The 113,766-nt window shown below is 65.8% G+C and carries 108 protein-coding genes and 6 pseudogenes (2 of these 114 running past the window's edge); 51 read left to right on the top strand and 63 right to left on the bottom strand.

What is annotated here, in order from left to right:
- Nucleotides 1-392, bottom strand: the beginning of a protein-coding gene (ubiG, locus tag L1080_RS31460) for a bifunctional 2-polyprenyl-6-hydroxyphenol methylase/3-demethylubiquinol 3-O-methyltransferase UbiG (RefSeq protein ID WP_236603213.1). 433 nt of this gene lie to the left of the window's left edge; only the first 392 of its 825 coding nucleotides appear in the window; its start codon is at nucleotides 390-392; the stop codon falls past the left edge of the window.
- On the opposite strand from ubiG, the gene L1080_RS31455 reads away from it, so the two are divergent.
- Genes L1080_RS31455 through L1080_RS31445 form a run of 3 tightly spaced genes read left to right on the top strand, consistent with a single transcriptional unit; the run spans nucleotide 385 to nucleotide 4,503 of the window.
- Nucleotides 385-1,755 (top strand): hypothetical protein, encoded by a 1,371-nt coding sequence (locus L1080_RS31455; protein ID WP_250769517.1) that lies wholly within the window; start codon nucleotides 385-387, stop codon nucleotides 1,753-1,755. The two genes, ubiG and L1080_RS31455, sit on opposite strands and share 8 nt — an antisense overlap.
- Before the next feature lie 17 nt (nucleotides 1,756-1,772).
- Complete coding sequence (locus L1080_RS31450; protein ID WP_250769520.1) at nucleotides 1,773-3,032, top strand: serine hydrolase domain-containing protein; 1,260 nt, start codon at nucleotides 1,773-1,775, stop codon at nucleotides 3,030-3,032.
- Between the two features lies 1 nt (nucleotide 3,033).
- Complete coding sequence (locus tag L1080_RS31445) at nucleotides 3,034-4,503, top strand: MFS transporter (RefSeq protein ID WP_159923966.1); 1,470 nt, start codon at nucleotides 3,034-3,036, stop codon at nucleotides 4,501-4,503.
- Here the strand turns inward: L1080_RS31445 and L1080_RS31440 are convergent.
- The gene (locus L1080_RS31440; protein ID WP_159923964.1) at nucleotides 4,490-5,197 is read right to left on the bottom strand and encodes a GTP pyrophosphokinase; all 708 of its coding nucleotides are present in this window, start codon (nucleotides 5,195-5,197) and stop codon (nucleotides 4,490-4,492) included. The two genes, L1080_RS31445 and L1080_RS31440, sit on opposite strands and share 14 nt — an antisense overlap.
- Nucleotides 5,198-5,268: 71 nt before the next feature.
- Here L1080_RS31440 and L1080_RS31435 point away from each other — a divergent pair, with 71 nt between their 5' ends.
- Entirely contained in the window at nucleotides 5,269-5,685 is a 417-nt protein-coding gene (locus tag L1080_RS31435; RefSeq protein ID WP_159923962.1) for an RNA-binding S4 domain-containing protein, read from the top strand.
- Here L1080_RS31435 and L1080_RS31430 read toward each other — a convergent pair.
- The 4 genes from L1080_RS31430 to L1080_RS31415 form a co-directional block, all read right to left on the bottom strand.
- The gene (locus L1080_RS31430; RefSeq protein ID WP_250769523.1) at nucleotides 5,656-6,570 is read right to left on the bottom strand and encodes a diacylglycerol kinase; all 915 of its coding nucleotides are present in this window, start codon (nucleotides 6,568-6,570) and stop codon (nucleotides 5,656-5,658) included. The two genes, L1080_RS31435 and L1080_RS31430, sit on opposite strands and share 30 nt — an antisense overlap.
- Nucleotides 6,567-8,147, bottom strand: a complete 1,581-nt coding sequence (locus L1080_RS31425; protein WP_250770091.1) for an FAD-binding oxidoreductase — start codon at nucleotides 8,145-8,147, stop codon at nucleotides 6,567-6,569. The genes L1080_RS31430 and L1080_RS31425 overlap by 4 nt, the downstream gene beginning before the upstream one ends.
- A gap of 90 nt (nucleotides 8,148-8,237) precedes the next feature.
- Nucleotides 8,238-9,506, bottom strand: a complete 1,269-nt coding sequence (locus tag L1080_RS31420) for an MFS transporter (protein WP_250769526.1) — start codon at nucleotides 9,504-9,506, stop codon at nucleotides 8,238-8,240.
- A gap of 44 nt (nucleotides 9,507-9,550) precedes the next feature.
- The gene (locus L1080_RS31415; protein WP_374433511.1) at nucleotides 9,551-10,561 is read right to left on the bottom strand and encodes an aldo/keto reductase; all 1,011 of its coding nucleotides are present in this window, start codon (nucleotides 10,559-10,561) and stop codon (nucleotides 9,551-9,553) included.
- Between the two features lie 125 nt (nucleotides 10,562-10,686).
- On the opposite strand from L1080_RS31415, the gene ilvD reads away from it, so the two are divergent.
- Nucleotides 10,687-12,381, top strand: coding sequence for a dihydroxy-acid dehydratase (ilvD, locus tag L1080_RS31410; RefSeq protein ID WP_250769533.1), 1,695 nt, complete (start codon nucleotides 10,687-10,689; stop codon nucleotides 12,379-12,381).
- Nucleotides 12,382-12,449: 68 nt separating this feature from the next.
- Here the strand turns inward: ilvD and L1080_RS31405 are convergent, their stop codons facing one another.
- Complete coding sequence (locus tag L1080_RS31405) at nucleotides 12,450-13,103, bottom strand: S1 family peptidase (RefSeq protein ID WP_250769536.1); 654 nt, start codon at nucleotides 13,101-13,103, stop codon at nucleotides 12,450-12,452.
- Nucleotides 13,104-13,242: 139 nt separating this feature from the next.
- Nucleotides 13,243-13,950, bottom strand: coding sequence for a DUF6319 family protein (locus L1080_RS31400; protein ID WP_250769539.1), 708 nt, complete (start codon nucleotides 13,948-13,950; stop codon nucleotides 13,243-13,245).
- Nucleotides 13,951-14,101: 151 nt separating this feature from the next.
- Between L1080_RS31400 and L1080_RS31395 the strand changes: the two genes are divergently transcribed.
- A complete protein-coding gene (locus tag L1080_RS31395; RefSeq protein WP_250769542.1) occupies nucleotides 14,102-15,151 on the top strand; it encodes an adenylate/guanylate cyclase domain-containing protein in 1,050 nt (349 codons plus the stop codon).
- A 211-nt stretch (nucleotides 15,152-15,362) separates the two neighbouring features.
- On the opposite strand, the gene L1080_RS31390 is transcribed toward L1080_RS31395, so the two are convergent.
- Nucleotides 15,363-16,049, bottom strand: a complete 687-nt coding sequence (locus tag L1080_RS31390; protein ID WP_250769545.1) for a TetR/AcrR family transcriptional regulator — start codon at nucleotides 16,047-16,049, stop codon at nucleotides 15,363-15,365.
- A 168-nt stretch (nucleotides 16,050-16,217) separates the two neighbouring features.
- On the opposite strand from L1080_RS31390, the gene L1080_RS31385 reads away from it, so the two are divergent.
- Nucleotides 16,218-17,738 (top strand): MFS transporter, encoded by a 1,521-nt coding sequence (locus tag L1080_RS31385; RefSeq protein WP_250770094.1) that lies wholly within the window; start codon nucleotides 16,218-16,220, stop codon nucleotides 17,736-17,738.
- A 100-nt stretch (nucleotides 17,739-17,838) separates the two neighbouring features.
- Nucleotides 17,839-18,735 (top strand): AurF N-oxygenase family protein, encoded by an 897-nt coding sequence (locus tag L1080_RS31380; protein WP_109333487.1) that lies wholly within the window; start codon nucleotides 17,839-17,841, stop codon nucleotides 18,733-18,735.
- Nucleotide 18,736: 1 nt separating this feature from the next.
- Here L1080_RS31380 and L1080_RS31375 read toward each other — a convergent pair whose 3' ends face one another.
- Nucleotides 18,737-21,022 carry a SulP family inorganic anion transporter gene (locus tag L1080_RS31375; RefSeq protein WP_250769548.1) on the bottom strand — a complete coding sequence of 762 codons (2,286 nt, stop codon included), beginning with the start codon at nucleotides 21,020-21,022 and terminating at the stop codon, nucleotides 18,737-18,739.
- 266 nt (nucleotides 21,023-21,288) lie between these two features.
- On the opposite strand from L1080_RS31375, the gene L1080_RS31370 reads away from it, so the two are divergent.
- Entirely contained in the window at nucleotides 21,289-21,696 is a 408-nt protein-coding gene (locus tag L1080_RS31370; protein ID WP_109333491.1) for a DUF302 domain-containing protein, read from the top strand.
- A gap of 17 nt (nucleotides 21,697-21,713) precedes the next feature.
- Here the strand turns inward: L1080_RS31370 and L1080_RS31365 are convergent, their stop codons facing one another.
- On the bottom strand, nucleotides 21,714-22,172 hold the full coding sequence (locus L1080_RS31365; protein WP_213576296.1) for a carboxymuconolactone decarboxylase family protein: 459 nt from the start codon (nucleotides 22,170-22,172) through the stop codon (nucleotides 21,714-21,716).
- Between the two features lie 49 nt (nucleotides 22,173-22,221).
- Here L1080_RS31365 and pdxR point away from each other — a divergent pair, with 49 nt between their 5' ends.
- The 3 genes from pdxR to L1080_RS31350 all read left to right on the top strand — a co-directional run bounded on the left by pdxR (nucleotide 22,222) and on the right by L1080_RS31350 (nucleotide 25,736).
- Nucleotides 22,222-23,631 carry a MocR-like pyridoxine biosynthesis transcription factor PdxR gene (pdxR, locus tag L1080_RS31360; RefSeq protein ID WP_250769551.1) on the top strand — a complete coding sequence of 470 codons (1,410 nt, stop codon included), beginning with the start codon at nucleotides 22,222-22,224 and terminating at the stop codon, nucleotides 23,629-23,631.
- 226 nt (nucleotides 23,632-23,857) lie between these two features.
- Nucleotides 23,858-24,394: an OsmC family protein gene (locus L1080_RS31355; protein ID WP_159923938.1), complete on the top strand. Its 537-nt coding sequence runs from the start codon at nucleotides 23,858-23,860 to the stop codon at nucleotides 24,392-24,394.
- A gap of 40 nt (nucleotides 24,395-24,434) precedes the next feature.
- Nucleotides 24,435-25,736, top strand: a complete 1,302-nt coding sequence (locus L1080_RS31350) for a bifunctional o-acetylhomoserine/o-acetylserine sulfhydrylase (protein WP_159923936.1) — start codon at nucleotides 24,435-24,437, stop codon at nucleotides 25,734-25,736.
- A 75-nt stretch (nucleotides 25,737-25,811) separates the two neighbouring features.
- Here L1080_RS31350 and L1080_RS31345 read toward each other — a convergent pair whose 3' ends face one another.
- Both L1080_RS31345 and L1080_RS31340 read right to left on the bottom strand, forming a co-directional pair.
- Nucleotides 25,812-28,109, bottom strand: coding sequence for a serine/threonine-protein kinase (locus tag L1080_RS31345; protein ID WP_284707784.1), 2,298 nt, complete (start codon nucleotides 28,107-28,109; stop codon nucleotides 25,812-25,814).
- Nucleotides 28,110-28,199: 90 nt separating this feature from the next.
- Nucleotides 28,200-28,895: a TetR/AcrR family transcriptional regulator gene (locus L1080_RS31340; protein WP_250769554.1), complete on the bottom strand. Its 696-nt coding sequence runs from the start codon at nucleotides 28,893-28,895 to the stop codon at nucleotides 28,200-28,202.
- Between the two features lie 95 nt (nucleotides 28,896-28,990).
- Between L1080_RS31340 and L1080_RS31335 the strand changes: the two genes are divergently transcribed.
- The 6 genes from L1080_RS31335 to L1080_RS31310 are packed head-to-tail and all read left to right on the top strand — an operon-like array spanning nucleotide 28,991 to nucleotide 35,774.
- Nucleotides 28,991-30,175, top strand: a complete 1,185-nt coding sequence (locus tag L1080_RS31335) for a lipid-transfer protein (protein WP_159923932.1) — start codon at nucleotides 28,991-28,993, stop codon at nucleotides 30,173-30,175.
- A 40-nt stretch (nucleotides 30,176-30,215) separates the two neighbouring features.
- Nucleotides 30,216-30,647, top strand: coding sequence for a type II toxin-antitoxin system Rv0910 family toxin (locus tag L1080_RS31330; RefSeq protein WP_109333505.1), 432 nt, complete (start codon nucleotides 30,216-30,218; stop codon nucleotides 30,645-30,647).
- 5 nt (nucleotides 30,648-30,652) lie between these two features.
- Nucleotides 30,653-31,528: a MaoC/PaaZ C-terminal domain-containing protein gene (locus L1080_RS31325; protein WP_159923930.1), complete on the top strand. Its 876-nt coding sequence runs from the start codon at nucleotides 30,653-30,655 to the stop codon at nucleotides 31,526-31,528.
- Between the two features lie 12 nt (nucleotides 31,529-31,540).
- Nucleotides 31,541-32,410, top strand: a complete 870-nt coding sequence (locus L1080_RS31320) for an SDR family oxidoreductase (RefSeq protein ID WP_159923928.1) — start codon at nucleotides 31,541-31,543, stop codon at nucleotides 32,408-32,410.
- Nucleotides 32,411-32,421: 11 nt separating this feature from the next.
- On the top strand, nucleotides 32,422-34,635 hold the full coding sequence (locus L1080_RS31315; protein ID WP_250769557.1) for an acyl-CoA dehydrogenase: 2,214 nt from the start codon (nucleotides 32,422-32,424) through the stop codon (nucleotides 34,633-34,635).
- A complete protein-coding gene (locus tag L1080_RS31310) occupies nucleotides 34,632-35,774 on the top strand; it encodes a CaiB/BaiF CoA transferase family protein (protein WP_250769560.1) in 1,143 nt (380 codons plus the stop codon). Before L1080_RS31315 ends, L1080_RS31310 begins: the two co-directional genes overlap by 4 nt.
- An 11-nt stretch (nucleotides 35,775-35,785) precedes the next feature.
- Here L1080_RS31310 and L1080_RS31305 read toward each other — a convergent pair whose 3' ends face one another.
- A complete protein-coding gene (locus L1080_RS31305) occupies nucleotides 35,786-36,247 on the bottom strand; it encodes a PPOX class F420-dependent oxidoreductase (RefSeq protein ID WP_159923922.1) in 462 nt (153 codons plus the stop codon).
- Between the two features lie 65 nt (nucleotides 36,248-36,312).
- Complete coding sequence (locus L1080_RS31300; RefSeq protein ID WP_109333515.1) at nucleotides 36,313-36,753, bottom strand: Lrp/AsnC family transcriptional regulator; 441 nt, start codon at nucleotides 36,751-36,753, stop codon at nucleotides 36,313-36,315.
- A gap of 80 nt (nucleotides 36,754-36,833) precedes the next feature.
- Between L1080_RS31300 and L1080_RS31295 the strand changes: the two genes are divergently transcribed.
- Both L1080_RS31295 and L1080_RS31290 read left to right on the top strand, forming a co-directional pair.
- Nucleotides 36,834-37,574, top strand: coding sequence for an AzlC family ABC transporter permease (locus L1080_RS31295; RefSeq protein WP_159923920.1), 741 nt, complete (start codon nucleotides 36,834-36,836; stop codon nucleotides 37,572-37,574).
- Complete coding sequence (locus L1080_RS31290; RefSeq protein WP_159923918.1) at nucleotides 37,567-37,896, top strand: branched-chain amino acid transporter permease; 330 nt, start codon at nucleotides 37,567-37,569, stop codon at nucleotides 37,894-37,896. The genes L1080_RS31295 and L1080_RS31290 overlap by 8 nt, the downstream gene beginning before the upstream one ends.
- On the opposite strand, the pseudogene L1080_RS31285 reads toward L1080_RS31290, so the two are convergent.
- Nucleotides 37,897-39,294 (bottom strand): annotated as a pseudogene (locus L1080_RS31285) (diguanylate cyclase domain-containing protein); the annotation flags it as partial. It abuts the gene before it with no gap.
- Between the two features lie 136 nt (nucleotides 39,295-39,430).
- On the opposite strand from L1080_RS31285, the gene L1080_RS31280 reads away from it, so the two are divergent.
- Entirely contained in the window at nucleotides 39,431-40,318 is an 888-nt protein-coding gene (locus L1080_RS31280; protein WP_250769563.1) for a DUF4436 family protein, read from the top strand.
- 5 nt (nucleotides 40,319-40,323) lie between these two features.
- Here the strand turns inward: L1080_RS31280 and L1080_RS31275 are convergent, their stop codons facing one another.
- A complete protein-coding gene (locus L1080_RS31275) occupies nucleotides 40,324-40,683 on the bottom strand; it encodes an Rv2640c family ArsR-like transcriptional regulator (RefSeq protein ID WP_109333523.1) in 360 nt (119 codons plus the stop codon).
- A 92-nt stretch (nucleotides 40,684-40,775) separates the two neighbouring features.
- Here L1080_RS31275 and L1080_RS31270 point away from each other — a divergent pair, with 92 nt between their 5' ends.
- Entirely contained in the window at nucleotides 40,776-41,201 is a 426-nt protein-coding gene (locus tag L1080_RS31270) for an ArsI/CadI family heavy metal resistance metalloenzyme (RefSeq protein ID WP_250769567.1), read from the top strand.
- A gap of 60 nt (nucleotides 41,202-41,261) precedes the next feature.
- On the opposite strand, the gene L1080_RS31265 is transcribed toward L1080_RS31270, so the two are convergent.
- Both L1080_RS31265 and L1080_RS31260 read right to left on the bottom strand, forming a co-directional pair.
- Complete coding sequence (locus tag L1080_RS31265) at nucleotides 41,262-42,137, bottom strand: amidohydrolase family protein (protein WP_250769571.1); 876 nt, start codon at nucleotides 42,135-42,137, stop codon at nucleotides 41,262-41,264.
- Nucleotides 42,138-42,186: 49 nt separating this feature from the next.
- A complete protein-coding gene (locus L1080_RS31260; protein ID WP_159923908.1) occupies nucleotides 42,187-42,705 on the bottom strand; it encodes a ribonuclease H family protein in 519 nt (172 codons plus the stop codon).
- 82 nt (nucleotides 42,706-42,787) lie between these two features.
- Between L1080_RS31260 and L1080_RS31255 the strand changes: the two genes are divergently transcribed.
- The 9 genes from L1080_RS31255 to L1080_RS31215 all read left to right on the top strand — a co-directional run bounded on the left by L1080_RS31255 (nucleotide 42,788) and on the right by L1080_RS31215 (nucleotide 49,328).
- Entirely contained in the window at nucleotides 42,788-43,714 is a 927-nt protein-coding gene (locus L1080_RS31255; protein WP_250769574.1) for a DNA-3-methyladenine glycosylase family protein, read from the top strand.
- 113 nt (nucleotides 43,715-43,827) lie between these two features.
- Nucleotides 43,828-44,535 (top strand): energy-coupling factor ABC transporter permease, encoded by a 708-nt coding sequence (locus L1080_RS31250; protein WP_250769577.1) that lies wholly within the window; start codon nucleotides 43,828-43,830, stop codon nucleotides 44,533-44,535.
- Between the two features lie 2 nt (nucleotides 44,536-44,537).
- On the top strand, nucleotides 44,538-44,891 hold the full coding sequence (locus tag L1080_RS31245; RefSeq protein WP_159927367.1) for a PDGLE domain-containing protein: 354 nt from the start codon (nucleotides 44,538-44,540) through the stop codon (nucleotides 44,889-44,891).
- A gap of 2 nt (nucleotides 44,892-44,893) precedes the next feature.
- A complete protein-coding gene (gene cbiQ, locus L1080_RS31240) occupies nucleotides 44,894-45,658 on the top strand; it encodes a cobalt ECF transporter T component CbiQ (RefSeq protein WP_250769580.1) in 765 nt (254 codons plus the stop codon).
- Nucleotides 45,655-46,467, top strand: a complete 813-nt coding sequence (locus L1080_RS31235; protein WP_250769583.1) for an energy-coupling factor ABC transporter ATP-binding protein — start codon at nucleotides 45,655-45,657, stop codon at nucleotides 46,465-46,467. Before cbiQ ends, L1080_RS31235 begins: the two co-directional genes overlap by 4 nt.
- A 37-nt stretch (nucleotides 46,468-46,504) precedes the next feature.
- Nucleotides 46,505-47,569, top strand: coding sequence for a methyltransferase (locus tag L1080_RS31230; protein ID WP_250769586.1), 1,065 nt, complete (start codon nucleotides 46,505-46,507; stop codon nucleotides 47,567-47,569).
- A gap of 359 nt (nucleotides 47,570-47,928) precedes the next feature.
- The gene (locus L1080_RS31225; protein WP_109335379.1) at nucleotides 47,929-48,354 is read left to right on the top strand and encodes a hypothetical protein; all 426 of its coding nucleotides are present in this window, start codon (nucleotides 47,929-47,931) and stop codon (nucleotides 48,352-48,354) included.
- A gap of 111 nt (nucleotides 48,355-48,465) precedes the next feature.
- The gene (locus tag L1080_RS31220; protein WP_250769589.1) at nucleotides 48,466-48,936 is read left to right on the top strand and encodes a MarR family winged helix-turn-helix transcriptional regulator; all 471 of its coding nucleotides are present in this window, start codon (nucleotides 48,466-48,468) and stop codon (nucleotides 48,934-48,936) included.
- On the top strand, nucleotides 48,933-49,328 hold the full coding sequence (locus L1080_RS31215) for a DUF5313 family protein (RefSeq protein WP_159923894.1): 396 nt from the start codon (nucleotides 48,933-48,935) through the stop codon (nucleotides 49,326-49,328). Before L1080_RS31220 ends, L1080_RS31215 begins: the two co-directional genes overlap by 4 nt.
- Before the next feature lie 524 nt (nucleotides 49,329-49,852).
- Here L1080_RS31215 and L1080_RS31210 read toward each other — a convergent pair.
- The 4 genes from L1080_RS31210 to L1080_RS31195 all read right to left on the bottom strand — a co-directional run bounded on the left by L1080_RS31210 (nucleotide 49,853) and on the right by L1080_RS31195 (nucleotide 52,156).
- A complete protein-coding gene (locus tag L1080_RS31210) occupies nucleotides 49,853-50,152 on the bottom strand; it encodes a type II toxin-antitoxin system PemK/MazF family toxin (RefSeq protein ID WP_159923892.1) in 300 nt (99 codons plus the stop codon).
- Nucleotides 50,152-50,394: a YlcI/YnfO family protein gene (locus L1080_RS31205; protein WP_159923890.1), complete on the bottom strand. Its 243-nt coding sequence runs from the start codon at nucleotides 50,392-50,394 to the stop codon at nucleotides 50,152-50,154. Before L1080_RS31205 ends, L1080_RS31210 begins: the two co-directional genes overlap by 1 nt.
- Before the next feature lie 191 nt (nucleotides 50,395-50,585).
- Nucleotides 50,586-51,782 (bottom strand): CaiB/BaiF CoA transferase family protein, encoded by a 1,197-nt coding sequence (locus tag L1080_RS31200; protein WP_250769591.1) that lies wholly within the window; start codon nucleotides 51,780-51,782, stop codon nucleotides 50,586-50,588.
- Nucleotides 51,783-51,790: 8 nt separating this feature from the next.
- Nucleotides 51,791-52,156 (bottom strand): ArsR/SmtB family transcription factor, encoded by a 366-nt coding sequence (locus tag L1080_RS31195; RefSeq protein WP_159923886.1) that lies wholly within the window; start codon nucleotides 52,154-52,156, stop codon nucleotides 51,791-51,793.
- A gap of 311 nt (nucleotides 52,157-52,467) precedes the next feature.
- Between L1080_RS31195 and L1080_RS31190 the strand changes: the two genes are divergently transcribed.
- Genes L1080_RS31190 through leuD form a run of 3 tightly spaced genes read left to right on the top strand, consistent with a single transcriptional unit; the run spans nucleotide 52,468 to nucleotide 55,911 of the window.
- Entirely contained in the window at nucleotides 52,468-53,817 is a 1,350-nt protein-coding gene (locus tag L1080_RS31190; protein ID WP_250769594.1) for a 2-hydroxycarboxylate transporter family protein, read from the top strand.
- Nucleotides 53,818-53,877: 60 nt separating this feature from the next.
- Nucleotides 53,878-55,278, top strand: a complete 1,401-nt coding sequence (gene leuC, locus L1080_RS31185) for a 3-isopropylmalate dehydratase large subunit (protein ID WP_250769597.1) — start codon at nucleotides 53,878-53,880, stop codon at nucleotides 55,276-55,278.
- Between the two features lie 36 nt (nucleotides 55,279-55,314).
- Nucleotides 55,315-55,911 carry a 3-isopropylmalate dehydratase small subunit gene (gene leuD, locus L1080_RS31180; protein ID WP_250769600.1) on the top strand — a complete coding sequence of 199 codons (597 nt, stop codon included), beginning with the start codon at nucleotides 55,315-55,317 and terminating at the stop codon, nucleotides 55,909-55,911.
- Between the two features lie 25 nt (nucleotides 55,912-55,936).
- On the opposite strand, the gene L1080_RS31175 is transcribed toward leuD, so the two are convergent.
- Nucleotides 55,937-56,422, bottom strand: coding sequence for an Lrp/AsnC family transcriptional regulator (locus L1080_RS31175; protein WP_159923883.1), 486 nt, complete (start codon nucleotides 56,420-56,422; stop codon nucleotides 55,937-55,939).
- A 139-nt stretch (nucleotides 56,423-56,561) separates the two neighbouring features.
- Between L1080_RS31175 and L1080_RS31170 the strand changes: the two genes are divergently transcribed.
- Nucleotides 56,562-57,329, top strand: coding sequence for an RraA family protein (locus tag L1080_RS31170; protein WP_250769603.1), 768 nt, complete (start codon nucleotides 56,562-56,564; stop codon nucleotides 57,327-57,329).
- Nucleotides 57,330-57,347: 18 nt separating this feature from the next.
- On the opposite strand, the gene L1080_RS31165 is transcribed toward L1080_RS31170, so the two are convergent.
- From L1080_RS31165 to L1080_RS31150, 4 genes are all read right to left on the bottom strand, one after another.
- Complete coding sequence (locus L1080_RS31165; protein ID WP_250769606.1) at nucleotides 57,348-58,190, bottom strand: enoyl-CoA hydratase-related protein; 843 nt, start codon at nucleotides 58,188-58,190, stop codon at nucleotides 57,348-57,350.
- Nucleotides 58,191-58,224: 34 nt separating this feature from the next.
- On the bottom strand, nucleotides 58,225-59,742 hold the full coding sequence (locus tag L1080_RS31160) for a class I adenylate-forming enzyme family protein (protein ID WP_250769608.1): 1,518 nt from the start codon (nucleotides 59,740-59,742) through the stop codon (nucleotides 58,225-58,227).
- A gap of 192 nt (nucleotides 59,743-59,934) precedes the next feature.
- Nucleotides 59,935-61,368: an MFS transporter gene (locus L1080_RS31155; protein ID WP_250769610.1), complete on the bottom strand. Its 1,434-nt coding sequence runs from the start codon at nucleotides 61,366-61,368 to the stop codon at nucleotides 59,935-59,937.
- A 24-nt stretch (nucleotides 61,369-61,392) separates the two neighbouring features.
- On the bottom strand, nucleotides 61,393-62,355 hold the full coding sequence (locus L1080_RS31150) for a PDR/VanB family oxidoreductase (protein WP_250769613.1): 963 nt from the start codon (nucleotides 62,353-62,355) through the stop codon (nucleotides 61,393-61,395).
- A gap of 107 nt (nucleotides 62,356-62,462) precedes the next feature.
- On the opposite strand from L1080_RS31150, the gene L1080_RS31145 reads away from it, so the two are divergent.
- From L1080_RS31145 to L1080_RS31135, 3 genes are all read left to right on the top strand, one after another.
- Complete coding sequence (locus L1080_RS31145; protein ID WP_250769614.1) at nucleotides 62,463-63,254, top strand: SDR family NAD(P)-dependent oxidoreductase; 792 nt, start codon at nucleotides 62,463-62,465, stop codon at nucleotides 63,252-63,254.
- 26 nt (nucleotides 63,255-63,280) lie between these two features.
- On the top strand, nucleotides 63,281-64,144 hold the full coding sequence (locus L1080_RS31140) for an alpha/beta fold hydrolase (protein ID WP_250769616.1): 864 nt from the start codon (nucleotides 63,281-63,283) through the stop codon (nucleotides 64,142-64,144).
- Between the two features lie 85 nt (nucleotides 64,145-64,229).
- Nucleotides 64,230-64,901: a TetR family transcriptional regulator gene (locus tag L1080_RS31135; protein ID WP_250769618.1), complete on the top strand. Its 672-nt coding sequence runs from the start codon at nucleotides 64,230-64,232 to the stop codon at nucleotides 64,899-64,901.
- 653 nt (nucleotides 64,902-65,554) lie between these two features.
- Here L1080_RS31135 and L1080_RS31130 read toward each other — a convergent pair.
- The 3 genes from L1080_RS31130 to L1080_RS31120 form a co-directional block, all read right to left on the bottom strand.
- Nucleotides 65,555-66,898, bottom strand: a complete 1,344-nt coding sequence (locus tag L1080_RS31130; RefSeq protein WP_250769620.1) for an NtaA/DmoA family FMN-dependent monooxygenase — start codon at nucleotides 66,896-66,898, stop codon at nucleotides 65,555-65,557.
- Entirely contained in the window at nucleotides 66,895-68,463 is a 1,569-nt protein-coding gene (locus L1080_RS31125) for a DHA2 family efflux MFS transporter permease subunit (protein WP_250769622.1), read from the bottom strand. The genes L1080_RS31130 and L1080_RS31125 overlap by 4 nt, the downstream gene beginning before the upstream one ends.
- A 325-nt stretch (nucleotides 68,464-68,788) precedes the next feature.
- The gene (locus tag L1080_RS31120; RefSeq protein ID WP_459032087.1) at nucleotides 68,789-69,067 is read right to left on the bottom strand and encodes a hypothetical protein; all 279 of its coding nucleotides are present in this window, start codon (nucleotides 69,065-69,067) and stop codon (nucleotides 68,789-68,791) included.
- A 35-nt stretch (nucleotides 69,068-69,102) separates the two neighbouring features.
- On the opposite strand from L1080_RS31120, the gene L1080_RS31115 reads away from it, so the two are divergent.
- Entirely contained in the window at nucleotides 69,103-69,759 is a 657-nt protein-coding gene (locus tag L1080_RS31115; RefSeq protein ID WP_250769626.1) for a TetR/AcrR family transcriptional regulator, read from the top strand.
- A 152-nt stretch (nucleotides 69,760-69,911) separates the two neighbouring features.
- On the opposite strand, the gene L1080_RS31110 is transcribed toward L1080_RS31115, so the two are convergent.
- The 12 genes and pseudogenes from L1080_RS31110 to L1080_RS31055 all read right to left on the bottom strand — a co-directional run bounded on the left by L1080_RS31110 (nucleotide 69,912) and on the right by L1080_RS31055 (nucleotide 80,509).
- A complete protein-coding gene (locus L1080_RS31110; protein ID WP_250769629.1) occupies nucleotides 69,912-70,247 on the bottom strand; it encodes a hypothetical protein in 336 nt (111 codons plus the stop codon).
- A 63-nt stretch (nucleotides 70,248-70,310) separates the two neighbouring features.
- Nucleotides 70,311-70,835, bottom strand: a complete 525-nt coding sequence (locus tag L1080_RS31105) for a hypothetical protein (RefSeq protein WP_250769632.1) — start codon at nucleotides 70,833-70,835, stop codon at nucleotides 70,311-70,313.
- A 126-nt stretch (nucleotides 70,836-70,961) separates the two neighbouring features.
- Nucleotides 70,962-71,309: a hypothetical protein gene (locus L1080_RS31100; RefSeq protein ID WP_250770096.1), complete on the bottom strand. Its 348-nt coding sequence runs from the start codon at nucleotides 71,307-71,309 to the stop codon at nucleotides 70,962-70,964.
- A 252-nt stretch (nucleotides 71,310-71,561) separates the two neighbouring features.
- Nucleotides 71,562-71,890 (bottom strand): annotated as a pseudogene (locus L1080_RS31095) (hypothetical protein).
- Nucleotides 71,891-72,633: 743 nt separating this feature from the next.
- Complete coding sequence (locus tag L1080_RS31090) at nucleotides 72,634-73,350, bottom strand: NADPH-dependent F420 reductase (RefSeq protein WP_284707752.1); 717 nt, start codon at nucleotides 73,348-73,350, stop codon at nucleotides 72,634-72,636.
- A gap of 399 nt (nucleotides 73,351-73,749) precedes the next feature.
- The gene (locus L1080_RS31085; RefSeq protein ID WP_250769642.1) at nucleotides 73,750-74,706 is read right to left on the bottom strand and encodes a TauD/TfdA dioxygenase family protein; all 957 of its coding nucleotides are present in this window, start codon (nucleotides 74,704-74,706) and stop codon (nucleotides 73,750-73,752) included.
- A gap of 113 nt (nucleotides 74,707-74,819) precedes the next feature.
- Entirely contained in the window at nucleotides 74,820-75,053 is a 234-nt protein-coding gene (locus L1080_RS31080; protein ID WP_250769647.1) for a hypothetical protein, read from the bottom strand.
- Nucleotides 75,054-75,112: 59 nt separating this feature from the next.
- Nucleotides 75,113-76,072 (bottom strand): annotated as a pseudogene (locus tag L1080_RS31075) (LLM class flavin-dependent oxidoreductase); the annotation flags it as partial.
- A 462-nt stretch (nucleotides 76,073-76,534) separates the two neighbouring features.
- Nucleotides 76,535-76,717, bottom strand: a pseudogene (locus L1080_RS31070) (PDDEXK nuclease domain-containing protein); the annotation flags it as partial.
- Nucleotides 76,718-76,857: 140 nt separating this feature from the next.
- Nucleotides 76,858-78,669, bottom strand: coding sequence for an acyl-CoA dehydrogenase (locus L1080_RS31065; RefSeq protein WP_250769650.1), 1,812 nt, complete (start codon nucleotides 78,667-78,669; stop codon nucleotides 76,858-76,860).
- Nucleotides 78,666-79,676, bottom strand: coding sequence for an NADP-dependent oxidoreductase (locus tag L1080_RS31060; protein ID WP_250769653.1), 1,011 nt, complete (start codon nucleotides 79,674-79,676; stop codon nucleotides 78,666-78,668). Before L1080_RS31060 ends, L1080_RS31065 begins: the two co-directional genes overlap by 4 nt.
- 2 nt (nucleotides 79,677-79,678) lie before the next feature.
- Nucleotides 79,679-80,509 (bottom strand): crotonase/enoyl-CoA hydratase family protein, encoded by an 831-nt coding sequence (locus L1080_RS31055; protein ID WP_250769657.1) that lies wholly within the window; start codon nucleotides 80,507-80,509, stop codon nucleotides 79,679-79,681.
- Between the two features lie 230 nt (nucleotides 80,510-80,739).
- On the opposite strand from L1080_RS31055, the gene L1080_RS31050 reads away from it, so the two are divergent.
- Entirely contained in the window at nucleotides 80,740-81,501 is a 762-nt protein-coding gene (locus tag L1080_RS31050) for an SDR family NAD(P)-dependent oxidoreductase (RefSeq protein WP_250769660.1), read from the top strand.
- Between the two features lie 103 nt (nucleotides 81,502-81,604).
- Here L1080_RS31050 and L1080_RS31045 read toward each other — a convergent pair whose 3' ends face one another.
- Nucleotides 81,605-81,727, bottom strand: coding sequence for a hypothetical protein (locus L1080_RS31045; RefSeq protein ID WP_284707753.1), 123 nt, complete (start codon nucleotides 81,725-81,727; stop codon nucleotides 81,605-81,607).
- Nucleotides 81,728-81,956: 229 nt separating this feature from the next.
- On the opposite strand from L1080_RS31045, the gene L1080_RS31040 reads away from it, so the two are divergent.
- Entirely contained in the window at nucleotides 81,957-82,415 is a 459-nt protein-coding gene (locus L1080_RS31040; protein ID WP_250769663.1) for a winged helix-turn-helix transcriptional regulator, read from the top strand.
- A 46-nt stretch (nucleotides 82,416-82,461) separates the two neighbouring features.
- Here L1080_RS31040 and L1080_RS31035 read toward each other — a convergent pair whose 3' ends face one another.
- Together L1080_RS31035 and L1080_RS31030 are read right to left on the bottom strand one after the other, a co-directional pair.
- Nucleotides 82,462-83,922: an AMP-binding protein gene (locus L1080_RS31035; RefSeq protein WP_284707754.1), complete on the bottom strand. Its 1,461-nt coding sequence runs from the start codon at nucleotides 83,920-83,922 to the stop codon at nucleotides 82,462-82,464.
- A gap of 389 nt (nucleotides 83,923-84,311) precedes the next feature.
- Nucleotides 84,312-85,262 (bottom strand): recombinase family protein, encoded by a 951-nt coding sequence (locus L1080_RS31030; protein WP_250769669.1) that lies wholly within the window; start codon nucleotides 85,260-85,262, stop codon nucleotides 84,312-84,314.
- Nucleotides 85,263-85,918: 656 nt separating this feature from the next.
- Between L1080_RS31030 and L1080_RS31025 the strand changes: the two genes are divergently transcribed.
- The 6 genes and pseudogenes from L1080_RS31025 to L1080_RS31000 all read left to right on the top strand — a co-directional run bounded on the left by L1080_RS31025 (nucleotide 85,919) and on the right by L1080_RS31000 (nucleotide 90,639).
- Nucleotides 85,919-87,055: an NAD(P)H-dependent amine dehydrogenase family protein gene (locus L1080_RS31025; protein ID WP_250769680.1), complete on the top strand. Its 1,137-nt coding sequence runs from the start codon at nucleotides 85,919-85,921 to the stop codon at nucleotides 87,053-87,055.
- 318 nt (nucleotides 87,056-87,373) lie between these two features.
- Nucleotides 87,374-88,807 (top strand): amidohydrolase family protein, encoded by a 1,434-nt coding sequence (locus L1080_RS31020; protein ID WP_250769682.1) that lies wholly within the window; start codon nucleotides 87,374-87,376, stop codon nucleotides 88,805-88,807.
- Nucleotides 88,808-89,290: 483 nt separating this feature from the next.
- Entirely contained in the window at nucleotides 89,291-89,548 is a 258-nt protein-coding gene (locus L1080_RS31015; RefSeq protein WP_459032080.1) for an aldehyde dehydrogenase family protein, read from the top strand.
- 37 nt (nucleotides 89,549-89,585) lie between these two features.
- Entirely contained in the window at nucleotides 89,586-89,867 is a 282-nt protein-coding gene (locus tag L1080_RS31010; protein WP_374433517.1) for an aldehyde dehydrogenase family protein, read from the top strand.
- A 28-nt stretch (nucleotides 89,868-89,895) separates the two neighbouring features.
- A pseudogene (locus L1080_RS31005) lies at nucleotides 89,896-90,385 on the top strand (aldehyde dehydrogenase family protein); the annotation flags it as partial.
- 68 nt (nucleotides 90,386-90,453) lie between these two features.
- Entirely contained in the window at nucleotides 90,454-90,639 is a 186-nt protein-coding gene (locus L1080_RS31000; protein ID WP_250769686.1) for a hypothetical protein, read from the top strand.
- A 182-nt stretch (nucleotides 90,640-90,821) separates the two neighbouring features.
- Here L1080_RS31000 and L1080_RS30995 read toward each other — a convergent pair whose 3' ends face one another.
- Both L1080_RS30995 and L1080_RS30990 read right to left on the bottom strand, forming a co-directional pair.
- On the bottom strand, nucleotides 90,822-91,073 hold the full coding sequence (locus tag L1080_RS30995; protein WP_250769732.1) for a DUF3263 domain-containing protein: 252 nt from the start codon (nucleotides 91,071-91,073) through the stop codon (nucleotides 90,822-90,824).
- Between the two features lie 16 nt (nucleotides 91,074-91,089).
- Nucleotides 91,090-92,141, bottom strand: a pseudogene (locus tag L1080_RS30990) (thiolase family protein).
- Nucleotides 92,142-92,442: 301 nt separating this feature from the next.
- On the opposite strand from L1080_RS30990, the gene L1080_RS30985 reads away from it, so the two are divergent.
- Nucleotides 92,443-94,005: a PucR family transcriptional regulator gene (locus L1080_RS30985; protein ID WP_250769735.1), complete on the top strand. Its 1,563-nt coding sequence runs from the start codon at nucleotides 92,443-92,445 to the stop codon at nucleotides 94,003-94,005.
- Nucleotides 94,006-94,102: 97 nt separating this feature from the next.
- Here L1080_RS30985 and L1080_RS30980 read toward each other — a convergent pair whose 3' ends face one another.
- The 10 genes from L1080_RS30980 to L1080_RS30935 form a co-directional block, all read right to left on the bottom strand.
- A complete protein-coding gene (locus L1080_RS30980; RefSeq protein WP_250769738.1) occupies nucleotides 94,103-94,351 on the bottom strand; it encodes a response regulator transcription factor KdpE in 249 nt (82 codons plus the stop codon).
- Between the two features lie 335 nt (nucleotides 94,352-94,686).
- A complete protein-coding gene (locus tag L1080_RS30975; RefSeq protein ID WP_250769741.1) occupies nucleotides 94,687-96,192 on the bottom strand; it encodes an aldehyde dehydrogenase in 1,506 nt (501 codons plus the stop codon).
- A complete protein-coding gene (locus tag L1080_RS30970) occupies nucleotides 96,189-96,947 on the bottom strand; it encodes a gamma-glutamyl-gamma-aminobutyrate hydrolase family protein (protein ID WP_250769745.1) in 759 nt (252 codons plus the stop codon). Before L1080_RS30970 ends, L1080_RS30975 begins: the two co-directional genes overlap by 4 nt.
- Nucleotides 96,940-97,647, bottom strand: coding sequence for an ABC transporter substrate-binding protein (locus L1080_RS30965; RefSeq protein ID WP_250769749.1), 708 nt, complete (start codon nucleotides 97,645-97,647; stop codon nucleotides 96,940-96,942). Before L1080_RS30965 ends, L1080_RS30970 begins: the two co-directional genes overlap by 8 nt.
- Complete coding sequence (locus L1080_RS30960; protein ID WP_250769752.1) at nucleotides 97,644-99,011, bottom strand: glutamine synthetase family protein; 1,368 nt, start codon at nucleotides 99,009-99,011, stop codon at nucleotides 97,644-97,646. The genes L1080_RS30965 and L1080_RS30960 overlap by 4 nt, the downstream gene beginning before the upstream one ends.
- A 35-nt stretch (nucleotides 99,012-99,046) precedes the next feature.
- Nucleotides 99,047-100,315: an NAD(P)/FAD-dependent oxidoreductase gene (locus tag L1080_RS30955; RefSeq protein ID WP_250769755.1), complete on the bottom strand. Its 1,269-nt coding sequence runs from the start codon at nucleotides 100,313-100,315 to the stop codon at nucleotides 99,047-99,049.
- A gap of 4 nt (nucleotides 100,316-100,319) precedes the next feature.
- A complete protein-coding gene (locus L1080_RS30950; RefSeq protein WP_250769758.1) occupies nucleotides 100,320-100,511 on the bottom strand; it encodes a ferredoxin in 192 nt (63 codons plus the stop codon).
- Between the two features lie 45 nt (nucleotides 100,512-100,556).
- Nucleotides 100,557-101,756 (bottom strand): cytochrome P450, encoded by a 1,200-nt coding sequence (locus tag L1080_RS30945; RefSeq protein WP_250769761.1) that lies wholly within the window; start codon nucleotides 101,754-101,756, stop codon nucleotides 100,557-100,559.
- Nucleotides 101,746-102,528: an amino acid permease gene (locus L1080_RS30940; RefSeq protein ID WP_250769763.1), complete on the bottom strand. Its 783-nt coding sequence runs from the start codon at nucleotides 102,526-102,528 to the stop codon at nucleotides 101,746-101,748. Before L1080_RS30940 ends, L1080_RS30945 begins: the two co-directional genes overlap by 11 nt.
- Nucleotides 102,477-103,298 carry an APC family permease gene (locus tag L1080_RS30935; protein ID WP_250769766.1) on the bottom strand — a complete coding sequence of 274 codons (822 nt, stop codon included), beginning with the start codon at nucleotides 103,296-103,298 and terminating at the stop codon, nucleotides 102,477-102,479. The genes L1080_RS30940 and L1080_RS30935 overlap by 52 nt, the downstream gene beginning before the upstream one ends.
- Nucleotides 103,299-103,485: 187 nt before the next feature.
- Between L1080_RS30935 and L1080_RS30930 the strand changes: the two genes are divergently transcribed.
- Both L1080_RS30930 and L1080_RS30925 read left to right on the top strand, forming a co-directional pair.
- Nucleotides 103,486-104,214: a FadR/GntR family transcriptional regulator gene (locus L1080_RS30930; RefSeq protein WP_250769769.1), complete on the top strand. Its 729-nt coding sequence runs from the start codon at nucleotides 103,486-103,488 to the stop codon at nucleotides 104,212-104,214.
- A complete protein-coding gene (locus L1080_RS30925) occupies nucleotides 104,211-104,951 on the top strand; it encodes a cache domain-containing protein (RefSeq protein WP_250769772.1) in 741 nt (246 codons plus the stop codon). Before L1080_RS30930 ends, L1080_RS30925 begins: the two co-directional genes overlap by 4 nt.
- Nucleotides 104,952-105,225: 274 nt before the next feature.
- Here L1080_RS30925 and L1080_RS30920 read toward each other — a convergent pair whose 3' ends face one another.
- Genes L1080_RS30920 through gabT form a run of 5 tightly spaced genes read right to left on the bottom strand, consistent with a single transcriptional unit; the run spans nucleotide 105,226 to nucleotide 111,252 of the window.
- The gene (locus L1080_RS30920; protein ID WP_250769775.1) at nucleotides 105,226-106,035 is read right to left on the bottom strand and encodes a gamma-glutamyl-gamma-aminobutyrate hydrolase family protein; all 810 of its coding nucleotides are present in this window, start codon (nucleotides 106,033-106,035) and stop codon (nucleotides 105,226-105,228) included.
- A complete protein-coding gene (locus L1080_RS30915; protein WP_250769780.1) occupies nucleotides 106,032-107,156 on the bottom strand; it encodes a CaiB/BaiF CoA transferase family protein in 1,125 nt (374 codons plus the stop codon). Before L1080_RS30915 ends, L1080_RS30920 begins: the two co-directional genes overlap by 4 nt.
- Entirely contained in the window at nucleotides 107,153-108,619 is a 1,467-nt protein-coding gene (locus L1080_RS30910) for an aldehyde dehydrogenase family protein (protein ID WP_250769783.1), read from the bottom strand. Before L1080_RS30910 ends, L1080_RS30915 begins: the two co-directional genes overlap by 4 nt.
- Before the next feature lie 50 nt (nucleotides 108,620-108,669).
- Entirely contained in the window at nucleotides 108,670-109,863 is a 1,194-nt protein-coding gene (locus tag L1080_RS30905) for an acyl-CoA dehydrogenase family protein (RefSeq protein ID WP_250769787.1), read from the bottom strand.
- A gap of 30 nt (nucleotides 109,864-109,893) precedes the next feature.
- On the bottom strand, nucleotides 109,894-111,252 hold the full coding sequence (gene gabT / locus L1080_RS30900; protein WP_250769791.1) for a 4-aminobutyrate--2-oxoglutarate transaminase: 1,359 nt from the start codon (nucleotides 111,250-111,252) through the stop codon (nucleotides 109,894-109,896).
- 166 nt (nucleotides 111,253-111,418) lie between these two features.
- On the opposite strand from gabT, the gene L1080_RS30895 reads away from it, so the two are divergent.
- Nucleotides 111,419-113,766 carry the 5' portion of an NAD-glutamate dehydrogenase domain-containing protein gene (locus L1080_RS30895; RefSeq protein ID WP_250769794.1) on the top strand. 850 nt of this gene lie beyond the right edge of the window, so the window shows 2,348 of its 3,198 coding nt (coding positions 1-2,348); the start codon lies at nucleotides 111,419-111,421; the stop codon falls past the right edge of the window.

Below are 113,766 nucleotides of genomic sequence, written 5' to 3'. Positions count from 1 at the left end.
AGATCGGAGACGTGTTCGAGGACATCGCAGCAGTAGACGACGTCGAACGAGGCGTCGGGCACCGGCAGTTTCTCCCCGGCACCGATGCGGTACTCGATGTCCAGATCAGCGTCGGTGGCATGCCGGCGCGCAGTAGCGATCGACACCTCCGACGGGTCGACCCCGACCACCCGGAAGCCGATGTGGGTGAACTCTTCGGCGAGAAATCCGCCGCCGGAGCCGACGTCGAGTGCGCAGAGACCGCGATAGTCGGATCCCAAATGCTCGGTGAGCACCGTGCGGAAGTATGCGAAACGTCCCGGCGTGAGGCTGCCGTGCAGCAGGTTCAGTGGGTTGTCCTCCTCCCACCACGACTCACCTCGACGGTTGTAGACGTCGTTGTCGATGACCACGGACCACCTTCCCGACCCAGGACGCACGAAGACACGGTCCACCCTTCCCCTGCGCGTCGATCTCTTCAACCCGGCGGGTGTGCGCGATGCTCGTTCCATGACAATCCGGGCCGCACACGTCGGCATGGTGCTCGGTGGGTTCACCGTCGGCGTGGCATCGACCTCGCCGATGCCTCCCGAGTACGCGTTCGTGATCGTGAGCTCCCGCGACGGGACGCTGTACACCAGCGGCGTCGTCGGCGCAGTCCTCGGCGCGCTCGTCGCCGTGGTGGTGGCCGCACGCCTGCGGTCCCGACTCGGCCTGGCGATGTCGGCGGTGTCCGGCCTGACGCTTCTGGCGATCGGCCCGGTGGTCGGGTCTTCACCGGTCGTGCTGTACACCAACGGGATCGGTGTGGGACTTCTGCTGGGCGGATTGGCGGGTCTGTCCGGCGCGAGCGACCGCGTCCGACTCCAGACCGCCCTCGCGGCGGGCGTAGTCGGCGGGCTGCTCCTGGCGGGACCACTCGACCAGTACCGGCACTCCACCGCTGTGCCCTCGAGGTACGCGGACTACCTGTCCGAGCCGCAGCACAACACGGATCTGCTCGCCCTGGCGTTCCTCGCCGTGACGGCGATCGTGGTGGTGGTCGCGCTGCAGTCCGGCGACTTCGACGCGTCGTCGGAGTCCTCGCCCGACCGCCCCACAAGGCCGCTGGTGGCGGGATTGATCCTGCCTGTGCTCGGACTGCTGCTGTACTGGCAGCTCGTCCGGGCGATCGATGCTCTGGGTACCGGCCCCGCAGTGCAGGATCGGTGGATACTCGGGGTCGCTCTGGTTCCGGTCGTCATCGCCGCGGCAGTGTGGTTGGAGAACCGCACCGGAACAGTGCTTCTCGCGGCGACGGCGTTCATCGCGGCGAGTGAGGGCGCGCAGACGGCCTGGTTCACGGATTCGTGGCTGTGGTTACTCGTTCCCGCCGCACTCGTGGCGCTCGGCGCGGCACTCGGCCGGATACTGCCCCAACCCCTGTTCGGCATCGCGGCGCTCGCCCTCGTGGCGGTGTCGGCGGTCTTCGACACGGCGCCCTGGGACAATCTGCACACCGGTGCCGTGGTGCTTCTGCTGCCGGCCGCCGCCGCGTTCACCCTGACAGCGAGCCTGCCGTCGAGCGCACCCGTGGTGACCACGTCGCTGGCTGGACCGGCGGTGTTCGCGATTCCCTTGACAGCCGATTTCGGTTGGACCGCCTATACGCCCCTGAAGCGAGGCGATTCCGCGTTCGAACCGAGCGCGTGGGACGGAATGTCGACCGCGGCTCCGGTGGTCGCGGTGGTGGCGTGCGGGCTGGCGATCGCCTATCTCCAGCGCCGACCGGCCTGATAGTGCCAAGCTGGTTCATGGCACTTCATCGGCGGGTTTTCCTGTTGGCGTGCGTCCTGGCTCTGGGAGCTGCGTGCACGACCACCGATCCGGCGTCGGGCCCGGCCACCTCGGCGAGCGCGGCCGCGTCGGGAACGGAATCCGCCGATCCGGCGCAGGCGGCCGGGGTGATGACGATCGTGCGCGACGCGATGGCGCAGGCCCACCTACGGGCAGTGATCGTCCGTGTCACGGTGGACGGCAAGGAAATCGTCACCGAGGCCGTCGGCGAGTCGATGACGGGAGTGCCGGCCACCACCGACATGCACTTCCGCAACGGCGCGGTAGCCATCTCGTACGTGTCGACGCTGCTGCTCCAACTCGTCGACGAGAAAAAGGTGAGCCTCGACGACAAGGTGTCGACGTGGCTGCCCGACATTCCCCACACCGACCGCGTGACGCTCCGTCAGCTCGCCCAGATGACCTCGGGCTACGTCGATTACGTGCTCGGCAATACCGACTTCGACAAGGCGATCTACGCCGACCCCTTCCGTAATTGGACCCCCGAAGAACTTCTGGCCTACGCCACCTCCAAGCCACTGCTCTACGAACCCGGAACCAACTGGAACTACGCCCACACCAATTACGTCATCCTCGGGTTGGCGCTCGAGAAGATCACCGGTCAGCCGATGACGACGCTCATGCAGGACAAGGTGCTCGGACCACTCGGCATGGACAACACCACGGATCCGGGGACGGCGGCGATCACCGAACCGGTCCTGCACGCGTTCTCGTCCGAGCGACGGGAGGCACTGCAGATTCCACCCGGCACCTCGTTCTACGAGGAATCGACATTCTGGAACCCGTCGTGGACGATCACCCACGGCGCCATCCAGACCTCGAACATCTACGACCTCCACGACACTGCGATAGCAATCGGCACAGGCAAACTCCTCTCCCGCGAGTCGTACGAGGCCATGATCTCGACGGACCTGCGGGGCAAGACGACCACCCTGCCCGGCTGTCCCACATGCTTCCCGCAATCGGACGACTACACCTACGGGCTCGGGCAGCCCATCGTCGGCAACTGGTTGATGCAGAATCCCCTCTTCAGCGGATACGCGGCGGCCGAGGCGTACTTGCGGTCGAAGAAGATTGCGATCGCCGTGGCCGTCACCTACGACCAAGCCGCGTTCGACGCCACCGGTGCGTACAAGAACGAAGCCGATATTCTGTTCCGGAAAATCGGCGCGTATCTCGCTCCCGACGACGCTCCGGGCATCCCGGCCGGAGCCTGACATGGCGGCGGCTCTCCGGTTGAACACGCGACAGGGCCGTTGGGTTGTCGTCGCCACCGTCCTCGGCTCCGGCCTCGCCCTTTTGGACGGCACGGTGGTGAATATCGCGTTGCCGCACATCGGCGAGGATCTCGGGTCGGGTGTCGAGGGTTTGCAGTGGACCCTCAGTGGCTACACCCTGGCGTTGGCGTCCCTGATTCTGCTGGGTGGGGCTCTCGGCGACCGCTGGGGCCGCAGACGTGTCTTCGTCTGGGGGACAGTATGGTTCACCGTGGCGTCGGTGCTGTGCGGCCTCGCGCCCGACATCACCTTTCTGGTGGTCGCCCGCATTCTTCAGGGAATCGGAGCCGCGCTGTTGACTCCGGGAAGTCTCGCCTTGATTTCGGCGTCCCTGCACGAGGACGACCGCGGTGCGGCGATCGGACTGTGGTCCGGACTCGGCGGGGTGGCCGGGGCGATCGGGCCGTTGCTCGGCGGGTGGCTGGTGGAAGTGGCTGGGTGGCGATCCGTTTTCTTCCTGAACGTTCCCCTGGCCGCCGTGGTCATCTGGGCGTCTATTCGCCACATACCCGAAAGCCGCGACCCTCATCCGCCGGATCATCTGGATGTCCTCGGGTCGGTGTTCGCGGTGCTCGGGCTGGGCGCCCTCACCTACGGGTTGATCGAAATGAATCCGATCGCCGGCGTGGGCGGGGCCGTGGCACTCACCGCGTTCGTCGTGGTGGAACGCCGATCCCCCGATGCCCTCGTGCCGCCCGCGCTTTTCAGGTCCCGCATGTTCGTGGCAGCGAACCTGGTGACTTTCGCCGTATACGCGGCGATCGGTGGGGTCTTCTTCCTGTTGGTGATGCAACTTCAGCTGGTGGCGGGGTATTCACCGGTAGCCGCCGGCCTTGCCACCATGCCCATCACCCTCGCAATGCTGGCCCTCTCCTCCCGCGCCGGTCGCTATTCGCAGAACCACGGTCCCCGACTGCCGATGACGATCGGCCCCGCGCTCGCGGCCGTCGGCCTCCTCCTCATGACACGGATCGGGGCCGAGGCGTCATACTGGTCCGACGTCCTGCCCGGCGTGATCGTGTTCGGACTCGGACTGTCGGCCATCGTCGCCCCGCTGACCACCGCGGTTCTCGGATCGGTTCCCGTCGAGCAGGCCGGTATCGCGTCCGGGGTCAACAACGCCGTCGCGCGCACCAGCCAGCTACTCGCCGTGGCCGCGCTGCCGGGCCTCGCCGGGATCGACGCTGCCAGCCTGGCCGAACCCGACAGCTTCTCGCAGGGCTTCCGGATCGCGATGTACCTGTGCGTCGCCATGCTCGTCGTCGGCGCGATCATCGCAGCCGCCCTCATTCGCACGCCGGCGGCGCCGACACAGGTCCCCCCAGATTCCGTTGCCTGCCAACCACATTGCGACGTCACCGGCCCCGCGGTACAACCGACCAGTGTCCGGTCCGGGACTAGTCCGGAATGACCCGCAGTGTGGTGCCGGGCCCGCGCACTTCCTCGTGCAAGCCCTCCATCTTCACGTCGAGGTGCCGGGCCACGTCGGCGGCGTCTCTCAACTCGTCGAGCAGCGCCTCGGGGACCGACTTGTCGTACTTGTAGAAAATCTTGTGCTCGAGACTGGCCCAGAAATCCATGGCCACCGTCCGGATCTGGACTTCGACGCGTACCGATTCCACTCGATCGGACATGAAAACGGGCACCTCGACGATCAGGTGGAGACTGCGGTAGCCGTTGGCCTTGGGCTCCGCGATGTAGTCCTTGACCGCCACCACGGTGATGTCCTGCTGACCGGTGAGCATGTCACTGATTCGGTATGCGTCTCGGATGAAACTGCAGGTGATGCGGATTCCGGCGATGTCGTGAATGTTCGCGCGGATCGCGTCCAGGGTGAGCGGGAGTCCTTTGCGGGCGGTCTTGCCGAGGACGCTGTCCGCCGATTTCAGGCGCGACTTCACATGTTCGATCGGACTGTAGTCGTGAATGTAGGTGAACTCGTCCTTCAAGATGTTGATCTTGGTCATCATCTCGTCGATCCCGAATTTATACGACATCAGGAAGCGAGTGAACTCGCGGCGCTGGTCGAACTCCAGGAGATCTCGCAGATCCTGCTGAGCCTGTCCACTGGCGTCACGTGCCACGTCCGGTCCCGGTGTCGCCATGCGCTCGATGGTACCGGTTTCGGAATGAGGGCCTCCGCTTAGCGAGGTCGGGCCTCTCCTATTCTGGTCGCGTGGTGACTTCGGGTACCGACCCCGCGAGCGTGCGCGTCGACAGCTGGACCTGGGCGGTCCGGCTGTTCAAGACGCGCTCGGCGGCAGCTGCGGCGTGCCGGTCGGGGCACGTGCGGGTCAACGGCTCCCCCGCAAAGCCTGCGCAGCCGGTGAAGGTGGGCGACGAGGTCCGTATTCGCGCCGCCGGAACCGAGCGCATCGTGGAAGTCACCCGCCCCATCGCCAAACGAGTCGGTGCCGTCATCGCCGCGGAGTGCTACACCGACAACACACCGCCACCTCCTCCTCTCGAGGTTCTCGCCTCTCTTCCCCGGCGCGACCGCGGGGCCGGCCGGCCGACCAAACGCGAACGTCGGGAGATGGATCGGCTCCGTGGAATGACGGACTCAGACCGGGGTGTGGCTGAGGATGTGTAGCGCGCCGGGCACGGCCTCGATCGTCACCGGGAGCGGACCGACGCGGTCACCGTCCGCGTAGGCCGTGATGCCTTCGCACCGCAACCGCACCGTCCGCGAACGGTAGGTCTGCACTTCGGGAAGATCGACATGGGTGCCCTTGTAGACCCGGGGGAACAACCGGACCAGCCGAGCCCGTGATCCATATCCCACCACGGTGACGTCGAGAAGACCGTCGGCCTTGTTCGCTCCGGGGCAGATCTGCATTCCGCCGCCGTAGGATCGGCCGTTGCCCACCGCAACCAGTGTGGCGTCCACCTGCACGGTGGCGTCGTCCAGTTCGATCGAATAGTCCAGGGGACGAAGCCGCGTCAGCTCCGCCAGCATGGCCAGGTTGTACCGCATCGGCCCCTTGGGCCACGTCATCCGATTGGCCCGATCGGTGACGAGCGAATCGAAACCGCTCGCCACCACCGTGCCCGCCCAGACGACCGCACCGTCCGTGAGCGTGATCCGGGCGAGATCCGACTCCTGGACCTCACCGTCCGCGATCACATCGGCCGCCGCGACCGGATCGCCGACGGGAACCCCGAACTCACGCGCATGATCGTTTCCGGTGCCTGCGGGGATCAACCCGATCGGTGTTCCCGACCGTGCCGCGGCCTGCAAGCCGATACTGATCGCACCGTCCCCACCGACGACGACCAGCGCATCGGTGCCGTCATCGATAGCCCGGCGGGCGAGCGTGCGCGCATGATCGGCGTCGGTCCCGATGATCTCGGTGACCGTCACACCGCGTTCACGCAGCCGCCCCACGCCCTTACGTCCGGCGACCGGGGCGTGGCCGTGCCCGGCCAGCGGGTTGATCAGGACCGTGACCCGCTCGACGGTCTTCCTCGTGCTCACGGAATCAACTTTCCGGGATTGAGGATTCCGGCCGGGTCCACCGCATCCTTGATGGCCCGCAGGATGGTGACCCCGAGGTCGCCGATCTCCTTCCGCATCCAGGGGCGGTGGTCGACGCCGACCGCGTGGTGATGCGTGATGGTCCCGCCGGTGGCGATGATCGCGTCACCCGCAGCGGTTTTCGCTTGTCGCCACTGTTCGAGTGGGTCGGCCGCCTGAGCGCAGACCACGGTGAAGTACAGCGAGGCCCCCGTCGGATACGTGTGGGAGATGTGGCACAGGACGAGCGGTGGAGTGCCCTGCTCGGACAGCGCCGAGGTGAGCGCCGTCGTCACCGCAGCACGGAGCGCGGCGAGATTGCCCCAGTGTGTGGAGGTTTCGAGGGTTTCGCAGAGTGCACCGGCGTCGAGCAGGGAGTCGCGTAGATAAGGTGCATCGAAACGTCCGTGCTCCCAGCTGTTCCCGGGATCCGCCCCCAACGACGTGCCTCCCTGCGCCTGCAGCACCGCGCGAGCCTCGGCCACCCGCTCGGCGGTGTGTGCGGCGGTGCCTTCGAACGTGGTGATCGCCAGGCAGCCACCGGCGACGGCCTCGTCACCGATCTTGTCCGTGGTCGCCAGATTCACACCGGTTTCGGCCTCGTCCGACAGTCGCAACACGGTGGGAACAGCACCTTCCTGCCGCAGGGCGCGCAGAGCGGCAGCGCCTGTCTCGAAGTCGGGGAAGTTCCAGCCCTCACGGACGGTCGACTCGGGAACGGCATGCACCCGCACGCGCACCCGGGTGATCACGCCGAGGGTTCCCTCCGAGCCGACGAACAACTCCCCCAGGTCCGGTCCCGCAGCGGACGCCGGCGCCCGTCCCGTGTCGAGAATGCCGGCCGGAGTGACGACGCGCAGCCCCTCCACCATGTCCTCGAACCGGCCGTAGCCGGCGGACGCCTGCCCCGAGGAACGGGTCGCGGCGAACCCGCCGATGGTGGCGAACCGGAAGCTCTGCGGGAAGTGCCCCAGCGACAAGCCGTGCACCCCCAACAGCTCTTCGGCACGCGGTCCCGTCACACCGGCGCCCAGTGTCGCGACACCGGACTCGGCATCGAGGTCGAGCAGGGTGTCGAACCTCCGCAGATCGAGCGACACGACGGCGGCGAATCGGTCGCGCACCGGATCGAGACCGCCCACGACGCTCGTGCCACCCCCGAACGGCACCACGGCGATCGCGTTGTCCGTGCAGTAGCGCAGCACTTCACCCACCTCGTCGTCGGTTCCCGGGGTGATCACCGCGTCGGGCGCATCCTGCGGTTCCGAGCTGCGACGACGCAGCAGGTCGAGCGTGCTTTTCCCGCCGGCACGCAGGAGGCGATCGGTGTGCGCGGTACTGCAAAACCGCTCCCCGACGATGGTCGCCAGGGCGGCCAGGTCCTTCTCGAACAGGGCGCTCGGCGCAAGGACGACGTCGTCCGGGTTCCGCTCCGGAGCCTCGGTGATCGACACCCCCAGCGCCTGCTGCAGCAGGGCTTTGATCCCGTCGGAGAGAACCTTCCGCTTCTCCGGCGCACCCCAGGCATCCCACTGCATCGGGGGTGCCGTCATGACGGCCTGATCATCCGATCGCTCATTGCTCATGCGTTATAGTGTTACACATCATGTAAGAGTGTAACTAGGGCTTCAGCGTCGACCGCGCTCCCGCCACACCTGCCGGATGGGTCGCAACACCAGTCCCATCTGCCTGCGGGTCTTGCCGCGGGTCACCAGCACACCGATGATCGCGACCGCCCAGACCGGGTACTGCACCAGCCAGGCCACGCGGAACGCCACGAACGAGTACCCGCCCATCGCGTCGAGGATGAGCCCCATCGCCTGAATGACCAGCAACGAAGCGAGGAAGCCGCCGATGTTGACCATCCCCTGCGCGGTACCCATGCTCGTGCTCGGGTTGAACATGCGGGCGTAGTCGAACCCGATCATCGAACCGGGCCCGCCCACCGAAACGACCACCACGAGCAGGACCAGCATCCACATCGGCGCCGGCTCCGAAAGAGCGAGGACCGCCGTCCACATCGCGGCATTGCTGATCATGATCGACAACACGAGGTATGACCGGCGCATGGGGAAACGCCCACTGAGGACGCCGATGATCGGACCCGCGACGATCGCCGAGATCACCGACAGGGTCAGCAGCGAGCCTGCCTCCGCCGCTGATAGACCCTGCGCCGACCGCAGGTACGGCACCCCCCACAGCAGCGCGAACGTGGTCATCGAGAACTGCGTGCCCATGTGCGTGAAGAAACCGAGCCGAGTGCCGGGACGCGCCCACACGGTTCTGATCTGCCGCCCCACCTCCCGCAGTCCCGCGGGCGCGGCCACTACCTCGAGGCCCGGCGGCGAGTTCCGGATCACCGAGGCGGCCAGCACGAAGGACAGCAACCCCAGTGAGGCGGCGCTGCCGTAGGCGAAGTTCCACCCGGGACCGTTGAGCAACAGCATCAACGGCAATGCCGACAGGATCTGGCCGATCTGCCCGAAGATGCCGGTCAGCTGGGACACCAGCGGGACGCGTCGCGGCGCAAACCATTGCGGCACCAGACGCAGCACCGAAATGAACGTCATCGCGTCGCCGATCCCGACGAGCACCCGCGCCGCAATGGCGATCGGCAGCGATTCGGTGACCGCGAGAAGCATCTGCGCCGACGCCATGATGAGGGCGCCGGACGCGATCATGCGCCGCGAACCGTACCGGTCGAGGAGTACCCCCGCCGGAATCTGCATTCCCGCGTACACCACGATCTGCAGCACGACGAAGCTGGAGAGCACGCTCGGACTGATCGAAAACCGTTCCGTCGCAGCGAGACCCGAAACACCGAACGACGTGCGGTGGAGAACGGCGACGATATAGGCAATGACCCCGACACCCCACACCAACCACACTCTCCTCATCGCAGATCAAACTACTCCCCGGCGACCGCTACCCGCCGGTTGCGCTACTCCCGCCCGAAGGACACCCACTGGGGATCGGCCGAGCGGGGGCCGACCGTGAGATCGGCGAGCAGGTCGAGACGGGCGATCTGGTCGTCGGTGAGCGTCAGCGCGAGCGCACCGGCATTCTCGGTGACGCGGGCAGCGAACCGGGTCCCGGGAATGGACACCGTCGGCAGCCCGAATGCGCGTCCTTTCGCGTCGAGCCACGCCAACGACACCTGGGCGGGGGTCGCGTCGAGTTCCGCGGCCACCTCGCGAACGACGTCGAGCACCTTCGAGTTCGCGGTCAGTGCGTCGTCACCGAAGCGCGGGAAGCGCCGGCGCAGGTCGTGGTCGCCCAGGGCGGCCGGGTCGTAGGTGCCGGTGAGGAAGCCGCGGCCGACCGGCGAGTACGGGACGAATCCGATGCCGAGCTCGGCCGCCGCCGGGACGACATGCCGTTCCACGTCGCGGCTCCAGATACTCCACTCGCTCTGGATCGCGGCGATGGGATGCACTCCCGACGCTCGCCGCAGTTCGTCCCCGGTGGCCTCCGACAGTCCGATGTGCAGGACCTTGCCTGCGGCGACCTGCTCGGCGATAGCCCCGACGGTCTCCTCGATCGGCACGGTCGGGTCGACGCGGTGCAGGTAGTAGAGGTCGACGTGGTCGACACCGAGCCGGGCCAGCGAAGCCTCGAGCGCCTGCGCCACGTACTCGGGCTTGCCGTTGATACCGCGCTGACCGTTCGCGATGTTGCCCACGAGACCGAACTTGGTGGCCAGCTGCACTTCGTCGCGGCGTTCCTTCAGGACCTTGCCCACCGCCACCTCACTGGCACCTCCGCCGTACACGTCGGCCGTATCGATGAACGTCACGCCGATGTCGATTGCATGGTGCAGAGTCGCGAGGGCGTCACCGGGATCCACGGGTCCGTACACCGGGGCGACGGACATGGCGCCATATCCCTGCGCACTCACGGTCAGCCCTTCGGACAATTGCACGGTGGGGAGGGAGTTACTCATGCCGACCATCTTTACCGACTGGGCAGCACCGTGCACCGTCTGGAATCGCACTGATCGATATGCGGATCGGGTGGCTCCGGCCTGCCACGGGATTCGGGCGACCGGGCTGTCGGCGCGCGCCTAGGCTGTGACTCATGACAATCTCGGATCCGAAACCCCGCAGCCGCGACGTCACCGACGGACTGGAGAAGACCGCAGCCCGCGGAATGCTCCGCGCGGTGGGCATGGGCGACGACGACTGGGGGAAATCGCAGATCGGCGTCGCATCGTCGTGGAACGAAATCACCCCCTGCAACCTCTCGCTCGACCGCCTCGCGAAGTCGGTGAAGGACGGGGTTCATTCCGGCGGTGGATACCCGCTCGAGTTCGGCACCATCTCCGTCTCCGACGGGATCTCCATGGGACACGAAGGCATGCACTTCTCCTTGGTGTCGCGTGAGGTGATCGCCGACAGCGTCGAAACGGTGATGCAGGCCGAGCGCCTCGACGGTTCGGTCCTTCTCGCCGGGTGCGACAAATCGCTGCCCGGGATGCTGATGGCCGCCGCCCGGCTCGACCTGGCCAGCGTCTTCCTCTACGCCGGCTCCATCCTGCCCGGTATCGCGAAACTGTCCGACGGCAGCGAGAGACAAGTCACCATCATCGACGCGTTCGAAGCGGTCGGCGCCTGCTCCCGCGGACTGATGAGTCGTGAGGATGTCGACACCATCGAGCGCGCCATCTGTCCCGGCGAAGGTGCCTGCGGCGGAATGTATACCGCCAACACCATGGCCAGTGCCGCCGAAGCACTGGGTATGTCCCTTCCCGGCAGCGCCGCTCCCCCGGCGACCGACCGCCGTCGGGACGGATTCGCCCGGCGCAGCGGCGAAGCGGTGGTCGAACTGCTTCGCCGGGGCATCACCACCAGCGACATCCTCACCAAAGAGGCATTCGAGAACGCGATCGCCGTCGTCATGGCGTTCGGTGGATCCACCAACGCCGTCCTGCACCTTCTCGCCATCGCTCACGAAGCCGGGGTCGATCTGACCCTCGACGACTTCAGTCGGGTCGGAGCACGTGTCCCGCACCTGGCGGATGTCAAACCCTTCGGCTCGCACGTCATGACGGATGTCGACCACATCGGCGGTGTTCCCGTCGTCATGAAGGCGCTCCTCGACGCCGGACTTCTTCACGGCGACTGCCTGACGGTCACCGGCAAGACCATGGCGGAGAACCTCGCGGACATCGCGCCTCCGGACCCGGACGGCAAGGTGCTCCGCGCGATGAATTCACCCATCCACCCGACCGGTGGCATCACGATCCTGAAGGGTTCGCTCGCACCCGGGGGTGCCGTGGTGAAGTCGGCGGGTTTCGACTCCGACGTGTTCACCGGCACCGCCCGCGTCTTCGACCGCGAGCGGGCCGCCATGGACGCCCTCGAGGACGGCACCATCACCAGCGGTGACGTGGTCGTCATCCGCTATGAGGGACCCAAGGGCGGTCCCGGGATGCGGGAGATGCTGGCCATCACCGCCGCAATCAAGGGCGCGGGCCTCGGAAAGGACGTGCTGCTCCTCACCGACGGCCGCTTCTCCGGCGGCACCACCGGCCTGTGCGTCGGCCACGTCGCACCCGAGGCAGTCGACGCGGGGCCCATCGCCTTCGTGCGCGATGGCGATCAGATTCGACTCGACGTGGGCACCGGAACCCTCGATCTGCTCGTCGACGAGGACGAGCTCACCGCCCGGAAGAACGGGTGGGAGCCGCTCCCGCCGCGCTATACCCGTGGCGTTCTGGCCAAGTACACCAAGCTGGTCGGCTCCGCTTCCGGCGGCGCTGTCTGCGGGTAGGCGCTCCGCGCCCGTGCGCCTTTTTGGTTGCTCCCACTACCAGAAAGGCGCACGAGCGCCGAAGGCGCCTAAATGGGCCGGAAGCCTGCGCCCGGACCGCCGCTCGCATTCATGTCGCCGACGATCACCGACATGTTGGTTCCGATCTCCGGGCCGATGCACGGGGCAGCCAGATACGCATTAACCATGGCAACGAGGGTGGTACCGACGACCATCGGTGCACCGGAATCGCCCTCCACCACACACGTCTGCGACCACGTCTCCTGCGTTTGCATCAGGTCGCCGTACACGATTCCGCAGGTGTTGCCGGTGGTTCGCCCTTCCTTGCATGCGACCTGCGGGAAGCTGGCCGGGGCACCGATCTGGGTGATGGTGACATTGCCGACCCGGTTGACCGGCACCACCTTCGCCCGATCGAACTGGATCACCGCGTAGTCGAGCGCCGGGTTCGACACCACGAACCTGCCCACCACTCCGGTGTCCAACGCAGCTTCGGACACCACGGTGGAACCGACATCACCACAATGGCCCGCCGTCAAACCGACCAGGCGACCGCCACTGTCATTCCCGATGGTGGTGAGCGTGCACACCAACTCGTCATTCATCACGATCCCCGACCCACCCCCGAGGACCGCCGGAGGCGCGGCCGTCGCGATACCACTGCCAAGAAAACCCAGAATTCCCACCGTGGCTGCAACAACCGCCGCGAATCGTTTCAACATTGTTCGAACCTTCCCGGAAAATGAGCCCCGACGGCCGCGTGTCTCCCCATAAGAATCCCACCCCGCCCATTGCGCGCGTGGGGGAATGCGACGGAGAATCGCGACCGCCAGCTCACTTACCGGCGCCGAGCGCCACAGCTCACTCGCCGGCGCCGAGCGCCTCCAGCGCCTTCCGGGCGTCCTCGAGTTGCCTGCTCAGCTCCTCGACCCGCGCCGCGGCGAGGTTGCGCGCCGCAACGATGATCGACTCGACGGCCTCGATCGCCGTATCCTCACCAAGTTCGCGCACGGCGCGCTCCACGGCCTCCGGCGAGACGGGGACGGCCTTACCCGGGCGTTTGGCGCCGTGCGCGACGGTGACACTCCAGTCGTTGTCCGCGCCGGCGTGGATGGTGACGCTCACGCCGGCGGGGGCTTTCTTCGTGGTCCGTTTCGCGGGCGTCGCGGCGGGTTTCGGTGCGGCAGCGACGGGCTCGGGCGCCGACACAGTGCTCGGCGCCGGAGCCTTGGCGGCGGGCGGACCGGGCTCGATCTCCTGGTGGACAGCGGGCTTTGCGGGTGCGGTCGCGGCTGCGGTCTTCGGTGCCGGAAGGCGTTTCATCATGAGCTCTTCCGCTTCGAAGGGAAGCTCGTCGTCGACACCCTTGGGCCGAATCATTACCGTATTACCCTGCACCGAAAGAGCTCTCGCCGACGCGCCTGCTTCGAGACGAAGACTCGGCATCGCCTCGCGCAGATACACGGTGGCGCGTCTGCCCTCCGCGATCGCGGCAGCGAGGGTCTCGAGATTCTCCGCTGTCAGGTGATCCGGTGTGGCGGCTGCACCGGAACGTCTACGGGGCGGCATGGCGCTGTCCTTTCTGGGGTGATCTCGCGAACGGGCTCGTGAGCCCAGCAACTCTCGCACACACCACCGACGTTTCCGCACCGGGCGGGCCCGCACAATGGCAGATTGAGGGCAGATCGAAGGCAAGGCATGCGCACGCGAGAGGACAGCAGTGGTCGCGGACACCAATGACGACGAGACGGCGACGGTTCCGGAGGTCGAGCCGAGCCTGCTCCGCGACATCCAGGCCGACCTGGAGGAGTCGCTGCTCGGTGGCCCTCGGCGATACACCCGGCTGGAGATCGCCGAGTTCGCGGGAGTGTCGGTCGAACGTGCGGACCGACTGTGGGTGTCCATGGGTTACGCAGTGGACACCGACCCACACGGGGTGATGTTCACCCAGGGAGACATCGAAGCCCTGCGCACCATCGCGTCTCTCGTCGATCGAGGGATCATCTCGCCGGACCGTGAAGTGGCGGCTGCCCGTGCGCTCGGCCAATCGATGTCCAGGCTGGCCGAGTGGCAGGTGTCGCTGATCAGCACCCACATCATCGAACAGCTCGCCGGCTCAACCGATAGTGACCCGGAAGCGATCCGGCGGCAGGTGCGCGAACTGACCGCCGACATCCTCCCCGCGGTCGAGTCGCTGCAGGCTTACGTATGGCGACGGCACATCGCATCGACGACGGGCCGCAACGTCGGCAACCCGGGCGAGGAAGTGGCTAGCCGCACTTTGGTCGTCGGCTTCGCGGATATCGTCGGGTACACCTCGCTCACCCGCCAATTGGGCGCGCGGGATCTCGCCGACCTGCTGGAACGGTTCGAGTCGGCTTCGGCGTCCGTGATCAGCGGACACCACGGCTGGGTGGTGAAAACCGTGGGCGACGAGGTGATGTTCGCGGTCGAGTCGCCAGCCGACGCCGCCGCCATCGCCTTCACTCTTCAGGAACAGGTACTCCCCGACGAGGGCGACCCGAATCTCCGGGTGGGCCTCGCGATGGGACCGGCTCTCGTACGATTCGGGGATCTCTACGGGTCCGTCGTCAACACCGCGGCGAGACTGACAAGTTCGGCACGTCCCGGCACGGTGCTGATCGACGACGAGCTCGCCGGCGCACTGGCCGACACCCCCGGCTGCTATCTCAAGCAGCTACGACCACGACGGGTCCGGGGCATACGACGGCTCGAGCAGTACGTGCTGCGACGAGACCGCGAGGGCTAATCCGCTGGTGTCAGCTTCCGAAGGGCAGGGTTCCCGGCGGAATGGAGTATCCACTGCTTCCTGCGGCTACCCCGCCCCACGCACCGAGGATCCAGTTGAGTGCTTCAGTGATCATCGAGAAAGCCCTTCCCACATCATCTTGTCGACACGACCGGCAATTGAGTGCCGGGCGCAGGTGCCACGGTAACGACGCGGTCCCGAACTGTCGACGTCACAGAGCCTGAGCTGGCGGAACCTCGGCAATCACCGGCGACGGCCGCAACGCGATCTGCGCGGCCCGCGCGGTCTCGATCTGCGCGGCCCGCGCGGCCAGAAAGTCGTCGACGATCCGTTCGCAGGCCTCCCGGCCCAGCGGGGTCAGCGTGGCGAGGCGAGTGAAGACGAGTGGGCCGACCAGTTGCGCGAGCGCGAGGTCGTAGTCGAACTCACCGAGCTGCTCGGCGGCCTCCGGTGTCCCGAAGATCCGGTCGAACGCCGCGCGGTACTGTTCCACGATCGTCTGCCTCAGCGTGCGCAGTTCCGGCTTGTCCGACTCCAGCGCCGCCGCACTGGAATAGTCCTCCAGCGCCGGGCCCATTCCCAGCCAGCACATCGCGGTGACGTGCATCGGCGCGCTCTCGATCAGGGTGGCCTGACTGACCATCAACTCGACCAGCTGGTCCCGGAGATCGCCCTCCTCGGACACGGTCGGCGCGGGTGGGATGAGTCGTCCGAATGCAGCGGCCACCAACTCTGTGCCGTTGCCGAAATGCCGGTACAGCGTGGCGCGCGCCACCTTCGCCAGTGCGGTCACGGCATCGATGGTGACGGCTTCCGTACCGCCCTTGGCGAGCAAGGTCGTCGCCGCGTCGAGAAGCCTCGCGCGGGAACGCTGCTTGCGGGGATCCTGCTCGGTCATCTGCGCCGCCGTTCTCGCCGTGGTCACCACTTGTGAACTGACAGTCTACCAACGATACTGACAGTCTCATTTCCTACCGGGAGGACCACCGTGCATCCTCGCAACGAGGCACCACAGGCACAGGCCGACCAACCGGACACGACTGGATGGACGTTCCGGCAGATATGGATGCTGACGGTTTCCTGCTGCGCGGTCGCGCTCGTCGTCGCAGCGATGGCGGCGCTGAACACGGCATTGCCGGACCTGGCACGCGACACCGGGGCCACCCAAAGTCAGCTCACCTGGATCGTCGACGGCTACACCCTGACGCTTGCGGCCCTGCTCCTGCCCGCAGGCGCGCTCGGGGATCGGTACGGCCGCCGTGAACTCCTCATGCTGGGCCTGCTCGTTTTCGGCGTCGCCACCGCGGTGCCGCTCATCAACGACGCGCCCGAGTGGATCATCGGATCGCGAGTGGCCGCGGGAGTGGGGGCGGCCTTCGTGATGCCCGCGACTCTGTCGTTGCTCACAGCGGGTTTTCCGACGTCGCAGCGCGGGCGGGCGGTGGGCATCTGGTCCGGCGTGGCCGGTTCGGGTGCCATCGCCGGAATGCTGGTGTCGGGGGCGCTGCTCGAGAAGTGGTCGTGGATGGCGATTTTCGTCAGCTTGGCGGTGGTGTCCGGGCTCATCCTGCTGGTCAGCTTCACCATCTCCTCGTCCAGGGACGCGAGCCACGCTCCGCTCGACCTGCCCGGCACCGCTTTGATCGTGACCGCCGTCGGCATGTTCGTCTTCGGCACCATCGAGGCCCCGCATCGGGGCTGGCTGGATCCTGTCGTCCTGGTTCTGCTCGTCGGCGGCCTCGTCGCCGCGGGCGCTTTCGCCTGGGTGGAACTCCGCCGAGAACATCCCCTTCTCGACGTGCGGTTGTTCGGCAATCGCGCCTTCGGGTCGGGGTCGATGTCACTGCTCCTGCAGTTTCTCGCCTCCCTCGGGCTCTTCTTCCTGGCGATCCAGTACCTGCAGTTGGTGTTGGAGTACTCGCCCCTGCAGTCCGCGCTGGCGCTCGCTCCCATTGCGGTGCCGGTCGTCATGATGTCCGCCGTCATGCCGCTGGTCGTCCCGCACGTCGGCCTCCGGCCACTCCTGGCGGCCGGCACCGCCATCCTCGGCGCGGGAATCTTCCTGCTGGTTCGCTTGGATGCGGATTCGAGTTATCTGGAGGTGTCCTTCCCCCTCATCGTCGCGGCCTTGGGCATCGGGCTGTGCACCGCACCTGCCACCGCCGCGATCGTCCAGAACACTCCCGACGCCAAGCAGGGCGTCGCCTCTGCCGTCAACGACGCCGCCCGCGAGATCGGGTCGGCCATCGGAGTGGCCCTGGCCGGCAGCATCCTCGCCACCGGCTACAGCCGGAACGTCCAGCCGGCGGTCGACGCACTTCCCGAACAAGCGAAGGAACCGGTCTCCGGCTCACTGGCTGCCGCGCTGCACGTCGCCGACATGGCGGGCCCACAGGGCGAGCAGCTGGCGACGTTCGCGCGCGACGCATTCCTGAAGGGAATGGACGAGGCCTCCGTCGTCTTGGCCGGAGTGTTGTTCGCCTCCGCGGTCCTACTCGGAGTGTGGGCGCCCGGTCGCCGACACCCGTCGGTTCGCGTCGATGCGGCCGAGCGGGACGCCGCCGAGAGGACGGCCGACATCGACTGAATGAACGTTGCCCTTGTGACCCTTGTCATTGTATCGTTCAGTATCAGTAACACGCTGTCACACTTAATTGACCGCACCGGCCACTGATCAAGGGGTAGTCATGACCGCATCGATTGTCGTCTCCGACCGCGAAGAGACCGCTCAGCGCCTGCTGGCGTCCTCGGCCCGCAAGTCCTACGACCCGATGGTGGAGGTCGACTGGGAAGCACCCATTCCCGACGACAAGTTCGGGCTCACGCCCGAGTGGAGCACCCTGTACGGCACCGCGCTGTGGGACGAGATGACCGACGCGCAGAAAATCGAGCTCACCAAGCACGAGGCGGCGAGCGTCTCGAGCGTCGGGTTGTGGTTCGAGATCCTGTTGATGCAGATGCTGCTCCGCGACGTGTACGGGCGCGACAAGCACTCCCGGCACGTCCAGTTCGCTCTCACCGAGGTGGCCGACGAGTGCCGCCACTCGGTGATGTTCGCCCGCGCCGGCGAACGCCTCGACATGCCGAGTTACGGCCCGCACCCCGTGATCCACAAGCTCGGACGTATCTGGGGTGGCTTCTTCAAGGGCGCCAATGCGTACGCCAGCGTGATGGCCGCCGAGGAGATTCTCGACATGATGCAGCGCGACTTCATGAAGGACGAGCGGGTCCAGCCCGTCACTCGGACGGTGAGCAAGATCCACGTCCTCGAGGAAGCCCGGCACATCCGCTTCGCCCGTGAGGAAGTCGGACGACGCATCGAGGGCGCCAGCTGGGCACGACTGCAGCTGGAGCGCCTCAACACGGCCGTCGTCGTCTACTTCGTCATGAAGAGCATGATCCGCAAAGAGGTGTACTCGAATGCCGGCCTCGATCCGGAGCGCGCCATCGCCGAGGCCAAGCGGAACCAGCACTACAAGGACACCGTCCGCACGTCCGGTTCCAAGCTGATGCAGTTCCTCGACAGCGTCGGCCTCGTCGGCGGCCCGTCCAAGCGGCTGTACAAGAAGGTCCATCTGCTCTGAGTCAGCTGGGCGCAGTGTCCAGATAGGACACACCGGTCGAGGTGATTTCGAGTACGCGTGCCGAAGGGATGTCGAAGAACATTCCCGCCACGCGCACTCGTCCCTCGGCCGCTGCTGCGCCGACCACCGGATGCCGCTGCAGGGTCTGTAGCTGTACCGCGACGTTGACCATTCCCAACCGGTCCACTTCGTCGAAGCCGAGCTCCTCAGCCGCACGTGCCACCGGATGACCACTGAGGAACGCCTTGTGACTCGGCTGCGCGAACGTCAGCCACTGCTCGACGGGCCCCTGCTCGGTGAGGGAGTGATCGTCTCGCTGTCCTCCCTGCCCGAGTACGGCTTTCATGGCGCCGCACCCCGAGTGGCCGCACACGATGACGGAGCTGACGTTCAGTTCCTCCAATGCGAACGTCAGCCCGGCTTCGACCGACACGTCCTGTCGGCCCACCGGGACGAGATTGCCGACATTTCGCACCGTGAAGAGATCGCCCGGACCGCTGCTGGTGATCACGTTGGGCACGATGCGGGAATCGGAACAGGTGAGGAACAGCGAATCGGGGCTCTGGCCGTCCTTCAGGTCGTCGAGGTGCGACTGTAGGTGCGCGGCGTTGCGCCGGTGGTATTCGGCCACTCCCGCCAGCAGTGGGCGCAGGGCGGCCGGCGTGGAGTCGTCTGCCCGAGAGTGCCGCGGCTGCCAGCTTTTCCAGGGGGCAAACCTCCGGGCGCTCGCCACTCCGACCCCGCGCTGTGGAGGCGCGTCACCGACGGAGTCCATGTCGACGGTGCCGAGAGCGTCGATCACCACAATTCCACCCGACCGCTCATGGTGCCGCTTCCACTCGTCGATCGCCTCGAACATGGCGTGGTCCAGAAAGTCGACAGCCAGTTCCACGGTGACGTGCGCACCGTCGGGCACCTTCGCGAGCAGCCCGGTCAATGCGGGCATGGACAGGAAGCTGCATGACCCCTCGACGGTCACGCGCCACCGGCCGGAGCCCTCGGATTCGGAACCACCGATGGGCTCGGCACGCATCCTCGGGTGGATGACCCGCCACAGCAGCAGGATCACGGCGAGAGCCAGGCCGAGGAGCACTCCCTCGAGCAGGTTGAGGAAGACGACACCCGCCACGGTGACCCCGTACACCCAGAGGTCGCCGGTGCGCCGGGCCGTGCGCAGGTCGGCGAGCTTGACGAGCTGGATACCGATCACGATGAGCAGTCCGGCGAGCGCTGCCATCGGGATCTGCTGGACCAGCGCGGTCAGCAGCGCGGCGAAGACGAGAATCCACACTCCGTGCAGTACCGCGGACGCCCGGGTTCGGGCACCCGCCCCGACGTTGGTGGAACTCCGCACGATCACACCGGTGACCGGCAGTCCGCCGATCAGCCCCGAGACCATGTTGGCCGATCCCTGGCCGACGAGTTCCCGGTTGAATTCGGTTCTTTCGCCGCCGTGCATCTTGTCCACCGCGACTGCGGAGAGCAGGCTCTCGACGCTGGCGATCAGCGCCACCGTGAGCACACCGGTTGCCACCGCCAGCCATGGGCCTTGCGGCATCGCAGGTAGCGACAGCGCGTCGAACAGCGAGCCGTCCAACGTGATTCGATCGACGTCGAGCGGAAGAACCAGTGAGGCAAGGGTGGCCACCGCTACCGCGACGAGCGGTCCGGGGAGCATGCCGAACTTGGGTGGCACCCTCTTCCACAGCAACAGGATGGCGATCACGGCCGATCCGATGAGAACCTCGCCGTATCGTGCGGATGCGAGCTGAGACGGAAGCTGCGTGATGTTGGCCCACGTCGAGCTGTGTGATCCACCTCCGAGTAGAACGTGAATCTGCTGAAACGCGATGGTGATTCCGATCCCGGCCAGCATTGCATGGACCACGACGGGGGCGATCGCCAAGGCAGCTCGCGCAATTCGACTGAGCCCGAAGATGATCTGCAGGAATCCGGCCGCGACGGTGATGGCACAGGTGGCGCGCCAACCGAAGGTGCCCACCAATTCTGCTACTACGACGGTCAATCCGGCCGCCGGACCGCTGACCTGAAGGGGTGATCCGCCGATCGACCCGGCCACCACGCCGCCGACGATCGCGGCGATGAGGCCAGCCATGACCGGGGCATCGGATGCGATGGCGATTCCGAGCGACAGCGGCAGGGCTACGAGGAAGACGACGAGCGAGGCCGGCACGTCGTACCGGGCGTTGCGTCGCAACCTCTCACCGAGGGTCGGTCCGGGGACGGCAGCGGATGGGGGCGCTTTCTCATTCTCGAGGATCGACATGTCGACACCTTACGGTGACGACCGGGCGAAACGCCCGAATCGGATGTCATCCTGTGGCATGTGTCACCGACACTGAAGGTTTCGTGCGAACACAACGAAAACAACTGGACAACAGGCATATACATCGGGACCCTGTCGTCCTGCCCTCCGGCCGAGGCCGGACGTTCGCTCCGCCCACAACGTCTCACGGCACCTCGCGCACCATATGCTTCGCCGACCGCGCGGGGTATCGTGGGAGAGGAAAGCAGCCCCGAGGGAGCACCATCATGAAGCTCGCACTGTCGACGACTTTGCACACCTCGTTCGATGACGCCGTCGAGCGCACCCGCCAGGCTCTGGCCGAGCAGGGCTTCGGAGTGCTCACCGAGATCGATATGAAAGCCACCCTGAAGGCGAAGCTCGGTGAGGATATGGAGGACTATTTGATCCTCGGAGCCTGTAATCCGCCGCTCGCGCACCGCGCGGTCGACGTGAACCGGCAGATCGGCTTGCTCCTGCCCTGCAACGTGGTGGTGCGCGCCGATACGTCCGCCGAGAACACGATCATCATCGACGCGATGAATCCGGCGCTGATGGTGTCCGTGGCCGAGGAGCAGGGCCTCTGCGAGGTCGCAGACGAGGCCACCACCAAGCTGCAGGCAGCCATCGACGCCCTCACCGCGCAGAACGCCTGACCACGCCGCCGCCGAAGTCAGCGCACCTTCGGCGTCTTCCTCGTGCTCACAGCGATCCGATTCCAGGCATTGATCGTGAGAATCAGGGAGATGAGCTGAGCCAGCTCGGCCTCGTCGAAATGCTCCTCGGCCTGTTCATACACCGAGTCAGGGACGAATCCGTCGGTCAACACCGTGATCGACTCGGCCAAGGCGAACGCCGCCCGCTCCTTCTCGGTGTACAGGCCGTGCGCCTCCTCCCAGGCGTTGAGGAGAAACAGCTTCTGTTCACTCACCCCGATCTTCCTGGCGTCGGCAGTGTGCATGTCGATGCACCACGCGCAGTGGTTGATCTGGGAACACCGGGTGAGTACCAGCTCGACCAGCTCGGGGTCGAGTCCCTGACGAGCCGCGGCGTCGAGGGCGATCATTGCCTTGTATACGGCGGGCGCCTTCTTCGCGATGTCGACCCGCGTCTTACGTTCCGTTGTGGTCATACGACAAGACTATGCGGCCAGTAGCCCAGATTCGTGGTTCAATCCGGTCATGGAAAGCTGGGCCAATTCGGGCGTGGGACGGGATCTCCACCTCGACATGGCGTCCTCCTCCGGCACTCCGTCGACCACGCCACGCGCCGACCTGGTCGCGGCGCTGCGCACGGCCATCCGTTCGGGCCGACTCCTACCCGGCACCGTCCTGCCACCGTCGCGCACCCTGGCGGCCGACCTCGGTCTCGCACGCAACACGGTGGCAGGCGCGTACGCCGAGCTCGTCGCCGAAGGCTGGCTCACCGCACGCCAGGGTTCGGGCACCCGGGTGGCGGACCGCGCCCGGGAGCCGCAGCAAACCCCCCGCATGCGTCGGGGCGTCCCGCCTCCACCACCGATGAGTCTGATGCCCGGCTCCCCCGATGTCGCAGAGTTCCCGCGAACCGCCTGGACAACCGCGGCACGACGCGCCCTGACGGCGGCACCCCATGACGCGTTCGGCCCCGGCGACCCACGGGGACGGATCGAATTACGCCGCGCCGTAGCCGAATACGTCACCCGCACGCGAGGCGTCCGCGCCGACCCGGAGTCGGTTGTGGTGAGCGCGAGTTCCGGACACGGATTGTGGCTGCTCGCCCGTGCTCTCGGCGGCCCGATCGGAGTGGAGAGTTACGGGCTACATCTGCACCGCGCACTCCTCGGTGATGCCGGGGTGGCCACCGTTCCGTTGGAACTCGACGATCGGGGCGCGCACCCGCCCGATGTGACAGGCCACTCTCTCACCGCGGCACTCGTCACGCCGGCGCACCAGTTCCCGACCGGTGGCCCGCTTCACCCCAGTCGGAGAACCGCTTTCGTGGACTGGGCGAGCAGTACCGGCGCGGTGGTGATCGAAGACGATTACGACGGCGAATTCCGCTACGACCGACAGCCCGTCGGTGCGCTCCAAGGTCTGGCGCCCGAACACGTGGTGTATCTCGGCACCGTGAGCAAAAGCCTGTCTCCCGCGGTGCGCGTGGGCTGGATGGTGCTCCCCGATCGGCTGATCGACGATGTGCTCGCGGTCAAGGGCGACTACGAAAGGTGGGTCAGCGCTACAGAACAGCTCACCCTCGCCGAATTCATCGGGTGCGGCGGGCTCGATCGGCACGTCCGTCGGATGCGCACCCTGTACCGCCGACGCCGCGACACCCTGGTTGCCACCCTCGCCGCCCGCGCACCGCACGTGCACGTCGCCGGCATCGCGGCCGGATTGCACGTCGTACTCGAACTTCCAGCAGGAACGGAGGAGGCCACGAGGGCACGCGCCGAGGCGCTGGGTCTGGCCGTCATCGGTCTGCGCACGTTCCGCCATCCGGATGCCGAAGACGATCGGCCGGACGGTCTCGTCGTCGGCTACAGCACACCGTCGTCCGCGCGCTTCACCGCCACACTCGACGCGCTGTGCCGTGCGCTGCCCACCCGTTGAGCGCATTTCCTATAGGACTAGTCGGAATGCGTGTCTTCCGGTTACAGTCTGTTCCGTGACCGACTTCCGCGCGATCGATTCCGGCGAGCTGCTGACGCGGCGCCGCCATGTCGATTTCGCATTGGTGTGTACCTCAGGGTGTCCGAGTCTCTGATCGGACTCATCCCGGCGTGACGTTTTCCCTCCGCCGGGCCAATCCCGTACACCCTCCGTTCGAAGGATCGCCATGTCTGCCACCGATACCGCGTCACTGTCACACCTGTCGTCCGTCATCGCCGCCACCTCCGACGCCGTTTCCCAGAATCCCGCCAACGCCCAGGTCGTCTTCCGCGCGTCCGCCCAGGCGCACGACGCTGTGGCCAGCACTGTCACTCTCGGCAAGTACCGCGTCGAGGTGGACGAACCGCCCGCGCTCGGTGGTGACAACGCCGCCGCCAACCCTGTCGAGTACTACCTCGCGTCGCTGCTGTCCTGCCAGGTGGTGACCTACCGCTTCTGGGCCGACAAGCTCGGAATCCGAGTGGACGACATCTCCGCCCGGGCCGAGGGAGATCTCGACGTGCGCGGGTTCTTCGGCTTCGACGAGTCGGTCCGTGCCGGGTTCGGCGAAGTGCGCGTCGTCGTGACACTGACCGGCCCCGACTCGCGGGAGCGCTACCGCGAGCTGCAGGAAGCGGTGGATGCACACTGCCCCGTCCTCGACCTCACCCGCAACCAGACCCCGGTCCACACCGTGGTCGAAACACTTACCAGCGAAAACTGATTCACCACTTCCACCTCACCGAATTCGGAGTACATCACTCGTGACCGAGAACATCGACCCCAGCATCAACTGGTCGTTCGAGACAAAGCAGATCCACGCCGGGCAGACGTCCGACGCCACCACGAAGGCGCGGGCACTGCCGATCTACCAGACCACCTCGTACACCTTCGACAACACCGATCATGCTGCCGCACTGTTCGGTCTGGCCGAGCCGGGAAACATCTACACCCGCATCATGAACCCCACCCAGGACGCCGTCGAGCAGCGCATCGCCGCACTCGAGGGGGGCGTCGCCGCGCTGCTGCTCTCGTCCGGACAGGCGGCGGAGACCTTCGCGATCCTCAACCTCGCCGAGGCCGGCGACCACATCGTCTCCAGCCCATACCTCTACGGCGGCACCTACAACCTCTTCCACTACACGTTGCCCAAGCTGGGCATCGAGGTGTCGTTCGTCGAGAATCCCGACGACCTCGAGCAGTGGGCGTCGGCCGTCCGGCCGAACACCAGGGCGTTCTACGGCGAGACCATCGCCAACCCCAAGAATCACATCCTCGATCTGCCCGGGATCTCGAAGGTCGCGCACGACAACGGCCTTCCCCTGATCGTCGACAACACGGTGGCCACACCGTACCTGCTCCAGCCGTTGAAGCACGGAGCCGACATCGTGGTGCATTCGGCCACCAAGTACCTCGGCGGGCACGGCACGGCGATCGCCGGTGTGATCGTCGACGGCGGCACCTTCGACTGGACCCAGGGCAGGCACCCGAACTTCACCACCCCCGACCCCAGTTACCACGGGGTCGTCTTCGCCGATCTGGGTGCTCCCGCATTTGCACTGAAGGCGCGCGTGCAGTTGCTGCGCGACCTCGGTTCCGCGGTGGCCCCGTTCAACGCGTTCCTCATCGCTCAGGGCATCGAAACGCTGAGCCTGCGTCTCGAACGGCATGTGGCCAACGCCCAGAAGGTCGCCGAATACCTCGAAGCCCGCAGCGAGGTGACGACGGTGGCCTACGCCGGTCTCGCGTCTTCACCCTGGCACGAGCGCGCACAGCAGCTGACCCCCAAGGGAGCCGGCGCCATCGTGACGTTCGAACTCGCCGGGGGCGTCGACGCCGGTAAGAAATTCGTCAATGCGCTGACCCTGCACAGCCATGTCGCCAACATCGGTGACGTGCGCTCCCTGGTGATCCATCCCGCGTCCACCACCCATTCGCAGTTGACTCCGGAGGAGCAGCTCGCCGCCGGGGTCACGCCCGGGCTGGTCCGCCTGGCCGTGGGCATCGAAGGGATCGACGACATCCTCGCCGACCTCGACGCCGGGTTTGCCGCAGCGAGCGTCTGATTCGGAAGACGAGAGGGTGCGGGGCGCTCGGCCCCGCACCCTCTCGCGTCGGATCATCCGCGCTCCTACGGACGCTCACTCATGCCGAGGTACGCCCGACACCACGCGGGAAAGTGCGTGTAAGTCTTCTGTCAGCAGGCGGAACAGCCAGTACGCCGCGACGAACGCGAAGACACTTCCGACGCACAGCACACGTAGCGCGACCACCACGTGCGGTAGGTCTTCCGGGGGAATGAACGTTGCACCCGCGACACCGAGCAACGGCACCGCGGCGGCCGCGGCCAGGAAGAACATGCTGCGCCGACCCAGCCGGTGCAGCATGCGGGCGTCGGCAGTACTGATCTCCCCGTGCGGCAGGAAGACCGGGTACAGGCAGCGGACGGCATAGAAGTTGACGAAGAAGAACGGATAGACAACGGCGATGGCGCCGCAGACCAGTTGCGCGGCCGTGAAGTGGACGACCGTGTTCCACGGCACCTCACTTCCACTGATCTGCAGCGTGGCCGGGACGATGATGCCGGTCACCGCCCACAGTCCGAGACACAGTAGGGCGCATCGCTGTCCGAGCAGCAGGGTGTCTTTGCGGGCGCGGGCGAGGTGGCCGCCGTCATACGCCTTTCCCTTCCGCAGCCCACCGGCCACCGTGGTCAGATACAGCGTCATCGAGACCGTGCCCACCACCCCGATCACAAATGCCGTGACGTAGTCGATTCGGGTGATGCGCTCGAAACTGTTCTGCGCGGCGGGCGGTAGCTTACTGATGATCAGCGTGGTGTTGTGTTGATAGCTGTACAGAATTGCCAGGAGATTCGGTACGGCGATGGCGAGGAACATGATCGGGTGCGTCCACCGTCGCATCCGCAACCGCCAACTTCCCGGTGGTGGATCGACGAGATCGCGGGCGTGGGCATCGAGACACACGTCGAACTGTTGCGACATTTCGGCGCCGGTGGAGAACCGATCCGCCGGCTCGGGCTCGAGCGACTTCAGCAGCACTCGCCGCAGCGCGCTCGGGCAGTCGGCCGGCAGGTCCGCGATCGCGGGTTCGTGACGGCCGCGGCGTCGTTCGAGCATCGCGTCGAGGGTGGTGCGATCTCCGGGCGGGTGCGTTGCCGGTTCCGCGTCGGTGTCACCGGACGGTGTGTCGTCGAAAGGTTTTCTTCCGGTGAGCAGTTCCCACAGCACGACGGCAAGCGAGTACAAATCGCTTCGGGTGTCGAGGTCTGCCGCGGTCCCCGGCCGATCCGGGTGGATCGCCTCGAGCTGCTCCGGCGACATGTACGCGAGTGAACCACCGAAGTACGCGACCGGACTGGTTCCGGGAAGGGTCTCGCTGAAGCTGATGTTGAAATCGGCCAGCTTGGGGACGCCCTCTGCCGTCAGCAGCACGTTGGCGGGCTTGATGTCGCGGTGTAGAACACCGTGTGTGCCGGCGTAGTCGAGGGCCTCGGCCAATCGGCGGCCGAGCCACGCCACGGTCTCCGGCCACGACAGGCCTGCGACTTCCTCACGTACCCGGGATTCACTGGGCCGTATCTCGCCCTTGCTGACCAACTCCCGATCGACTGCCTCCAGCAGCAGAAGTCCGGTACGCAGGCCGGGCGCCGTCTCGCGCACTCGCGCGACCACCCCGAGCAACGTGCCACCCGGCACATACTGCATGTACAGCAATCGCAGCATTCGATCCGCGAGGAGGCGCTGATCGAAGACCCGGACGATGTAGTCGTGATCGAACTGGGCGAGGGTTTGCGGCTCGGTTCCGTGGTCCTCGGAAATCTTCACCGCGACCAGTCGTTGCATCGACCGCTGACGGGCGAGGAAGACCCGGGCAAACGCTCCCCGCCCCAGGACCGTCATCAAGTCGAAGTCGTCGACCCGCTGCCCGACGTCGAGATCGCCGAGTTCCGTACTCCTCGGCGGCGGCGCCGCGGAGGTGTGTTCGAGGTGGTGAATCGAGGTGCTGTGGTACTCGCCGGTGCTCAGCAATTTTTCGAGTTCGTCGGCCTGCGCCGGGAACGTCCGCGTGTATTCCGAGGCGTCGACCGGCTGACCGCTCCGCCGGCGTAGATGGAATTCCTCGTAGATCAAGTCTGGCGGTAACGGCCACCTGCCGAGCTCGGGAAGCTCGTCGCGGTACTCGGCCAGCCGCTTCGGGTGGTCGCCGCGGAGCCACCGCTTTTCCAGGTCGACCTTGATCAACTCGATCAGCGACACCCTGCGCAGCGCCGGATCGGCGGGCAGGTAATCGGTGAGGTCCGGAGCGGAGCCGGACGACTCCCACGCTGCCGCGAATCGCCCGACGATGTCTCCCACCGCCGTCGACTGTGGCGGCGGGCCGCTGGACACCGTCGCTTCCGGGGTCGGTCGGACCAAGCGCGTCACAAGCTTCTCGGACGCTAGCGGTCGTTCCGTGAACCTCGCCCGGAGAACATGCAGACCATCGTAGCCCGACGATCCCCCGTGCTACTGCAGTTCGGATACGGGGGTGGTGAGGTCGATGTGGACGCCGATGCCCTGCAAATTTCCCTGCAGCACCTGCCAGATCGAGACCTCGAGGAACTGCGCCACCGCGTCACTGCCCAGTGTCGACTGCGGATTGCTCAGCCATCGGTTGACGCTCGCATCCACCAGTCCCACCAATCCGAAGGCCAGCGGCTCCGCAAGATCTGCGTTGTCTGCCACCTTCTCCAGCACGGCCGCCAGCAGGCCGGCGAGCTGGAGTGCGATGGCAGTCTTCGTCCCGGTCACGACACGCGAACCGGTAGTGCGCCTGCTCGGCGACCCGGTGCCGAGGAATTGGTGCAGACGGGGGAATTCGACGATCCACGCCAGGTACGTCTCCACGGCCCGCGCGATGGCTTCACCTACCGTCCCCTCCGGGGTCAGCGTCGGCGCGAGGTCTGCCATCAGACGTTCGATGATGCGTCCGCGGAGCTGCTCGTCGAGGTCGCCCCGGTCGGTGAAGATGCGGTAGACCACCGATCGTGGGACGTCGGCGCGTTGCGCGATCTGCTGCACCCCGACGTCGGGGCCGTCCTCGTTGATGGCCTCCATCGCGGCATCGAGAATCCGGCTTCGGCGTTCCGCCTTGTGATCCTCCCAGCGGGTGGCGCGACCGTCCCCGGTGGGCGAGGTGGCGGTGTCGACTTTGTCCGGCATCCGCCATACGTTACTCACCACGTAGTTGACTGGACAGCACGTCTCACATACTTTTGGTGGACAGCGTGTCACACACACATTTCTCAGGAGCCGCAATGGGTAACAGGGTGTTCGTGGTCGGAGTCGGGATGACAAAGTTCGAGAAGCCCGGCGCACGCGAATGGGACTATCCGGACATGGCGCGGGAGGCCGGCGGCAAGGCGCTGGCCGATGCCGGAATCGACTATCCGCTGGTCGAGCAGGCGTACGTGGGGTATGTGTACGGCGAGTCGACGTCGGGGCAGCGCGCCGTCTACGAACTCGGCCTCACCGGCATCCCGATCATCAACGTCAACAACAACTGTTCGACGGGGTCGACCGCCCTGTTCCTCGCCACGTCGGCGGTCCGGAGCGGCCAGGTCGACTGCGCACTGGCACTCGGCTTCGAGAAGATGCAGGCCGGTTCGCTCGGGTCCACGTACGACGATCGCGAACAGCCGATGATGCGCCACCTCCTCGCGCTCGCGGAACTGCAGGAGTTCGCGATGCCGCCCGCGCCGTACATGTTCGGTGCAGCCGGTAAGGAGCACATGGAGCGATACGGCACTACCGCGGAACAGTTCGCCAGAATCGGCGTCAAGAACCACCGCCACTCACAGAACAACCCCTACGCCCAGTTCCAGGACGAGTACACACTCGACCAGATCCTCGATTCCAAGCAGATCTACGGTCCCCTCACCAAGTTGCAATGCTCCCCGACGTCCGACGGCTCCGGCGCCGTGATCGTGGCCAGTGAAGACTTCGTCGAGAAGCACGACCTTGCCGGTCAGGCAGTCGAGATCGTCGGGCAATCGATGGTGACCGATCTCCCCAGCACGTTCGAGGACAGGAGTGCGATCAGCCTGGTCGGTGCAGACATGACCCGCACAGCCGCCGCTCGCGTCTACGAGCAGTCCGGGATCGGTCCCGAAGACATCGACGTCATCGAACTGCACGACTGCTTCTCCACCAACGAATTGCTCACCTACGAGGCGCTCGGTCTCTGTGCCGAGGGCGAGGGCGGCAAACTCGTCGACAACGACGACACCACGTATGGCGGACGCTGGGTGGTCAACCCGTCCGGCGGTCTGATTTCCAAGGGACACCCACTGGGCGCCACCGGACTCGCCCAATGCAGCGAACTCACCTGGCAGCTCAGGGGAACCGCAGACGCACGGCAGGTAGACGGCGCGAGCGTCGCCCTCCAGCACAACATCGGCCTCGGGGGCGCAGTAGTCGTCACCGCGTACCGCGCTCTCTGACATCTTTCCCACCCACCTCGAACACACCTAGGAGTAACTCATGGCTTCCGTTTCCGTCTCCGCTGCGCTTCCCGCCTCCCCCGACAAGGTGTGGGACGAGCTGTCCAACCTGTCCCGCTGGGAAGAGTGGCTCACGATCCACCAGTCGTGGAAGAGCGAGGTCCCCGCCGAGGTGGCGCTCGGATCGAAGTTCACCGAGGTGGTCTCCGTGATGGGCATGGCCAACAAGATCGAGTGGACCGTCACCGAGGTGCAGGTGCCCGAAATGGTGAAGATCTCCGGCACCGGCATGGCGGGTGTCACCGTCGAATTCACGCTGAAGGTCGAGCCGGACGGCGCCGGATCCAAGGCGATCATCGACGCCAGCTTCACCGGCACGATGATCGTCGGCCCCATCGGGAAGGCCGTCGCCAAGAACGCCAAGGCGGATCTGGAGGCGTCCCTGGCCGGGTTCGCCGACATGGTGGGCTGATCCATATGACCACCCCCACAGTCGAATTCGACACGAGTGGTCTCGGCGAGTGGACGGATCCGGAGCGGTTCGAGGTTACTGCCGAGCGCATCGCCGAGTACGCCGCGGCCACCAACGATCCCATCGAACGCCACCTCGCCGGAGAGGTCGCACCACCGGTGTTTGCCGTGGTGCCGGCGTTCACCTCGATGGCGCCGGCCGCACTGTCCGTCGCCCCGGTCGAACTGCTCATGAAGCTCGTGCACGGGGAACAGGATTTCTCCTTCCACCGTCCGATCCGCCCCGGTGACAACCTGGTGGTCCGCGCGAAGCCGATCGGATTCGAGGGGCGGACGAACGGTTCCACCGTCGTCGTGTACGTCGAAACCCGCACAGAGCACGGCGAACTCGTCAACGAGCAGTGGATGACCGCATTCTTCCGGAAGGTCGACGCGGGAGCAGGGCTCGGCGCGCAGGCACCTGCACACCGGTTCGACGAATCCCTTCGCGGGCAGGCGCCGGTAGCGTCGATCACCCAGCACATCGACGACGACCAAACGTTCCGGTACTCGCCTGCCTCCGGTGATCCGATGCCGATCCACCTGGACGACGAGATCGCGCGGATGTCCGGGCTCCCCGGAATCATCAACCACGGTCTGTGCACCATGGCGTTCACCTCGTGGGCGGCGCTCACCGAACTTGCCGACGGCCGGGTCGAACGCCTCCGCAGGCTCGCGGTGCGGTTCGCCAAGCCAGTCCTGCCCGGCCAGGACATCACCACGCAATTCCGGCGGGTCGCCGATTCCACGGGCGGGACAACGTCGTACGCCTACGAGACGACCGTCGGCGACGAACTCGTCATCAAGGACGGCCTCGCCGTCATCGCGGACACCGAGTCTTAGGAGTACGTACGCATGGGAACACTCGACGGACGGGTAGCCATCGTCACCGGCGCCGGGCGCGGGATCGGGCGGGAGCACGCACTGCTCTTCGCCCGGGAGGGGGCCGCCGTGGTCGTCAACGACCTCGGTGGCGCGAACGACGGCACCGGCGAGGACGCGGGCCCGGCTCAGCAGGTGGTCGACGAGATCGTCTCCTGCGGCGGTAAAGCCGTGGCGAACACCGACAACGTGGCGTCCTGGGACGGTGCCGAAGCGCTCGTCAATCAGGCGGTCAGGGAGTTCGGTCGGCTCGACGTCCTCGTGAACAACGCGGGCATCCTGCGCGACGCCTTCATCGCGGGAATGTCCGAAAGCCAATGGGACGCCGTCATAGCCGTGCACCTCAAGGGACATGCCGCGACGCTGCATCATGCAGCGGCGTACTGGAAAGCGCAGACCAAGGCGGGCGAGGCGGTGAACGCCTCCGTGATCAACACCGCGTCCGCGTCCGGCACGTTCATGCCCAACGCCGGGCAGGGCAACTACGGCGCCGCGAAGGCGGGTATCGCCGCACTCACCCTGGTCGCCGCGGACGAGCTCGAACGGTACGGCGTCCGGGTCAACGCGATCGCGCCGATCGCCCGCACCCGGCTGACGCTGGCCACTCCCGGTATGGGCGCATTGTTCGCCGAAGAGGTGCCGGAAGGTGAGTTCGACGCATTCAGTCCGGCCAACATCTCCCCGCTCGTCGCCCGGCTCGCGGATGCGGACTGCAAGATCACGGGCAAAGTGTTCGCGGTGCAGGGCGGAGCCATCTCCGAACTGGCCGGCTGGCACGACGTGAAGACCATCGAGAGCGACGGCCCGTGGACCGTCGCCGACCTCGCCGACCGGCTCGGCTGAAGGGTTCGAACATGGCCAAGAATACGTATGAACTGGGCCTCGGGCTCACCGAGGAACATCGTGCCCTCGCCGATTCCGTTCGGGCCTTCGCCGAACGCGCCATCACGTCCGAGCAGGTGCGTGCCGCGGTCGAGTCGAAAGGTGAGGACAAGTTCCCGCCGTTCTGGGACGCACTCGTCGGCCAGGACCTGCTGGGCCTACACATCCCCGAGGACAAGGGCGGCCACGGCGCCGGGCTGCTCACCCTGGCCGTCGCGCTGGAGGCGCTCAGCCGCACGGTGGCCCCCGGCCCATTCGTTCCGACCGCACTGTCCGCCGCCCTCGTCGCAGCCGCGGATTCCAAGGTCGGAATCGAGCTGATTCCTGCCCTTCTCGATGGATCACGCACCGCCGCGGTCGCCTTGGGCACCGCGCTCCACGCGCAGGCGCACGACGGCGGTTACCGGATCGCGGGAAGCGCAGACGCCGTTCTCGGCGGCGAGCACGCCGACATCCTGCTCCTGCCGATCACCGTCGGCAACGACGTGCGCTGGGCCGTCGTCGAGTCGGCAGACGTCACCGTCACCGCGCAGGACAGCATCGACGTACTGCGAGGCTCGGCAAGAATCACGGCAGACGGCGTTCACGTCGGCGCCGATCGGATCCTCGACGGACTGAGTGAACGACGCGTCCGATCGATCACCGCCGTCGTGCTGGGCGCCGAAGCGATCGGCGTGATGTCGTGGTGTGTCTCCACTGCGGCCGAATACGCGAAGACCCGAGTGCAATTCGGGCGTCCCATCGGACAGTTCCAGGGCGTCAAGCACAAGTGCGCCCACATGGGGATCGCCCTGGAGAAGGCCCGCGCCGTGTTGTGGGATGCCGCGTCCGCCCTCGACAACGGCGACGACACCGCAGATTTCGCCGCGGATATCGCCGCCGTCATCGTTCCCGATGCCGCGGTGCAGTGCGCTCAGGACTGCATTCAAGTCCACGGCGGCATCGGATTCACCTGGGAACATGACGCGCACCTGTATTACCGGCGGGCGCTGGCCATCCGGGGGCTCCTCGGTACCCGCGAGGAGCGGGCTACCCGCGTCGCCGAACAGTCGCTCGCCGGCACCGCCCGCTCCTCCGAACTTGGACTGCCGGACGAGGCCGAGACGATTCGGACGCAGGTACGGGCGGAACTCGCCCCGCTCGTCGACCTCGACGAGGACGACCAGTTGATTGCCCTCGGCGACGGCGGCTGGGTGCAGCCGCACCTGCCGAAGCCGTACGGCCGCAGCGCGTCTCCGCTCGAGCAGATAGTGATCGCCCAGGAGATCAAGGCGGCCGGAATTCCGATGCCGCAGCTGCTGATGGGCGGCTGGGCGGTGCAGGCCGTCGTCGCCCACGGCACCGAGTCGCAGAAGCAGGATCTCGCTGTCCCCACCTTGCGCGGAGATGTGGTGTGGTGTCAGCTGTTCAGCGAACCGGGGGCCGGCTCCGACCTCGCGTCGCTGACCACGAAGGCGGAGAAGGTCGACGGCGGCTGGAAGGTGACCGGCCAGAAGATCTGGACCACCGTGGCACAGTTCTCCGACTGGGCCATGCTGATCGCCCGCACCGACCCGTCGAAGCCGAAACACGAGGGCATCACCTACTTCGTCCTGGACATGTCGACACCGGGGGTTACCGTCCGGCCGCTGCGCGAGATGACCGGGTCGGCGCTGTTCAACGAGGTGTTCCTCGACGACGTGTTCATCCCGGACGAACACGTGGTCGGGAACGTGAACGACGGCTGGAACGTGGCCCGTACGACCCTCGCGGGCGAGCGGGTGGCACTCAGCCAGAAGATGGAGGCCTACGCCACCGACAAGGACCTGCTCGAATTCGCCCGCGGGCGCAACCTCGGACCGTTGGCGCGGTACCGCGTCGGCGAACTGGTCGCCGAAAGCCAGGCCATCGATCTGATCGGCTCCCGGATTGTGCTGAAGCAGTTGTCGGGGGCGGACGTGAGCACCACGTCGAGTGTCGGCAAGTTACTCGGCATGGGCCTCGGGCAGGCGATCGCCGAGTTCGTCGTCGCCGAACTGGGACCGGCCGGTGCCGTGAGCATTCCGGGTGAGCCGAGCGACAAGGCGATGGAGCAGTTGATCGCCGGCCGGGCCACCACCATCTACGGTGGCACGACCGAGGTGCAGCTCAACGTGATCGGGGAACGCATGCTCGGACTGCCCCGCGACGCGCAGGGGGTGTCGTGACCGGCGGGCCGCTGAGCGGGCTGACCGTCGTCGAGATCGCGAGCCTCGCGCCCGCCCCGTTCGGCTGCATGATCCTCGCCGACCTGGGCGCGGACGTGATCCGCGTCGAACGGGCCGGTGACGGCGGCAGCGGGCTGATGGCACCCTCGGGTGTACTCGACCGCGGGCGACGATCGATCGCCGTGAACCTGCGCACTGCGGAGGGGCTGGAAGCCGTTCTGGCACTTGTCGAGTCAGCCGATATCCTCGTCGAGGGTTTCCGTCCCGGCGTCGCGGAACGGCTGGGCATCGGCCCCGACGACTGTCTGTCCCGCAACCCCGGCCTGATCTACGGGCGCATGACCGGCTGGGGTCAGGACGGCCCCCTCGCGGCGCGGGCCGGGCACGACATCAACTACATCGCGCTCGCGGGCGCGCTCGAACCCATCGGGCGCGCCGGCGAGCGGCCGGTGCCGCCGCTGAACCTGTTGGGCGACTTCGGCGGTGGCGGCCTGATGTTGACGATGGGGATCCTGGCCGCGCTGCACGAGCGTTCCCGGTCGGGCCGCGGACAGGAGGTGGACGCGTCGATGGTCGACGGGGCGGCGCTGCTGACGGCGTTCGTCCACGGCATGAACGCCGCCGGGCTGTGGCAGGAGGGCCGCGGGCGGAACGTCCTCGACGGGGCCGCCGCGTTCTACGACACCTACGAGTGTGCCGACGGTCTGCACGTGGCGGTCGGGTGCGTCGAACCGCACTTCTACGGTGAACTCCTCGACGTGCTCGGATTGAGCGGCGAGGAACTGCCGTTGCAGTACGACCTCGATGCGGCGCCGGAACTGAAGAAGCGCCTCGCCGAGGTGTTCGCGACCCGACCTCGGGACGAATGGGCGGCACTGTTCGCCGAATCCGACGCGTGCGTGGCGCCCGTCCTCTCGCCGTGGGAAGCACACGAACACCCCCACAACAAGGAACGGGAGACGTTCGTCGAAGTGGGTGGCATCCGCCAGCCCGCACCGGCACCGCGCTTCAGCCGCACCCCGGCGCCCGTTCCCCGGCCTGCGCCGCGACCCGGGCAGGACACCGATGCGATTCTCGCGCAGGCCGGCTATGACGCGGCGGGCATCGAGCGCCTGCGCTCGGCGGGTGCCGTCGAGTAGGTGACGGGGACCTATCCGCGATCGGTGTCCGGTGGGAAGCCACCGGTCGCGATGGGTCCCCACTCGTCGATGGTGATCCGGATGAGACTTTTGTTCTGCTTCCGCATGGCGTCGCGGTAATCGTTCCAGTCGGGATGCTCGCCGGAGATTCCGCGGAAGTACTCGACCAGAGGCTCGAGTGCATCGGGCATGTCCAGTACCTCGGCCGTGCCGTCGATCTGCACGTAGGCACCGTTGAACTCGTCGGAGAGCACGCACACGCTCACCGCGGGGTCGTGCCGCACGTTCGCGGCCTTGGCGCGCTGCGGGTAGGTGGAGACGACGATCCGTCCCTCCGCGTCGAGTCCCGACGTGACCGGGGAAATCTGCAGGCCCCCGGACCTCTTGCGGGTGATCAGCACGCTCCGGTGCCGGGGACGGACGAAGTCGAGCAACTCCTCACGCGACACGTGCTGTGCGGTAGCGACGGCCATGGTGCACCTTCTCTTCTCGACGGGTCGTTGCCCTCACCCTAGGCGGACCCGGTGACGGGAACCGATCAGTCGACGCTCTTGATCGTCTTCATCGTGATCAGCGAGGTGACGCGCGACACCGCCGGGAGTCCCCCGAGTTTCGTCACCATGAACCGCTCGTAGGTGGCAAGGTCGCGTACGGCGACGCGGATGAAGTAGTCGGGGATCCCGAACAGGCGCCGACATTCGATCACCTCGTCAAACGCAGCCACGCGCGATTCGAACTGCTCGATGGTGGCCTGGTCGTTCACCCCGATTTCGGCCGTGACGATCACCTGGAAACCACGATCGAGCGCTTCTTGACTGACGACCGCGCGGTAGCCGGTGATGATTCCGTCCGCCTCGAGCTTCTTCACGCGCCGCAGACACGGCGATGGAGTCAGGCCGACGAGATCGGCCAGCTCGGTGTTGGTCAGACTGGAGTCCCGGCGCAGATGCGCCAGAATTGCGTGATCGATGGCGTCCATTGATCAATTATTGCGCACAAGCCCCTGTAGAAGCATTTGTTCGCAATCGCTCACCGCGATGATCGCTATACCTTTGCGTAGTGACCGAATCAGCACCCCACTCGACGGCCGTCGTCGCCGGCGCCGAGGTTCCACCTTCCTCGGAAATACGCGGCGCTCTCCGAGCCTCACTCCCCGTCGGGGTCGGACTGTTTCCCCTCGGTATCGCCCTCGGGGTCCTCGTCGTACAGCAGGGTCTGAGCCCGTGGTGGGCACTGGTCTTCACGTCACTGATCTATGCCGGTTCTCTCGAATTCGTCGCAGTGGGACTGGTGACCACGATGACGCCACTGCCCTACATCGCGTTGACAGCACTGCTCGTGAACTTTCGGCACGTCTTCTACGCCCTCAGCTTTCCGCTCGACACGATCAAGGGCCGGGCGGCACGCCTCTACAGCATGTTCGCGCTCACCGACGAGGCCTACGCCATGGCGGTCACCAGCGACCGCAAGACGGTGTCCGGGCGGATGATCGTGTACACACAGCTGTACCTCCACGCCTACTGGATCGGCGGCGCCGGGCTTGGTGCGATTGCCGCGCAATGGATCCCGGACAACATCGTCGGCATGGACTTCGCGCTGACCGCGTTGTTCGTCGTACTGTCCATCGAGGCAGTCCGAGCGCAGCGTGGCCTCGCAGTTCCCCTGATGGGCGTCACCTGCGCTGTGGTCGCGCGACTGGTCGACGTCGACCACATGCTGCCGCTGGCAATGGGGGCATTCGTGAGTCTGCTCGTCCTTCGATACGTCCTCACTCGGCAGAAGGGTGCCGCAGATGCCTGAGTCGGGTTACCTACTCGCCGCCGTGGCCATCATGGCGATTGTCACCTTCGCCCTCCGCGCCGTCCCGTTCGCGGTTCTCCACCCGCTGCGTTCCTCGGCGCTGGTCGGCTATCTCGGCGTGTTCATGCCGGCCGGAATCATGTCGATCCTGGTGGTCTACTCGCTGAAGAACGTGTCGATCACCGTCCCGGCGCACGGCTTACCCGAACTGCTCGCCGTGGCAACAACGGCTGTGGTGCACCTGTGGCGGAAGAATGCGGTGCTCTCGATCGTGGTCGGGACCGGACTGTACGTGATCCTGATGAACTGGGTGTTCGGCTGAGTAGAGGGCGTACCCGCCGGCACCTCCTGCCTTCGCCCGATACATCGCCGAGTCTGCGCGGCGAACCAACTCTTCCCGCGTGCAATCCGGATCCGAGAGGGCGATTCCGACGCTGCCACTGATCGGCAACTGGAGGTGTGCCACCTGGTTCAGCATCGCGAGGCTGTCGGTGATGCCCTTGGCGACGGCATTTGCCTCGTCGGCATCCGCCAGGTGCTCGCACACGACGACGAATTCGTCACCCCCGATCCGCGCGACAGTGTCGTCCGGACGCACTGCCGAGCGCAGATGCTCGGCGAGGACGACGAGTACGTCGTCACCACCGGCATGACCGAGACTGTCGTTCTGGATTTTGAAATCGTCGAGGTCGATGAGCAGCAGAGCCATGACCGTACTCTCGCGACGTGCCGCGTCGAGCGCCGAATCGATGCGTCTGCGGGCCAGCGTCAGGTTCGGCAATCCCGTCAGGGGGTCGTGCAAACTCTGGTGCAGCAGTTGTGCTTCCGCCTCGATCCGGCGGATAGCCGCCGACAGCACACCCGTCACCGAGCGGAGAAAGGACAAATCCCGGTCGGTGTAGTCGCGGGGGCGGTGACTGTGCGCGGTGAGAACTCCCCACACGGGGTCGGCACCGATCGGTACACACACCCCGCTCTGAAGTGCACGCCTGGTCATCGCTGTGGTGGAGAAGCGCGTCTCCTGGGTTCTGTCGCGGCATACCACCACCGATTCGGCCGCGGCGGCATATCCAGGCTGTGAGCCCGTACCGGGTGCAAAGCTCGCCGGTCCCGGCGCCGGACCCCGGTACGCGAGAACGGTCAGTTCTTCCCCGCCACCAGAGATCCGGGCAATGGAGGTACAGCGCACACCCATCAGCGCCGTAGCTGCCCTGGTCGCCGCGTCGAGAAGTTCGTCGAGGTCACCGTCGACGGCGAGCTGGCTCAGCTCGGCGATCGCCTGTTGCTCGCGGGCCCGGTACGCGGCCGCCCCGAGCGCGCTGTGCAGCCGGCGTTCCTCGATCTGCGCACTGCGGCGATCGTGCGCAATCGAGGCAATCACCGCCGGACCGGCGGCGTCCGATTCAACCACGAACGTCGAGATCAGCATGGGGATCGGCTCCCCGGTCACGAAGTGGCGGAGCTCGGTGAGCCCGGACCACTCCCCCCGTTCCACGAGTGCCGACTCCACTTCGGGCGCCTGCACCACACCGACATCGGTGAAGAACTCCGCCGTCGTCCTCGAGTAGGCATCGGCGGCGGTGGTGAAGCCCATGAGGCGGACGCCCGCCGGATTGAGGAAGACGATCCGGCCGGAGACGAATTCCGACAGCACTACCAGCGTCGGGGCCTGCTCGAGGACTGCGAGAAGCATCTGTGAGTTCTGCAGTCGCGATTCCATTGCGGCTCCTCCCTAGCCAGTGGTGCCGTCCACGATATGTCGCATGTACCCGTGCGTGACGACCGAGCCTGCCTCCGCATCGATCGAGACCACCGATCGACGAACCCGCCCACCCCAACGGCGGTATGTTGCGACGGTGGCAGCCGAGTCACCACTCCTCCTGCGTCACCGGCTCCAGTGGGTCGCGGCGGCGATTCTCCTCGCCCTCGTCTACGCCGCGTCCCTCACCGTCTACGGGTTGAGCAGCAACGCGATCGAGGACGACGCGCCGTTCGCCATCGACGACGACGTGATCATGGTGCTCGTCACCGCGAAGTCGCTGCAGCCGACGGTCGACCGGATGCAGGCAGAGGTGACGATCGCCGCCGGTCAGGATTACCTCCATGCCAACGGTGACACCCTCAACCGAGATATCACTCTCCTACTCGTCCCCAGCACCAGCCACGAGCAGATCGTTTTCCGCGAAGGCACCGCGCCCACCACGTTCGACACCGAGTTCATCGCGAACGGCAACGCCGCCATGTGGCCCTTCGACCGGTTCGAGGTGAATCCGATGGTGGTCGAGGCCTACGAGGGCCTCGGCGCCCAACGCGAATTGGTACCCACGGGTGTTCTCCTGGACGGGCGGGTCGACGGATGGAAGGCGAAGGCCGAACCGGTTGCGGTCGACACCGACATCTCCCGGAACGGCATCGGCGTCGACGTGCGGTTGGCGCGCACAGGCGGAAACCTCATCTACGCCGGAATTCTCCTCCTGATGATGACGACCCTCGCCGTTCTCGCCGCCTTCGTCGCATTGCAGACGTTCCGGCGCAAGCGGGCAGTCGACACCGACATGCTCGGCTGGATGGCCGCAATGCTGTTCGCCGTCGTACCCCTGCGCGGGATCCTGCCGGGCAGCCCGCCGATCGGGTCGTGGGTCGACATTGCGCTCACCGTCTGGGTGGTGTCCACGCTGGTCGCGTCACTCGCCCTGTTCGTCTTTTGCTGGTGGCGCGACAGCGAGCCCGCGAAAGGAACGTGACCGCGCTACGAGCAGCAGTTCGGATCCAGCACGAAGCGCAGCGCCTCGAGCGCGTCGCGTTGTGGACGGTAATAGACGTTCATTCCGCGCCGGGTGGGGACCACCATGCCCGCCTTCTTCAGTTGCCCCAGGTGATGACTGACGGTCGATTCGGATACACCGACACCGTCGGCGAGGTCGCACGTACAGACCTCACCCTCGCTGGCGGACAACAGGATCGACATCAGCTTGATGCGCACCGGATCGGCAAGAGCCTTGAGCCGCACAGCCACCTCGAGCGCCCCATCGTCCGAGATGGGCCCCGACGCGACGGGGGCGCAGCAGAGTGGTGACGTCGCATCGATAAGGGGCAAAGCCTTCGGCATGAACCCATTGTGCCTACCTTCTTGACATACGTCAAAAAGGTGGCGCATAGTGAGGAAGTAATTCGATATACATCGAAAAGGTGGAGGATCTCATGTCCCGCGTACAGCTCGCCCTCAACGTCGACGACCTCGGTCAGGCCGTCTCGTTCTACTCCAAGCTCTTCGGCACAGCGCCCGCGAAACTGAAGGAGGGTTACGCCAATTTCGCCATCGCCGAGCCCCCGCTCAAGCTCGTGTTGTTCGAAAACCCCGGTGCGGGCGGCACCATCAATCACCTTGGCGTCGAGGTGGAATCGAGTGAGGCCGTGCACTCGGAAATCGCCAGGCTGACCGAGGAAGGGTTGTTCACCGAGGAAGAGCTCGGGACCACCTGTTGCTTCGCCAGCCAGGACAAGGTGTGGGTCACCGGGCCCGCCGGCGAAAAATGGGAGGTGTATACGGTGCTCGCAGACAGCGACACGTTCCGCAATGCGCCCACCTCCGAGCAGGATGCCCCGACCGCGTGCTGTGGGTCGTAATCTCTCACACTCAGGGGTCTCCGATCCGCCGGCGCGAGCTCACCACTCCGCGCCGGCGGATCAGTCGAGCGCGAACAGTGCCGCAGCGTTGTCGTGACACACAGAGCGAAGCCAGTCCTCACCGAGATCGAACCGGGTCAGACCCTCGAGTGCGTCCAGGTACGCATACGGGATGTTGGGATAGTCGCTTCCGAACAGGATGCGTTCCTGCAGATCGGACAGCCGGTGTACAGCGTCACGCGGAAACGGGGTCGCCTCCTCGGTGTAATCGGTGAACGCCATCGTGGTGTCGAGGTACACACCGGAATAGCGTCCCGCGAGCTCGAGGAACTCCCGATACTCGGGCAGGCCCATGTGGGCGATGATCAGGCGGAGTCGGGGGTACCGCGCCAGCAAGTCGCCGATCGGCTCGGGGCCGGTGTACTTGCCCGGCGCGGGACCGGATCCGCAATGGATGACCACCGGCACACCCGCGTCCTGCAACCCTCCCCACACCGGGTCGAGCAACGGGTCGCCCGGTGAGTAATCACCGACCTGAATGTGGGATTTGAACACCCGGGTGCCCGACTCGATTGCCTCGGACACGTACGCGGCCGCGGATTCTTCCGGATAGAACGTCGCCGTCCGGAGGCAGTCGGGCGTGTGGTGGGCGAAGTCGGCTGCCCACTGATTCAGCCACGCGGCCATCTCCGGCTTGTGCGGATAGATCATGGACGTGAATCGCCGAACCCCGAACGCACGAAGTTGCTCGACGCGCACGTCTTCCTCGTGCCGGTAGCGGATCGGCCACTCTCGCCCGGTGAGGGGACCCACCGCGTCGAAGTACCGCCAGACTTTCTCCATCACGTTGGCGGGCATGAAGTGGGTGTGGACGTCGACGATGCCGGGCAACCCCAGCGCCCGCCAGAACTCCCGCACGCGCAGATCCTCGGTCACGACTTCTCCTCGATACAGACTTCTCCCGGTACCGGGTGAACCGACAGGATCAGAACAGGGTGAACGCTTCTTCGGCCGCCGCAGGGGCCGCGACCACGGGTGTAGTGGGAGCCGGAGGTGGCGCAGCTGCCGGCTCACCGGATGCGACGGCCCGTGCCGCCTCACCGGCGAGTACGTCTGCCATCTCGTTGTAGTGGTTGCCGACGTGACCGCGTACCCAACGGAACCGCACGGGTCCGGAACGCTCGATGATGGCCTGGTCGATGGCCTGGACCAACGGAAGATTCTTCACGGGGGCACCGGCCGCCGTCTTCCAGCCCTTCCGCTTCCAACCGGGCAGCCATTCCGATGCGCACTTGATGGCGTACTGGGAATCCGACTCGATCAGGAGCGGATCGGGTCCGGGATGCGCGGTGATCGCCTCGAGCAGCGCCCGCAGCTCGGCGATCTGGTTGGTTCCCGAGGGTTCACCACCGGATCGGCTGGGACCTTCGTGATTGACCCATGCCCAGCCGATCGCCCCACCGGGGTTACGCAGACAGGATCCGTCGGTACTCACGATGATCATGGCTGGGACTTTACGTGCGCGCCCCGACAACCGCCGGTAGCGGTGGCCGACATGTCGCCGAAGGGCGGATACGCTGCTTGCGATGACGGCTTCGCTGGAGGTGGTCGAGACCACCGTGACCGCGCGGCGTCCACTGGACGTCGCGATGACGTTGCACCCCCTTCAGCGCGGTAAGGGCGACCCCTGTCACCGGCGTGCGGTCGACGGCTCCATCTGGCGGACGTCGGTGCAACCGTCCGGTCCGGTCACCTATCGCCTCACGCAAAGCGACCGGCACACCGTCCACTGTCAGGCCTGGGGCGAGGGTGCCCGAGAGTTGGCGGATGGGCTGAACCGTCTCGTCGGCGAGCAGGACGAGTGCGAAGACTTCGCACCGGAGCACCCGATCCTCGCCGAGGCCCACCGCCGCTTCCCGCACCTGCGTCTGGGGCGCACCGACCGGGTGCTGGAAGCCCTGGTCCCGGCCATCCTCGAGCAGCGGGTCCACGGCATCGCCGCGTTCGCGTCGTGGCGGCGTCTGGTGTGGAAATTCGGCACACCCGCCCCCGGCCCGGCGCCCGACGGAATGCGGGTGCCTCCCACCGCGCACGTGTGGCGGCGAGTCCCGTCGTGGGAGTTCCACCGCGCGAACGTGGACCCCGGCCGTGCCCGCACCATCGTGCGTTGCGCCCAGGTCGCGGACCGTCTGGAGAAGATCGTCGACCTATCTCCCGAGGAAGCGACCCGCCGCTTGATGTCCATCCCAGGGGTCGGAATCTGGACCGCGGCCGAGGTGTCGCAACGTGCGCTCGGCGATGCGGACGCTCTGTCCGTCGGCGACTACCACCTGGCGTCGATGGTCGGATGGTCGTTACTCGGCAAGCCCCTCGACGACGCCGAAATGGTGACGTACCTGGAACCGGTTCGCCCGCATCGTTATCGCGCCGTGCGGCTGCTGCTGGTCAGTGGCAACGCGATCAAACCCAAGTTCGGACCGCGAACCCCCGTCGTGGACCACAGCTGGCACTGAGAGTTCGGTGGTGGCAGAACACCGCTGTCGCCTGACCCATGAACACCTGTTCAAGTGTTCACACGAGAAACTAGACTGCAGAGACGGGACAGCTACCGGCTGAGGAGGGTGACATGGAGTCCGTAGCCATGCACATGAGTGACGGGCTGATCAATGCCCCGACGTCCGTCCTGTTCCTCGCTGTCGCGGCGGCGGGACTCGCGGTCGCCGCGTGGCGGGCCCGCTCCGAACTCGACGATCGCACCGCCCCCATGGCCGGTCTCGTAGCCGCCTTCATCTTCGCGGTGCAGATGGTGAATTTCCCCGTCCTTCCCGGTGTGAGCGGACATCTCCTCGGTGGTGCACTGGCGGCCATTCTCGTGGGGCCCTACACGGGTGCGCTGTGCATCGCGATCGTCCTGATCGTGCAGGCCCTGCTCTTCGCGGACGGTGGGCTGACAGCCTTGGGTGCGAACATCACGAACATGGCGATCATCGGGGTGACGGTCGGCTACGTCGTCGCGCTTGTTCTGCGCCGACTCGCGCGCCCCGAGGATCTTCGTCTCCGCGTGCTCGGCGCTCTCGCATTTACCGCTGCGCTGTGCGGAACCGTCGCGGCGTCGATGGGCTTCGTCCTCGAGTACGCCATCGGAGGTCAGCCCGCTGCCGGCGGCGCCACTGCGCTCGGCTCGGTGGCGGCCTACGTTGTCGGCGCCCACATCTTGATCGGAATCGGCGAAGGAATCATCACCGCCCTCACAGTCACGGCGGTGGCCAGGGCCCGACCCGACCTCGTGTATCTGCTCCGGACCGCGCCGCGCAACGTCGCGGTGGGCGCATGAGCGTGTCGACGCGGTCCCCTCGCCGCTTCCTTCTCGGTTTCGCTCTCGCGGTCCTGCTCATTGCCGGGGTGCTGTCCTCTCTGGCGAGCTCGAGTCCGGACGGCCTCGACGCTGCCACGACACGCGGATGCGACACCGTCGAGACCGACACCGGCGCGTCGCTGGTCGGGGACTGCATTGCGAAGAACGCCGAGAACCACCACTTGTCGGCCTCCCCGCTCGCCGACTACACGGTAAGTGGACGATCCGGTTTCACCGGGGTGGCCGGAATCATCGGTGCGGCCGCGACCTTCGTCGTCGCAGCCGCCGCATTCCGGCTCCTCGCCCGCGGACGGCGTCACAGAGCCGGACCCTGATCATGAGTTTTGGTCACGCGCAGCCGCTCTATCTCCACGGCACATCCGCAGTTCACCGTCTCCCCGTCGAGGTGAAGATCGTGTGTGCGGTGGTGACGGTGTTCGCGGTGGTGGCCACGCCCCGCGAGGCGTTCTGGGCCTTCGCCGTCTACCTCGCAGTCCTGGCGGTGGTGTGGCACATCGCCGGTATCGCCCTGACCTGGCTCGCCCCGCGCATGCTGATCGAACTGCCCTTCGTCACATTGGCCCTGTTGTTGCCGTTCGCGGAGGGCGGCGAGCAGACGACGGTCCTCGGATTGTCGCTGTCTGTGACCGGACTGCACGCCGCGTGGGGGATCCTGGTGAAAGGCACTCTCGGCGTGCTGGTGTCACTCACGCTCGCCGCCACCACCCCCGCCCGCGATCTGCCGGTGGGACTTGCCCATCTGCACGTGCCCGCCATGTTCACCACGATCGTGGTCCTCATGCTGCGGTACCTCGATCTACTCACCTCGGAGGTCGCCCGGATGCACACCGCACGCTTGTCCCGCGGTGACGATCCGCGAACACTTCGCCAGATCGGCGCCACCGCGCAGGGTGTGGGCGGATTGTTCGTCCGTTCCTACGAACGGGGCGAGCGCGTCCACCTGGCCATGCTCTCGCGCGGGTTCACGGGGGCGGTTCCCACAGTCGGTGCTCCTCCGGCGTCCGCCGCGGCGTGGTCGGCCGGCCTCGTTCCTGCCGTCTGTGCGGTGGGTATCTGCCTCGCGGCCTGGACCCTCCGATGACGGCCGCCGTGCACCTCGACGGTGTGTCGTATTCCTACCCGGACGGCAGGAAGGCACTCGACCGAATCGACTTCACTGTGAGCCCGGGCGAACGGGTAGCGGTTCTCGGCCCGAACGGTGCCGGCAAAACCACTCTGATGCTGCACCTCAACGGGATTCTGACCGCCTCGGACGGTCGGGTCACCATCGGCGGCGTACCGGTGTCGCGCAACACCGACCGGAACACGCTGCGCGAGGTGCGGCGGCGGGTCGGCATCGTCTTCCAGGACCCCGACGATCAGCTCTTCATGCCCTCCGTCGCGCAGGACGTCGCCTTCGGCCCGGCAAATTTCGGTGTCACCGGTGCGGCACTCGACGACCGGGTCCGCACCGCGCTGGCCGCTGTCGACATGACGTCGCATGCCGAGCGCAATCCCGTCCATCTGTCGGTGGGGCAACGGCGCCGGGTCGCCCTGGCCACCGTCCTCGCGTGCGCTCCGGACGTGCTGGTGCTGGACGAGCCGTCGAGCAACCTCGATCCGGTTGCCCGGCGTGAACTGGCCGAAGTCCTGCTCGCGGTGGACACCACCCAACTGCTGGTAACCCATGACCTTCCGTACGCTGCGCAGTTGTGCACCCGCGCGGTGATTCTCGACGAAGGCCAGGTGGTGGCGGACGGACCGATCCTCGACCTGCTCGCCGACACAGACCTGCTCGCCCGCCACCGCCTCGAGTTGCCGTGGGGTTTCCAGCTTCCCGGACGCTCGACCGACTCCGCCGCGAATGTGCACTGGGAGCAACCGAAACGGGCACATCGGCTACCGCGGTAGGTCACCATGAGGGGACCACCCACACCGGAGGTCAGCGATGCCCACACCCGGAGCCGACGCAGTGGCGCAACGTGTCTTCGACGCCTCCCTCGGCGCAATCGACATTCTTTCCATCCATCTGGGAGATCGACTCGGCTGGTATCGAAGTCTCGCAGATCAGGGCCCCGCAACAGCGGACGAACTGGCCGAACGCACCTCGACCCACCCGCGGTACGCACAGGAGTGGCTCGAACAACAGGCGGTGACAGGGCTGCTCACCGCAGACGGCGGCAATCCCCGAAGATTCACGTTGGCACCCGGTGCGGCCGAAGTGTTCACCGATGAGAAAAGCCTTGCCTACCTGGCGCCGCTGGCCCGGATTTTCGTTGCCGCCACCACACAGATGCCCGCGCTGATCGAGGCGTATCGCACGGGAGGCGGTGTGGGATGGGCACAGTACGGTGTCGATGCGAGGGAATCCCAGGCAGATATGAATCGGCCGTGGTACGAGCAGGTTCTGCCGGGAGCGCTCGCGTCGGTACCCGAGGTCGACGCACTTCTGCGCACCCCCGGTGCCGCCATCGCCGATGTCGGATGTGGAGGCGCGTGGTCCACGATTGCCCTGGCGCGCGCCTACCCCGATGCCCGGCTGGATGGTTACGACATCGACAGCGCCACTGTCGAACTCGCGAAACACAACGTCCGCGAGCAAGGGGATGTTGCCGACCGGATCACGATCACCGAGTCGGATGCAGCGGGCATTCCGGAGGGCGCCTACACCGCTGCATTCGCCTTCGAGTGCATTCACGACATGCCTGCACCTGTCGAGGTATTGACGGCGGTACGCAAGGCTCTGGCACCCGGTGGGGTCATGATCGTCATGGACGAGGCGGTGGACGACGAGTTCTCGGCGCCGGGAAGCGACATCGAGCGGTTGATGTACGGATTCAGCCTGACCGTGTGCCTGCCGGACGGAATGAGTTCCAGTCCGAGTGCCGCCACCGGAACGGTCATGCGTCCGAGCACCTTGCGAAAGTACGCCGAGGCTGCCGGTTTCGGCTCGATGGACATCCTTCCCATCGAAGACTTCGGGTTCTGGCGTTTCTACCGGCTGACCGTGTGACACCTCGTGCCGGTGAGGCGTATGTAACGAATTTTGCGTAAACGCCGAAAAGTGGGATACCCGAAGGGGGAAGATGTTCAGCAAGCGACTAGGCATGGGAAGCACCATGACACTGCAGGATTGCACAGGGTTGGACACGTTCCTCATAGCCACGACGCGCGTGCCCTGCCCCGTTCGCCCCTCCAGGCCGAGAGATGAATTGGGGAGGGCTATGGAGTAGGCGACTCACCGGGGAGCATCACCGCGCACCCACATATGCATGTAGCCGTTCGGTACTTCCAGCGAATATGGTCCACTCACAACAATGTTCGGTACTCAGGTGGAGTCCGTGTTCGACCTACGACATGGTGGGAATTCTCATGAAACTTCTCAGAACTCTGGCATTGTCTATCTTCGTCGTCGCTGCGATGGCAGTCGGCGCCGGCACGGCCTACGCCGACCCCGGCACGCAGGGAATCGACTGGAGCCAGCCCTTGATGACCCCGACCGCCGAAGGCAGTAGCCAGGTGGCTGAACAGTTCTTTCCGGAAAATGACGCCAAACAGGCCGCCTTCGACAACATGACCAGCGAGATCAACACCGGTTGGAACAACGCGGGCCTGCAAGGCATGGCCATCGGTTCCAATGTGGGCATGGCAATCGGGTGCGTCTCGATCTTCCCCAACTTCATCGCCGGATGCATCATCGGCGCCGTCGTCGGCACGATTGCAGGAGCCGTGATCGGTGTCGGTGTGGGAAATCCGAACGCGCAGCCCGCGGTGGAGCAGTTCTTCGCCACACCCTGAGCGAAGAGCGAACCGCAGCCCGGCCCTACACAGGCCGGGCTGCGGTGTTTTATCTCACCTTTAGTTAGTGGGCGATTGGTTAGTGCACGAACTATCGGGTACCCTGAGCTGGTGCCCACGAACGTTGCCGAAGACCCCCTCGCACTCGACAGGCAGGTGTGCTTCGCGCTGGCGGTGGCCAATCGCGCAGTCCTGGGCGTCTATCGGCCGATCCTCGAACCATTGGGACTCACTCATCCGCAGTACCTGGTGATGCTGGCCCTCTGGGGTACCTCCCCCATGTCGGTCAAGGAGATCGGCAGCGCCCTGCAACTCGATTCGCCCACGTTGTCGCCGCTGCTGAAGCGACTCGAATCGTCCGGGCTTCTCACCCGTACCCGCAGCGCGGATGACGAACGCCAGCTCGTCGTCGAATTGACCGACGCGGGCAAGGCGCTGCGCGCACAAGCCGAAAAAGTGCCACCCGCCGTAGTCGAAGCACTCGGAGTGGAACTGTCCGAACTGATGGAACTGCACAGCGTGCTGACCCGCATCAACGCCGCGGCCGTCAAGGCAGGCGCGCTCGGAGGAGTGGACAAGTGACCAATCGAAGCCGCGGCGCCCGGAGCCGGCCGACGCCCTTTCAATGGCTCGGCTACGCGTTCGGACGCAGATTGCCCGACTCCATGCAGGACTGGGTTCGGAACGATCTGATCGGTGACTGGGCTGTGCCGCGACACCTCGTCCGCAGCATGGTGCCATTCATTCCGGTGTTCGCGGCCTTCTTCCTCTTCCCCGGGCCGGTGTGGTTACGCGGTTCCATGGTGCTGCTCGGGGTGTTTCTAGCACTCTTCTACAGCGTCGCCTACATGGCGCAGAACCGATCACGCCGCCTCGAAAAGCACGGACTTCCGCCCGACTTGGAAAACCCGAAAGCCAGACGCCGGCACGACGCCGAACGGGCCGCGTACTACCGAGCCCACCCCCGTGCGTGAGAGCTGAGACCGTTCGAGGTGTTCCTGCCGCCTTCGCGGCCCTGGGCGACCCCACCAGTCGCGCATACGACGACAAAACGGGACGAGAAGAAAGAAACACAACGCCGCCCTGACCTGCCTCGTCCGACGCCCCTGCGACGTCCGCTACGCCACGCTCGAGAACAAGGAACTCTACCGGGATCCAACCCCTCAGCAGCTTGACGAAAACCAAAGGGGGACATCCCCAGCGCTCACTCGGCGAGAACTGGTACGCCCGTCTAACATTTCCTCCCGCTCCGGGTGGCTCACCGAACTCGACAACGCGCGCCTGAGTTTCGTGGGTGGCTTCCCCGCCGGCTGCGTGGTCGCGGGAGTGCTGACCCTGATTTACCTGCCCATCGCACCACACCGGATGCCGGCGATCCCGACGAAAAGAACAGGGCGAAGGCGCCGGAGAACCCTGCAGTAGTCCACAGGTAACCCGAACTCCCCACTTACCGCGGCAGGCTCCCGTTGCACTGACAGCGCGAACTGCTCACCCGTGGTTACTCCAGGTCGAACGCGGCCCGGATCGCCTCGGACAGGGCCGCTTCCTGCGACGGAAAGAAAAATCCAAGACCGTGCCCCAACGCCGACACCGGAATGGTGACGATGTTGTCACAACTGACCACCGAATCCTTCTCCAATCCGTTGGCCGGCCCCACCGGCACCTCGGTCGACAGTCCACGCACGGTGCCGGTGATCGGCGCCACCGTCACCCTACTCAGGTGCGGGCGCACCAACTCCCTGGTCAACACCAGCACCGGCCGCGTCTTGTCCAGCTTCGCGGCGTGAATCGGCCTCATCAGTCGAGATCGCTGAACAGACCCGCGGCATGCCGGGCGAGGTCGTCGAGGCCATCCGGATCATCCTCGCCGCGCGCCCGGGACAGAATCTCGGCATCCCGGGCGGCGATCTGCCGACGCCGCTCCCGCTCGAGCGCCCGCAACACCAGAGCCGCCCGGCTGGGCGCCCGATGTTCGCGCACTTCGCCGTCGACGAAGGCCACGATCTCGTCCGGTAACCGCACCGCAATCTGCGTACTCATACCTAAATGCTACCACTGTGGTACCACATTGGTAGCGCGAGCAGGCGGCTCAGCGGCAACATCGTCCTGACCTCCTCCTCCCAGGGTGCGGAGGGCGGATACGGGCACTACACCGCAGCGACGCACGGTGTAGTGGGCATCATGCCTCAAGCCTCCGCCCCGCCGGGCCGAGTATCGGAGGCGTCACAACCTCAGCCTACGACGCCGGCCTTCCGCATCGCTGTAATGTCCGCAGCCGAGCACCCCAGCTCATCGAGGACCTGATCGGTGTGCTCACCGAGAGCCGGAATGTCACCCATCCGCATCTCCACGTCGGCGAATGTCATCGGTGGCAGCACCGCGCTGATCTGTCCCACCTCGCTGCCGACCTGACGCCAGCGGTCACGTTCCTTCAACTGCGGATGGTCGATCAATCCGCTCATATCGTTCAGCTCCGCTGCCGGAATTCCGGCATCCGCGAGTGCCTGGTCGAGGGCCGCGCGGGTGAACTTCTTCGTCTCCTCGGCGACGAGGGCATCAACCTCTTCGCGATGATGGACCCGCAGCATGTTGGTTGCATAGCGGGGATGATCGGCGAGTTCGGGTCGCGCGAAGACCTCGGTGACCAACTGCCGCCACCCCCGATCGTTCTGGACCCCGATCAGAATGTTGCCGTCGAGGGTGGGGTACGCGTCGTACGGAACGATGGCGGCGTGTCCGAGGCCGACACGAGGGATCTGCCGGTCGGCGTACATCTTCATGTACATCGGGTGGCCCAGCCACTCCGCGGTCGCGTCGAACATCGACACGTCGATCTGCGCGCCCACCCCGGTTCGTTCACGTCGGAACAGCGCACTCAGGATGGACGTCAGCGCATACATTCCCGCCGCAATGTCGGACACCGGCACTCCGGTCTTCGTGGCCGTCTCGGGAGTTCCGGTCACCGAGATCATGCCGGTTTCGGCCTGCACCAGCATGTCGTACGCCTTGCGTTCACGCCTCGGCCCCGCTGTCCCGTAGCCCGACATGTTCGCCACGATCAGCGCGGTGTGTTCCGCGCGCAACGCCTCGGTCCCGAAACCGAGTCTGCTCGCTGCATCGGGCGCCAGGTTCTGCACGAACACGTCGGCACTCGCGATCAACCTCAGGACAGCATCCCGCCCCACCTCGGATTTGAGGTCGACACAGAACGATTCCTTCCCTCGGTTCAACCAGACGAAGTGTGAGGCCTCGCCGAAGACGGCGTCGTCGTAGTTGCGTGCGAAGTCGCCTTCCCCGACGCGCTCCACCTTGATCACCCGCGCGCCCATATCCGCCAGATGACGGGTGGCGAGGGGGGCGGCCACAGCTTGCTCGAGAGCGACGACGGTGATTCCGTCGAGCGGAAGGGTTCCGGGGTCGTTCTCCATGTGGGACTTCACCGTTCCGATTTCGATTCCGAATGATCGTGATAGTGCGTGGCGCCGATCGCGTGCAGCAATTGGTGCACGGTGTCGTCCGAAAGCCGATAACGCATCGAGCGGCCGTCGCGCGTGGCCGAGACCCAGCCCTGGTGGCGCAGCAGTCGCAGTGCGTGCGAGACGGCGGTACCGCTCATCTCGAGCGCTGCCGCGAGGTCGCCGACACAGATCCCCGGCGCGTGGTGCAGGCACAGCAGCAACCGGAGGCGGTTGCCGTCCGACAACAATTCGAACCGGTTGGCCCACCCCTCGATGTCGGGGCTGTGCAGCGCCGCCGCAGCGCGCTGAACGTCCTCGGGGTTCAGCGCAGGAGTGGTAGCCACTCGGCCAGTCTACAAACGGCATGACCGCGCCCATGTGCGCATACATAGGCGATCGCTAAGTGTCGGTGTGGTCCAGCGCATGCCGCGATGACCTTCTCCGCTTCTTGCCAGAGACGACCAGACGAAAGCCGGGCCAATTGTCCAGCCTGGCCTGTCCTGGTCGCGCGGCGCTGGACCATTGGTATGAATAATCCGATGGCATTGGCATTCGATGCCCACGAAAAGTTACCGTTCGCGACCAGTGACGTGAGTCACTTCCCACTACTTCCGTGATCGGCGCAGCCCCGCCCGGCGCGGTGCAGGAGGCGAACGTGAAAATTAAGGATGCTGTGCCCGGCGCGGAGGCGACGGTTCCAGCCCGTCGAGGGTCCGACCGCGCGAAGATCTTGTCCATGCCCTGGCCGTGGTATCTCGCTCTGGTCGCAGTCGGCTTGGGTGCTGTCTACACCGGCACGCTCCCGGAGAACATCTTCGGTGGCCTGGCCATCGCCATGATCATCGGCTGCGGCCTGTTCTGGATCGGAGACCGCACCCCGGCATTGTCTGCGATCGGTGGTGGACCGCTGTTGTGTGTGTTCGTCCCCGCCCTCGCCGTGTACTTCGGGCTGGTTCCGGACAGCTTCTCGGACATCGTCAAGAACTGGTTCACCGGATACGGATTCGTCGAGATCCTGGTGGCGTCGATCATCGCGGGCAGCATTCTCGGGATGGACCGCCGGTTCCTGATCAAGGCGGGTGGCCGATTCTGTGCGGTGATCGTGGTGGCGTTCGCGCTGGTGGTCACGCTCATCGGGACGATCGCCGCAGTCACCGGTTTCGGATTCAAGACTGCGATCCTCGACGTCACGATCCCGATCATGGCCGGCGGCATCTCCGGCGGTGCGATTCCGCTGTCGCAGATGTACGCCGACACCATCGGCGGTGACGCGCAGCAGTACATGTCCAGCATCGTGCCGCCGATCATCTGCGCGAATCTGCTGTGCATCGTTCTGGCCTCGGTGTACGCCAACCTGACGCGTCGGCGTACCAAGCTGTTCGTCGGCTTCAACGGCCACGGCGAGATGCTGCGGGTCAAGGCCACCCCGGAGCAGGTCGCGGCGCTGACCGACAAGCGCCCGCTGACGATCAGCGGGCTCGGTACCGGTCTGTTGATGACCGCCGCGATCTACCTCGTCGGCGCCATGCTGCAGGCCGCGGTTCCGCCGGTGCACCTCTACGCCTGGGTCATCCTGCTCACCGCCGCGATCAAGCTGTCGGGTGTGCTTCCGCAGGAGGTCGAGGAGTCGACGACCGAGTGGTACCAGTTCGTGGTCAAGCTGTGGGTGCCGGCGGCGCTGGTCGGTATCGGGGTTTCCCTGATCGACATCGAGCAGATCGCCGAACTCGCCTCTCGCCCTGCCTATCTCGCGTTCACCGTTGCGACTGTGCTGATCACCGCGCTGACCGCCGGTTTCGTGGGGTGGCTGCTGAAGTTGTACTTCGTCGAGTCCTCGATCACGGCCGGACTGTGCATGACCGACCTCGGTGGGTCCGGCGACATCGCCACCCTCGGCACCACCCGGCGCATGCATCTGTTGCCGTTCGCGCAGATCACTTCTCGGCTCGGCGGCGGGCTGGTGCTGCTGTCGGCCTCGGGATTCCTGGCCTACTTCTACGGCTGATTTTTCAGCGGTCGACGCACAATTTCGGCGCGACCGCATTCGATGAGGAGAAACAAACACATGGGTAAGACACTGGCCGAGAAGGTGTGGGACGCACACGTAGTTCGCCGACAGGAGGGCGAACCGGACCTGCTCTACATCGACATGCACCTGCTGCACGAGGTGAACACCCCGCAGGCCTTCGACGGTCTCCGGGCGAGCGGTCGTACGGTGCGGCGCCCGGACCTGACACTGGGCACCGAGGATCACAACACCCCGACCGTGGCGGTGGACAAGGAGATCGTCGATCCGGCGGCCCGGGAGCAGGTGTCGTTGATGCGGAAGAACTGCGCCGAATTCGGGATCGAGTTGTTCCGCCTCGGTGAGGAGCATCAGGGCATTGTGCACGTCATCGGACCCGAACTCGGCCTGTCCCATCCGGGTTCGACAATTGTGTGCTGTGATTCGCACACCGCCACCCAGGGTGCGTTCGGTGCCCTGGCGTTCGGGATCGGCACCAGTCAGGTCGAGCACGTGCTGGCCACCCAAACTTTGCCGATGGGGCGGTTGAAGAACATGGCCGTGACCGTGAACGGGTCCCTACCCGTGGGGGTGACGGCGAAGGATCTGATCCTGGCGATCATCGCTCGGGTCGGCACTGCGGGCGGGCAAGGACACATCATCGAGTATCGCGGTCAGGCCATCGAAGAGCTGTCGATGGAGGGCCGGATGACGGTGTGCAACATGTCCGTCGAGGCCGGATCGCGGGCGGGGATGATCGCCCCGGACGAAAAGACCTTCGAGTATCTGCGTGGCCGCCCGGCCGCCCCGACCGGGGATGCGTGGGATGCCGAAGTGGCTTACTGGCGAACGCTTTTCAGCGACGACGACGCCGTCTTCGACAAGGAAGTCGTCATCGACGCCTCCACCCTGACCCCGTTCGTGTCGTGGGGCACCACGCCCGCGCAGGCTGGTCCGCTCGGTGATCCGGTACCGCATCCGGACCAATTCCCGGACCCGGTGGAGCGCGCCGCCGTCGAGCGCGCCCAGGCCTACATGGACATCGCCCCCGGACGCCCCGTCCGCGGGTTGCCGGTCGACGTCGTGTTCATCGGATCGTGCACCAACAGCCGCATCGAGGACCTACGGGAAGTCGCCCGCGTCCTGGACGGGAGGAAGGTCGCCCCCGGGGTCGAGTTGATGATCGTCCCCGGGTCGATGAAGGTGCGTCAGCAGGCGATCGACGAAGGCCTGAACGAGGTGTTCGAGGCCGCCGGCGCGGGACTGCGGTTCGCGGGGTGTTCGATGTGCGCGGCGTTGAACGAGGACCGGCTCACACCCGGTCAACGGGCGGCGTCGACGAACAACCGCAACTTCGAGGGCCGCCAGGGCAAGGGCTCGCGCACCCACATCGTCTCACCGGCTGTTGCTGCCGCGACCGCGGTCGCCGGCCACCTGGCCGCACCGGCCGACCTGAACTGACTCTCACCAACGATCGTCTGCGAATCGAGGACCACCGTGCAACCGTTCACCGTGCACACCGGAGTCGCCGCACCACTGCGGCGCACCGATGTCGACACCGACCAGATCATCCCCGTCCGCTTCCTCACCCACAGCTCCCGAACAGGATTCTCCGACAAACTCTTTCATGACTGGCGGGAAGAGCCCGACTTCATCCTGAACGACCCCGCCTACGCCGGATCGACCATCCTGATCGCCGGCCGGGACTTCGGCACCGGCTCCTCCCGCGAATACGCGGTATGGGCGTTGCAGAACTACGGATTCCGGGCGGTGATCGCACCCCGCTTCGGGGACATCTTCCGCGGTAACGCCCTCACCAACGGCCTGCTCACGGTGACGTTGCCGACCGAAACCATCGAACTACTCTGGGCGGGTCTCGAGGCCGATCCCGGTAGCGAGGTCACCATCGACCTGGTCGAACGGCAGGTCCGCGCAGGCACGATCACCGCCTCCTTCGAACTCGACGACAACACCCGCTGGCGATTGCTCGAAGGACTCGACCACATCGACCTGACCCTCACCCACGCCGCCACCATCACCGACTTCGAACATCAGCGGCGCCCCGCGCTGCCCGCGACCACACTGTTGCACTGACCCACCGTTGAACGGGCCGAGCCCCTCAGGGTGTCTCGGCCCGCTTCTTCTCCAGCAGCGGCACGATCCGCGGGGCGATGCGGCGGCTGAGCACCAGTTCCGACTGGGTCCGCAGCACCCCATCGATTGCGATCATCTCCTGCAGCACCCGCTCGAAGTCCTCGTGATCTTTCGCCACCACCCGGCACAGCAAATCTCCCTTGCCCGCAACGGAATTGACTTCGAGCACCTCGGGGATGGTGGCCAGATGCCGGCAGGTGGCATCCATCATCGACTGCGCGATGTCCAGATGAACGAACGCCAGGATGGAATATCCGAGCGCGGTCGGTTGCATCTGCGGGCGGTAGCTGGTGATCACCCCCTCTCGGGAGAACTTGTCGAGCCGCGACTGCACCGTGCCGCGCGCGACGTTCAAACGGCGGGCGTATTCGCGCACCCCGGCCTTGGGTTCCTCGACGATCAGCTTCAACAGATCGAGATCCAACTTGTCCAAGGGAGTGGTCAACTGCATCGCCCCATTGTGCCCGATACGACACTCTGGCCGAACCGGACCGGACCGATTGCCCAACGCACGATCCCAGTCAACTACCACTAGCCCATCATGGGCGGATTCGACACCGACCGCCCTACTTCGACGAACGGAGAACTCGATGTCCCAGCAATCCTCCCCGGTCTCGCCGACCACCGCACGGCAGGAACCGGCCATGGCCACCCACCGCGACCGTGCCGCGTTGTTGGCTTCCCTGTTGCAGGTTTCCGATGCTTCCTGCGCGGTCTCCGACGCCCTCGACCAGCTGGGTGTCGGAGCGGCGATCGGTGCCGGCATCCTCGCACCGCTGCGCCGGGGGCAGCGGATCTGCGGGCCCGCCGTGACGTTGCGGTACCGGCGGCTGACCGGCGAGGTCGTCGACAACAGGGCGGACGGTCTCGGTGCCCGGCTCGGCGACCGGGACCTCTACAGCACCGCCCGGCCCGGTGATGTGGCGGTGTTCGACTGCCCCGCCCCCGCCGATACCGCTGTCGTGGGCGCCTTGTCGGCGCAGTGGGCGCTGCTGGCCGGACTCGCCGGGTGCGTTGTCGGTGGCGCGGTGCGTGATTCGGTGTCCATCATCGACAGCGGCCTGCCGGTGTGGTCGATGGCCCGGGCTCCGCAGGCCGCCCGGTTCCGCTACGCCACCGAGTCGATCGGCGAACCTGTCCGGCTGGCCGGGCGTCTGGTCCACCCCGGCGACATCATCGTCGCCGATGATGACGGGGTCGCCGTCATCCCGGCCGACATGCTGTTCGACGTGGTGACGATCTGCGTGGAGGCCGACCGGATCGAGCACGAACTGCTCGCCCAATTGCGGTCGAGTGACTCGATCGCCGAACTGATGAGAAAGCTGCGGCAACGACCGGTCAGCGTGTTCGACCGCTGACCCTCGGCTGTCGACGCACTATTCGAACAGGTTCGGCAATCCGTCCGTGATCCGGTTCGGGAACTTCGGCTCGCGCTTTTGGAGGAACGCGTCGACACCTTCACGCACGTCGTCCGAGGTGCCGCGGACGTAGATGCCGATCGACTCGGCCCGGTGCGCTACCTCAGGGTCGGACGCACCGAGCATCCGCCACATCAGCTGTCGGGTGAGAGCTACCGACACCGGTGAGGTGCCGGAGACGAATTCGCGCGCGATGTCGAGTGCCCGATCGAGCACCTGATCGGCGGGGACGAGCTCCCGGACGAGTCCTCGTTCGAGCGCCTCGACTGCCGAGACCATCTTGCCGCCCACCGCCCACTCGACGGCCGTCGAGATGCCGACGGCCCGCGGAAGGAACCAGGTCGAGCAGGCCTCGGGGACCAGTCCCCGACGGGTGAACACGAACCCGAACTTCGCGGTTTCCGACGCGATGCGAATGTCGGCCGGCAGGGTCATGGTGACGCCGACACCCGCGGCCGGTCCGTTGATCGCGGCGATGACGGGCTTGAGGGAACGGTAGATTCTCAGCGAGACCTGCCCGCCCGTGTCGGCCGGTGCGCCTCCGGTCTCCGGGTCGTCACCCAGCACGAAGGTGTCGCCGCCGGCTGCGAGATCGGCCCCCGCACAGAAGGCCCTTCCCGTTCCGGTGATCACCACCGCACGGACCTCGTCGTCGGCGTCGGTCTCGTCGAAGATGTCGATGAGCCGATAGCACATCGCGTCGGTGAACGCATTGAGCTGATCGGGACGGTTCAATCGCACAACCGCGATCTCCCCGTGCCGCTCGAGTATTACTGCATCGTCGGTACCGGTCTGCGGCACGATGACTCCTTCCTGAGTTCCCCGCCGGTTCGGCTCAGCGGACCTTGTCGAATCGTTCTGTCACGTCCCGGTATTCGGACCGGATCGCCGTCTTCGAGAGCTTGCCACTGGGGAGCCGCGGCAGCGGCTCGTCCCGGATCACAACGTAGCGCGGAACCTTGTAGTCGGCCACGAGCCTGTCGCAGTGTTCGATGATTGCCGCTGCATCGACGCCATCCTTCACCGTGACGATCGCCGCCGGGGTTTCGCCGAAGCGCTCGTCAGCGGCTGCGATGACAGCGACTTCCTCGACACCGGGGATCTCGGAGATGACCCGCTCGATCTCGACCGGCGAGATATTGATGCCGCCGGTGATGATGAGGTCTTTGAGCCGGTCGACGAATTTGACGCGTCCTTCGTCGTCGAGGGTGCCGAGGTCGCCGCTGTGCAGCCAGTTGTTCTGTAAGGCTGCCGCCGTCGACTCGGCGTCGTTCCAGTAGCCGGGGGTGACGCCCGGACCGCGCAGGAGTATTTCGCCCTCTTCACCGGGAGCGGCATCGGTGCCGTCCGGACGGACCACCTTCACTTCGGTGAAGATCGAGCCGGATCCGCACGTGTCGGGGTGGTCGAAGGCTTCGGCGACGAGGGTGGCGGTGGCGACACCGCCGGCCTCGGTCATGCCGTAGATCTGTCGCAGTGCGACGCCCTTGCCCGCCCAGCGCTGCAACAGTGCCGGAGCGACCGCGGCGCCGCCGACGATCGCGGTGCGCAGCGATGACAGGGCGGCGTCCGCGAACTCGGGTGAACGCGAGATCGCCTCGAAGATCAACGGCACACCGAAGATGGCCTGGACATCGTGTTCACCGAGAAGCCCGGCCGCGCGGCCGGGATCGAATTCCTTCTCGATGATCAGCTTTCCGCCGAGCACCGTTGTCATGACCAGCCCCCATACCAGGCCGGGGGTGAACACCAACGGCAACACCAGCAGCGATGTGGACCCGGGCCGGAAGCCTTCTTCGGTGAGTGACGCCTCGAAGACGATATTGAGCAGCGTCCGGTTCGTGCAGATCACGCCCTTGGACATCCCGGTGGAGCCACTCGTGAAGAGGAGGGCGGTCGGTTCGTCGGGTTCGAGATCGATACGGAAGTCGTCCTGTCCTCCCGCGCGTAGCGGCGCGAGCTCGTCGAACGAGAGCGTGTCGAAGGCGGAACCCAGTTCACGCGCCGCGTCGACCGTCGGCGCGAACTCGCTCGGCGTGACGACCAGGACGGCGCCGGCGTCGTCGACAACCTTGCGGAGCTCCGCCGGCTTGAACCGTGGGTTGAGCGGGATCAGTACACCGCCGGCCTTGAGGACGCCCAGTGCAATCACTGGCCACGTCAGCGAATTCGGGCCCAGCACGCCGACTCGTTGACCCGGTTGGATTTCGAGGTCCACGATCTTCCGGGCGATACGACTGGACCAGTCCTGCAGTTCGCGGTATGTGAGAGATTCACCCGCCACGACGAGCGCGTCCTGCTCTCCCTTGGTCTTCGCCCACCAATGCAATGCCGAGCCGACGGTGGCAGCCATTCGTCCTTACCTTTCGTGAGTCGCGCAGGTGCGATGTCGTTATACCGGGGCCTACCGGGCACGTGGGGTGCCTGACACAGGGCGTGGGCCGAATCGCTCTTGCCGACAGATGTTTTCAGCGCGGCTCGGGCCAGGAGAACCTGGCTCGTGCGCCGTGCGACCCACGCTATATGGTCCAATTTGAGACGTCAATCAAGTCTTGTATTTTGCAAAACGGCGCGCTGTGACAGCAACGAGTCCCGCCGCGAACGCGGCCACTCCCCCGACCGCGAACACCACGACGTACGCCTGTTCTGTGGGCGTCGAGGTGCCCGGGATCACGATCGTCGCGAGCAACACCGCTACCAAGGCACTGGCCAGTGAGCTGCCGAATGTCCGGGCGATCGCGTTGATGCCGTTCACCGCCCCCGTGTTCCCCGGAGGAACGCTGCCGATGAGCATCGACGGCAACGCACCGTAGGCGACTATGACGAAGACATTGATCACCGCAACCGCCGTGATCAATTGCCAGGTGTAGTCGTGAGCAAGGATCAGCATCACGAATCCGCACACCCCGACGGCGCATGCCGCGGTCAGCACCCGGTGGGCGGGGAACAGTCGGGTTACGAGTCCACTGACGGCCGCCGCAGCCGTGCCGGCAATCTGTCCGGGCAGCAGGTACACGAGACTGGTCTCGAGCACCGACGCATCGAAGCCGTATCCCGCTTCCTCTCGGGAGATCTGCACGAACGTCGCGACGGCCAGGAACTGCACGAACATCGCGACACCCACCAGGAAAGCCGCGACATGCGCCGGGGCCACCAACCGCGCCGTCAGAAGCGCAGGAGCAACCAGCGGTGCAGTGGTCCTCCGTTCGTGCCGGTACCAGGCGGCAAGCACCAGCGCGCCGGTGACGGCGCAACCGAGTGTCCGCACCGACAGCCATCCCCACGTTCCACCTTGCGCCAGCGCCAACAGCAGTCCCGGCAGGCCGATCGCGAGCCCGACCACACCCCAGAAGTCGAAACCGTCGCGCGGTCCCGACCCCGGGGTATGCGGAATAACGCACCACCCGACGACCATTGCTATCACTGTGAGTATCAACAGCATCCAGAAGACACGTCGATATTCGGACCCTTCGGTGTACAGCACTCCGGCCGCGATCATTCCCGCACCGCCGCCGACACTCAACGCACCGGACATGACACCGAGCGCCATCGGGACACGGTGCGGCCCCAGCGCGCCCCGCACTACCGCGACACCGACGGGGAACAACGCGTACGACACGCCCTGCAGAACTCGACCGGCGACGAGTGCCGGCAACCCCGTCCACGCGACACACAGCACCGATCCGATCAGTACCGTGCCCAGCACGGCGAGCATCACCTTCCGCGGACCATGTCGATCAGCGAGGTGACCCAACAGTGGTGTACATACCGCGGCTGCAAGGAGATTCGCTGTCACTGTCCAACCGACAGCATCCGTGCCCACGTCGAGCTGCACCGCGATGGCCGGCAGGAGCGGTACCACGGCGGTCTGCATCATCGACGTGATCATCACGATGAAGCAGAGCGCCGGGACCAGCATCGCCGATCCAAGTGCCGTCTTTCGGGCGGCGAGATGGGCCGTATCGGGCGCCTGGGTCACGGCATCTCCTCGCTGCGGTGCCGGTCAGAGAGCGAGCACGAGTTTGGCTGTGCAGCTTCGGGACACACAGATCATCATGCAGTCGTTCTCAGCCTGTTCGTCTTCGGTGAGGATAGAGTCCCGATGCTCGGGAACTCCCTCCAGGACGGGGGTTTCGCACGTCCCGCACGTACCCTCACGGCATGAGAATGGGGCGTCGACACCGGACCGGAGTACGGCGTCGAGCACGCTTTCGTTCGCGTCGACGGTGATGGTGCTGCCCGCGCGCCGCAGTTCGACCTCGAACGATCCGTCGACCGCATCGGCCGGCCGCTTCTTGGCAGCGAACCGCTCGACGTACAGCCTCAGGTTCGGATGCGCGAGGCATTCGTTCTCGATCGCCTGCAGGAGCGGCTCCGGTCCGCAGCAGTACACCGCGGTGCCGTCGGGGACTGCGTCGAGAGCAGCCGGAAGGTCGAGGATTCCGTATTCGTCCTGGGGTCGCAGCTCGATTCGGCCGGGGTACCGAGCGACCAGCTCGTCGGCAAAAGCCATGCTGGTGCGTGCTCGGCCGCCGTACAGCAGGCGCCAGTCGGCGCCCGCGGCTTCGGCCGAACGGAGCATCGGCAACAGGGGCGTAATGCCGATACCGCCGGCGACGAAGAGGTAGGACTGCGCAGGTTCGAGGGTGAAATTGTTGCGCGGGCCTGCGATCGCGACCAGGTCTCCGACTTGCAGCGAGTCGTGCACCCAGCGCGATCCACCGCGGCCGTCCTCTTCGCGGAGCACCGCGATCGCCAAGGAGGTGGTGTCGGATGCGTCGCCACACAGGGAGTATTGCCGCACCGTCGACCTGTCGATAATGACGTCGATATGCGCTCCGGGCTCCCAGGTCGGGACAGCGCCGCCGTCGGGATCCGCGAGTCGAACTGCCATGACACCGTGAGCAAGCACGTCTTTGCCGATCACTCGCATTTTGCGTTGTTCGGTGTTGGTGCTTCGGGTCATCGGCGCTCTCGTTCCCATAGACTTCGCGTGCCCTATAATCTTAAGCAGTTAGGTTTACGGGGCGCAAGCCCGACCATTGGTACTCACGACGCGCACAGGAGATCGCCATGACCCCACACTCATCGCCGGACCAGAGTGAGACGGTCCTCGACCTGTTCAGACTCGACGGGTCCGTCGCTGTCGTGACCGGTGCCGGCAGCGGCCTGGGTGCCGGATTCGCCCGCGCTCTCGCCGAGGCCGGCGCCGACGTGGTGATAGCCGCACGCCGGCGTGAGAACCTCGACGCCGTCGCGGTGACAGTAGAGGCCATCGGTCGCCGCTGCCTGGTCGTCCCCACCGACGTCACCGTCCCCGAGCAGTGCGACGCGCTCGCCCAGGCCGCTGTCGCCGAGTTCGGCCGCCTCGACATCCTGATCAACAACGCCGGGGTCACCAGCTCCGCGCCTGCGACCCGCGAGCGCCCCGAGGACTTCCGCGCAGTCCTCGACGTGAACCTGATGGGCAGCTATTGGGTAGCGCAAGCGTGTGGACGCGTCATGGGCCCAGGCTCGACCATCGTCAATGTCGCGAGCATGCTCGGCCTCATCAAATCGGCACTCCCGCAGGCCGCGTACGCGGCCAGTAAAGCGGGAATGATCGGCCTGACCCGCGACCTGTCGCATCAGTGGTCGAAGCGAAAGGGCATCCGCGTCAATGCGATCGCGCCGGGATTCGTGGAGACCGACCTGATTTCCGAAATGTCGTCGGATACGCTCGAGGAATTCCTGCGCGGCAGCTCTCTCGGCCGCACCGCGACGCAGCGCGAGATAGACGGAGCCGTGGTGTTCCTCGCCAGTCGCGCCTCCGGCTACATCACCGGCTCGACACTCGCCGTCGACGGCGGCACCTCCGGACACTGATTCCGACGACGAAGGACCATGTAACCATGACGTACTCCACCACGGTGACCACCCTCCGCGGCGACGGCGTTTCCCTGGTCGCCGACCTGTGGGAACCCCAGTCGGAACCGAAAGGCACCGTCCTGCTGCTCCATGGCGGCGGGCAAACCAGGCACTCGTGGCAGCGCACCGGAATACGCCTGGCCCAGCAGGGATGGCGCGCGTATTGCATCGACGCACGTGGCCACGGCGACAGCCAGTGGTCCCCCGACGGCGACTACAGCCCCGACGCGCACGCCCGCGACATCCGCACAGTCGTCAGCGACCTCGGTGAACCCCCGGTGCTCGTCGGTGCGTCCATGGGCGGCATGGCCTCACTCGTGGCATCGGGCGACGAACCAGGTCTTGCCCGGGCGCTGGTCCTGGTAGATATCACCCCGAAGGCCGAACCTGAGGGTCTCGCCAAGATCACCGACTTCATGCAAGCTGGGTTGTCCGGCTTCGACAGCCTCGACGACGCGTTGGGAGCAGTGATCGAATACAACCCGCACCGCAGTCGAGCGCCGCGGGTGGAGGGTTTGCGCAAGAACCTGCGTGAACACGAGGGTCGTTGGTACTGGCATTGGGATCCGCGGATGCTGTCGGACAGGACGAATTCGGCGGCCGCGGCGGCCGAACGCGAGAATCGTGCTCGCGCCGCAGCGCAGGCCATCAGGATCCCGACGTTACTGATCCGTGGCGCCCAGTCCGATGTGGTCAGTCCGGAAGGAGCGCGCGAACTCCTGGAGCTGATTCCGGGGTCCCGCTATATCGACGTGGGCGGCGCGGGGCACATGGTGGGCGGCGACGACAACGACGTCCTGAGTCGAGGCTTGGTGGAGTTCCTCGACGAGGCGGTTCTCACCGCATGACCACCTGAGCGACTGGAACATATACCATTCTGACCATCTGCCGCGCCGACCAGGCCCGGCGTACTGCTCGAACCGAAAGCGAGACATGGCCCGACCGTCGAAACCTCTGATCAGTCGCGCAGCCGCCGTGGCAGCGTCCATCGAGATCATCGACTCCGAGGGACTCGATGCGTTCAGCCTGCCACGCCTGGCGAAACACATCGGAGTGCGTGCTCCCTCGCTCTACCATCACTTCTCCGACAAGTCGGAGATCCTCGCCGCGGTCGCACGGCAGATCGCCGGCGCCGGAAACCTACCGCGACGCAAGCCCGGCCCGGACTGGCCCGAATTCTTCGTGACGCTGAGCATGAACCTTCGCCGGTCGATCCTCAAACACCGCAACGCCGCGCCGATCCTGCTGCAATATCTGCCCCGTGACCTGCTGATCGGCACCTACGAGGACACCGCCCGGTTCCTCGAGGAGTCCGGGGTGCCCGCCCACCTGCACGTCCAGATTCTCGACGGCATGGAGCGCCTGACGCTCGGTGCGGTGCTCACCGAGGCGATGCGCAAACCGAGCACCAAGTCCACGATCTTCCCCAACGTCGACCCGGAGTCGCAGCCTCTGCTGTCCAAGGCGCTCGCCGCAAACGAGATGACCTCCCGGCAGTTGTTCGAGGAAATGATTCGCAGCTTCCTGCACGGCGTGGTGCGCAACGAGAACATCGCGATTGCAGACGCCGCGCCCTCCGACAACGTCAAGGTTTCGGCCAACTGACCGAGTCCGTCCCGCCCTTCTGCACCTGGTCACCCTCGGCGCCGAGCTCCGTGAGCGACCCATCCTCGCCGGCGCGCTCGCCGAGCAAGCGAAGAACGGCAACCTGACCGAGCCGGTGCGACGATGGCTCACGGCAGCGGAATGGGCAGTCACCCCGGATCTCCTATGCCCGGGCCACGCCTATGCCGCGGACTGACCCGGGGCGACCACGCTTTAGGACGTCGAGAACCTGACTGAGGTCGATCGACGGGACCGAGTATCGGCGGCGCGCTCATGCCGCCGCCCGGCGTCAGACGGCCGCAACTGCTTTATGTGCCGGCCGCCTGGTCCTGGGAATCGTATTTCTCCGATCACCGTAAGCTGCGCAACCTGCTCGACGAACGCTCGGACGAGGGCAGCCGAGTGAAAGGACTGAAAGCGTCTCTCCCAATACCTTTCAGACGCTGATTAAGTCAACTCTTTCATACGCTGATTAAGTCAACTAGCGGCGAAAAGCACTCTGCCTCAGACACCTTCAACTACCCCGGCAACCGACGACACGGCGCCCACCCGAGACCAACGTCGCCGCACACCCCTCGTGGTCGCCGGTTTCCACCACCCAGGACATGCCCCCTCCTCCACCCGATGTCAGGAAACCCTGACGCCAAGTGATGTCAGGAAACCCTGACGGTGGCCAGCCTTGGGTCGGGTCCGTACTGGTGCGGAACGCCGAGGTTCGCGCGCAGGGTCGTGCCCGCGTATTCGGTGGGGTAGATGCCGCGTTGTTGCAGGATCGGCACCACCTCGTCGACGAATGCGTCGACGCCGTCCTCGTAGATGTCGGGTGTCAGCCAGAAGCCGTCGGCGGCTCCCGCCTCGAACCACTTCTGCAGGTGGTCGGCGTGGAGCTCGCCCGGGCCCACAAGGGTGGGATGGTAGTCGATCACGCCATGGGCGAGGACGTCGCGCGGGGACCACCCCTCGCGTGCCACCGCTAGAGCGTTCGACGAGCGCGGGTCCCGCGGTGAGGCGTGCGCGGACGCCAGCTGATCCGGTGTGAGAGGTTCGTCGAACCGATCCGGGTGGATTTCGATCCCGAGCATCGCGCCGAGGTGGGGCAGACGGGCCTCGATGACCTCGCTCGAGTATTTCAGGCGGCGGTCGAGGCCCTCGCGCACGGTCGGCGCTACGGTGGTCATGATGCCGGCGATGTACTTGATCTCGTCGGGGTTGCGGCCGGCTTCGCGTGCGGCATTGCGCACGAGCTCGCGCTGGGTGCGCGCCTCCTCGATCGTCCACACCTCGGCGATGAAGCCGCTCGCGTAGCGGCCCGCGATCGACAGGAGGTGCGGGCTGGGGCCGCCGGAGGTGAAGACGACGGGCTGGCCCTGTTCCGACGGTGGGATCGCCAGGGGGCCTCGCGAAGCGACGTACTGGCCCTGCAGGTTGACGGGCTGCAGTTTCGTCGGGTCGATGAAGCGGTTCGCTGCCTGGTCCTTGATCCACGCGTCCTCGTGCCAGCTGCCCCAGAGCGCCTGAACGATCTGAATCGCCTCGTGCGCTCGCTGATAGCGCTCGGGGCGGCCGGCGATCTGCTGTCCGTAGTTCGCGGCGACGACAGGGCTACTGGTGGTCACCGCGTTCCAGCCTGCGCGCCCACGGCTGAGTACGTCCAGGGCCTTGAACTGGCGTGCCGTGTTGAACGGTTCCTGGAACGTCGTCGACCCGGTCGCGACGAAGCCGATGTTCGTCGTCTCGCGCGCGACGGCGGTCAGCTCGATGAGCGGGTTCATGAGGTTGCTGATCGTGGAGTGCTCGACGTCGCCGCGTACGGCGGGGAAGTCGGGAGTGAAGAGGAATGCGAACTTGCCGCGCTCGGCGGCTCGCGCATGACGCACGGTGGCGTCGACGTCGGCGTAGGTCCCGGGGTCGACGTGCGGGGCACGCCAGGCGCCGTGCAGGCCACCGTATCCGTCGATCAACCCCATCCCGAGGATCAGTTTCTTGTCGGTGGTCACCGGGCACCCGTCTCGCACACCTCGTGGTCGATTGCCGATGCGCCTCCGGCGGTCTCGTTGCTGAGCGGCTCGGTAGTGGCCGTCTGGTCGGCGGCTGTCCCGTCGGTGGCCGGACTCGGTCGTCGACCGACGAAGAAGGCGCCCACCAACACGATCAGGCCGATGACCCAGGCGGTCAGGAAGGCGGCGTGTCCGGCGGACTCGGCCTGAGCGGTGCTCAGCACACCGGCGTCCCGGGCACCGGAACCGATGGTGTAGGCCGAGATGAACACCGCACCGAAGGCGGCACCAGCGAGCTGCTGCACGGTCGCGAAGGCCGAGGCGCCGTGCGAATAGAGCTCGGTCTTCAGGGCGCCCATCGCACTCGTCGTGAGCGGTGCCCACATCGCGGCCTGCGCGCTGGTGAACACCAGCCACGCGACGACCAGCGTGAGCACGCTCGTGCTCTCGTCCACCCGGCTGAGGAACCACAAGACGGCCAGCCAAACGATCGCGGCCGGGATCAGCAAGGGGCGCGGGCCGACGCGGTCGTACACCCGGCCGCTCAGGGCCGCCACGATCGAGATCGCCGCCCCGCCCGGAATCAGGAAGAGGCCGAGCTGCAGGGTGCTCAGGCCGGTGACGTTGGTCAGCACCAGCGGAATCACGATCAGCAGACCGATCCCGTTGCCCGCGACGACGACCATGATCAGGAGAGGCATGGTGAACGACTTCCGGAGGAAGATCCGCATGTCCAAGAACGCGCTGTCACGACGCTGCAGGGGGATCTGCCGGAGAACGAACGCCACCAGGCCCACCAACCCCACCACGATCGGCAGGTACGGCGAGATCGGAGAGTGCCCGGAGGACGCCTCGCCGATCAGCGACAGTCCGTAGACCAGGCCGCCGAACCCGATCGCGGACAGCAGCAACGACGGCACGTCCAGGGCCACCGGCTCCGGAGTGGTGGTGTTGCGCAGCTTCCACGCGCCCAACGCCAGGGCAACGAGGGCGATCGGCAGCATCAGGATGAACAGCCAACGCCAGCTCAGTACAGAGAGCACCACACCGGACAGTGCCGGCCCGAGAGCCGGCGCGATAGCAGGGACGGCCGTCGTGATCGCCATCATTCGGCCGCGGCGACCGACCGGGACCAGTTGCATCGTCGTAGTCATCAACAGGGGCAGGAAGACGGCGGTGCCCGACGCCTGGATGACTCGCCCGGCCACCAGGACGCCGAACGTCGGCGCGATCGCGGCCAGCGTCGTCCCGAGAATGAACAGCGACAACGCGACCAGGAAGATCGTCCGCAGGTGGAACCGCCGCATCACGAAACTGCTGGCAGGAATCAGCACGGCCATGGTCAGCAGGAAGCCCGTCGTGACCCACTGCCCGGTGCTCGGGCTGACCCCGAAGTCCGCGATCAGCGTGGGCAGGGCGACGCCGAGGAGCATCTCGTTGAGGAAGACGATGAACGTCGAGGCCATCAGGACCCCGATGACCAGGGCGACACCGGGTGGGAGCCGGTCGCCGGAGTGGGTCGTCGGTGTCGCAGCTGCGACGTCGGATGCCGATGGGGTGGTCATGTGCGTGCTCGCCATCTCGTGAGGGGTGGAAAAGATCAGTCGCTTGCGACGTGCCCGGCCCGTCGGCGGGCAGGGTCGGGTTCGGGCCGGCGGCCAGTCGGCACCCGGCATGCGCGAGAACGTCAGCGGGCAGTGAGCCGCCGGCAATGCCGTGGGCCACCAGGGCCTCGCCCGGTACTTCGATGAACCGGACGAAACGGATACAGTGTCCGTTCACGTGAGAACGATACACGGAGGCGGTGTCCGTTTGTCAACGACGCGGGAGCGGACGTGACCGAGGCCACGGAAGGCGCCTGGACGCAGGCGACCACCGGACGTCCTGGACTCACAGCCGGCAGGCGGCGGCGATCAGCTCATCGCGCTCGTACGCGCGTCCGTGAAGCGGAACCGGCCGCGGCGGCGTTCCACCGGGGCCGGTGGAACGCCCGCCCGGTTGCTGGACGACCCGACCTGTCCCCGCCTCCGTCGAGTGCGTCGATGTGGCCGTCGCACCGGGGACCTCGTGGGCAAGGTGGTCATGTACAGCTCGGTGTCGGCGGACGGCTTCGTCGCGGACGAAGAACGACCGCGTGAACCGGCTGTGGCCTTTTGCCCTCACGGTCATATGGACGTATCGTCCGTTTTCACAGAGGAGGTCGGATGGTGGTCCACCAGGAGGCGGCGCCGCGGAAGTCACGTGCGGACGCGGAGCGCAACCGACTGCATATCCTCGACGTCGCGGAGGAGTTCTTCGCCGAGCACGGCGTGAGTGGTGCCATGCAGGACATCGCCAAGCGGGCGGGCCTCGGGCCGGGCACCCTCTACCGCCACTTCCCGACACGGGAGTCACTCCTCGCGACGCTCCTGCAGGCCCGCTGGGAGGAGTTGGACGCCCGCCGGGCCGAGATCGAGGCCGAGCACGGCGACCCCCTCGCAGCGCTGGAGCTGTGGTTGACCGCGCTCGGTGACTACGTCACGGTCTTCGACGGCCTGCCCGGCCCCCTCCGGGAGGCTCTCAGGGAGACCACCTCACCGCTGGCGATCACCTGCGAATGGCTCGTCGAGATCACGGGGCAGTTCCTCGCCGCCGCCCAAGCGGCCGGATGCGCCCGTCCATGGGTACGCGATCGGGACCTCGTCCTCACCGTGCTGGCTTCCGAATGGGTCAGTGATGCGCAGCTGGCGGACGAAGGGTCCGGAGACTCCCTGCGCGCCATCGTGCGAGAGGGATGGCACATGCCGCCCGCACTTCGGAATCCCTCCCCGACGTCGCGACCGAGAGACTCCGGCGGGCGCGAGACGATTCCCGCCGGGTGAGCCTGTCTCCTTGTCCACCACCGACAAGGCGCGCCGGGCAATTCGCGAGAGTCTCATCCCACGAGATCGACAGAACTTGATAAGTTCCTTATCCAGTCAATTGCTCCGTATTGCATCAGATGCATCATTCCCGGGCCGGATGGCCACGGAGGTCACGGCCTCTCGTTGTCGACGTCCTCGTCCAGTACGAGTTGCGCCAAGGACTTGCCGGCCAGGAGCCGCTTGCGGATGATCAGATCCGGTGGGATGTCCTGGCCACGCAGAATTTCTTCGGCGACCACCGCGCCCACGGACAGCCCGAGATACAGGTACCCGCCCAACGCGGCCCCACCCGGGCACACAGCCGGGTCGTGGACCGGCTCGAACCGCCCCTGCGCCGGAATGGATGTCTTCCGGAGATCGAGGGTGCGGCATCGACCCAGGGCGCGATGTTGCTGCGGTTGAACGCATTCGGAGGATACGTCGAGGACGTCCAGTGTACCCGCCACACCGGTGTCCCCGCCGCGATGATGTCGGTGTTCGCCGGATTGCCGTTGTAGGCCCCCACCCGCCTACATGCCCCGCTCGGCCGCGCTGATCATGTTGTCGACGGCGATCTCGGTCAGATCGCCGTCCTCGAGCTCCTGCAACGGGGTTCGGCCGTCGAGGATGTCGGAAGGGGTGCGCCACCAGGACGTGACCCCCCACGGATCCTCGGCAGCCCCCAACCTGCTGTTGGCATACGCCACGATCGGCCACACCCGGTGATGCACCGTATCGAACTGGAACGCCGGATAGTGATAATCGGGGCGCCGCCCCAACGGCAAACCCAGCAACACCCCCTCATCCCGCAACTTCTTCACCAGGGTCCGCGATTCCCCCGCCCGCGGGGCCAGCACCCGGCCCGCCTCCCCGGCCTTGAGGGTCGCCACCTGCTCGAGCAACGACTGCCGCCGCTCGGCCACCGCCCCCGCCAAGTCCCCGACACGAGTTCCCACCGGGTCGGCGAACGCCTCATCGAGAATCAGCTTCGCGATCAGCGCCCACTCCTGACGCGGGGCATTGCGGGTCACATACTCGGCGAACCCGCCAGCCACCTCCGCGCCACGGCTCTCACCGACTGAGCTGTAACCCCATCACCGCACCAAGCCCACCATCACGGGACATGGCGATGCTCATGGCCACCCTGCTGGCCAGTCTCCGCCCGTGCCGGGCGGCAGTCTTCATGCGCGGCCGAAGAGCTGCCGCACACCACCGTCCTCATCGACCGCATACAGCGCCATCCCCAACAGATCCAGAACCCGCTGAGGTGCCCGCCCCGCCGCGTCCACCGACCGTGGCTCGTCCCGCACGAACAACGCAAACGACACCGACTGATCCGCCTCGCTCGGCATCCGCCGCACCAACTGCCCGATCGCGGTATCGACATCCAACCCCGGCACGGTGGACGCACCCTCGACCTCGGCATAGAGCAGGTGGCCGTCCTTCTCGGCAACGATATCCACGACAGCCGAATCGGTCACCACCGTCCACCCGTGAGACGACAACCACCCCGCGAAGTCCCAGGCCACGCGAGCCTCATCACCTCTCATACCCGACACGGTAAGCCTGCAACGTCAGTTCCGAACAACACCACAGCGCGAATCACGTCCGGTGCGCCCTTGCCACGACTGAGGCATACCCCGACAGATCATGCGGTGAGATCGAAGTACCCCCTCCGGGACCTCACCCACACCATTCATGTAATCGACTGACTACTAGCGTAATTCGTGTGCACAATGCGTGACGCCGACCAGAACCGGCCACGACGCGGCTGCCGCCGATCACTCTCCCCGGTGTCGGCCGGGTGCCCGCACCCCCGACTCCCGGTTCGGGTTCGGGTCCGGGTTCGGGTTCGGGGCGGAGCGATGGAGCCCGGATCGATGGTCAGGTCTTCGGTGTCGGCAAAAACCAGCCGCCCGTCGTCGAGCGCGACCGCCCACCGATGCACCGGCGCCCACTCATGCCCACCGCCGCCAGGATCGGTGACCGCCGCGTAATCCTCGACAACCTCACCGGTAAGATCGGCCCCGACGCTCCTGCGGACCAGCACCCGGACACCGACCGTCAACCCCGGGCCACCGACCGGCCGGCTGCCGCTGTTTCCGGCCATGCTGATGCACCTCTTCGCTCGGCGAAACCCCCGAGATCGAGCATAAGCACCGACCAGCCCGGTACGCGAGGGCGACCTGCACGAACACCACCCGCGCGCGGACAGCTGCAGTAGCCGCCGTTCCGGTGCCGTCGGCGGCCACCCAGATGCAGCAACCCGCACTCACCGGCGCGGCAGAAGCAGTATCACCGCCCCTCCACTCCCTCCGCTCGCCGTGTCGTGAACGGCTCTCTCCTAAGTGAACTCTCGTCACTCACAAGCACCCAGACTCTGATCCCAGGCGCTGCGCACATGACTCCACACCGGCGACTACCGACACCGCGACCGCCGCACCAGCCATGGCAGCCCCCTGCACGCCCGAACACCACACCGTGGGCTTCAGTGTTTGGTGTTCGGTATTGACCGAGCACCGAACACCAACACCAACCTGGGAGGATGCGGGTGCTGCCATGTCATGCGATTGACGAAGTCGGCTGGTCGCGATGTGGTGTCGTGTAGGCCGGCGACCCCGGAGCCAGTGGGACCGTATTGTCGACCAGGTCCCGATCCGGGTCCATCGCCCGCAATATCGCCGCCGAAATGAGTACGCCCCGCGCGCTGCCCAGCGGCTGGTCATGCACCGGATCGGGTGCCCGCGCGCCCGCCGTTACGATACCGATGCCGTCCTTAGCGCACGCGTCGCATCAGGACTAATAGCCGAGCGGGGTCTTCCTATTCGGGAATCGCCGCTCGACACCGAGCGCTCACTGCGCCACAGCACGCCACTCGTCTGTGCGCTCAGGCGTTGCCTGCGCCAGCGCCTTCAATGTAGCTTCCCGATCAAAATCCTTACCGTAGACCGGGGTTCCCGGCTGCTGACGCCAGGAATCTTCGACTACGCCCGCGTCGACAGGGTCAAAGCCGAGCTGATTGATCAGATCGAATACCACCTGCTTCTGCAGTGCGTCGTCGCCGGCGACGGGGAGCGCGATCCGGCCGCTCGACCCTTCCGGTAGGCCCTTCTCGAGAAGGTGCTTCCACCAGATTCCGTTGAATGCCTTGAACACCGGCACGCCGAGGTGTTCTTGCACCCATTCGCTCTCTACCTGACCGTCTTCGATGGCGGCGATCAAGCCGTCTCGCTGCTGCGGGTAGTAGTTGTTGGTCTCGATCACCGGAGCACCATCGGCCGCGCCTGCGAGGATGTCGGCGGGAAGGTCCACCACGTTCTTCTGCGGGATGCTCACGATCACCAGGTCTGCACCCTCGGCGGCTTCGGTGTTCAGTACCGCCTTTGCGCCGGTCTCCGCCTCGAGGTCTGCGAGGGTGTCGGGGGTCCGAGAGTTCGACACGCGCACATCGTGACCGAGCGCAGTCAGCCTGCGTGTCAGCGTGCCACCGATCTGACCAGCTCCAATGATTCCGATGCGCATGCTTTGTACTCCTTCGCCGAGTGACGCGATACTTCGCGACTGCTGCATGCATCAACAACGGCCACCATCGGATAGTTCCGCGTGGGCGGATTCAGCTCTAACTGATTCAAATACTTGACAGTTCGACTCAGGCTACCGACGCCCCGCGTTCTCGGTCCTGTCGTAGATGGGACCGACACAAGAATTACCCACCCGCAGCATAAGAAGCTGGGCCGGTTCCCGATGGAGGCGTCGGCAAGAGTGCGGTCCTAACTACTGTGTCCCTCCGCGACAAACCCTCATGGGCCGGGCACGACGCCGAGACGCCCGGATTCGGACCCCTCAGGCGGTTGCGATGGAATCGATCGCGACTCCGGTCAGGTGGAGAAGCCCCGCACGGCACTCCGCAGCCCGTGCGTGGCTGGCGAGTCGAGAGACTCGCAGACCACGCACGGGCGGCGGAGCCGCCTACTTCTCGCCGCGGAACGCCGCACCGGCGATGGACGTGGACTCCTTGCCGTCGGGGCCGACGGGAACGTCGCCCTCGAGGGTAGTGCGGTACAGGACGCGGGTGACGTCGAGGTGGTCGAGGTCGGTAGGCGCGAGGTGGGCGGTGGCACGGTTGTCCCAGAACGCGACGCTGCCCGGCGCCCAGCGGAAGCGCACCGTGTACGCGGGATTCGTCACCTCAGCGAACAGCAGGTCCAGCAGGCGATCGCTCTGCGACGGCGAGACGCCGACGATCCGACTGGTGAAACCGGGTGTGACGAACAGTGCCCGCTCCCCCGTCACCGGGTGCACACGGACCACCGGGTGTTCGGTGACCAGGGGGTTCTCCCGCGTCTTCTGGGCGTAGCTGCTGTCCTCGGCCCACTGCGGGTGCCGTCCGCCGAACCGGTGCTCGGCGCGGAGACCGTCGACGAGACCCTTCAGCGAGTCCGGCAGACCCTCGTACGCGGCGACAAGGTTCGTCCACTGGGTGTCGCCACCCTGCTCCGGGACGACGTGCGCGCGCAGGATCGTGCCGGCAGGCGGGTTGATCAGCGCGGTGACATCGGTGTGCCACTTGTTGTCGTAGCTGTACTTCTTGCGCCCGAAACGCTTCTCGTACTTGCGGCTGTCGACGGCGAGGATCTGCGGGAAACCCTCGGGGGCTTCGTCGTCGTACGGATGCGACGGCGTCACGTCACCGAATTTCCGCGAGAATGCGATCTGTTCGGCGTGCCCGATCTCCTGGTCGCGGAAGAACAAAACCTTGTAGCGGTACAGGGCGTCGCGGACCTGCACTACCTCGTTGTCAGCCAGTTCTTTCCGGAGATCGATTCCGGCGATCTCGGCGCCGATGTGCCCGGCGACGGGACGAACCTCGAGTGCGGTGCCGGCGATCCGATCCGAGTCGGCGGGCGCAGCGGTGGTAAGTGTCATGAGTACTCCTGGTTTCGGGCTCAATCGAGACGTCGCGATCATCATCGAGTCCTGAACCACGTTGCTACAAGGGTTTTTTCACATTGGATAAAAGGTTCACCCTGAGTTTTTCCCTACCGGAATGCGAGAAACGTCGTTCCGCCGCCCGCACCGATTCGCGCCGCGACGCCCCGCATCGGTGGCATGATCGGCCGCACCAGATCGTCGGTGGGACGCCGGCGGGGCGCTTGGATCCCGAACGCGCCGGGGACGAGGGCCTGCACGATCCGATTTGTGGTGCGGGCGGCCAACCCGGTGCGGGCGGCGAGCGCGCTGACGGTCAGGCCGGTGGCCCCCCTAAGAAGCACGCGAGTACCGCGATCGCCCGTTCCACCGCCCGCGAGGCCGAAACGCGGTCTGAACGAACTCAGGCCGAGCGTGCGGCGCCGTACTCGGGAAGCGGCACCGCGAAACGCTCACGCAGGGTCTTCTCCGCGTAGTCGTGGCGGAAGAGCCCCCGCTTGCGGAGCAGGGGCACCACCTCGTCGACGAAGGTGTCGAGTCCGGACGGGAACGCGTTCGGCATCAGGTTGAATCCGTCGGCCGCCTCGGCGCGGAACCACGCCTCGATGGTGTCGGCCACCTGTCCCGGGGTGCCGATCACGGCGCGGTGCCCGCCGCCGCCGTCCAACTCGCGAAGGAGCTGGGCCACGGTCAGATTCCGCTCACGCGCGAGCCCGACCACTGATTCGCGGAACCCGAGGGAACCCGCGAACGTCGCCGGGTCGGGCGGTCCGTCCAGCAGCGATGCCGGGATCGGCTGGTCGAGGTCGAGCTCCGCCAGCGGGACTCCGAGGGTCAGGCTCAGCCGGTCCCAGCCGAACTTCGCGGGGACGTGAGCGCGGAGTTGTTCGTGGCGAGCGACGGCCTCCGCTTCGGTCGAGCCGATGACCGTGATCAGCCCGGGCAGGATCTTCACGTCGTCGGGGTTGCGGCCGGCTGCACGCGCGACATCCTTGACGTGTTTGTAATTCCTGCGTCCGGCGTCGAGCGTCAGCTCCGCGGAGAACACGCCGCGTGCGGTGCGCCCGGCGAGGTCACGCCCGGCGGGTGACCCGTCCGCCTGGATGAGCGGCGGCTGCCCCTGCTCCGACGGCGGCACCCGCAGCACGCCGTCGACGTCGAAGAACTCGCCATGATGCGACACCGGGACACCGCTCCGGGCGCTCTCCCACAGCGCGGTCACCACACCGACGAAGGCCTCGGCACGGCGATAGCGGTAGTCGCGGTCCGGAATCTGCTCGAATCCGAAATTGGCTGCGGCCGTCGGCGAATACGTGGTGACCACGTTCCACGCCACCCGGCCGCCGCTGAGGTAGTCGAGGGAGGTTCTGCCATCTGAAGCAATGGCGAGGACTGGCCACGCGCTACGACAAACTCGCCATCGTCTACCGAGCCGCAGTGGTCCTCAACGCCGTCATCGCAAGGGACCCAACATTTGTCGGACATGCCCCGGCATCGTCACCATGTGCATCGGCGGCGGCCAAGCCCTCGCCGCACTGCTTCGCCGGGTCCACTGAACCAGCCCTCTCCCCTCGACACCGTTCATACAGTTAGGTGCCCTGCGTCCCGTGCACGCTGTCGCCGCCATCGGGGACAGTTTGCAAGGACCCGTGGCGATCACAACAGCTCCGTTAGACAGAGCAGCTCGCCCCACCGTCACAGGTCATCGACACCCGACGTGGGCGGGCGCATGCCGGCGTCACCGCGACCGCCGGCACGTCGCGTCTCGGGCGATGTCGGGGTGGGCTGCGCACACCGACGCGGCATGTTTCCCGCTGCGATGCCATGAAGTCCGCGCGGGCAGGTGGTCGGAAAAGTTCGACGGTGCGGCCGCGATCCGCTCGTGCAGACGCCCGGCGATCTGGTGGGCCAGGACGTCGCGAGACCAGCCGTGTTCGGCCGCTTGGGCGGCGCACCACTCACGGTGCGGCTGAGTGTCGAGCTTGTCGAGCAGGACAGTGACGTGCCCTGAATCCCCCTGGATCGAGTGGAGACTCCAGTTCAGGGCGATTCACTTTCTGACTCGTGGGTATGAGCAGCGCCACCGGTCGGGTCAGGTAGGGGCGGCTCGGGTGCAGTTGGTTGCGGAGGAGGTGCCGGTACACCGGGTCAGAACCAGTTCTCGCTCAGGTCGAGCGTGGTCCGGTCCAAACTCATCAGCAGATCGAATTGGTGGTCGGTCTTGGGTAGTTCGTAGGTGAAGAAGTATCGGGCGGCGTGTCGTTTGCCCTCATAGAAGTCCCCGGTCTTGCCCTCGGCGGTCAGCGCCTGCTCGAGCCAGATCCAGGCGATGACGCAATGCCCGACCGCTTCGAGGTAGGTGCTCGCGTTCGCGAGCGCGAGTTCCGGATCCCGCGTCCGCCACACGTGTTCGGTGACGTTGGCGACGCGCTGTCCGACTTCTTGCAGGCGCTCACCCCACTCGCGCAGTGGCGTGGAGGCGTCGGTGGCGCGTTTGCTGGTGGCCTCGAAAGTCTCGAGGAGAACACGCAGTGCGGCGCCGTCTGCCATGAGGACCTTGCGGCCCAACAGGTCGAGCCCGTGGATGGCGTGCGTGCCCTCGTGGATGGCGTTGAGACGGTTGTCCCGGTAGAGCTGTTCGACGTGGTAGTCGCGGGTGTATCCGTAACCACCATGGATCTGGATCGCCAAAAAGTTCGCTTCCAGCGCCCACTGGGACGGCCAGCTCTTCGCGATCGGGGTCAACAGTTCCAGGAGCAGTTCGGCGCGCTTGCGGGCAGCGGGATCGTCGGCGGTGTCGACGTCATCGACGAGGTGGGCGCAGTACAGGCCGAGGGCCAGGGCGCCTTCGACATAGCTTTTCTGCGCCAGCAACGTTCGTCGCACATCCGGATGCGCGATGATCGGCACCTGCCCTTCGTGGGGTCGACCGAGCGGGTGACCCTGGATGCGGGTGCGCGCGTAGTCGAGCGACTGCAGGTACGCGGTGTAGCCCAGCGCGGTAGCGGCGAGTCCGACACCGACTCGCGCCTCGTTCATCATGTGGAACATCTGAGTCAGGCCCTGATTCTCTTGCCCGACACGGTATCCGACCGCTCCGGCACGACCGGCGGGACGGTAGGTGCCGTCGCCGAGATTCAGCAGGGCATTGGTGGTACCGCGGTTGCCCATCTTGTGATTGAGACCGGCAAGAGCGACATCGTTGCGTTCACCGATCGTGCCGTCGCCCTCGACCAAATACTTGGGGACGATGAACAGGGAAATGCCCTTCACCCCGGCCGGTCCGCCAGGGGTTCTCGCCAGCACGAGGTGGACGATGTTCTCGCTGATCTCGTGGTCCCCACCGGTGATCCACATCTTGCTGCCGGTGAGCCGGTAGGTACCGTCGTCCTGCGCGATCGCCCGGGTGGTGAGATCGGCCAGCGAGGATCCGGCGCCCGGCTCGGACAGACACATCGTGCCGAAGAACCGGCCCGCGAGCATCGGCCGAACCCAGCGGTCGATCTGCTCCTCGGTACCGTACGCCTCGAGCAGGTGAGCATTGGCGATGGTGAGGGCGGCGTAGGCGGAGGTGCTGATGTTCGCTGCCTGCAGCCACGCGAACGCGGCCTTCGATACCACGTAGGGCAGCTGCATTCCGTCGAGACGCGCGTCGAATTCTCCGGCAAGCAGGCCGGTCTCCCTCAGGGCAGTGAGGGCTTCCTTGATCGCCGGGACGGTAACGACGGCGCCGCTGGGGCCGATCGACGGCTCCTGGGTGTCGCCGAGTTTGTTGTGCGGGGCGAAGCGCTTGGTTGCCAGCTCTGCGGTGAGGTCGAGCACCGCGTCGAACGTCTCTTGCGAGTGCTCGCGGTAGCGCTCGCGCGTGCACAACGACTCCACGTCGAGCCACTCGTAGAGCAGAAAGTCGAGATCACGGGGATCGAGCAGAGGAGGGTCCGACTTCAGGTTGTGCTTCACAGGGCACTTCCCAGATCGAGGATCAACTTTCCGGTGTTCTTACCGGCGAACAACTGGGTCAACGTCTCCGGGAACGCGAGAATCGAATCGTGGACGATGTCCTCGACATTGATCATGCGTCCGTCGGCGAGCCACTGGGCCAGGGCCTCGCTGGCTTCTCCGAATCGATCCTCGTAGTCGTTGATGACAAAGCCCTCCATCCGTGCCCGGGCGATCAGCAAGGCCAGATAGTTTCGTGGCCCATGGGCACCGGTCTGGGAGTTGTACTGGGACACCGCGCCACAGATCACCACCCTCGCCCCGTGCGCGAGCCGGAGCAGCCCATCGTCGAGGATGTCGCCACCGACGTTGTCGAAGAACACGTCCGCGCCATAGGGTGCGTGGGTGCGCAACGCCTGGCGAATGTTCTCGGACTTGTAATCGATGGCGGCATCGAACCCGAGCTCGTCGACGAGGTAGCGGCACTTGTCTGTGCCACCCGCAATGCCGATGACCCTGCCGCCGTGCAGCCTCGCGATCTGGCCGACTGTGCTGCCCACCGCCCCGGCGGCGCCGGTGACCACGACCGTCTGCCCGGCTTGGAACTGTCCGACGTCGAGCAGACCGAAATACGCGGTCAGTCCGGTCAGACCCAGGACACCGAGATAGGCGCTGGCCGGAACCTGCAGTTGGCGGTCGATGCGGCGCACGCCATGACCGTTGCTGAGCGCATACTCCTGCACACCGAACTCTCCCGTGACCAGCTCACCGACCGGAAAATCGGGATGGCGGGAGACGACAACCGCACCTGTGCCGTAGGCGCGCATGACCGCCCCGACCTCCACCGGCGGGACATAGGACCGGCCGGCATTCATCCAGCCGCGCATCGCGGGGTCCAGCGAGAGGTGTTGGATCTGCACGACGAATTCTCCGTCGCTCGGATTCGGCACCAATTCGGTGACCAGATCCCAATCGGTTTCCTTCGCGGCGCCAACCGGACGGTGGGCAAGACGAAATTGCCTGTTCATACTCACTTCCCGGTGAACCGAGCCTCTCGACGTTCGATGAAGGAGGTCATGCCCTCATGTCCGTCCTCGGTGTGCAGCAGCGCCGACATGTCCGGCTCGAGGCGATCGAAGGCAGCCTGTTCTCCTTCGATGCGTGCCCGGTGTGCCGACTCGAGGGTGGTCTTGACCCCGAGCGGTCCGGCCTTCTCGCTGATGTACTCGGCGATCTCGATGGCACGCTCGAGCTGTTTGCCGGGCTCGACGACCTCCTGCACCAGGCCGATCCGCAGCGCCTCGGCCGCATCGTAGGGCTCACCGGTGAGCAGCCAGCGCATCGCATTTCCCCACCCGGCGTCGCGCGGCAAACGGATCGTGGCCCCACCGAAGGCGTAGATGCCGCGGTTGATTTCCATCTGCGAAAACTTCGCATCCGACGCCGCGATCCGGATGTCGGCGGCGAGCAGCAGTTCGATCGCCAAGGTCATTACCCAGCCGTGTACCGCCATGACCAGCGGAGTGGTCCAAGTGTCGCCCTTGCGCCACGGGTCGCGCAACCCGGGCTTGGTGTAGTCGAGCACGCCTTCCTCGACGCGGGGGCCAACCTCTTCGAGATCGAGTCCGCCCGTGAAGTGCTTTCCGTGGCCGAACAGCACACCACACCGAATCTCCGGATCGTTCTCGAGCAGGTAGTACGCGCGACCGAGCTGTTCGATCAGCTCGAGGTTGAACGCGTTGTACTTCTCCGGTCGGTTCAGCCCGATCAACAGCACGTGGCCGCGTCGCTCGACCGTGACCGCCGGCTCACCCCCGCCGGTCGCCTGCCCGATTATCTTCGCGTCCGCTGTTTCCGTCATAACGAAACTTCCCTTCATGATCCATGCCGCTATCTGACGGCGAGGCTCAGATTAGTAGCAAGTTGCGACTAAAAACAACCCCTATATACGCTGGCGTCGCCACTGTGGTGGGTGGGAAGTCTACTTAAATGCCGCTATTAGCTGAGCTTTTAGGAGCTTTTGCATGCGTGATGTGATGCGCTACTGTGTCCTTTAGTTTCAATTCACTACTGTATGTGATGAGGTTTTCAATGGGTGTGCTCGACATGTTTCGGCTCGATGGCAAGGTGGCCGTCGTCACCGGCGCCTCCTCCGGTCTCGGCGTCGCGTTCGCGCGTGGTCTCGCCGAAGCCGGTGCCGACCTGGTGCTGGCGGCGCGCCGCGTCGACCAGCTCGAGAAGACCAAGCGCATGGTCGAAGAAATCGGTCGGCGCGCTGTCGTTGTCCGCGCTGATGTCTCGCGCCCGGACGATGCGACCGGCATCGTGGAGGTCGGACTTGCCGAGTTCGGAAAGGTCGACATCCTGATCAACAATGCCGGTGTTGCCTCGGCCGTACCGGCAACTCGCGAGACGCCGGATCAGTTCCGGAATGTTATGGATGTCAACGTAAACGGTAGCTACTGGGTGGCTCAGGCGTGTGGCCGTGTGATGCAGCCTGGCAGCGTCATCGTCAACGTCGCCAGCGTTCTCGGCTTGACCACCGCCGGCCTGCCGCAGGCGGCCTACACCTCGAGCAAGGCGGCCGTTATCGGGTTGACGCGCGATCTTGCTCAACAGTGGACCGGACGTAAGGGCATCCGGGTCACGGCCGTGGCCCCGGGCTTCTTCGAGTCCGAGATGACTCAGTCGTACCCACCCGGTTATGTCGAGCAGACACTCAAGCGTGTTCCGTCCGGGCGGTTCGGACACCCGGAAGAACTCGCCGCGACGATAGTCTTTCTCGCCAGCGAAGCCGGCGGATACATCACCGGCTCGACGTTGCCCGTTGACGGCGGAATCACTATCACCTGACGTCTCCTGGCCAGCTAGCAAGCCCTCGCCGCGACGACGCGGACACACGCACCGCCGCCCGCGGGTACGCGCCCCCGGCGCCCGGCGAGGGCCACCGCGCTGACTATGCGAGCGCCTCGCCGGCTTCCGATGGCGACGATGACTTGAATTCGATGCGCAGGGTGCAATCGTCCAGGCGCTCGCTCAGGGCGAGTTGATTGGCGCCGAGAGCGGGTGGCTCGATCATGCGACTTACTGAGGGAGTGTGGACTACCCGAGTCGTTCGACAAGTTGACACCGCGCCGAGCTGACGGGCCGGCACCGAACCGTGAAAGTCCACGGCTACGCCGCCGCACAGGTGACCTGCAGGTTTAGCGTCATCTCGCTTCAATGAATGACGCGACCACACATCAGTGTGATACAGCGAACTGCTCATATAGTAGCGAATTGCAACTACTCGCCCTAGAGTGGTGGACGTGAAGCATGACGAGCTGCTGGACGAGAACTGCGCGATCGCGCGTTCCTCAGCCGTGCTCGGTGAACGTTGGATGTGGCCGATCCTCCGTCAGTCGTTCAACGGTGCACGACGATTCGACGAATTTCAACGCGGTATCGGCGTCGCGCGAAACATCCTCACCGACCGGCTGAACTTACTGATCGAGCACGGCATCCTCGAGCGTCGCCCCGACCCCGACGGGGGCGCGCGCCAACAGTATCGTCTGACCGCCAAAGGGCATGCCCTCTTTCCCGTGTATGTGGCCCTGATGGCGTGGGGCAACGAGTGGACCGGGCTTGCAGCCCCGCCGGTCGATCTCCTGCACAAGCCGTGTGGTCACCGAATGACCCCGCGTGTCGTCTGCTCGGAGTGTGGTGAGGAGATCAACGACCATGACACCGAACCGGTGGTGGGCAAGGGCTTATTCACCTACCGCTGAGCCCGTGCCTCCGAATCCACCGGTCCGGCATCCGTACCGCTGACCCCTACTCGTCGGTCAGTAGGGCCGGCAACTGAGTCCGCGCGATCTTCCCGGTCGGCGTGCGGGGAAGATCGGTGGTCAACACGAACCGCCGCGGTGACTTGTACGAGGCCAAATTTGCACGCGCATAGTCGCGAAGCTGCTCCTCAGACAACGGGGCGCCGGTGCCCACTACGAATGCGGTGATCTCTTCGCCCACCCGCTCGTCCGGCACGCCCACCACTGCCGCCTCGGCCACAGCTGGGTGCTCCCGTAGAACGGCTTCGACCTCGCCGGGGTAGACGTTAAATCCGCCCCGAATGATGACCTGCTTCAACCGATCCACGATGTACAAATAGCCGTCCGCGTCTACGCGTCCGATGTCGCCGGTTGCCAGCCAGCCATCGGTGATCGCAGCATCGGTTGCCGTGGGATTGTTCCAGTATCCCTTCATCACATTCGGTCCCCGCACGATGATCTCGCCGAGCTCGTCGGAGGCGACCTCGGCGCCCATTGCATCGACCACCTTGACCTCGACCCTCGGCAGTGGGCGACCCACCGAGCCGGGTCGAAGCGAGTCGGCCCGGCCATATGCGACTGCGGGAGATGCTTCGGTCAGGCCGTAACCTTCGATGACCGGGGTGCCAAGGGTGTTTTCCGCCCATCTACGCACGGCGGGCGGGAGGCCGGCGCCGGCAGTCGACAGTCGCTTCATTGGTGTGGCGAACTTCAGTCCGTCGGAGCTGGTCATCAACATCTGCAGATGTGTCGGTACTGCCGTCAGCATCGTGACTCGGCCGCAATCGATCAGTTCGGCAACCTGGCGGGCCTCGAACTTCTCGATTGGCCACCAGGACGCCCCCGCCTTGAGGGTCACGTTCAACACGGTGATCCCCATCGTGTGAAACAGGGGCAACACACCCGCGACGACATCGGTCTGCGTGGGCCCGACTATTGCCGTGTCGGCCAGCTCGGTGGCGTTAAAAAGGAGATTGGCATGTGTCAGCGCCGCGCCCTTGGGGACCCCTGTGGTGCCCGAGGTGTACAGAAGAACCGCGGTGTCATCGATAGAGACCGACGTTTTCGGAGCACTATCCCGAGACCGACGCAACTGGTCGATGTCCACCAGCGTGACGGGCTTGTCCTGGACCCATCGCTCGGCCTCACTGCGGCCAACAAGAATCTTCGCCCCGGAATCGTCCAAATAGTGTGCCGCCTCCCGTGCGGTAAGCGCTGGATTCATCGGAACCGCGATGGCGCCGATCCCCAGCGTGGCGTAGAAGGCGACCGCGAAGTCAGGCGCGTAGGTCAGACTCACCGCCACGCGATCACCCCCGCCGACCCCAAGATCAAGGAGGCCTGCGCGGGCCACACCGATCTGCTCGGCCAGTTCACGGTACGTCATCGATAGGTTCGGTCCGACGAACGCGGGTCTCGTTGAGCCCAAGTCGGCGCTGACGTCCACAAGGTTCGCGAGGTTATACATGCCACTCCTTCGACTGTGGCGGCGGTAGGGACGCCGCATGCAGATCGCATCTTACGAAGTTTTAGTAGCGATTTGCAACGATAGGAAGACGGATTCAGAAATACCTATGGCGCCCCCTTTGGCGGTTCACGAACTTCTGAAAGAGCTTGGAGCAATGCATGCGGCAACCTTTGACCCTTGTCGTGCAACTTGCATCCGGCCGATCGATGAACTTTGATTAGTTGCAAATTGATCGGCGCTAGTGCGGCACGGCCGTCGGCGGTGGCCGACGTGCCACGCACTGCCAACGACTGCACGACCGCGCGCCGCTGAGGCTTTGTCGAGCGACCATGAACTATCCATGATTTTGGTCAGTGTGCAGCGATCTAGACCAGCGTGGTTGCCCCCGGTCAGTCCCCGGCATATGTGTGGCCCGGACATAAGAGATCCGGTGTGACAATCCATTCCGCTGCCGTGAGCCATCGTCGCACCGGCTCAGTGAGGTTGCCGCGCTTCGCTTGCTCGGCGAGCGCGCCGGCGAGGATGGGTCCGTCGCCGCAGACGCTGCAGGCGATGGCGAAGGCCGGTTGCCCGGGCTCACAATGCCGACAGTGGTGCCGGCTGATGACCCTCCCCCGGCGATTTGAGTCGGCGTGGAGCCACGTCACCGCGAGGTCGGCACGTTGGTGCGCTGCCTCGGCGCGAGTGGTCGGCTCATATCCGCAGGAAGGGCACGTCCGAGACGTGCGGACGGACGGATTGGCGACCACGGCGCTCTCCGGCACGACCGGTGCGCTATCGACCCGGCGTGTGTTCAGATGCCCATAGACGGTGGTGCGCGGCATCTTCAGCATGCCCGCGATCTGGGCGACGGTGTGCTCGCCCGCGTCGTAGAGGCGTTGAGCGAGTTCGATCTGGTCCGGGCTGAGCTTCGAGGGCCGGCCACCCTTGCGGCCGCGGGCACGGGCGGCTGCCAACCCGTCTCGGGTGTTGGCCGCGATCAGCTCGTGCTGGAGCTCGGCCAGGACCGGCAGCATGCCGAACATGGCGTGGCCCTCGGGGGTGGCGGTGTCGATGCCCTGTTCGAGCACCTTCAGGCCGATGCCGCGCTCACGCAGTTCGGCGCCGAGGGTGATCAGGTGTAGCACCGACCGTCCGAGCCGGTCGAGTCGGGTGATCACCAGGGCGTCGCCCTCGTGTAGCCGCGCCAGCGCCAGATCGAGCTGTGGCCGTGACGCTTTCGCTCCGCCCGCATGATCGAGGTGAATGTTCTGAGCGGCCACCCCGGCGCGGACCAGCGCATCGATCTGGTGGTCGGGGTTCTGGTCTGCGCTGGAGACGCGCGCGTAACCGATCAGCATGTGTCGACAATATCCGGGTGTATGGTTTTTCGACAGGACATGTGCAGGTGGTAGGCGATCCGCCGTGGAGATTTCGGCGTTCGGCAGCGAGAACACAGGTCGGTCTGTGAGGGTCATCCCAATGTCCCCGGCGCGAGTCGGAGTTCACTCCCGGTCGCGCGACTGCACTGTCTCCTCTTGGCACCGGCGCCGATAACACAATCGTAACCCGCAGCCATTGAACTATGAACTATTAACGTATATGTTTGACGGGTGTGACGAGCCCCACGTTGCTAGGCCAGGGGTCCGTTGACCCGTATCTCCACTTCCTAAGGAAGACGTCAGTGACCTCACTACCGACCTCGCCGTCCGGTGACAGCCAGTCGAGCGAAAGCAACTCCTTGAACGACAATGCTCAGGTTGCTGCGCTCAGGTTGGAGACCGAAAGAGCTTGTCGGCAAACTTGTCCCCGGACTCACCTAGTTCCCGCCGGTCGGAAGATGTGCGCTGTTCACCTACGCGCTGGCAACTGCTGGTTCGCGGATGATCTGGAGTCCGCTGATCGCCGACGTGGGGCAGTTTCTGATCGCGCTGGTCGCCAGTGAGGCCGTTGCGCATTTTCCCGGTCACATAGCCGGTTCACTTGACATAAGCCCGTAATCGGAAGGTAGAAATCGATGATTGGTCAGGCTTCTTTGGAATCCACCGCACCCATTCTGGCCCAAACCCGGACTCGGGTCGTCATGTACGGCTTGGGTTCGATGGGATCGCTCGTTGCGCGGATGCTCGACGAACGCGGGGCAGAACTGGTTGGAGCAGTTGCTCGTAGTCCCCAAAAGATCGGCCGAGACATCGGCGATGTCGCATGCCTTGGAAAGCAGCTCGGCGTCACAGTCGCACAGGACATCGAATTAGTACTCGCGGATACGCGACCGGATCTCGTGGTCATGACAATTGCCTCGTACATGGAAGACATGTTCGAGCCGGCGATGGCATGTCTTGTTGCTGGAGCGAATGTGATCACGCTCTCTGAGGAGCTGATGTTCTCGCGACGGACGTCGCCTGATGAAACCGAACTATTGGACAAGGCAGCACGTGAAGCCGGCGTGACGATCACCGGCACTGGCCACCAGGACGGGTACTGGGTCAATCTGGTGTCGGTACTCATGGGAACCGCGCACCGGATCCAGCGCGTCGTCGGTAAAGCAAGTTGGAACGTAGACGATTTCGGAGCTGAGCTCGCCCGAGACCAACAGGTTGGGTCCAGCATGGCAGAGTTCGAGCAGTGGTTGGCCGGTGCCTCCCGTCCACCAACATTCGGGCGCAATGCCCTTGAGCAACTTGCGGTTGTCGCTGGACTAAATCCGCGCGACGCCAGCTGCGAAACGAAACCTGTGATCGCAGATGCCGACACCGAGTGCAGGGCTTTGAATACTGTAGTTCGCAAGGGCTCGGTTCTTGGCTTCACCGATATTGACACCCTGACCACCGACGAGGGTGTCGTGCTCACGATCGAGATGACTGGGATGGTTTATGGCCCTGATAATGCGGATTATAACGACTGGACGATTTTCGGTGAACCCGAGCTGAACCTGCGCAACGAGAAAGTGCCGACGAGTTGGACTACATGCGCCACGCTCGTCAATCGTATTCCCGATGTACTTTCCGCGCCTCCGGGTTACGTGACTCTAGAGGCACTTCCACAACTGCGGTATCGACATCCCGGCGAGTTTCGACCGATACAACATCGGTTCCATCCGCCGAAGCTTTCCGCGGTCGAACAAATGGATTGCGATAGCGACTCTCAGATCTGAGGTACAACGTGGGTGCGGACGCAGTGCGGCCGACGAGGACATCGTGACGTTGGGGGACAGTCTTCACCGGGTGCCTGCCGTGCAAGCGTGTTTGGAGCTGATCCATCGATTCGCGATCGCCCGAGCACAGCGAACGGAGTCGAGGCGGACGATGGCTGGATGCCTGTTATGTACCAACGTTGTTGAACCGGTCGAGTTGGGTGCCTGACTTCAGTCACCGGGGAGGATTTACAGAACCGCATATCGAAGCAGTCGGTAGGAAACGCATCGGCACCGGGGCAGATTGAGGTGTTCACACCGGCGTCGCCACATTGAGTTGTGCGCCAGGATCTCTGTCGCACAGATGAGAGAGGAAGTCACAGTATGTCCAACTTTGCACTGTCAGGAGTCACGCTGATCGATGGACGTGGAGGTACTCCGGCCGAGAACACGACCGTTGTCGTCGAGGACGGCTCGATTACCCGCATCGTCCCATCGTCGCAGTACGACACCAGCGCGGGACCGCAAGTCATTGATGCCGCCGGCAAATGGTTGCTCCCTGGCTACATTAACGGAAACATCCACCTCCTCGACGGCATCATGATGATGGGCATAGGCGGTGTGGAGTACCTTTCCCGATATGAGGGGTCGTTCGTGAAGGTCATCGAGGAGGGGGCTCAACTGACCCTCCGCAACGGTGTGACGACTGTGTTCGACACCTGGGACGCTCGTAATCCGGTGCTCGAAGCCCGGGATCGGATCAACGCAGGTGCAACGATCGGTTCCCGGATCTTCGCGGCCGGGAACATCGTAGGCATGGGTGGGCCCTTCAGTCCTGATTTCAATTTCGCTGCACGGCAGTCAATCTCGCCGACATTCGCAAATCGAATTGACGAGCTCTTCGCCGCCGGTGTCGGCGCCGACCTGACACTGCTGCAAGAACGCGAGTTCCGCGCACGGTTCCGGGACTACGTTCAATCCGGTGTCGACATGGTCAAGGTCGCCATCAGCGACCACCTCACCGCGCACCTCAACCCCGTGGCGTTGAGAACCTACCACACCTTCCCCGAGAAGTGGGTCCGGATGATGGCGGAGGACACCCGTGCTGCCGGTCTGCCCTTCCTTTCGCACACCCTAGCTGTCCCCGCCCTTGAGTTGGCGACCGATGTCGATGTCGACGTCATGATCCATCCAACCTGGACATACAACCAGGTGATACCGGACGAATTGGTGCGGCGAATCGCGGAAAAGAGGATCGGTGTGGGAATCCAGCCCCTCACCGATGACTACTCCGGCCGGCTTCTTGCTCACGGCAACTTCTTTGGAGCGATGAACAGTCCCGAACATCAGAAGAACGAGCGAAACTTCATCGACGCAGGAGCCAACGTAATGGTTGCTACCGACGCCGGCTGTACATCTCACGACGTGATGCAGGATCTGGGTGAAGAGCTGCACGAGGACAGGCCTTGGACGCTGGGGGTCGACCACTTCACTTGGGTCAAAGCCTTGCGTACAAGGGGGCTGAGCGCCATGGGAGCCATTCAGGCTCTCACCCACAACGTCGCCGACGCCTACAACAAGCTCGACACGATCGGTACAGTCGAGGTCGGTAAGGTCGCCGACCTCGTGCTTCTGAATGCGGATCCACTTGTCGACAGCGAGAATCTAAGCGATATCGCGGCGATCTACAAAGAAGGTCTCGCTGTCGACCGGTCCGCGCTGCCGAATCCGCGTGTCGTGACCGCACCGACGGGAGCACCTGTTCCGAACTGACCAATGCGATTGGGCTGCTCGGTGGTAGGCGATGGACCACCACTGTCGGCGGAGTAGGCGATCACCCTGTCGCCGAGTGCGGCGTCTGAAGTGCCCTGGTTCGGTTTCGGATAGTATCCAAGGTCTTCTCGGACGCTGGGCGTGTTCATGTCGTGGTGCGGTGGAGGCGACGACTTGCGCTTGCGGGTGATACAGCGGAGCCGGTCACACAGCTTCGTGTGCCCGGCTCACTCCAGGTCGACCGACGTGCTGATTACCTGGGCGGATGTCACGCCCGTGCCGAGGCCCATGTTGGGCGGGTTCGCATGAACGATTGACGACGGCGCCGGACTCTCTTTCCGGGTCGTCGACGGAGCTGTCTGTGTCCTCCGGGTGCCGCTGCGCACTCACAATCCATCGGGCTTCCGTGTTTGATCGCCTCAACGACGCCGTCGAGACCGTAGGCGGTCGCGTGCAGCTTATCTTCGACTCGACTACCTCCTCGTGGCATTCGGTACGCAATCTGCGGTGTCTGGCTCGGCTCGTGAAGGAACATCGAGAGGAGGTCGCTGGGGCTCGAGGGACTTGGGCAAACCCGTGACTGACGCGATCGACGTGGATATGCGCGTGGTCGTCCAGGCTTTTGGTTTCTATGTTGAGGCAATCGATAAGCGCTATGACGAAGTCGCTCCGAGCGACCACCGCACGCTGGCAACGACTACCCGGGACCCACTCGGTGTGGTCGGTGCCGTCGTGCCGTGAAACTTCCCACTGAACCGCATGGAAGCTCAATTCGGCACTGGCGGTTGAAGACAGTTCGTCGTCAAACGCGTCGAGCAGTCATCTGACTGCACTCCAGTTCACCGGGCTCGCCAGCGAGGCCGGTCTTCCCAATGGAGTGCTGAACATCGTGGCCGGATTCGGCGGCAGCCGGTGCCGCACTCGGTCTTCATGGGGATATCGACGCCGTGTCCTTCACACGGGCTCGGGACCGGCGGGACGGCACTTCCTGCGTTATTCCGCCGACAGCAACAGCAATCGGGTCTCACTTGAGCTCGGGGCGAGAGTCCCCAGATCGTGATGAGCGATGCGCTCGATGTTGAGCAGATGTGGATGCGATCGCATCCGGGCTTTTCTTCAACCAGGGACAGATCTGCTCCGGCCGCTCACGCCTGATAGTGCACCGCTCCCGCCGAGACGAACTTGGAAGCGGTGGTGCGCCGAGCGAAAGCCCTCACGCACGCCGATCCGCTCGATTCTGCAACGACATTGGGGGCGATGGTTGAGGAGAATGACCTGCAGCGGGTACTCGGATACGTTGACGCCGCGGTCGCCCAGGGCGCGGTTGCGGTCGCTGGCGGCTCGCGCGCATTGGTCGAGACCGGCGGCGACCACATGGGACCCCCCGTTCTCGACGGGGGTGTCCCCGGACGCGGTGCGGCGCAGCCGGAGATCTTCGGTCCTGTCCTGGTGTTCCTTCCGTTCGACACCGTGGAAGAGGCCGTCACCATTACCAATGGAATTCCGTTCGGGTCCGCGGCGTCGGTGTGGACCGAGGACCCGTCCACTGCGCATTTGACTGCAAAGGGCATTCGGACGGGCACGGTGGGGTCAACTGCTATGAGGCCTCAGATGTCACGTCGATCGGGCGCTGAAACCGAACCGAATTGCGGCCGCCGGCCGCCGTCGTCGGTGAGAACCAGATCTTCATCGAGCTACGGGTGGCAAACCAGGCCGCCCTGTACGAATGGTTCTCCACGTCGGCGATCCTCGCGAAGGCGACGTCCGTCGAAACCGCCCTGATCCTGCAATCCTCAAAACAGAGCGATGTCCTGTGGCCGCCGCTGGCATGAAGCGAATACTGCACGCGCGCCCACCGGCTCCCCTGTAGGCGGCGGCTCCCCCAGGACTGCCGCGGCCGGGGCGGAACACGACTAGCGAGTCGGACTGGATGCTCGACATCGGTGCGCGCGCGAATGTTTCGGAGCTGCCCACTCGGATTGTGTTTCGCCCGAACCGTGTTCGATGAATTGGGTCAGATTTGGCGGGTACCGCCACGGTCGAGCCACAGCCGGGCGCGGCACACTTTCCGCATGGCTTCGACCGTGGCAGGCGAGAGCTCCTCTGTTCTTCCAGCCGTCAGCAGCATGAGGACACGCTGGAAGAAGGCATGTGCCTTGAGGCCGAACACGATGAAGATCTCCTCATCGCTACCGCCTCCGTACAGATGCCACGACCGGACGAAGTCGATCATCGCGGCGTCGTCGACTCTGGTGTCGACCTCCATATCATTTACTCCTTCGCTACTCGTGCGGAGAGCGCAGCACGATTGCCTGCCCTTGGCCGCCGCCGCCACACAGGGCCGCCGCGCCGAACCGCCCGCCGCGGCGCGAAAGCTCGAGCGCGAGATGCAAGACGATGCGAGCGCCGGACATCCCCAGCGGGTGACCGATGGCGATCGCACCACCGTTAACGTTTACCACGGTGGGATCGAGGCCCAGTTCCCGCGTGGAGGCAATACCGACGGCGGCGAACGCCTCGTTGATTTCGACCAGGTCCAGGTCGGCCGACGTGAGACGGGCGGCCGAGCAGGCGGCCTTGATGGCCTCCGCCGGTTGGGACTGCAGGGTCGAGTCCGGTCCGGCCGGAGCGCGCCGAGCGAGTCGACACTGGCCTCGGCCCTCACTCCCTCGTCCTGGGTCACCTCGTACGTCTGGTCTTTCCGGGTGATGGTGACCGGCACGATTTCGTCATCGAAGACACCGTCCTTGGCCGCGCGAGCGGCCTTGGTGTGGGAATCTGCGGCGAAGCTATCCTGCTCATGCCGGGAGATCTGGTCGAGCGCTTGATTGCGCGTTTCGGTCAAGGCTCCCATCGGCTGGTCGGTGAGGCTGTCCCAGAGGCCGTCCCACTCGAGATGGTCGAGCAGCCGTGCGGCGCCGTACTTGTGACCGGTCCGGCTCTTCGGGAGCAGATGCGGCGCGTTGGTCATCGATTCCTGTCCCCCGGCCACGACGACGTCGAAGATCCCCGCACGAATGAGCATGTCTGCCATCGCGATCGAATTGATTCCGGACAGACACACCTTGTTGACGTTGACGGCAGGCACCGACATCGGAAGGCCGGCGGCGGTCGCAGCCTGGCGAGCCGGTATCTGACCGGCCCTGGCGGTGAGAACTTGCCCCATGACGACGTAATCGACGTCCGCAGCGGCCACGCTGCCGCGGACGAGCGCCGCTTTGATGGCTAGCGCTCCTAGGTCGGCGCCGCTGAAATCTTGGAGCGAGCCCATGAACCGGCCGACCGGTGTCCGCGCTCCGCCGATAATGACCGACTGATTCGGTTGGGCTGGCATGGTTCTCCCTCTGCTTGGCATATCAATGAGGTGGAATTCTTCGCATGGGTGCCTGTCGGGACCGATGCGGGACGAACCGGTTGGCCGCGTGGATCACGCGCTCCGCCGTCTGAGGAAAGTTACATATAATTAAACTATGTTGTCAATGTTTTAATGTGAGGTGGACTACCTGCCCACACCTACACGGTGCCGGTTGGCCCCACGCCCGACGGGCCATTCGGTAGCAGATCAGCCCCTAGAATCTGCGTGACGAGTAGTTGCCTGGCCGTGCTCGACGGGTACCGGAGGAGAGAGTGACACCGTGGCGCTCACAGTGCGTCGACTGACCCAACACAGCGACCTGGGGTTGTCACTCGTGGCAGGTCGCGAGGGTGCCGATCGTGTGATCGATTGGGCACATCCCATCGAACTAGCCGATCCGACGCCGTGGATTTCCGGTGGGGAGCTGGTCATGACGACCGGCCTGAAGATCGGCCCCACAGCGGAGGAGCAGTTCGACTACGTGGCCCGACTCGTGCAAGCCGGTACCGTCGCCCTGGCATTCGACACCGGCACGACCTTCGCGCGGGTACCCGATGGCGTCCTGACCGCCGGCGACGCCTTCGGCCTGCCAATCCTCGCGGTACCGGCCTCGACACCGTTCATCGCCATCACCCGGGCGGTGATCGACGAGTTGACCGCCGATCAGCTTCGCGGCGTTCAACGGGTGGTCGACCACCAGGAGAAGCTCGCCCGCGCGACGCTGCGCGGTGGCATACCCGCGGTCATCTCGATGCTCGGTCGGGTCCTGTCCTCGACCGTTGCCGTCATCGACTCCGACAGTCAGGTCCTGGCCGTGCACGGTGCGGATTCGGCGCGGGTAATCCGTCACGCCCGGGAGGTGGCCAGTACGGCGCGGTCGGCGTCGGGCCGGAGGCGTCCGACGAGCAAGGTCGTCGCCGACGATCACGGATACTGCACAGTGCAGACTGTCTCGGCGGCACAGGATCTCCACGGCTACCTCGCTGTCAGCTCCGACGACCTCCTGTCTGCGTCCGACCGACTGCTCGTCGCCCATGCGGTGTCCTTGGTATCGATCGAATTGGGCAAGCCCGCCAAGGTCGTCGATGCCGAACAGCGACTGCGGGCGGTGGTGACCCGAGCTCTGCTCGATCTCGGCGGCAACCTCGATGTCAGCTTGCTCCGATACTTCGGGTTCGACACAGACTCGCAGGTGGTCGCGCTCGTACTGACCAACGTCGGCCCGCTGCTCTCTGCCGAACGGCAAGTAGTCGCGGCGCTGACCGGGCAGTCCACGCCGTACCTGATGGTGCCGACCGAGAACGATTTGATCGTCATCGTCCCGAATGAACGCTCCCCCGAGGTGGCGCTGCACCTACAGCAACAGGTAGGTGCTCAGCTGGAACGCCCACTGGGAGGTGGTCGGGGTCTGCCCACGCCGATCTTCACCGCCGCGTTGAGCGTGCGGCAGGCGACCGCCGCGGCCCGTGCCGGGCGTCTGCAGACCGATCGGATCACGGACTTCGCCGAACTCGGCACCTTCTCCTTGCTCCTCGGCAGCCAGAGCCCCGCCGAACTGCGCGCTTTGGAACAGTCCATGCTCGCCGCTGTGGACACCTACGATGCCGCACACCCGGCGTCGAGCAGTTTGGTGTCCACCCTCACCGCGTTCCTCGAGCACAACGGCCACACGGAGACGGCGGCGGCGGCGCTCGGCGTTCATCGCCACACCTTGCGTAATCGGCTCGTCAAGATCGCCGAACTGACCGGGCGGGAGCTCGACTCAGCCTATGTCCGGGCCGAACTGTGGGTCGCCGTCCAGGCGCGCGAACTCCTTCGAACCATGGGGGAGGAAGGACGCTGACGTCGCTCGGGCGTGTGGCAGGGGACGAATCGGTAACCCTTGGGGGCCTGGGTCACAAGGTGGTTCGGGTGTCGGTGCACGTGCTGTCCGTCTCTGTTCACGGTCTGGCGCCGATGTCGACCGAGAACAAGCCGGCGTCGATGACGGGGTCGACCGGTGGGCGGGGTGGGCGACGGCGGTGCACAGCGTGCAGGCGGGCTGCGAGTTCGCTGATTGCGCACGGCTCGGTCCTGTAGTCGTAGGCGCCGTGATCGAACGCGTCGACTATGGCGCTGACCTCGTCGTTGTCGGAGAGCACAACGACCGGCGCCGGCGTCCAAGCTCGCAGCTGTTCGAGCTGGCCCATGTGATTCGGTCGGTGGAGGTCCAGTGAAGCAGGATGACATCGGGACGCAGGGAGGTCACCGCCCGGATAGCGTGGTCTCCCGTACGGATGTCGCCAGAGTGTGGCCATGGTGGCCTAATGCCTGGTGCAGGTATCGGAGCAATTCGGAGCTCGTGCCGATCGCAATGATGTTGGTCACGCGAATTCCGTACGGTTAGAGCGTGTCCGTGCATTTCACCACTTCACAAACTGGCCTGGCGCGGCCGGCATGGTGCTGGGGATGTCGGTGGGGAGGGTTTGGTAGGGGATGCACGCCGGCGACGGTGGCGGCGTGCATCCCCGGCCCGAGCTCGGTTCTACAACTTCATCCAGGTGCTCTTGAGCGTGGTGTACTTGTCGAGCGCGTGGAGTGATTTGTCGTGGGCACCGAACCCGGACTGCTTGTATCCCCCGAACGGGACGGTGAGGTCGCTGCCGTCGTAGTTGTTGACCCACACCGTTCCTGCGCGCAGCGCACGCGAGACGAGGTGTGCGTTCGACAGACTGTCGGTCCACACTGCCGCGGCGAGACCATACTCCGTGCTGTTCGCGATCCGCACACCCTCGTCGAGGTCGTCGAACGTGAGGACCGACAGCACCGGGCCGAACACTTCCTCGTTTGCAATCGCCATTTCCGGGGTGACGTTGTCGAAGATGGTGGGCTGGACGTAGTACCCGCCGGAGTCGATCCTCGCCTGTGCCCCACCGGTGAGGGTGGTCGCGCCCTCGTCGGTGGCTGTTGCAATGTATCCGAGGACGCGGTGCAGGTGCTTCTCTTCGACCAGTGCGCCGACGGAGGTCTGCGGGTCCAGGGGATCACCGACCGTCATCTTGGTGGTGGCCCGGAGCAGGTGCTCGATGAGTTCGTCCTTGCGGGATCGATGAACGACGAGCCGAGAACCGGCCGAGCAGACTTCCCCCTGGTTGAAGAAGATCCCACTCGCAACGGACGCCGCGATGTTGTCGAGTCCGGTGGCGTCCTCGAGGACCAGTTGGGCGCTCTTCCCGCCGAGTTCGAGGGAGACCTCCTTCAGGTTCGAGTCGGCGGACGCGCGCAGCAGGGTCCGCCCGACCGGGCCGGAGCCGGTGAAGGTGATTGTATCGATGTCGGGATGAAGACCGAGCGCGGCCCCGGCGGTGGCACCGAAACCGGGGACGACGTTGAGGACACCGTCGGGCAGGCCGGCCTCGGCGGCGAGTTCGGCGAGCCTGATCGCGGTCAGCGACGACGCTTCGGCCGGTTTGAGCACCACGCTGTTACCGACCGCGAGGGCGGGGGCGAGTTTCCAGGCCGCGAGCATGAGCGGGAAGTTCCACGGCACGATCGCGGCGACGACACCGTAGGGCTCGCGGGTGATGGTCGCGAAGGTGGTGCTGTCGGTCGGGGCGACCTCGTCGTAGCGCTTGTCGATGGCCTCGGCGTAGAAGTCGAAGCACTGCACCGTGACCCGGATGTCGACGGCGCGGGCGTCGGCGACCGGCTTGCCCATGTCCAGGGACTCGAGCAGGGCGAGTTCGTCGGCGTGCTGCTCGATCAGCCGCGCGAGGGCCGCCAGCACCCGGCGGCGGTCGCGGGGATGTTGCTTGGCCCAGCGGCCGTCTTCGAAGGCGCGGCGCGCGGATCGGACGGCACGGTCGATGTCTTCACGGTCGCCTTCGGCGATGGTGGTCAGGACCTGGCCGTCGCGGGGTGAGATGCAGTCGAAGCGTCGGCCGGCGAGGGCGGGCACAAAGGTGCCGTCGATGAAGACATCGGTACGCAGGGTCAGGTTCCGGGCCGTCTCGAGCAGGCGATCCACCTCGGTGGGCACGGTGGCGGTCATGGTTGGTTCTCCTTCGTTCGGACGAGGGCGCGGCCGAGCTCGTCACGTCGTGCCCGGGTCAGGCGAGCCCGCTCGACCGTGGCGTCGAACAGTGCTTGTTGGTGCGGTGCGGTGTCGGCGTTGTCTTCGGGGTGCCACTGCACGCCGAGCATGGGGGCACTTTCGTGCTCGAGTACCTCGATGCAGCCGTCGTCGGCGCGGCCCACGACCTGCAGCCCGGCGCCGAGCCGGTCGACGGCCTGGTGGTGGTAGGAGGAAACCTCGAACACACGGCCGCCCATCGCCTGCGCGACCACCGAGCCCGATTCCATCCAGACCTGATGCATACATTCGCGATGCCGGATGTGGCTGTCTGGCAGGTGCTGGACCAGGGTGCCGCCGAGCGCCACGTTGACCACTTGCATGCCGCGGCAGATCGCGAGGAACGGCAGGCCCAGCTCGATTACCTCTCGCGCGGTCGCGAGGTCGAACTCGTCCTGCACCACATCCGATGCCTCCGTGCGGGGGTCACGCTCGGCGCCGTAGGTGGCGGGGTCGAGGTCGGCGCCGCCGGGCAGGACGACACCGTCGAACGGTGCCAGTCGATGGCTGATACCCGGCCCCGGGGGCACGATGACCGGATCACCCCCGGCCCGGAAGATCGCCTCGAGGATCTTGTCGGCGGCGACCGTTCCGGAGCGTCGCAGACCGGCAATGGAGGCAGACCTGATGCCGGGGACGGCGATCAGCGGCCGGGCCTGGTCGATCTCACTCATCGGCGGTGAGCGGGAAGGGCAGCGTGGGCATCCACCGTGCCCACACAGCTGCGAGGGAGCCGTCGGCGATGACCTTGTTCAGGGCGGCGTCGAGGTCGGTGCGGAGGGCGTCGTTGCCCTTGGCGACCGAGACGCCCCACCGGTTGCGGGTGGCCACGGTGAAGGCCACCGACAAATCAACCTGTTCGCCCAGCGGCACGAGGGCGACGTCGTCGTCCACGACCGCGTCGACGTCGCCGTTGCGCAGGGCCTGCACCATGTCGCCGAGCACGTCGTCGGTGGCACCGTCGAAGGGCACGGTGGTCACGCCGGTGAACGTTTCGGCGAGGGCGAGGTTGGTGCTGCCGGCGATGGCCCCCACCCGCTTTCCGGCCAGACCCCGTTCGGACCCGATGCCGCTGTCGGCGAGCACGAGCACCGATTCGTCGAAGATGGCATAGGGACGGGTGAAGTCGACCAGTTTCGCCCGGGTCGGGGTGATGCCCTGGCCGCACCAGATGCCGTCACCGCGGCCCTCCTGCAGGGCGGGCACCATGTCGCTCCAGGAGGTGACGACCCAGCGCACCGTCTTACCGAGCACTCCGGCGACCAGTTCGGCGGCGGAGGGTTCGTAACCGGTGCGGGTGCCGTCGGGGGCGGCCTTGTCGAACAGCGGGGGTGCGGGCAGGTCGACGCAGATCAGTCTCAGTTCGTTGCTCACAGGAACTCCAGGTACATGTCGCGGTCGAAATCGGTCACGGCACCGCAGGCGCGGGCCCATTCGTCGAACTTCACGGCCGAATACTGGTCGGCCAGTTCGGGGGCGAGGCTGCCTCGGATGACGTTGTTGCCGTTGAAGGCCTTCACCGCGTCCCCGAGGGTCAGCGGCAACGTTTCGTAGGTGTCGTCGCCGTAGCTGCTGCCGACCTGAGGGTCTCCCGGATCGATGGCGTTGTCGATGCCGTCCTTGATCGCGGCGAGCAACACGGTGTGCGAGAGGTAGGGGTTGACGCTGGCGTCGGGGATCTTGTACTCGAGCCGGCCGACGGCGGAGAGCCGGACGGTGCAGGTCTTGTTGTCCATGCCCCAGTTGACGGCGGTGGGTGCGAACTGGCCACCGTCCCAGAATCGCTTGTAAGAGTTGACGGTAGAGGCCATGATCGCGATCGACCCCGAGGCGTGGGCGAGCATGCCGCCGAGGGCGTGCTGGCCGATCTTGCTCAGGTGAAGTTCGCGTCGACCCGGCTCCTCGAGGACGTTCTCGTCCCCGTTCCAGAGGCTGACGTTGTGGTGGCAGCCGTTACCCATGGAGCCGGTCGCAGGCTTGGGCATGAAGCTGGCGATCACCCCGTGTTCCTTGGCGACCTGATGGCAGATCTGCCGGTAGGTGATCAGGCGGTCGGCGGTGTCGGTGCACCGGTCGAATTGCCAGTTCAGCTCGAGCTGCCCGGGATCTTCGTAGTCTCCCTCGATCATGTCGAACCCGAGGGCGTGGGCGTAGGTCATGATGCTCTGGTAGATCGGGCGCATCAGTTCGAGGTTCGCGGTCTGATAGGCGGCGCTGCCACCCGGACGGACCTTGACCTCCATGCTCTCACCGAGCCAGGTCATTTCCGGTTCGCAGCCGCTCTTGAGGACCAGCCCGGTGTCGGCGGTGAACTGGTTGTGCGCGCGGATGAGGGTGCTGCGGGTGTCGGTGGCGAGGTAGTCGCCGCCGACCTCGGGAATGTGGTCGGGTTCGTAGGTGGTGCAGAAGAACCGTGCGACGGTGGTGTCCCAGGGCAGCACCGCGAAGGTGTCCAGATCGGGGATGGCGGTGAACTCGGGCGCGTCGACGCCGCCACCGAGCAGCTGCCCGGTGCGGTCGGTGTGCAGATCGACCATGGCCGTGCGGTGAAATTGCACGCCCTTGACCAGGTTGCGGCGCAGGTGCCGGGCGGGGACCACCTTGGCGACGGTACGGCCGGTGAGGGTCACGACCTGGTAGTAGATGTATTCGACACCGGCAGAGGCGATCTGCTTCTCGATGTCTGTGATCCGGGCATCCGACGAATTGAGTTCTCGGTGCTGATCCAATGAGGTCATCGGATGTCTCCTTGTGGTGTGGGTAGGTCGCGGGGTCAGGATGTGAGGACGGCGGCGCGGGAGATTTCGACGGCCTCGCGGTACTTGCGGGCGGTGACCGGCGAGGGTGAGAGCATGACTACTCCGACCAGCCGGCTCCCCTGGTAGTAGCCGACCACGGTGCCGTCCAGGGCGGACGGATCCTGATCGACCGGCGCCGCCAGGTCCCCCTCGAGCACCGAAACTTGGTCGGCGTCGCCGGGTGAGCCGTAGCCCTGCAGCCGCAGCCCGAACTGGTCACTCCAGAACGAGGGCAGCGGCGAGAAGGGGATGTCCGGGCAGGGCTCGTCGCTCAACTGTGCGATGAGCGTGGCTGCGGCGCGTTTGGCGGTATCGGTGGGAATGCACCAGTGTTCGATGCGCCGGGGGATGTTCCCGGTCGCGGGATCGGGGAACCGGGCGATATCGCCGACGGCGACGACGCCGGGGCAGGATTCGACGCGCATGTGGTTGTCGCACAGGACACCGTTGCTCAGATCGAGGTCGTTGCCGTCGAGCCATTCGACGTTCGGGTGCGAGCCGACCGATTCGATCAGCACGTCGGCGCCGAGTCGGGTGCCGTCGGTCAGGATCACCGCGGACAGGCGGCTGGGATCATCGGCACCGCCTACCGCTTCTTCGACCGACACCCCGGTATGGACATGCACGCCGGAGGCTTCGTGGACTCGGCGCAGGGCATTGCCGAACTCCTCTCCGAGGGGGCGGATCATCGGGACGGCCATCGGCTCGACGATGTGCACCTCACACCCGAGCTTGCGGGCGGTCGCCGCGGTCTCGCAGCCGATGAATCCGCCGCCGACGACGATCACCCGGGTTCCCGGCTGCAGCTCTGCGCGCAGTCCGATGGCGTCGTCGAGGGTGCGGATCACATGTCGCCCGGACTGCGGGCCGGGCAGGTCCAGACGCCGGGGGCGCAGGCCGGTGGCGACGACCAACCCGTCGTAGTGCAACACCTCACCATCGGCGAGGGTGACGGTCTTGGCCGTCAGATCGCTGGAAACGGCGGGGGATCCGAGTCGCCAGCGAACATCGGCGATACTCTTGCGCTGCCGGAAGGCAACCGAGGAATGCCAGTGATCAAGCGTGGAGTTCTGCTCGTCGCGTTCGGCGGCGAGCACGTCCTTCGACAGCGGCGGCCGGTTGTACGGCATGTGCTTCTCGTCGCCGACGATGGTGACGACTCCATCGAACTTGTTCGCGATCAGCTGTTCGGCCGCTCGGAGACCGCCCATCGATCCACCGACGATGACAACGTGCGACGGCATCGGTTCAGCTCTCGTCGAGGAAGATCGCTTGCACGGGGCAGACGTCGGCGGCCTCTTCCACCTCGTCGCGCTGGGAGTCGTCGGGGTGCTTGTCGTACACAAGCTTCCCGTTATCGTCCATCTGGAAGACCTTGGGCGCGGCGATGGCGCACTGCCCGTGGTCCTGGCACATTCCGTAGTCGACGCGAACGTCCATTTTCTTTTACCTCTCTTACCGAAAACGAAGTGATGGTGGTGCGTGTCAACCGCGCTCGAACGCGATCGGCAGGAAAATCGGGCCGGTGTTGCCGCTGAGCGGCAACCAGGTGGCGATCCCGTCGATGGTCGGGTTCTTCAGCCGCTGGGCCAGCAGGGGCAGTGCCTCGCTCATGTCGCTGCGGGCGACGAAGTGGCCGAGGCAGTGATGCGCGCCGCCACCGAAACCGAAGTGCGGCACCCGCTGAGCGGTCAGGTCGAAGGGCTCACCCTCGATCACTCGCGGGTCGGTACCGGCGGATTCGGACAGCAGGTGGATGGTGGTGCCGGCCTTGATCTCGAGACCCTGGTACTCGAAGTCCTCGAGCGCTTCGCGGGTCACCCAGGTGACGGTCGGATTGACGCGCATGACTTCTTCGACCGCCGCCTTGCCCAGCTCGGGGCGTTCGGCGAGCAGCTTCCACTGGTCCGGGTACTTCATGAACGTTTGCAGGGCCAGGCCCAGCTGGTTGCGGGTGGTGTCCATCCCGCCGAAGATCAGCAGAACCAGCGACACGCGCAGCTCGTCGTGGCTGAGGTGTTCACCGTCGCGTTCGGCGAGGACGAGCCGGCTGACGAAGTCGTCGCCCGGGTTGGTGCGCCGGTCGGCGATCAGTTCGTCGGCGTACTCGTAGAGCCCTTCGAGCGCGGCCTCGACCTTGGGGAGATCCTGCTTGAGCGTGACGCCCAGGGCCAAGCCGATGTCGTTGGACCAGGCGGCGATCTTCTTCCATTCACCCTCGGGGATACCGAGCATGATCGCGATGACCCGGGCCGCGTAGGGCTCGGCGAACTCGGAGGCGAAGTCGCAGCGGCCGCGCTCGTAGAATCCGTCGATCAGCTCGTTCGCGAGCGCCTGGAATCGGGGCACCAGGCCGCCGATCAGTTTCGGGGAGAACGCGGGGTTCATCAGTCGACGCAGACGATGGTGGTCGTCGCCCTCGAGGTTGAGCAGTGCACTCGACCACCAGTGCGCGAACGGGCCCTCATTGACTCCGTTGTGCGCCGGCCACGCCCAGCTTCCCTGCCGCAGGCGCCGGTCTTTCATCAGCTTGCTGACCTCGTCGTACCGCAGGACGGCGAGTCCGTAGCTGGTGTGGGCGAACCAGCTGGCCTCGCGCGCCTGACGGACGGCATCGGACTGCACCGAGAAGGTGGGGTCGGCCAGGTTCAGAAACGGCGCGTCGGTCAGTTGATCAGTGGACATCGGTGGCTCCTGCGGGTTCGGGCTGCGGTTCGGTCGCAGTGGAGTTGGTGGGGCTGGGACGCTTGCGGATTGCGTCGCCGAAGGGGGCGGTTCCGTTGTTGTGGGAACGGGCGAGCACCATGTAGAGCACGCCGGATCCGATGACCGCGGCGCACAGCAGGGCGACGATGTAGTTGTCGTACCAGGCGGCGTCGGGAGTGCGCGGCCAGCTGATGTTGATGATGGCGGCGACGCCGTAGACCAGTGCGCCGATATTGACCGGCATGGCCCACTTGCCCAGTTGGTACTTCCCGTTCGGGATCCAACCCTTGACGCGGGCCCGCAGTGCGGCGAAGACCACCATCTGGAAGGCGATGTAGATGCCGATGGCGCCGAAGCTGATCAGCTTGGTCAGGGCATCGGTGGACACTGCCGACCCGACGATCAGGATGCCGGGGACGACGGCGGCGAACAGCAGCGCGTACGGCGGGACGGCGCGGTGATGGTCGAACTTCGACCAGAGCCGGCTGCCGACGATCATCCCGTCGCGGGCGTAGGAGTAGATCAACCGGCTCGCCGCCGCCTGCAGGCTCAGCGCACAGGAGACGAACGAGATGAGCACGACGACGATCACGATCTTCGACCCCACCGGACCGAACGCGTCGCTGAGGATGGTCGCGACCGGATCCGGGTCCTCACCGCTGATGACGGCACCGAAGTCGACCACGGACAGGATCAGGCTCAGGCACACGAAGGTTGCCGCGGCGCCCCCGATGTAGATGGTGCGGCGCATGGACTTCGGATCTGGATGCCAGGATTCTTGACCTCCTCGGCGACGTCGCCGCAGGCCTCGAAACCGTAGTACTGGAAGACACCGATCAGGCTGGCAGCAAGGAACGCGTACAAAAAGCTGTGTGAGCCCTGCGCCCCGAAGCTGTCGAAGAGAGCTCGCAGGCCGTGGTGGCGCTCGGTGACCAGCAGCCAGATTCCGACGACGAGGGCGCCCACCAGTTCAGCGGCAAAGCCGAAGATCGCGGCGTAACCCAGGATCTTGGTGCCACCCAAGTTGATGACCGTGGCAAGGATCAGCACAGCGAGGGCGCAGACGATGGTGGTCGTCACCGACGGGGTGAACCCGACCACGGTCGCCACGAACGGACCCGCCCCGTAGGCGACGCCGGCGATCGTGGCGAGCAGGGCGAAAAGGTACACCCAGCCCGTCATCCACGCCCACTTCCGTCCCCACAAACGGCGGGCCCAGGGATACACGCCACCTGCGACGGGGAACTGTGCGACGACCTCGCTGAACACCAAGGCCACCAGGAACTGGCCGACACCCGCGATCAGCAGACTCCAGATCATCGGCGGACCGGCGGCGACCAGCGCGATCGCGAAGACGGTGTAGATGCCGACGACCGGAGACAGATAGGTGAAGCCGAGGGAGAAGTTGGCCCACAGGCTCATGTCTCGTTTGAACTCGGACTCGAAGCCGAGGGCGGCAAGTTGGGCATCGTCGGCGGAAAGGGCGTCGTCAGGACGCGGGGAGGGAGGTATCTGGGACACGGGACTCGTTCTTTCGGTCGGGGGTACCGCGGGCCGTGAGAGTTGAATGTGCGGTTTTTGTGGGGCCGGTCACATCCACATCGTAAACATATAGAGTAATAGTTCATATTTCAAGGGGCCAGGGTTACGATCGTGTTAGCTCTACGACCTCAGGGGGTAAGCGGTGGCGCTCGACCAGCTTGGAGGCTTGACTGCACTCGGTGCTGTTCTCGCCCCACTCGACGGCGGTGGCCCTCGCACGGATGCGGTTGTGCAGCGCATTTCCGCAGCTATCGGGCTCGGTGTGATGGTCGACGGTGAACAGTTGCCCCCCGAATTGGACCTCGCCGGTCAGCTCGGGGTGTCCACGGTGACTCTGCGGGAGGCCTTGGCGGTGTTGCGCAACCAGGGACTGGTGCACACCAAGCGCGGACGCGGCGGCGGCAGCTTCGTCAGAGCCTCCGCCGACATCGTCCAGAGCAATTCCCTGAGCCGCCTGCAGCAGCTGAGTGTGGAGGAACTGCGGGACATCGGCGACGAACACTTCGCGGTCTCCGGCGCAGCAGCCGCCCTGGCGGCCCGCAGAAGCCTGAGCACCGATGTGACCCGCCTGCGGGGGCTGGTGACCAGGATGCGGGAGACCGGCGACCCCTTCGAGTGCCGACGGGCCGACAGCCGTTTCCACATCGAGGTCGCCGTGAGCTCACAGTCCTCACGGTTGACCCGAACCGAGGTCGAATTGCAAGCTGAGATGTCGGCATTGATCTGGCTCCCACAGCTAGCGGTCGATCCAGCCGAGGAAGCCGACACCCACCACGTCCTGGTGGATGCTATCGAGGCCGAAAACCCGGATCTCGCGCGGGAATTGGCAGAATCTCACAGCGCTGCCCACATTCGACGCCTGATCAGATTACGTATGGAGCTGAGGAACGAATGAGTCCAGTCGATGACCCGCGGCTGCCGGCAACAGCCGACTCGGTCGGGGAAGCGGCGACAGACCTTGTCGAGGTGATCTACGGTTCCCTCGTCTCGATCGGTGATGCCCTCATCGAGCTGTGGACCAGGCTGCAGACCGACGGAACGGCACCGAGATCGACGGACCTCGAATCACTCAAGAGCAGCGTCGTCGGCGAACTCGCCGCCCGCGGCCCGCTGTTCAACGGTGCGGGAGTGGTCATGGCCGACGGGAGCCTGGCCGATCGGCAGCGCTACCTAGAATGGTGGCGCGCCGACCGCGGCGACGGACCTACCTCGCAGCGGCTGGTACTCGACCTCAATCCGCGCAGCGAGTACTACTACGACTATTCCGACATGGAGTGGTTCGTGATACCGCGGGATCGGAACGAGAAGTGGGTGTACGGACCATATCTCGATTACACCGGTGTCGACCTGTACGTGTGCACCTTCGCGGTGCCGGTCAGACTCGGCGACGGAACCTTCCTCGGTATTGCCGGTGCCGACGTTCCGGTGTCGAGTATCGAATCGACCCTGTGGCCGCAGCTGCGCCGCGCGGGGTCCGGTCTGGTCCTGGTCAATGCCGACGGTCGGGTCATCGTGGGAAACGACCCGGATTACATCACCGGATCCAAGGTCCCCTCCCGGGCCCGGTCGGGCGTGGCTGTGCCGGTGCGGGCCACTCCCTGGGCGCTGGTACCGCTTCACCCGGCGGACTAGACCCGAGACGCCAATCGCAGAGCGGGGTGGGCGCCCCGGGGCCTCGGACACCGGCCGTGGCGACCCCGCGAGGTAGAGACAGCTGTCCCCCACTGCGATGGCGGACAGCGAGGCGCGGCGAAACCGTCAGCCCGGCAGATTCTTCGGTCCAGGTGTCGAGTGAGCCGAATCGCAGCAAATGCGCTTGCAGTCGAATGGTGCGCACGAGTGAAGCCGGGCGCGCTGATCGAGCGTCGCCCGGCCTCAACCAGGGATCCAGTTGAGCTGGACTTCTTTACACCGCGGATTCGGCGCGATTTCCGCGTTTCGCTTCTGCGTGCGCCGTTGAACGCTCGACGAACGCGCGGAACAGGGCCGTGCGGTCCTCGGCAGACCCGTCTGTGTCCTCGGGGTGCCATTGCACACCCACGATCCATTTGCTCTCGTGTTCGACGGCCTCGACGACACCGTCGAGGCCCCGGGCGGTCACCCGCAGTCCCTCGCCGACCAGGCCGACCGCTTGGTGGTGGCCGTTGCGGACGATCACCTGGGATCGGGACAGAATCTGTTCGAGTCGAGAGCCTTCGGCGACGATCACCGGGTCGTCGAGGAACATCGGTTCCCCGTCCCCACCCCGGTGCGGGTTGTCCTCCCCCAGGTCCGGGATCAGCGTTCCCCCGCAGGCGAGGTTGATCATCTGGGAGCCGCGGCAGATGCCGAACATCGGCGCCTCGAGCTTGAGTCCGAGGTCGATCGCCGACAGGGTGCGCTCGTCGGTGCCGCGGTCGACGCCGTAGAGGTTGTCGACGTACTCGGTGTGCCCGTAGAGGGTGGGATCGACGTCTCCCCCACCGAGAAGCATCACCCCGTCGGTCTTTTCGTCGATGGAGAAGGGTGCGTCGCGGGAGACGTCGAGGACGTCGACCCGAGCACCGAGCTCCACCAGAGTGGTCAACGCGGACCTGGTGAATCGCACGATGAGGTCGCGGGTCTCAGCCGTCAGGCCGGGAAAGTTCAGGGGCACCACGACGGTGATCAGTGGGCCGCTCCCCTGCTGCGCCCCGCCGGGGAGCACATCGGTGATCGTGACCGGTTCGATGTTCACGGGCGAACCTCCTGACTGTTTCCCAGACGTGGTGGAGCACTGCGGTATTGCACGGGCGTGCGCGAGAGGGTGATCGGGTTGGCGACCTGGGGGGTGCTGCTGCCGGGGACGTCGACGACGGTGTCGAGGCCGAGTTGCTTGGCGAAGTCGAACGCTTCGGCGATGTCGTTGATCGGCCCGGCGGGAACTCCCAGGGTGCTCAGGGTATGGAACCAGTGGTCGGCGCCGTGGGCCGCGAAGCGGGCGCTGAGGAGATCGAACAGTTGCGCTCGGTGGGCCACACGTGCGGTGTTGGTTTCGAATCTCTCGTCGGTTGCCAGTTCCGGGAGACTGAGTGCGGCACAGAGCTGGGTGAACTGTTTGTCGTTTCCGACGGCGAGCGCGATCGGGCGGTCGGCGGTCGGGAAGACCTCGTACGGGGCGATGCTGGGATGCCGGTTGCCCAGAATCGTGGGGATCTTGTCGGCACCGAGGTAGCCGGACGCCTGGTTGACCAGTGACGACAGCAGCACCGAGAGCAGGTTAGTGTCGACGCGCTGGCCTTCGCCGGTCGCGGTGCGGTGATGCAGGGCGGCGAGGATGCCGGTTGAGGCATGCAGCCCGGTGAGCACGTCGACCAGTGCCACCCCGACCTTGGTCGGTGCCCCAGGTTCGGGACCGGTCATGCTCATCAGGCCGCCGACGGCCTGGACCAGCAGGTCGTAGCCGGACAGTGCGGCGCCGCCCTGGTTGCCGAACCCGGTGATCGAGCAATAGATCAGATCCGGTTTGACCTCTCGCAGGTCCTCGTAGCCGAGGCCGAGCCGCTCCATCGTCCCGGCCCGGAAGTTCTCGACGACGACGTCGGCGCGGCGGACCAGATCGCGGGCGCGGGCGCGGTCGTCATCGTTGCCCAGGTCCAGCACCAGCGAGGTCTTGTTGCGGTTGACCGAGTTGAAGTAGGTGGCGTTGCCTTCGTGGTCGAAGGGCGGACCCCACGCTCGGGTGTCATCGCCGGTACCCGGGCGTTCGATCTTGATGATCTCGGCACCGAGGTCACCGAGGAGCATCGTGGCGTAGGGGCCTGCGAGGACCCGGCTGAAGTCGGCGACGACGATGCCGTCGAGTGCGCCGGGGCTCATATCGTCGCCTGCCCGCCGCGCAGGTACACCGTGGTGGTGTGGGTGAAGAACTCCCGCGCCGAGCGGCCCTGCTCCTTCGGACCGTATCCGCTCTTCTTCGCGCCGCCGAACGGGACGTGGGGGTCCGCGCCGGCGGATTCGGAGTTGATGTGCAAGATGCCGACATCGATGTCGTCGATGGCCTCGAGGGCGCGGGTGAGGTCCTGGGTGAAGATGGCGGCGGAGAGACCGAATTCGCTGTCGTTCGCCAGGCCGAAGGCGTCCTCGACGGTGCGTACTCGCCGGACCGCCAGGACGGGGCCGAACAGTTCCTCGCGCCAGACATCGGGGGTGTCCGAGGATAGCTCGAGGATGGTCGGGGGGACGAAATACCCTGTTGCCAACTCGCCGTCGGAGTAGTCGTGGCCGCCGGCGATGCGCCGCGACCCCTGCTCGATGGCACGCCCGATTCCGGCCCGGATCGAGGTCCGGGCGGCGGCGTTGACCACCGGTCCCATTTCGGTGCCGTCCTGCACGGGGTTTCCGACGTTCATCGCGTCGGCGCGTTTGCCGAGTTCGGCGAGGAAGTCCTCGGCGATGTCGTCGGTGACGATCAGCCGGGAGGTGGCGGTGCACTTCTGCCCGGTCGAGCGGAAGGCCCCGAACATCACCTGTTCGGCGGCCAGCTCGAGGTCGGCATCACCGAGGACGACGGCGGCGTTCTTGCCGCCCATCTCCGCCTGCACGGGGACCCCGCGGGCGGCGCCGGCCGCGGCGATCTTGCGGCCGACCCCGGTGGAGCCGGTGAACGTGATCGCGTCGATGCCGGGGTGTTCGACGATGCCGTTTCCGACAGCGCCGTTGCCGATCACCAGGTTCAGCACACCAGCTGGCAGGCCAGCGTCGGTGAGGGCTTGAGCCAGGCGCATCGCCAGCAGCGGCACGGTGCTGGCCGGTTTCCAGACCACGGTGTTGCCGTAGGTCAGGGCCGGGGCGATCTTCCACGCCGGGATGGCGATCGGGAAGTTGAAGGGGGTGATCACACCGACCACGCCGATGGGTTTGCGGGTGACCAGGATGCGTTCACCTCGTCGCGGCGAGGAGAAGACCTCGCCTGTGTCGCGGTCGGCGTCGTTGCCGTAGTAGCGCAGGATCTGGGCTGCGCGCAGTACCTCGCCGATGCCTTCGGGCTTGGTTTTTCCTTCTTCGCGGGCGAGTTCGGTGCCCCAGTCCTGGGCTGCGTTCTCCACGATGCCCGCGGCACGGACGAGGATCGCGCCCCGCTCGTGCGCGGGGGTGCGCGCCCACTCTCGCTTGACTCGTTGCGCCGCCGCGACGGCGCCGTCGAGCTCAGCGGTCTCGGCCAGTCGTCCCTGGGCGATGACGACGTTCGGATCGGCCGGACTGGTGCTGGCGATGGTGTCGCCGGCGCCGTCGAGCCACTGTCCGTCGACGAGATGGCGCAGTTGCGCGGGTGTGGTCATGTCGATTTCACCTCTGGTGCGGGATTGGTTTGCGAGAGTGGGCGGGCCGGTCAGCGGAAGGCTGCTTGCCCGGTGAGGGCCTTGCCGATCGAGAGCAGGTGCATCTCGCTGGTGCCCTCGTAGGTGAGGACAGACTCGAGGTTGTTGGCGTGCCGCAGCGGCGGGTATTCGAGGGTGATGCCGCTGCCGCCGAGCACCGTGCGGCACTCGCGGGCGATGGCGAGGGACTCGCGGACGTTGTTGAGCTTGCCGAGGCTGATCTGCTCCGGCAGTACCCCACCGTCGTCCTTCATCCGGCCGAGATGCAGGGCCAGCAGCAGGCCCTTGCCGAGCTCGAGGGTCATGTTCGCGAACTTCTCCTGGGTGAGCTGGAAACTCGAGAGCGGCTTGTCGAACACCTCGCGGGAGCCGGCGTAGTCGATCGCGGCTTCGAGGCTGTCCCGGGCCGCGCCCAGGGCCCCGAACACGATGCCGAAGCGGGCCTCGTTCAGGCACGACAGCGGTGCGCTCAGGCCGCGGGCCTCGGGCAACTGTGCGGACTCGGGGAGCCGCACGTTGTCGAGCACGAGTTCGGAGGTCACCGAGGCGCGCAGCGACAGCTTCTTGTGGATGTTGTTGGCGGTGAATCCCTTGGTGTCGGTCGGCACCAGGAATCCGCGGACACCCTCATCGGTCTGCGCCCAGATCGTGGCGACGTCCGCGAGGCCGCCGTTGGTGATCCACATCTTGGTGCCGTTGAGCACCCAGTCGCCGCCGTCGCGGCGGGCCCGGGTGCGCATGCCGGCGGGGTTGGAGCCGAAGTCGGGCTCGGTCAGGCCGAAGCACCCGATCGCCTCACCGGCGGCCAGTCGCGGCAGCCACTCCTGCTTCTGCTCTTCCGAGCCGTAGCGGTGAATCGAGAACATCGACAGCGAGCCCTGTACCGAGACGAAGCTGCGGAAGCCACTGTCCCCGGCTTCGAGTTCGAGGCAGGCCAGACCGTAGCTGACGGCATTGGTTCCGGCGCAGCCGTATCCGCCCAGGTGCATGCCCAGCACACCGAGCTGCCCGAACTCCTTGGCCAGTTCCTTCGGAAGCGTGGCAGATTCGAACCAGTCTTCGACATTCGGCTTCAGACGGGTGTCGACGAATTTGCGGACGGTAGCTGCGATGTCGCGTTCGTCCTCATCGAGGAGGTGGTCGATGCCGAACAGCTCGAGGGGGCGCAGCGGGCCGGTCTTCCGGGGCGCGGTCAGGGTGGTCATGAGGATGGTCGTCCTTTTCGACGTGAGGTATTACAGAGCGGCGAACGCTTCGCGGAGGACCGAGAAGCCTTCTACGAGGAGTTCGTCCGAGATCGACAGCGGCGGCAGGAACCGCAGGACGTTGCCGAAGGTGCCCGCGGTCAGGGTGAGCAGTCCGTGGGCGAGGCAGTACCGGTTGATCGCGGCGACGGCCTCGCGGTTGGGGGTCTTGGTGCCGGGCTGGACGAGTTCGATCGCCACCATGGCGCCGCGGCCGCGGATGTCTCCGATGATGTCGGTGGTGGCGGCGATGGCGCGCAGTTCGCGGAACATGATCTCGCCGATGGTCTGTGCCCGCTCGAGCAGGTGGTCTTCCTCGATGGTCTCGAAGACGCCGAGCGCGGCTTCGCAGGCGGCGGGGTTGCCACTGTAGGTGCCGCCGATCCCGCCGGCGTGCGCGGTGTCCATGATGTCGGCGCGACCGGTGACCGCTGCGAGCGGCATCCCGCCGGCCAGGCCCTTCGCGGTCACGATCAGGTCGGGCACGATGCCCTCGTGCTCAGAGGCGAACCAGGTCCCGGTGCGGGCGATGCCGGCCTGCACCTCGTCCGCGACGAACAGGATCCCGCGGTCGCGGCAGAAGTCGGCGATGCGCCGCAGGAACCCCTCGGCCGGGACGATGAATCCGCCCTCACCCTGGATCGGTTCGACCACGACGCAGGCCACCGCGTCGGCGCCGATCTGGGAATCGACGAGCATCTCGAACTGGGTGAACGCCTCGTCGGCCGCGTTCTCGGTGCCGCTCGGCCACCGGTACGGGTAGGCCATCGGTGCGCGGTACACCTCGGGGGCGAAGGGGCCGAATGTGCTCTTGTACGGCTGGTTCTTCGCCGTCATGGTCATCGTCATCAGGGTGCGCCCGTGGAACGCGTGATCGAAGGTGACCACCGCGGGCCGGCCGGTGGCCGCCCGCGCGTACTTGACGGCGTTCTCCACCGCCTCGCTGCCGGTGTTGAACAGGGCGGTGCGCTTCTCATGCTCGCCGGGGGTGAGCCGGTTGAGCGCCTCGGCGACCGCGATGTACGGCTCGTACGGGGTGGCCAGGAAACAGGTATGCGTGTATTTCGCCAGCTGCCGGATTGCGCGCTCGACCACCCGCGGTGCGGCGTTGCCGACGGTGGTCACCGCGATGCCGCTACCGAAGTCGATGAACGAGTTACCGTCGACGTCGACGAGGACTCCGCCGCCGGCGGCTGCGGTGTAGATGCTCGCGCCGCTGGTCAACCCCGCCGGGAGGGCGGAGGATCGGCGGGCGGCGAGTTCCTGGGACCGGGGTCCGGGTACCTCGGTGACGATTCGGCGTACCTGCTCGAGTTGCGGTCCGCCGACGGGTGTGTGCACAGCAGTCATGTCGTGTCCTCCAGTCGGGTTACCCAGGACTGTAGGAGCGACACCACCACGACGAACATGGCCCAGCCGTACATCTCGGAAGGACAAATTGTCCCATCGGGCTAACTCGGATTGGGCGTCGTCCCCCGCACACTTGCAGCATCGACCGAGTTGGAAGGAAGCTGCAATGGGCAACGGCGCCTCAACCGCAGATCAACTGACCACACCGCTGGCTGTGGACGTCAATGAAGCGATCGGACGGCTGCTGCTCACCAGCAGCGACCGCTCCGACACACCGCGAATGGTCTTTCTGTCCGACCTCGCTCGCGATGCCGCCGTCGAAGCGGTGATCCTCTGGCCCGGGACGACACCGCTACTCGCCGACGTCGCCACGGTGTTCGAGCACTTCGGGCTGCGTGTCGCCGACCGGGACACGCTACCGCTTCCCGAGGATCTGTCCGGCAGTGCGGTGTTGCACAAGTTCACCTTCCAGGCTCCGCAGGTGTGGCGCAGCCGGTCGCTGATCCTGGTGTCGGAGGCGTTCGAAGCGCATGCGCTGCACGGGTTCGAGATCGACGACTACGCGAAACTGATCGTCACGGCCGGGCTGTCGTGGCGCGACATCGTGCTCGTCCGTGCGGCCAGCCGATTCGTCCGCCAGGCCGGACTCGGATTGTCCGAGAGCTATGTCATCGACACCTTGCTGCGGCACACCGCGTTCGCCGAATCGCTCGTGCGGTACTTCGCGGCACGGTTCGATCCCGAGCTCGGCGACCGGGATGCGGTGATCGTCGATGCTGTTGCCGCCGTGCACGAACACCTCGATGCGGCAACGACCTTGGACGAAGACCGGATCATGCGGTCGCTGGAGTCGTTCGTCACCGCGTGCCTGCGCACCAACCGATACCAACTCGATAGCACCGGTACACCGAAGCCGTATAACTCGTTCAAACTCGACTCAAGCAAACTCGCCCTCACCGGCCCCGTTGTTCCTTACCGGGAGATCTACGTCTACGCCGACGACGTCGAGGGCATTCATCTGCGCAGCGGGGCCGTCGCGCGGGGTGGGCTTCGGTTCTCCGACCGCCCCGAGGATTACCGCACCGAAGTTCTGGGGCTGATGAAGACCCAGACAGTGAAGAACTCCCCCATCGTCCCGGTCGGCGCAAAAGGGGCCTTCGTTCGCAAGAACCCGGATATCAGCCCCGCAGAGGCGTATACGACGTTCATCCGGGGCCTGTTGGATGTCACCGACAACATCGTCGACGGTCGCACCGTCGCCCCGGAACGCACCGTCACCTACGACGGCCCCGACACCTACCTCGTGGTGGCCGCCGACAAAGGAACCGCGTCGTTCTCCGATCTGGCGAATAATATAGCCCTCGACGCCGGGTACTGGCTCGGTGACGCGTTCGCCTCCGGAGGGTCGAGCGGATACGACCACAAGGCGATGGGCATCACCGCCCGCGGCGCATGGGTCTCGGTGCGCCGGCACTTCGACGAGATCGGCATAGATGTCGACACCGATCCCCTCTCTGTCGTCGGTATCGGCGACATGTCCGGTGACGTGTTCGGCAACGGGATGCTGTTGTCCGAGTCTCTCGAGCTGGTCGCAGCGTTCGACCATCGACACATCTTCATCGACCCCGACCCGGATCCGGCACGCTCGTTCGCCGAACGCCAGCGCCTGTTCACCCTCCCCGGAACCACCTGGGATCACTACGACCGCAGCGCCCTGTCGGCCGGTGCTGGCATCTGGCCACGCACCGCCAAAAGGATCCTACTCTCGCCCCAGGCGCAGGAATTGCTCAATCTGCAGCAGAATCTGATCTCGCCGAACGATCTGATCAAGGCAATCCTGACCGCCCAAGTGGACCTGCTGTGGAACGGCGGCATCGGCACCTATGTCAAAGCGTCTACCGAAACCCATGCCGACGCCGCCGATCCGGTCAACGATTCGGTGCGTGTGGATGCCACCCAGCTGCGGTCCTCGGTGATCGGGGAGGGCGGCAACCTCGGACTCACCCAGCGGGCGCGCATCGAATACGCGCTCGGCGGCGGCCGGATCAATGCCGACTTCATCGACAACGCCGCCGGTGTCGCCACCTCAGATCTCGAGGTCAATCTCAAGATCGCGCTCGATGTCGCCGTCCACAGCGGACGGATCAACCAATCCGAACGCAACGCCCTGCTGGCGTCCTCCCGCCCGGATGTCGCCGATGCAGTGCTCTGCAACAGCGAAAGTCAGACGCTCGCAATCAGTCTCGCCGCCTCACAAGCCCCGCAACTGTTGAACCGTCACGAGCGTCTCATCGACAACCTCGAGCACAACAACGGCATCAACCGGGCCACCGAGGTGCTGCCGACGAAGAAGGAGTTGGTGTCGCGGACCCAGGCCGGGCTCGGGCTCACCCGCCCCGAGATCGCCATCCTGCTCGCCCAGTCGAAGAACGTGGTGCAACAGGACCTGCTCACTTCGTCCGTTCCCGACGAACCGGTCTTGGCGTCCGCCCTGTCGGCGTACTTCCCTACCCG

Origin of the sequence: Rhodococcus sp. MSC1_016, from assembly GCF_023667485.2 — a bacterium.
GTDB classification, from domain to species: Bacteria; Actinomycetota; Actinomycetes; order Mycobacteriales; family Mycobacteriaceae; genus Rhodococcus_F; species Rhodococcus_F oxybenzonivorans.
The sequence above is the reverse complement of the archived record's forward strand: the minus strand, read 5'-3'. Positions and strand labels throughout refer to the sequence as shown.

What these genes read in the sequence shown, in the direction of transcription:
- leuC (WP_250769597.1), top strand. Translation starts at nt 53,878, where the DNA reads ATGGGTAAGACACTGGCCGAGAAGGTGTGGGACGCACACGTAGTTCGC.
- pdxR (WP_250769551.1), top strand. Translation starts at nt 22,222, where the DNA reads ATGGAAAGCTGGGCCAATTCGGGCGTGGGACGGGATCTCCACCTCGAC.
- L1080_RS31330 (WP_109333505.1), top strand. Translation starts at nt 30,216, where the DNA reads ATGGCTTCCGTTTCCGTCTCCGCTGCGCTTCCCGCCTCCCCCGACAAG.
- L1080_RS31200 (WP_250769591.1), bottom strand. Translation starts at nt 51,782, where the DNA reads ATGGAGAACGACCCCGGAACCCTTCCGCTCGACGGAATCACCGTCGTC.
- L1080_RS31115 (WP_250769626.1), top strand. Translation starts at nt 69,103, where the DNA reads ATGGTGGTCCACCAGGAGGCGGCGCCGCGGAAGTCACGTGCGGACGCG.
- L1080_RS31145 (WP_250769614.1), top strand. Translation starts at nt 62,463, where the DNA reads ATGACCCCACACTCATCGCCGGACCAGAGTGAGACGGTCCTCGACCTG.
- L1080_RS30910 (WP_250769783.1), bottom strand. Translation starts at nt 108,619, where the DNA reads ATGACCACACCCGCGCAACTGCGCCATCTCGTCGACGGACAGTGGCTC.
- L1080_RS31125 (WP_250769622.1), bottom strand. Translation starts at nt 68,463, where the DNA reads ATGACCACCCCATCGGCATCCGACGTCGCAGCTGCGACACCGACGACC.
- L1080_RS31210 (WP_159923892.1), bottom strand. Translation starts at nt 50,152, where the DNA reads ATGAGGCCGATTCACGCCGCGAAGCTGGACAAGACGCGGCCGGTGCTG.
- L1080_RS31290 (WP_159923918.1), top strand. Translation starts at nt 37,567, where the DNA reads ATGCCTGAGTCGGGTTACCTACTCGCCGCCGTGGCCATCATGGCGATT.
- L1080_RS31030 (WP_250769669.1), bottom strand. Translation starts at nt 85,262, where the DNA reads ATGCTGATCGGTTACGCGCGCGTCTCCAGCGCAGACCAGAACCCCGAC.
- gabT (WP_250769791.1), bottom strand. Translation starts at nt 111,252, where the DNA reads ATGACTGCTGTGCACACACCCGTCGGCGGACCGCAACTCGAGCAGGTA.
- L1080_RS31260 (WP_159923908.1), bottom strand. Translation starts at nt 42,705, where the DNA reads ATGATCATCGTGAGTACCGACGGATCCTGTCTGCGTAACCCCGGTGGG.
- L1080_RS31235 (WP_250769583.1), top strand. Translation starts at nt 45,655, where the DNA reads ATGACGGCCGCCGTGCACCTCGACGGTGTGTCGTATTCCTACCCGGAC.
- L1080_RS31035 (WP_284707754.1), bottom strand. Translation starts at nt 83,922, where the DNA reads ATGTATAACCTCGCGAACCTTGTGGACGTCAGCGCCGACTTGGGCTCA.
- L1080_RS30955 (WP_250769755.1), bottom strand. Translation starts at nt 100,315, where the DNA reads ATGCCGTCGCACGTTGTCATCGTCGGTGGATCGATGGGCGGTCTCCGA.
- L1080_RS31120 (WP_459032087.1), bottom strand. Translation starts at nt 69,067, where the DNA reads ATGACCGTGAGGGCAAAAGGCCACAGCCGGTTCACGCGGTCGTTCTTC.
- L1080_RS31225 (WP_109335379.1), top strand. Translation starts at nt 47,929, where the DNA reads ATGAAACTTCTCAGAACTCTGGCATTGTCTATCTTCGTCGTCGCTGCG.
- L1080_RS31055 (WP_250769657.1), bottom strand. Translation starts at nt 80,509, where the DNA reads ATGACGGAAACAGCGGACGCGAAGATAATCGGGCAGGCGACCGGCGGG.
- L1080_RS31230 (WP_250769586.1), top strand. Translation starts at nt 46,505, where the DNA reads ATGCCCACACCCGGAGCCGACGCAGTGGCGCAACGTGTCTTCGACGCC.
- L1080_RS31390 (WP_250769545.1), bottom strand. Translation starts at nt 16,049, where the DNA reads ATGACCGAGCAGGATCCCCGCAAGCAGCGTTCCCGCGCGAGGCTTCTC.
- L1080_RS31090 (WP_284707752.1), bottom strand. Translation starts at nt 73,350, where the DNA reads ATGCAGCAGTCGCGAAGTATCGCGTCACTCGGCGAAGGAGTACAAAGC.
- cbiQ (WP_250769580.1), top strand. Translation starts at nt 44,894, where the DNA reads ATGAGTTTTGGTCACGCGCAGCCGCTCTATCTCCACGGCACATCCGCA.
- L1080_RS31375 (WP_250769548.1), bottom strand. Translation starts at nt 21,022, where the DNA reads ATGTCGATCCTCGAGAATGAGAAAGCGCCCCCATCCGCTGCCGTCCCC.
- L1080_RS31175 (WP_159923883.1), bottom strand. Translation starts at nt 56,422, where the DNA reads ATGCAGTTGACCACTCCCTTGGACAAGTTGGATCTCGATCTGTTGAAG.
- L1080_RS31405 (WP_250769536.1), bottom strand. Translation starts at nt 13,103, where the DNA reads ATGTTGAAACGATTCGCGGCGGTTGTTGCAGCCACGGTGGGAATTCTG.
- L1080_RS31365 (WP_213576296.1), bottom strand. Translation starts at nt 22,172, where the DNA reads ATGACCACAACGGAACGTAAGACGCGGGTCGACATCGCGAAGAAGGCG.
- L1080_RS31440 (WP_159923964.1), bottom strand. Translation starts at nt 5,197, where the DNA reads ATGGCGACACCGGGACCGGACGTGGCACGTGACGCCAGTGGACAGGCT.
- L1080_RS30940 (WP_250769763.1), bottom strand. Translation starts at nt 102,528, where the DNA reads ATGCGCCGCACCATCTACATCGGGGGCGCCGCGGCAACCTTCGTGTGC.
- L1080_RS30995 (WP_250769732.1), bottom strand. Translation starts at nt 91,073, where the DNA reads ATGGAGGTCGACACCAGAGTCGACGACGCCGCGATGATCGACTTCGTC.
- L1080_RS30925 (WP_250769772.1), top strand. Translation starts at nt 104,211, where the DNA reads ATGAGTCCAGTCGATGACCCGCGGCTGCCGGCAACAGCCGACTCGGTC.
- L1080_RS31415 (WP_374433511.1), bottom strand. Translation starts at nt 10,561, where the DNA reads ATGGTCGGCATGAGTAACTCCCTCCCCACCGTGCAATTGTCCGAAGGG.
- L1080_RS31335 (WP_159923932.1), top strand. Translation starts at nt 28,991, where the DNA reads ATGGGTAACAGGGTGTTCGTGGTCGGAGTCGGGATGACAAAGTTCGAG.
- L1080_RS31135 (WP_250769618.1), top strand. Translation starts at nt 64,230, where the DNA reads ATGGCCCGACCGTCGAAACCTCTGATCAGTCGCGCAGCCGCCGTGGCA.
- L1080_RS31315 (WP_250769557.1), top strand. Translation starts at nt 32,422, where the DNA reads ATGGCCAAGAATACGTATGAACTGGGCCTCGGGCTCACCGAGGAACAT.
- L1080_RS31045 (WP_284707753.1), bottom strand. Translation starts at nt 81,727, where the DNA reads ATGATCGAGCCACCCGCTCTCGGCGCCAATCAACTCGCCCTGAGCGAG.
- L1080_RS31160 (WP_250769608.1), bottom strand. Translation starts at nt 59,742, where the DNA reads ATGGCTGCCACCGTCGGCTCGGCATTGCATTGGTGGGCGAAGACCAAG.
- L1080_RS31355 (WP_159923938.1), top strand. Translation starts at nt 23,858, where the DNA reads ATGTCTGCCACCGATACCGCGTCACTGTCACACCTGTCGTCCGTCATC.
- L1080_RS31050 (WP_250769660.1), top strand. Translation starts at nt 80,740, where the DNA reads ATGGGTGTGCTCGACATGTTTCGGCTCGATGGCAAGGTGGCCGTCGTC.
- L1080_RS30950 (WP_250769758.1), bottom strand. Translation starts at nt 100,511, where the DNA reads ATGGACGTTCGCGTCGACTACGGAATGTGCCAGGACCACGGGCAGTGC.
- L1080_RS30970 (WP_250769745.1), bottom strand. Translation starts at nt 96,947, where the DNA reads ATGAGTGAGATCGACCAGGCCCGGCCGCTGATCGCCGTCCCCGGCATC.
- L1080_RS31340 (WP_250769554.1), bottom strand. Translation starts at nt 28,895, where the DNA reads ATGCCGGACAAAGTCGACACCGCCACCTCGCCCACCGGGGACGGTCGC.
- L1080_RS30975 (WP_250769741.1), bottom strand. Translation starts at nt 96,192, where the DNA reads ATGACCGCCACCGTGCCCACCGAGGTGGATCGCCTGCTCGAGACGGCC.
- L1080_RS31170 (WP_250769603.1), top strand. Translation starts at nt 56,562, where the DNA reads ATGTCCCAGCAATCCTCCCCGGTCTCGCCGACCACCGCACGGCAGGAA.
- L1080_RS30980 (WP_250769738.1), bottom strand. Translation starts at nt 94,351, where the DNA reads ATGGGCCAGCTCGAACAGCTGCGAGCTTGGACGCCGGCGCCGGTCGTT.
- L1080_RS31085 (WP_250769642.1), bottom strand. Translation starts at nt 74,706, where the DNA reads ATGACACTTACCACCGCTGCGCCCGCCGACTCGGATCGGATCGCCGGC.
- L1080_RS31025 (WP_250769680.1), top strand. Translation starts at nt 85,919, where the DNA reads ATGATTGGTCAGGCTTCTTTGGAATCCACCGCACCCATTCTGGCCCAA.
- L1080_RS31140 (WP_250769616.1), top strand. Translation starts at nt 63,281, where the DNA reads ATGACGTACTCCACCACGGTGACCACCCTCCGCGGCGACGGCGTTTCC.
- L1080_RS31445 (WP_159923966.1), top strand. Translation starts at nt 3,034, where the DNA reads ATGGCGGCGGCTCTCCGGTTGAACACGCGACAGGGCCGTTGGGTTGTC.
- L1080_RS31450 (WP_250769520.1), top strand. Translation starts at nt 1,773, where the DNA reads ATGGCACTTCATCGGCGGGTTTTCCTGTTGGCGTGCGTCCTGGCTCTG.
- L1080_RS31255 (WP_250769574.1), top strand. Translation starts at nt 42,788, where the DNA reads ATGACGGCTTCGCTGGAGGTGGTCGAGACCACCGTGACCGCGCGGCGT.
- L1080_RS31250 (WP_250769577.1), top strand. Translation starts at nt 43,828, where the DNA reads ATGGAGTCCGTAGCCATGCACATGAGTGACGGGCTGATCAATGCCCCG.
- L1080_RS31300 (WP_109333515.1), bottom strand. Translation starts at nt 36,753, where the DNA reads ATGGACGCCATCGATCACGCAATTCTGGCGCATCTGCGCCGGGACTCC.
- L1080_RS30905 (WP_250769787.1), bottom strand. Translation starts at nt 109,863, where the DNA reads ATGACCACCCTGACCGCGCCCCGGAAGACCGGCCCGCTGCGCCCCCTC.
- L1080_RS30915 (WP_250769780.1), bottom strand. Translation starts at nt 107,156, where the DNA reads ATGAGCCCCGGCGCACTCGACGGCATCGTCGTCGCCGACTTCAGCCGG.
- L1080_RS31060 (WP_250769653.1), bottom strand. Translation starts at nt 79,676, where the DNA reads ATGAACAGGCAATTTCGTCTTGCCCACCGTCCGGTTGGCGCCGCGAAG.
- L1080_RS31150 (WP_250769613.1), bottom strand. Translation starts at nt 62,355, where the DNA reads ATGACCCGAAGCACCAACACCGAACAACGCAAAATGCGAGTGATCGGC.
- L1080_RS31420 (WP_250769526.1), bottom strand. Translation starts at nt 9,506, where the DNA reads ATGAGGAGAGTGTGGTTGGTGTGGGGTGTCGGGGTCATTGCCTATATC.
- L1080_RS31325 (WP_159923930.1), top strand. Translation starts at nt 30,653, where the DNA reads ATGACCACCCCCACAGTCGAATTCGACACGAGTGGTCTCGGCGAGTGG.
- L1080_RS31205 (WP_159923890.1), bottom strand. Translation starts at nt 50,394, where the DNA reads ATGAGTACGCAGATTGCGGTGCGGTTACCGGACGAGATCGTGGCCTTC.
- L1080_RS31425 (WP_250770091.1), bottom strand. Translation starts at nt 8,147, where the DNA reads ATGCAGTGGGATGCCTGGGGTGCGCCGGAGAAGCGGAAGGTTCTCTCC.
- L1080_RS31270 (WP_250769567.1), top strand. Translation starts at nt 40,776, where the DNA reads ATGTCCCGCGTACAGCTCGCCCTCAACGTCGACGACCTCGGTCAGGCC.
- L1080_RS31305 (WP_159923922.1), bottom strand. Translation starts at nt 36,247, where the DNA reads ATGGCCGTCGCTACCGCACAGCACGTGTCGCGTGAGGAGTTGCTCGAC.
- L1080_RS30945 (WP_250769761.1), bottom strand. Translation starts at nt 101,756, where the DNA reads ATGTCCACTGATCAACTGACCGACGCGCCGTTTCTGAACCTGGCCGAC.
- ilvD (WP_250769533.1), top strand. Translation starts at nt 10,687, where the DNA reads ATGACAATCTCGGATCCGAAACCCCGCAGCCGCGACGTCACCGACGGA.
- L1080_RS31370 (WP_109333491.1), top strand. Translation starts at nt 21,289, where the DNA reads ATGAAGCTCGCACTGTCGACGACTTTGCACACCTCGTTCGATGACGCC.
- L1080_RS30960 (WP_250769752.1), bottom strand. Translation starts at nt 99,011, where the DNA reads ATGACCTCATTGGATCAGCACCGAGAACTCAATTCGTCGGATGCCCGG.
- L1080_RS31320 (WP_159923928.1), top strand. Translation starts at nt 31,541, where the DNA reads ATGGGAACACTCGACGGACGGGTAGCCATCGTCACCGGCGCCGGGCGC.
- L1080_RS31455 (WP_250769517.1), top strand. Translation starts at nt 385, where the DNA reads ATGACCACGGACCACCTTCCCGACCCAGGACGCACGAAGACACGGTCC.
- L1080_RS31385 (WP_250770094.1), top strand. Translation starts at nt 16,218, where the DNA reads ATGCTGACGGTTTCCTGCTGCGCGGTCGCGCTCGTCGTCGCAGCGATG.
- L1080_RS31275 (WP_109333523.1), bottom strand. Translation starts at nt 40,683, where the DNA reads ATGCCGAAGGCTTTGCCCCTTATCGATGCGACGTCACCACTCTGCTGC.
- L1080_RS31380 (WP_109333487.1), top strand. Translation starts at nt 17,839, where the DNA reads ATGACCGCATCGATTGTCGTCTCCGACCGCGAAGAGACCGCTCAGCGC.
- L1080_RS31400 (WP_250769539.1), bottom strand. Translation starts at nt 13,950, where the DNA reads ATGCCGCCCCGTAGACGTTCCGGTGCAGCCGCCACACCGGATCACCTG.